Consider the following 112529-nt stretch of genomic DNA (forward strand, 5'->3'; position numbering starts at 1 on the left):
GATGTCGACCTCGACATTCAGCGACAGGCCGCAGGAGGCGAAGCCGAAGGCCTGGACGATGGCGGGATCATCGGTGAGCAGCGTCACCCGCTTCACGTCCTCCGAGAAGACCGCCTCGAAGGCGCCCTCGACGCTCATCGACGGCGCGCCGACCCGGTAGGGGCCGTCGGTGCGGAAGGAGAAGGTGCGGCGCTGCATCGCCGGGTCCAGCGCATGGGTGAAGACGAGGCTCCAGCGCCCGTTCTCGAAGGTGAAGCGGCGGGTGCCGTAGCCGCCGTACCAGGGCTCGGGCGCCGAACTCGCATAGGTGCCGGACAGGCGTTCGAGCTCCGCGCGCGGACCAAAGCGGTCGCTGGCGAGAGTGGGAAGTGCGGCGAAGGCCAGCAGGCCGGCCGCACAGGCGAGGGGAAGATTCATAAGGGCTCCATCAGGTGAGCGGAGGCTCACCACGAACCTCCTGCCCCCATGACGGACGGGCCCCTGCCCTTTCGACAGGCGGTGCAATTTTTCTTGTCCGGCAGCCTCACGCGGCCGGCGCGGACGCCCCGAGGTGCGTCACGCCAGCCCCACCAGCCGCCACAGCAGGGCAAGGCTCAGGAGCAGCATCGCGACCGAGGTGGACAGGTAGGCGAAGCGGTAGAAGGCCTCGGCGCGGGCCCTGGCGATCGCCCATTGCGCGATATCGCCATGCGGGCGCTGGTGCTCGTCGAGGATCATCCAGACCTCGGTGCTCCGGAAGGGCTGGCCCGGAGCCCGCCAGGCTTTCAGGATCAGGATGAGCGCGGTGAGAAGGTAGGAGCCGCCGCCGAGCTTGAGGGCGGTGACGGGATCATAGGCCAGCCCAAGCATGGTCATGACGATCCCGAGCGTCGCGAAACCGCACCCCCGGGCGGTGGAGACGTAGGCGGCCTGTCGAACCTGCGGAGACATGCGAGCAACTCCGAGCATGTGGCGGAATGACGCACCACGCTAGCAGATGCTCCAGAAGGATCGAGAGGGGGACATCGCTCTCACAGGCTGTTGAATGGCGGGTTTGCATGGCTTGCAACCCCGCGGAAGGACCTGCCCTAGAGCGCGCTGAACGCCCGCAGGACGGCCGGGAGGGAGAGGATCGCCAGGGTCGAGACCCAGATCCACAGCGACAGGGTGTTGGTCCGCCCGCCATTGGCAAACCGCTCGTAGAGCGCCGCCGGCACCCCCGCCAGCATGATCGTGAAGGTCGAGGTGATGAGGCTGGCGAAGAGCAGGATGAACGGCGCGGAGACCGGCAGGAAGGTCGAGGGATACCAGAAGGCATGCACCAGGAAGACGAAGCCGGTGAAGGGCGAGAAGATGCCGTTGAGGATGCCGAGGCCGAGGATGCCAAACAGGAAGGGCTCGGCGAGAACCACGGGGGCGTCCTGGTTGTCGGTCGGGTTGCTGGCCATGGCGGTTACCCCGCGATCCGTGGGGCAAGGCCCCAGCGCGCCATCTCGAAGAACAGGAAGATTCGGAACGCCAGGGTCCAGAGGATGGCGAAGAGAATGACCACCTGCAGCGGCACGGCGCCGGGCGTGATGGCCCGAACCGGACGCACCGCGAGGTCCGAGGTCCAGACGAAGCCGCGCCAGATGTAGTTGTCCCAGGTCGGCGGCACGAAGAGGCCGAGGACGAACCGCCCGAGGCAGGCATACATCACCAGCGCCAGCACATAGTTCGGCACGTGGAAGTACCAGTACTGGAAGAACGAGGAGGCGGCGTCCACGCGAACTCTCCGTGATGGCGGGACCAGCCCCTGCCCTGATCGTCAGGGTCGGACCGCGCCGGCCCCTGCGTCAAGCAGGACGGCCGGCGCGCCGACAAGAAACGGGGACCCGTCGGGCCCCCGTTCCGATGCTGTGGGATGGGGCGCCGTCAGTGACCGACGGCGGCGCCCTTCTCCTGCATGACCACGGCGCCCTTCGGACGACGGATCTCGTCGATGAAGTTCTGCATCTCCTGCGACGGCTCCTTGGTGAACTTGGACACAGCCCAGATCACGAGGAAGCCCAGCGGCAGGCCGAACAGGCCCGACGAGATGCCACGCACGCCCCACCAGTTGGCAACGACCTGCGCGGTGCGGTCGAGAGCCGCCCAGTTGGCCGCCGTCGCCGACGCCGCATAGGCTGCCTTGGCCGCCTCATAGGCCTGGTACTGCGCGGCGGTCGCGATCGAGAGACCCTTCCAGGTCTCGTAGAAGGCGGGCGCGTAGTAGCGGGTGCCGACGAGGTAGTAGAGCGTGATGCCGAAGCCCACGACGATGCCCCAGATCGCGCCCTGCGTCGTCGCCTTCTTCCACCAGACGCCGAGGATCAGCGCGGGGAAGAAGCCGGCTGCCGCCAGCGAGAAGGCCCAGGCGACCATGGCGACGATGTCGGCCGGCCTGAACGAGGCGACATAGGCGGCTGCGATGGCGACGATGATGAGGAGCACGCGAGCGACAACCAGGCGCTTCTCGGTCGAGGCGTTCTGGTCGATCATCTTGTAGTAGACGTCGTGCGACAGGGCGTTCGCCATGGCGAGCAGCAGGCCGTCGGCGGTCGAGAGAGCCGCCGCGAGGCCACCGGCCGCCACGAGACCGGCGATCACATAGGGCAGGCCGGCGATCTCCGGGGTGGAGATCACGATGGCGTCTGCCTGGATGCCGAAGTGGCGGAGCTGGATCGTCGGGTTGAACGAAGCCACGTCACCGGTGTGCTGCATCACGCGGGCGCAGGCCGTGCGGACCGCCTCCAGCGTGGTCGCGTCGACACCGCAGATCTGGATCAGGCCCACGCGGCCGTAGGAGCGGATCCAGCTCAGGTTCTCGGCGGAGAACAGCGTCGCGAGGTTCTGACCGACGACGTTGTTGTACACCTCCATCTTCGCGAAGGCGGCATAGGCCGGCGCCGTGAAGTACAGGATGAAGATGAACAGCAGCGACCAGCCGACCGACTTGCGGGCTTCACGCACCGAGGGGGTGGTGAAGAAGCGCATGAGGACGTGCGGCAGGGACGCCGTGCCGACCATGAGGCAGAGGATGAGGCCGAAATAGTTGACGTACTCGACCCACAGCGCCGCGCCCGAGAGGGCCGGGTTGCCGAAGGACGGGTTGATGTAGCCAACCGCCGGGACGACCACGTCGCCGGCCGCCCGGAGCGCCGCTTCCTTGGCGGCGATCTGGGAGAGCACGTCGCCATAGGTGAGCTGCGGGATCGGGATGCCGTACTTCTGGGCCGACAGGATCACCACCGGGATGAGGTAGGCGATGATCAGCACGATGTACTGGGCCACCTGGGTCCAGGTCACCGCGCGCATGCCGCCGAGCATGGAGCAGACGAGAATGCCGACGAGGCCGACATAGACGGCCACGACATAGTCCATGTTCAGGAGGCGGGCGCCGATGAGGCCGGTGCCGACGATCTGCGCCACCACATAGGTGAAGGAGCAGCTCATCAGCACGATGATCGCGAGCGTCCGCGCCACCTTGCCGCCGTAGCGGAAGGAGAAGAAGTCCGGGATCGTGTAGGCGCCGAACTTGCGCAGGAACGGCGCGATCAGCGTCGCCACCAGCACGAAGCCGCCGGTCCAGCCGAGGATGAAGGCGAGGCCGTTATAGCCGAGCAGGTAGAGCGAGCCGGCCATGCCGATGAACGAGGCCGCCGACATCCAGTCGGCCGCGGTCGCCATGCCGTTGTAGAGCGCGGGGACCTTGCGGCCCGCCACGTAGTACTCCGAGACCTCCGCGGTGCGCGAGAGGATGCCGATGGCGGCATAGACGCCGATCGTCAGGGCGACGAAGGCGTAGCCGATCCAGGGCTTGGGCATGCCGACCTGTTCCAGGATCGCCAGCAGGACGACGCAGCCGAGGAAGGACAGGGTGTAGAGGGAATAGACGCGACCAAGGTTGGAGAGAAAGTCGCGACCGTCGGACTGAGCAACTGACATTGTTCGCCCCCCGCCTCAGTCTTCCGACACGCCGAACTCCTGATCGATCTTTTCCTGCTTGTTGCAGAACCAGAAGATCAGGATGACGAAGACGACGAGAGAGCCCTGCGCGGCCATGTAGTAGCCGAGCGGGAACTTCAGGATCGGGATGGAAATGCCGTTCAGTGCCGGTGCGAAAAAGTGCACGAAGAACGAAAAGAAGGCCCAGATGCCCACTGCCGTGAACGTCAGTTTCTGGGTGGCCTTCCAATAGCCCACGTCATCGGGCTTCTGCGCTGGATCGTCGGGCGCTTGCGCCATGCTTTACCCTCCTTGTGCCCCTGGGGCATTGCGACCGCCGGACGACGGCCTCATGCGATGCACCTCCCGAGCGCCCGCCTGCGTGCTCTCCGGCACACTTGTCGACGCAGCACCGCGCCCGGTGTCAAGTTGAACTGACACTCAGGCGTGACTTCTGAAGTTCTTCCGCTCGTCGTTGCTGCTTTGCACAAAAGGCGAAAGCAACGCGACGGGCGCTCGACGAAAAAACGGTAAACACCACCCTACCGCCGACAATGCGACGAAAGTCGAATATGGCTGCGGCGAATGGCAGCGCCCCATCGCAAATCGCGGCTTTTGACACCGCACGATCAGGCGTCAAAACGCCGCAGACTGCGTCATTTTGCCCGTTTTCGGCGGGTTCGCGTGACCTTCGGTGGCCGCGGCGGAGCCGGCTGATATAGTCAGCCGCACAGGGGGAACATGCCATGGGACTGCTCGATGCCATCCTTGGCCGCCAGAAGAAAATCGCGTCGTGGTCAGGCCTCGAAGACTTCATCGACGCCCGCGCAGCCTTTCTCGTCAATCGATCGATGTATGAATACAGCCGCGCCCGGGCCGGAATCCTTGCGGAGAAGCTGTTTCGCGAACAGTCCTTCAAGGATGCCATCGAGGAGGGCCGGTGGCGGGCCTTTCCCCTGAGCGTCTCGAACGTGCTGGAGTTGGTCGACGGCCATCTGCGCAGCGCGGCGGCCGGCCGGGAGCCGGCGCTGCTCGACGCGCTGATTGCCGCGGGGCGGAACGTGCTCGGCCGTTATCCCTGCCCGGCCGGCGTCGATCCGGAATGGTGGGGCCAGCGGGCCGACGGAGTGGAGACCAGCCTGCGCCGCGCGGCGCTGGCCGAGCCGAAGGCGCCACAGGACATCTGCAAGGCGACCTTCGACGAGATCTTCGCGCTCGTCCCCATTCATCCCGACCTGATGAAACTCGACCGCGAGGTCGTCCTCAACCACATGCGAGGCATGATGGTGAACATGGCCGGCGAGGCCGAGGCTCTCCTCGATCGCCGCGCCCTCGCCGGCGCGCTGGCCACCGGTCCGGCGCCGCACTGAGGGAGGCGTGTTTCCGGCGGCCGATGCGACAAAGTGCGCGGATCGGTTTCATACTTTCTGTTGAGACCAGGAGCGACATCCGCATCATGGGCCTGCCGAAGCAGCCAGCTCCCACTAGGTGGCTGCCGGCTCCCAACTTTCGGGCCCGCGGAGACCATCCGCGGGCCTTTTCTCGTCCCGCTCGAACTTCGGCCGGCCGGCCCCGTCGGATGATGAGCTCGCCCTCGCGAGACGCATCGGAAACGCAGAATCGCCGCGGTAGCGCGGTCGCGAAACGCTGACCGGCCAGAAGACATGCCGATGGGCCGGCTCATCCGGTCCACCGCGATGGTCTCAAACGCTGCAAACGGGCGCATGATGAAGACAGTTTTTGCCTGCAAGGTCATCGCCGCGGCCTGCCTTGTCGCTGCGACGGGCATCATGGCGGCGGCCGCCGCCGAACGCTTGCCACGGTCGTTCCACGGCACATGGGCTTCGGATCTCGCCCAGTGCGCGGAAACGGGCGAACTCACCCCGACGCGCATCGATGGCCGGTCCATCCTCCAGTACGAAAGCGGCTGGAGCATCCGGACCTGGACGCGGCGCGGCAACGTCTGGGTCGGTCGCGGACGCGCATTCGACGATCAGGACAGCACGCCGGCCACCGTCCGGTTGCGCCTGCGCGCCGACGGCACGCTCAACTTCGATTCCACAGGATCGGGCCCCATGCCGGACGAGGCGGGGTGGGTGCGATGCCCGGCGGAGACCGGCTCGTCCAGCGCGACGCGGTAGCATGCCGGCGCGTCCCGGTGAGCCGCTAGCGGTCAGGACGCTGCCAGCCCGAAGGCTCGCCACGAAGGGCCCGCCGCGACCATGCGGCTGGCCCCCCGTGAACAGGCGCGCGATCAGGCGTTGGGCCGTGCCGTCGCCAGCGCGCTGACGGCCTCGGCCGTAGCGGCCGACAAGGTCCACCCCAGATGCCCGTGGCCCGTGTTATAGAGCACGCGCGGGTTCCGGCCCCGCGTCACCCGCGGCATCATGTCGGGCATCATCGGGCGGAGACCCGCCCACGGCACCGCCTGCCGCGTGCTCATGCCGGGGAAGTGGCGCCGGCACCAGGCGACCAGCGGGGCGATGCGTTCGGCCCGGATGTCGCGGTTATAGCCGTTGAACTCGGCGGTGCCCGCGACGCGGAACCGGGTGCGGCCGAGCCGGCTGGTGACGATCTTGGCCTTGTCGTCGAGCAGGCTGACCCAGGGCGCCGCCTCCTGGTCGGCGGCCTCCGGCAGATGGACCGTGATGGAATAGCCCTTGACCGGATAGACATTGATGCGGTCGCCGAAGCCGCGGGCGACCTCCCGGCTCAGCACGCCGGCGCAGACCACGACCTTGTCAAAACGCAGGGTCTCGGCGGCCGCCGGGGCGCCGTCCGCCACCGGCTCGGTGGAGCGGACGGTGAGGCTGACATGATCCTCCAGGGCCTCGGTCGCCAGGACCTCGGTGGAGAAGCGCATCGCGACGCCGCGCCGCTCGCAGGCCTCGGCGAGGCCGATGGTGAACTTGTGGATGTCGCCGGTGAAGTCGGAGGGCGTGTAGAAGCCGCCATGGAACTGGCCCCGCAGCGCCGGCTCGATGGACCGGATCTCCGCCGGCGTCACCGCATGGCGCGCAAGGCCCCCGCGGGCGAGGAGCGCCGTGACCCGCGCCGCCGCGTCGAAGTCGGCCTTCGACTGGTAGAAATGCAGGATGCCGCGATCCTCGCAGTCGAAATCGATGCCCTCCTCGGCGGCCATCTGCCGGAGGTGGGCGCGGGCCTCGATGGCGAGCCGCGCCGTGGTGATGGTGTTGTCCTCATGCGCCGGGATGGCGGCGAGGAATTCGCCCATCCAGCTGATCTTGTGCCAGGAGGGCTTGGGGTTCACCAGCAGCGGCGCGCCCGGCGACATCATCCATTTCAGGCCCTTGAGCACCGTGCCCCAGCTGTTCCACACTTCCGCATTGGAGGCGGAGAGCTGGCCGCCATTGGCGAAGGAGGTCTCCATCGCGGCATAGGGGTGGCGGTCGAAGAGGGTGACGCGGCAGCCGCGGCGGGCGAGGCTATAGGCGGTGGTCACGCCGGTGATGCCGCCGCCGATGACGGCGACGTTGATCGTGTCTGAGGTGGGCATAGCGGGTCTCCTTCCGCGCACGGCGGATCGAAGCCCCCTCTGTCATTGGCCTGAGAGCATCCCGCGGGGCCGGTCATCGGACCTGCGGTTACACCATCGGCGGGAGCTGCTGCTCCACTTTTCAGAGTCACGTTTCGGCGCGGTCTGTTTGCCTGAGAGTTTCCGGGGCGGTTGCTCCTTCGGCGCCGCGGCAGGTGAAACCCCCGCGAACTCTTCCGCGGTCATGAGGGTAGAGCCTTCCCGGCATTCGTCAAGATCGGGAGACGCGGGACGGCACGCCACCGGGGCGCCAGGCTCCGGCGGCTCTGTTGCGCGGCCCCTGCCCGGCCGCATCGGCTGCCTCTCTTCTTCGACGGGGCCTGAAACCGGTGGTGAAGCATGGCCGGCCTCGCCGCGCGCGGCCGCCGCGATCAGCTGCAATTCGAGACCTGGTTGGCACAGATGCCGCGCCACCATCCCCGCTCTCCGCCGATCTCGACCAGCCCCCAGTTTCCCGAGCAGGCGTGGAGGCGTTCGACGACGTCGCCGGGACCGATGGGCGTTGGCTCACGCGCCACCGGCCGAATCGCGGAAAACTCGCTGGGCGCCTGCCGCAGTTCGCCGCGAGCCAGTCCGGTATTGGCAAGCGCCGCGCCGATGAGGCTCGCCGGGACCCATCCCTGGCCGCGCGGCGCCTGGGGCAGCGTGCGGGGATAGCGCTCGCCATAGGCCACTCCCGGTGCGGTGATGTCCCGCACCAGAAACCACCCCGGCCGGGAGCCGATCACCCTGAACTGGGAGCGGTAGGTCTGGCCTCGATCACCAAGGCGGTCGGGCGCCTTCCACGGCGGGGGTATCCGGCCGATCGCCCGTGCCTGCGCATTGGGAGCCGCGCGCAGGGTCATCCCGGCGGGATCGGGGTCCATCGACCAGGCGGTGATGTCGCAAGTCTCGGTGCCGCGCGGCAGCCGCCTGCGGTCGGAACGCATCCCCTCTGACTGACCAACAAAACGCTCCCACCACTCGTCGTCCTGGACTGAATTGCCCTCGACCACGCGCGTGTTCACGGCGATGAGCCTGGTCTCGCTCACCACCAGATCGACTTCGATCGCCTGGCCCTCGTCATCCGCGCGTCCCGGACGCGATGGATCGTCGGCGTCTGCGCGGAAAAGAGCGACATAGCCCTTGATGTTGTGGTCGAGACTGTCGGGCTTGAGGGTCCTGACCGGCCCGGCTCGCCAGCCGGGGGGCGTGGCCGCGATCGCAGCGTCAAGCCAGGCATGGCTATCGACCAGTCTCACCTCGTTATTCCTGACGAGATAGGCCGTCCGGATCTGCCAGCCGACGAGCACCAGCGCACCGCCGTCCGGCGTCGTCGCCAGCTGGGTGAAGAAGTTCGGCTTGTCCCTCGATATGTCATAGGGCTCGAGGAAGCGGCCGATCACGCGCTCCTGCGCGCCCGTCCCCTTCGAGAGGATGATCAACCGCACGGGCTGCTCGATGCCGGCGCCGCCGCCCTCGCCGGTTTCGAAAAGCCTGCCGACAACGACCTTCAGACGCTCGGCGCCCACGGGATATTCGGAGAGGTCGTATTGCTCGCAGCGTAATGCGCCGCCGGGACGACCGCGGGCTGATGGATCCTGGCTGCGCAGGAAGACAGGGTCGCTGCGCCAGTCCGTGTCGCCGAGGCTGCAGGACGGTATCGGCGTTGGCTGCTGGGCAAGGCTTGGCGCAACGCCTCCCAGCATCGCGGCAAAAGTCGCGATCAGTTGAAAGGTGCGCATGGCATCGGACATGGAGCTTCTCCCGGAGCGGCTTATCCCCGCGGGATGCTGAAGGCTCATGCCGTCACGGAAAGCCCGTGTTTCAGATCGGCGATCTTGCGGCCGACGTCCCACGTTCTCGGCTGGACCCGTTTGCGGGGATGACCCGCGGGGGCTGACTGGATGGGGCCGCAAGAACGTTGAGCGCATTGCCGGTGCGTTGCTGTGGGGCGAACGGCGCTTTTCCTCGTTTCGGCGACGTTACTTTCGCGGTATGGAAAAAGGACGCGCGGCAAGCCGGCGCCCTTCGCCGCCCGGCAGGAACGCGCCAGGGGACGACCAGCATGCCTGTTGCCGCTCCGCCACTGACCCTCGCTCGCCTGGCCATCGCCTTCGCCGCTGGCGCTCTGGCGGTCCTCTTGTTCCATCAGGTCGCCGTCCTGATGATCGCCAGGGCGGGCATCGCACCCCTCAGGGCCTTTGTGTTCGATCCCGTCGCGCCATTCGGGATCCCGCAAGTCATGAGCCTGGCCTTCTTCGGTGGGTTGTGGGCCGTGGTCTTCACGGTGATCTGGACGCGGTTCGGAAGTGCGGTCCGTCTGCCGTTCTGGGCCGCGGCGGCGATCTTCGGCGCCGTGGCTCCGACGCTCGTGGCCTGGTTCGTGGTTGCGCCCCTGAAAGGCCAGCCCGTCGCAGCGGGGTTCAACCCGGCAAGGATGTGGATCGGGCCTGTTCTCAATGGACTGTTCGGCCTCGGCGTCGGCCTGATGATCCCTCTCGGGGCCAGGCTGTGGGGCGAGCAGCGCAGGGGGACACCGTCACCCACCGCATTGCGCGATTGACCGGGTCCTTCCCGTCGCGACGCAGGCGAGCGAGACAGGTGCGCGCCCTCGCGCCGGCTCCGGCAAGGCGAAGCATCATCCTGGCGCCTGTCCCTGATCGCCCGGGTGCAAACGTTTCCGAGGTCCGCTTGGGGCCCCAGCAGCGACATTGGCCTAGCAATTTCAAGGACGATTGGCGGAGAGGGAGGGATTCGAACCCCCGATACGGTTGCCCGTATGCCGCATTTCGAGTGCGGTGCTTTCAACCACTCAGCCACCTCTCCGCGGTCGCAAGGCGGTGCGAGAAGACGCGCCGCCCGAGTTGAAGCGAAGCGCGACATAGCGGAACGGACGGCCGCATTCAAGCACGGCGTCGCGGCGGGGACGGAATTTCGCAGGAACAGCGTCGACGGCCTTCATGCCCTGCGACCGCCCGCCGTGCATCCCGGCCGGCACGGCCTCGCCCCTCGGGGCAGCCGGGCGACACGGCCTCCCCGGCCGCAGAGGCAAAAAAGGGCGGCGCCCTGCGGGTTTTCCTTGACTCGCGCGCCTGTTTCCATCATTGAGCCGCGTCCCGCTTCCGCTTGGCTGAGAACCGTCCGGTTCCGTCGTGCGATGCGGGCGTCACCAACAACCGCCGGTCCGCCGGCGGCAAGACCAAACAAGAAGACGGCCGGCCAAGGCGCGAGGGGCTTCCCTCCCGACCCGCCAGGCATCGTCGACAAGGACCGAAAACGATGTACGCAGTCATCAAGACTGGCGGCAAGCAGTACAAGGTTGCCGCCTCCGACACGATCACCATCGAGAAGCTCGAGGCTGCGGCCGGCGAGACGGTGGTGTTCCCCGAGGTGCTCATGGTCGGCGGCGACGCCGGCATCACCATCGGCTCCCCCTTCGTGGCCGGCGCCTCCGTGGCCGCCGAGGTCGTGAAGCAGGCCCGCGGCCCGAAGACCATCTCGTTCCGCAAGCGCCGCCGCCAGAATTCGAAGCGCAAGAAGGGTCATCGCCAGGACCTGACCATCGTGCGCATCGCCGAGATCCTCACCGGCGGCGCCAAGCCGTCGAAGGCCGCTGCCGCGCCGAAGGCCGACAAGGCCGAGGGCAAGGCCGCCAAGGCCGAGGTCGCCGAGACCGCTGCTGCCCCGACCGGCAAGATGGACACGTCCAACCTGTCGCTGATCGCCGGCATCGGCCCGACGATCGAGAAGAAGCTGCGCGCCGCCGGCATCACCTCCTGGGAGGAGATCGCCTCCTGGGATGACGCTGCGCTCGAGGCGAAGGACAAGGAGCTCGGGCTCCGCGGCCGCGCCAAGCGCGAGGAATGGGTCGAGCAGGCCAAGGAGCTGCTGGCTGGCAAGCCGCCGCGCGCCAAGGTCGACAAGGCCGAGCTGGAATCCGGGGAAGACAAGTAAGCGGGGCTCTTCGCCACGCTCTTGCCATCTCTCTGCACAACACGTCTTATAAGACCAACGGAATCGGGAGCTCCTCATGGCTCACAAAAAGGCAGGCGGCTCGTCGCGTAACGGTCGCGACTCGAACGCCCAGCGTCTCGGTGTGAAGCGGTTCGGCGGCCAGCAGGTCGTCTCCGGCAACATTCTCGTGCGTCAGCGCGGGACGAAGTTCCATCCCGGCACCAATGTCGGGCTTGGCAAGGATCACACGCTCTTCGCGACCACCGACGGCCGCGTAGAGTTCCGAACGAAAGCGAATAACCGTACCTACGTGTCGGTTGTTCCGATGATTGCCGCCGCCGAGTAACAGGCGGCACCGACATCGGGGCCGCCGGCGAGTTCGCCAGGCTGCCCCATGATCGCGGATCGAAGATCGAGGGGCGCCAGGCGAGACAGCCGGGCGCCCCTTTCTTCTTCGGTCCTGGAAATGGTTCCAGGCCCGCTGACAGGCAAGGGAAGGAACCTGCCATGACTGCCCTGGAAACCGAACTGGAAGGCCGCCTCGGCGGCGATCTGCGCGAGAGCTGTATGCCCGTCCTCGAGACGGAGCGGCTCGTTCTCCGTGTGCCGCGTTTCGAGGACGTCCCGGCGGTCGTGGCGCTGGCCAATGACCGACGGATTGCCGAGATGACGGCCAATCTCCCGCATCCCTATGCGGCGAAAGACGCGGAGAACTGGATCGCCAACGCCTGGACCTCCCAGGACCATCCCCTTCTCATCACCCTCAAGGCCAACGGCGCGCCCATCGGTGCGACGGGCTTCGTGATGCCCGATACAGGCGATCCCGAAATCGGTTACTGGCTCGGCACCGCCCATTGGGGCCGCGGCTATGCGACGGAGGCCGCCCGCGCCGTCGTCGATCACCTGTTCACGGATCGCGCCGCCGAGGCGGTGGCCGCCCGCGCCCGGGTCGTCAATCCGGCCTCGCGCCGCGTCATCGAGCGTTGCGGCTTCCAGTGGGTCGGCGCCGGCCTCACCCGCTCGCGCCTGCTGGCGAGCTCGGTGCCGGTCGACAAGTTCCGCCTCGACCGCACGCTCTGGGCCAGCCTCAAGGCCTGGCGCGACCCGATCCTGCGGCGCTCCGCGCCGAAGGTCGTTGCGGGTTGCCTGGCGTGAGCCTCGTCCTGCAGCCCCCCGCCGGCACGGCCGGCGGGGTTCGCGGGAGGACCGGTTGAACGGCCCTTTCCTGCCCCATGTGCCGCTGACGACGCGTCGGCTGGTCCTGCGCCAGCCGAGCTTCGACGACGTGCCGCGCCTCGCCCGCCTCGCCGGCGACAGGGACGTCGCGCGGATGCTCCTTGTCGTCCCGCATCCCTATACTGAGGCCCATGCTTCCGCCTTCATCGGCGACGTGCTCGCCTCGAACCTCACGGGCGATTCCCTCGCTCTCGCCGTGGCGCGGGCGAAGGAGCCCCACGCCCTCATCGGCCTGGTCAGCTTTTCCCGCGAGGGCCCCGCGGCGACCATCGGCTGGTGGTTCGGCAAATCCGTCTGGGGCAAGGGATTCGCCACCGAGGCGGTGAGGGCCATGATCGCCCTCGCCTTCCGTGATCCGGAGATCCAGCGACTCGACGCCGGAGCCTTCGCCGACAACCCGGCCTCGCTGAGGGTGCAGGAAAAGCTTGGCTTCCGCCGCACCGGCGAAAGCGTGAAGACCAGCGCCGCCCGTGGCGCCGATGTGCCCCATGTGGACATGAGCCTGGCGCGCGCGGCCTTCGAGGCCGCCGCGTCGCATTGAGAATGCCGTGCGCCGGCGCTAGGGAGGATGGATGAACAGCACCTCCATCCCCATCGGCGTCGTCACCGTCTCGGATCGCGCCAGCCGCGGCCTCTACGAGGACAAGGGCGGCCCCGGCATCGTCGCGGCGCTGACCGACCTGCTCGCCAGCCCCTGGCACGCCGTGCCGCGCGTCATCCCCGATGAGCAGGCGGTGATCGAGGCGGCGCTGATCGAACTCGCCGACCAGGAGCACTGTCCGCTGATCCTCACCACCGGCGGCACCGGCCCGGCGATCCGCGACGTCACGCCCGAAGCCACGGAAGCCGTCTGCCAGAAGATGATGCCGGGTTTCGGCGAGCTGATGCGCCAGGTGAGCCTCAAGGTCGTGCCGACCGCCATCCTGTCGCGGCAGACGGCTGGCATCCGCGGCCGGTCGCTGATCGTCAACCTGCCGGGCAAGCCCTCGTCGATCCGCGAGTGCCTCGACGCGGTGATGCCCGCCATCCCCTATTGCATCGACCTGATCGAGGGCCCGCGGCTGGAGACGAACCCCGCCCATTGCGTGGCCTTCCGGCCGAAGGGGGCGTGAGACGCGCCTAGCGCGATCGGGCGCTTCGCCGGGCAGGCGGAGAGAGCCCGAGGAAGACGAACAAGGCGCGGTTCAGCCGGAGGATGTCGTCATCGGCGAGTCGCCCGATGCAAACGCCCAGCTTGCTCCGCGGCACGGTCGTGACCTTGTCGACCATGAGGCGGCTCGCCGCGCGCAACCCGTTTGTTGGATCCGGCTCAATCACCAGCCGGAACAGCGGGGCATCCGTGGTGTCCGTCGTGAACACGCAGATCGTGACCGACCCGGTCTGCGCGAAATGATCATCCTGGATGATGACGGCGGGCCGCGGCTTTCCCGCATAGTCCTGACCGCCGGCGACGGTCCAGACCTCACCGCGTCTCACGGCTCAGGCCCACCAGCCGATATGGCATCGATGAAGGCCTGGTCGGCTTCGGCCTCGACACTGGCGGCGACGGCTGCCGACTGGCGCCGGGCTTCCCGTTCAAACGCCGCGGAGCGCATATCCGGGACCCAGATCTGGATGGGACGAAGCCCGCGCTCGCGCAGGGACAGGCGATGGCGGCGAACCTTGTCCCGTCCCGCATCGCTTTGGGCCTTCGGCGCCATGACGATCTCCCTGCTGGTGACATGTAACCCATCGGGTGCCGTCCTGCCAGCCTGATGGCGCGCTTCACCTCCTCCGGTGACCGGTCTAGCCTTCGTCGACACGCACAACGGAGGCGATCATGGACCGGCGCGACGCAACCGCAGCACTCTTCGGCCTCGGGGCGCTGTCGGCGCTGGCGACACCCGCCGCGGCCCAGGCGCAGGCCACCCGCACCGCCCCGCTCGGCGGGGCCATCACCGACGTCGCCGGCGTGAAGGTCGGGCACTTCACCGACACGCGCCGCCCGACCGGCTGCACGGTCCTGATCACCGAGGAAGGGGCGACGGCCGGCGTCGACGTGCGCGGCGCAGCGCCGGGCACGCGGGAGACCGATCTCCTCAATCCCACCAATCTCGTCGACCGCGTCCATGCCATCATGCTGGCCGGCGGCAGCGCCTTCGGGCTTGAGGCTGCCACCGGCGCGGTGCGCTTCCTCGAGGAGAAAGGCATCGGCTTCCCCGCAGGACCGGCGCGCGTGCCCATCGTGCCGGCCGCCATCCTCTTCGATCTCGGCATGGGCGACCATCGCATCCGCCCGGATGCCGAGGCCGGCTACAAGGCCTGCGCCGCCGCCACGACCGAAGCCCCCGCCGAGGGCTCGGTCGGTGCGGGCGCTGGCGCAACGGTCGGCAAGGCCTATGGCCTCGCCCGCGCCATGAAGGGCGGCATCGGCACGGCCTCGGTCAAGGTCGGCAAGGTGACGGTCGGCGCGCTGGTGGCGGTCAATGCGGTCGGCGACGTCATCGATCCGCGCTCGGGCGAGGTGATCGCCGGAACCCGCACCGAGGATGGCCGACGCCGCCTCGGCCTCACCCAGGCGATCCTGCGCGGCGAGCTGCCTCCCGCGCTCCAGGCCGGCATGGCGACCACCATCGGCATCGTCGCGACCGACGCGCAGCTGACCAAGGCGCAGGCGCAGAAGATCGCCCAGCAGGCCCATGACGGCCTCGCCCGCACCATCGACCCCATCCACACCATGTGGGACGGCGACACGCTGTTCTGCGTCGCCACGGGCAAGAGCGGCGTCACCGGCAACATGATGGCGCTCGGCGCCATCGCCGCGCAGGTCATGGCGGCGGCGGTGATCCGAGCCGTGCTGGCGGCGAAGGCCGTGCCGGGTCCGGGGGTACCGGCGGTGCCGGGCGCCAGCGAGTTCGGCTAAAGGCTCACGAGCCCCGGCGAGGCACCGTCGCCAGGAACTCCCCGAGCTCGGTCTTCCAGAACCGCGCCATGCCGGTCGTGCCGTGGCCACGCGTCTGCGCGCTCGCCGGGATCAGCAGCAGCCGGGCATTGGGGATGCGCTTCAGCTCGCGCTCCATGATTCCTGTCTCGGGCGGATTGCGCTCGTCATCGGCCGAGTTGATGGCGAGCACCCGCGCCCGGATGCGGTCGAGCCGCGGCGCGGGATTGTAGTCCCGCGAGGAATCCCACTGGTACATGAAGTCGTTGGCATCGGCCGTGAAGGGCGCAGCAAGACGGCCGTCCAGCAGCTTGTCGGCGGCCTCGCGGGTCGGCGCCATCTCCTGGTAGGCGAGCGTGCCGCCATTGGTGGCGATGCCGTAGAAGACGTTGGCGACCCGCAGCGCCTTCGGCTGCGTCGTGTAATTGCCGTTGTTCCAGTCGGGATCGTTGCGCACGCTGTCGATGATCAGCCGCCGCATCATCCAGTTGCGGCTGGACATCTCGGTCGGCTGAGAGGCCATCGGCACCAGCGCGTCCATGAAGTCGGGATGGGTGACGCCCCAGATCCAGGCATGCATCCCGCCCATGGAATTGCCGATGATCAGCCGCACCCGGCGGATGCCGAGGCCCTCGGTCAGCAGCCGGTGATGGCCGGCGACCATGTCGTCGTAATTGTAGCGCGGGAAGGCGGCGCGCATCCCGTCGGAGGGCTTCGACGACTGCCCTGCGCCGATGGCGTCGGGGATGATGATGAAATACTTCGTGGCATCCAGCGGCTGGCCCGGCCCGAAGAGCTCGCCGGCAAAGCCCGGATTGACCATGCTCGCGGCCGAACCCGCCGTGCCGTGCAGCACGAGCACGGGTTCGCCGGAGGGGTTGCCGATGGTGAGGTAGCTGAGCTTCACCTCCGGCAGCACCGCGCCGGTGTGGAAGCGGAAGTCGCGGGCCACATAGGTGCCGCGCTTCGGCTCGGGGTAGTCGGCGGCGATGGCCGCCGCCGCCAGGAACGGCAGCAGCAGACAGGCGGCGATGAGCCGCGCGAGGCGCGTCATGAGCATGGTCGTCCCTCCCGGATCGGCCCGGTGCGGCGGGAAACCGCCCGGAGCTCTTGGGAGGGACTATGGCGCGCCCTCAGGAACGGCGGCAAGCCCGCCGCCGTTCACCGGTTCGGGAGCGCCTTCAGCGCAGGCGTTCCAGCACGCTGACGTAGTTCGCCACCGCCGCGCCGCCCATGTTGAAGATTCCGGCGAGCTTGGCGCCCGGCACCTGGATGCCGCCGGCCTCGCCCATGAGCTGCATGGACGAAAGCACGTGCATGGAGACGCCGGTGGCGCCGATCGGATGGCCCTTGGCCTTGAGGCCGCCCGAAGGATTGACCGGCAGCTTGCCGTCCTTCTGGGTCCAGCCCTCGAGGATGGCGCGGGCGCCCTGGCCCTCCGGCACGAGGCCCATCGCCTCATATTCGATGAGCTCGGCCACCGTGAAGCAGTCGTGCGTCTCGACGAAGGAGAGATCCGAGAGAGTAATGCCGGCATCCGCCAGCGCCTTGCCCCAGGCCTGGGTGCAGCCTTCGAACTTCAGGATGTCGCGCTTCGACATGGGCAGGAAGTCCTGCACATGGGCATGGCCGCGGAAGGCGACTGCCTTCTTCATCTTGAGCGCCGTGGCGGTGTCGGTGATGACGAGGGCGGCCGCGCCGTCCGAGACGAGCGAGCAGTCCGTCCGCTTCAGCGGGCCGGCAACGAAGGGGTTCTTCTCGCTCTCGGTGCGGCAGAACTCGTAGCCGAAATCCTTGCGCATCTGCGCATAGGGGTTCTCGACGCCGTTCTTGTGGTTCTTCGCCGCGATCATGGCGAGGGCATCGGACTGGTCGCCCCAGCGCTGGAAGTAGTTGTGGGCGATCTTGCCGAAGACGCCGGCGAAGCCCGCGGGCGTGTCGCCGTCCTCCGGCAGGTAGGAGGCGCGCAGCAGGTTCTTGCCGATCTCCGGGCCCGGCGTCTTGGTCATCTGCTCGACGCCGACGACGAGGACGACGCGGGCATCGCCCGCCTTCACCGCGCGTACCGCCTGATGGACGGCCGCCGAGCCGGTGGCGCAGGCATTCTCCACGCGGGTCGCCGGCTTGAAGCGCAGTCGCGGATCGGCCTGCAGCACGAGCGAGGCGGTGAAATCCTGGGGCGAGAAGCCCGCATTGAAATGGCCGAGCAGGATCTCGTCCACCTCATCCGGACCGATGCCGGCATTGTCCATCGCCTCGTTGGCGACACGGATGATCAGGCTCTCGATGGTCTCGGTCTCGAGCTTGCCGAAGGGCGTATGGGCCCAGCCGACGATGCAGGCGGTCATGGCGGCGATCCTCGTGAGGGGAGCGGAGCGGAAGAAGGGCGTCGTGTCGTTACACAATAGGGGCCGGACATCACCCGCGCCATCCTCCGTCCGGCGCATGGCTGGCGCGAAGCCGCGCGGGGCGACGATCGTTGTCACGCTTTGGCCGCGTTCGTCCCGTTTCAGAAGGGCCCTGATCCGTCCCGCTTCTCCCTTGGCGAAAGCCGCGCGAAGCGGCTAAACAGGGGCGGTTGCGCCGCCCGTCGCAGAAGGCCGAAGCCATTGCGGATTCACATCCCCGTCCTCGCCGGTGCGCTCGCCCTCATCGCCGGCTTCTCCCCGGCCAAGGCCCAGCAGGTCGGGCCGACCATCGTCGTCGATATGGCCTCCGGCCAGGTGCTGCAATCCGACCGCGGCGGCACGCCCTGGCTGCCGGCCTCGCTCACCAAGATGATGACCACCTATGTGGCCCTCCGCCAGGTGCGCGCGGGCCGCGTCTCGCTCGACACCGGCCTCGTCGTCTCGCAGCGCGCCTTCCGCCAGGCGCCGTCCAAGATGGGCTTCCGGCCGGGCACCGTGGTCACCCTCGACAACGCCCTCAAGATGATCATGGTCAAGTCGGCCAATGACGTCTCGGTCGCCATCGCCGAGGGCGTCGGCGGCTCGGTCGAGGCCTTTGCCGGCATGATGAACGCCGAGGCGCAGCGGCTCGGCATGAGCGGCACCCGCTTCATCAATCCCAACGGCCTGCCCGGCGCGGGCCAGCAGACCACCGCCCGCGACATGGCCCTGCTCGCCCGCGCCATGATGCGCGAATTCCCAGAGCATGCGCAGCTCTGGCGCATCCCGGCGATCCGCTACGGCAATCGCATCATGCGCAACCCGAACCACCTGATCGGCCGCTACCAGGGCGCCGACGGGTTCAAGACCGGTTTCACCTGCGCCTCCGGCTTCAACGTCGTCGCCACCGCCACCCGCGGCGGCCGCCAGCTCATCGTCGTCGTGCTCGGCGCGACCTCGGCGCGCGGCCGGGCGGAGACGGCGGCCGGCCTGTTCGAGCGCCATTTCGTCTCCGGCGGTTCGGGTGTCGGCCTCGACGGCATCGCCAATGACCTCTCGTCCGGCCCGCCCGACATCCGCGACCAGACCTGCCGCCGCCGCGGCCCGCGCGGCCCCGTCTATATCGAGGCGGGCGAGGAGCTCGACGCCGAGCCGGTCGCCGCGGCCCAGACCACCGACCCCGGCAATCTCTCCTATGCCCAGATGATGGCCCAGCAGCAGGCCCGGACGGCCCGCCCCGGCACCCGCCAGACCGCCCTTGCCGCCATGCCCGGCGCCGTCGTCTCGCTGCTCGGCCCCTATCGCCCCAGCATGGACCCGGTGCCCGTCTTCATCGGCGGCCGCGCGCCGGTGGCAACCCCGGCCGCTACAGCGCTCGCCTCCACCGGCAACCGACCGGTCACGATTCCCGCGACCTCGGGCCAGACGACGGTCATCGTCACGCCCTCGCCGCCCGTCGCGGCAGGCGTCGCCCCCGTCCGCCATGGCGCGATCGCGCCGGCCGGCACTCCGATGATGCTCAACGGCGCCCTGCCGCCCGAACGGCCCGCCGCGGCACCGGCGCGGCCCGCCCAGCGCGCTGCACCGGCCGCGCGCCAGAACCGCAGCGCCCAAAACCGGACGCCCAACGCCAACCGCCAGACCCCCCGCCCGGTCCAGCGTCCGCAGCGGCCTGCCCAGCCGTGATCCGCAGTTCCGTCGGCATCGGCATCGCGGCGGCCCTCGCCTCGGCGACCGCCTATGGCATCAACATCGTCTATGCGCGCATGGCGACGCAGCAGGGCGTCTCGGCCGCCGACCTCGTCTTCCTGCGGGTCTTCCTGATGCTCGGCGCGGTGGCCGTGGTCACCGCGATCAGCCGCGGCGCGCTGCGCCTGCCGGCGGCGGGACGGCCGGCGATCCTCGGCCTCGGCATCGCCTCCGCGGGCGTCGGCCTCGCCTATTTCTTCGCCGTCTCCTTCGTGCCGATCGGCGTCGCGGCGATCATCTTCTACACCTTCCCGCTGCTGATCCTTCTCGCCAGCCCCTTCGTTGACGGAGGGCGCTTCACCCTCCACCGCTTCGGCGTCTTTGCCCTGGCCTTCACCGGCCTTGCCATCGCCATCGGCCCGAAGCTCGGCGACATCGACCCGCGCGGCATCCTGCTGGCGGCCCTCGCCAGCACGCTGGCGGCCTGGCAGTTCTTCATGGCCTCGCGATCCGGACGGCATGTCGGCCCGCAGGCCATGATGTTCTGGTCGCATATCGTCATCATGCCGATCTCGGGCGCGGCCGCCCTGCTCCTCGGCGGCATCGGCTGGGGCGCCATCGCCCAGGCCTGGCTCCCCAGCGCCCTGACGGTGGCCGGCTATCTCGCCGGCTTCGCCCTGCAGATGGTGGCGGCGCGCCGTGCGCCGGCCGCCATGGTCGGCCTCATCTTCTGCCTGGAACCGGTCGTCGCCATCCTCTTCGCCGGCCTCATCCTTGGCGAAACGCTCTCCCATGCCCAGATGATCGGCAGCCTCCTCGTGCTCGCCGCCCTCATCGCCTCCTCGCTGGCGGAACTGAGGCGCGAGCCACAACCCGCGCCGGTGCCTGCCGATGGCCGCTGAACCCGCTCCCCGCCGTCCGCGCCCGCCCGTGCCGGTGACCGTGCTCACCGGTTTCCTCGGCGCCGGCAAGACGACGCTGCTGAACCGCCTGCTCGCCGATCCGGCGCTGGCCGACACGGCGGTGCTGATCAACGAGTTCGGCGAGGTCGGCCTCGACCATCTGCTCGTCCGCACCGTCGAGGAGGGCATCGTCATGCTGTCCTCGGGCTGTGTCTGCTGCACGGTGCGCGGCGACCTCGTCGCGGCGCTGGAGGACTTGCTGCGCGCCGTCGACAACGGCCGCGTCGAGCCCTTCGCCCGGGTGGTCATCGAGACCACCGGCCTCGCCGACCCGATCCCCGTCCTGCACACGCTGATGGCCCATCCCTATCTGGCTCTGCGCTACAAGCTCGATGCGGTGGTGACCGTGGTCGACGCGGTGAACGGCCTTGCCACCCTCGACGCCCAGCCGGGAGCCGTGCGGCAGGCGGCGGTGGCCGACCGCATCGTCATCACCAAGACCGATCTCGTCGACGAGGCCCGCCGTCCGGCCTATCTCGCGCTGCTGGAGCGGCTCGCAGCGCTCGCCCCCGCCGCCCGCCGCCTCGATGCGTCGAAGGGCGAGGCGACCACCGAGGCGGTGCTGGCCGCAGGCCTCACCAATCCCGTCACCAAGATCCCCGACGTCGCCCGCTGGCTGAACGAGGAGGCGCTGACCAGCGCCGATTCAGCCCCCCACGGCCATGACGACGGCATCCGCGCCTTCGTCCTGACGAGCGACCAGGCCATGGGCTCGGCCGCCTTCGACATGTTCCTGGAGCTCCTGCGCGGCGCCCACGGGCCGCATCTCCTGCGCGTGAAGGGCGTGGTGAAGATCGCCGAATTCCCGGACCGGCCGGTGGTGGTGCACGGCGCCCAGCACCTCTTCCACCCCACCACCGTGCTGGATTCCTGGCCGGACGGCGATGCCCGCACCCGCATCGTCTTCATCCTCAAGGACATGGACCCCGCTGTCATCCGCGCCCTGCACGACGCCTTCCTCGGCATCGCCCGTCCCGACCAGGCCGACCGGACGGCGCTGACCGACAATCCCCTCGCCATTCCCGGCATGCGCCTGTGATGGAGGGGGCCACCCCTCGCGGCCTTGCGAGGCGCTGCGACCGGTGATCGACTGCGCCTCGCGGGAGGCGTGCATGGACTGGTCGGCCAAGCAATATGTGAAGTTCGAGAGCGAACGGACGCGCCCCGCCCGCGACCTCCTCGCCGCCGTTCCGACCCGTGAGCCGCGGCGGGTCGTCGACCTTGGCTGCGGGCCCGGCAACACCACCGAACTGCTGCTGGAGGCCTTCCCCAAGGCGGAGATCCTCGGCCTCGATTCCTCGCCCGACATGATCACCAATGCCCGCGCCCGCCTGCGCGGCATCAGCTTCGAGGTGGCGGACCTCACGACCTGGCGGCCGGAGCCGACCGCGCCGGTCGACATTCTCTATTCCAACGCCGTCTTCCAGTGGGTGCCGGGCCACGAGACGATCCTGCCGCGGCTGGTGAGCCTCCTGCCCGACGGCGGCAGCCTCGCCCTCCAGATGCCCGACAATCTCGACGAGCCGAGCCATGTCGCCATGCGCGAGGCGGCAGCAGAGGGCCCCTGGGCCGGCCGGCTCGGCGAAGCGGCGGGCACCCGCACCGCCCTCGGCAGCGCGGCCTGGTACTACCGGCTGCTCAAGCCCCACGCCCAGCGCGTCGATGTCTGGCGCACCGTCTACCATCACCCGCTGGATGGCCTCGACGGCATCGTCGAGTGGTTCAAGGGCTCGGGGCTCCGCCCCTTCCTCGCCGCCCTCCAGCCGGAGGAGCGCGAGGCCTATCTCGCCGCCTATCGCGCCCGCATCGCGCCCCACTATCCCGTCGACCCCGAGGGAAAGGTGCTGCTCGCCTTTCCCCGCCTCTTCATGGTCGCCACGCGCTGACGACACCAACGACAAGAACCACCGAGGACACGACCCATGAACCGCATTGATCTCGCCGGCCGCACCGCCGTCATCACCGGCGGCGCCCGCGGCATCGGCTATGCCGCTGCCCGGCGCATGCTGGACTCAGGCGCCGCCGTGGCGCTCTGGGACATCGACGCTGCGCGGCTGAAGGAGGCCGCCGGCACCCTTGGCGCCGGCGCCAAGGTCAGCACCCACGTCGTCGAGCTGACCGACGAGGCCTCGGTCCAGGCGGCGACCGATGCCACCGTGGCCGCCCATGGCGGCATCGACATCCTCGTCAACAATGCCGGCATCACCGGCGGCAACGGCAAGACCTGGGAGCTCTCGCCCGAGGTCTGGCGCCGGGTCGTCGACGTGAACCTGGTCGGGCCGTTCCTCACCTGCCGGTCAATCGTGCCGGTCATGCTGGCCAAGGGCTATGGCCGCATCGTCAACATCGCCTCCATCGCCGGCAAGGACGGCAACCCCAATGCCTCGCACTATTCGGCATCGAAGGCGGGCCTGATCGGCCTCACCAAGTCGCTGGGAAAGGAACTCGCGACCTCCGGCATCCTTGTGAACTGCATCACCCCGGCGGCGGCGCGCACCGCGATCTTCGACCAGATGAAGCAGGAGCATATCGACTTCATGCTGTCGAAGATCCCGATGAGCCGCTTCCTGCAGGTCGACGAGGCCGCGGCGATGATCGCCTGGCTGTCCTCGGAGGACTGCGCCTTCTCCACCGGCGCCGTCTTCGACATTTCGGGCGGCCGCGCGGTCTACTGACGGCCAGCCTCGGCGGGCTTGCAGCCGGGACGTGTGCGGTGCACCCTCGACGGACATCATGCCGGATACGATCCCCCAAGATCTGAGCCTCACCATCGCCATCGTCGACGAAAGCCGCTCGCGCGCGGCGATCATCGAGGAGGGCCTGCGCGACGCCGGCTATTCCCGCATCGTCCATATCGGCGAGATGACCAACCTTCTCGCCCGGCTCTACGCCACTGACCCGGATGTCGTGGTCATCGACCTCGAAAACCCCTCCCGCGACGTCCTTGAGCAGCTGTTCCAAGTGTCGCGGCTGGTGAAGCGGCCGGTCGCCATGTTCGTCGACCAGTCCGATACCGGCATGATCAACAAGGCCATCGAGGCCGGCGTCTCGGCCTATGTGGTGGACGGCCTGAAGAAGGAGCGGGTCAAGGCGATCCTCGACATGTGCGTCGCCCGCTTCCAGGCCTTCGCGCGGCTCCAGAACGAGCTCGACCAGGCGAAGTCGGCGCTGGAGGAGCGAAAGGTCGTCGAACGCGCCAAGGGCCTCCTGATGAAGCACAAGGGCATCTCCGAAGAGGAGGCCTATGCCCAGCTGCGCAAGCGGGCGATGAACGAGAAAAAGAAGCTGGGAGAGATCGCGCAGGCGGTGGTCACCGGTCTGGAGATGCTGGGATGAAACGGATCACCATCGGCTTCATTCCCCTCACCGACGCGGCGCCGCTGATCGCGGCGCACGAGCGCGGTTTCGCCGACGAGGAGGGCCTCGCCTTCGATCTCGTCCGCGAGGTCTCCTGGGCTAACATCCGCGACAAGCTCTCCGTCGGCCTGTTCGACGCCGCCCACATGCTCACCCCGCTGGCCATCGCCAGCGCGCTGGGCATCGGCCATGTCACGGTGCCGCTGATCGCCCCGGCGACGCTCGCCCTCAACGGCAATGCCATCACCCTCTCCGCCGCCTTCGTGCGTGAGCTCGGTGGCGCGCTGCCCGAGGACCCGGTCGCCGCCCTGCCGCTCTTCGCGGCGGCCATCAAGCGGCGCTCCGAGGCCGGACTGAGCCCGCCGGTCTTCGCCGCCACCTTCCCCTACTCCACCCACAACTACATCCTGCGCGCCTATTTCGCCGCCGGCGGCATCGATCCCGACCGCGACGTGCAGCTCGTGGTCATCCCGCCGCCGCTCATGGCGGGCTCGCTGGAAAAGGGCCTGATCGACGGCTTCTGCGTCGGCTCGCCCTGGAACTCCGTCGCGGTGGACCGGGGCGCCGGCCATATCCTCACCCCCAGCTCCGCCCTCTTCGCCCGCATCCCGGAGAAGACGCTGGCCATCGGCGATACCCTCGCCGGCGGCGACCCCGACACGCTGCGCGCCATCGTCGCCGCCACCGCCGAGGGGGCGGCCTGGTGCGCCGACCCCGCCAATGCGCTCGAACTCGCGGCCATGCTCTCCGCGCCGCATTATCTCGGCGTCTCGGCGCCGCTGGTGCTCAGGACCATCGAGGGGCGGCTGGTCTTCACGCCCGGCGGGCCGACGCGGTCGGTGCCCGACTTCATCCGCTACGACGTGCCGGGAACGGTGCGCCCCGATGCCGGCCGCTATGCCTGGCTCTACGCCCAGATGGTGCGCTGGGGACAGACGCGGTTCGACCCCACGATCCCGCGGCGGATCGCGAGCCTGATCCGCACCGATATCTATGACGCAGCCATGCCCGGCCTGCTGCCGCCGGCCGAGGCCGACCCCATCGGCAGCATCCTCGAGCCGGCCTTCGACCCGGCCGATCTCGCCGGCTATCTCGCCCGCTTCGACGAACGCGGGCTGCCGAAGCTGCGCGCCTGACGCGCATGTGCACTGCACAATCCTGTGGCAGCACGCCAGACAAATGGCGTCGATTCGGTCGCCGCAGGCCGCAGGGCGGGCCGTACCCCTCCCGCTGAAGCCAGCGATTCCGGCACCGAGGCCACCAAGAGGCACTTGGCACGAGGCTTGAATACTTCTGCCCTGAAAGCGCAGCCGTGAGGCGGCGCCAGGCCCACCGATGGGCCGCTCAGCAACGCCGCTGACAAACGTCCGATGAGCAGCCCGCTTCAGCCAGGGCAGGCCGCACCCGGACCTTTGTCGGCGGTTTTTTATTCCCGGCCCGCCGGGACCGTGCAGCCCGCCGGGCGCCCGATGCGACCGGCTCCGACCTCCACCCGCGCCGCGAGGCGCCGAACCGGGATCCGAGCATGAGCAAGACTTCGACGACGACCGCCGCGGATGCTTCCCTCGCCACCTCGCGGCGGAGGTTCCTGCGCGACACCGCCGCGACCGCCGCCCTCTTCGCCGCCGCCAAGGCCGCGCTGCCGGCCGGCGCCTTCGCGCAAGGGGCCGGTCCCGAGGTGAAGGGCACCAAGCTCGGCTATATCGCGCTGACGGATGCCGCCCCGCTCATCATCGCCAAGGAGAAGGGCTTCTACGCCAAGCACGGCGTGCCCGACATGGACATCGCCCGCCAGGCCTCCTGGGGCGCGACGCGCGACAACATGGCCCTCGGCACCAAGGCCAACGGCATCGACGGCGGCCACATCCTCAGGCCGAAGACGCATCTCTACTCCACCGGCAAGGTGATGCAGAACAGCCAGCCACTGCCGATGTACACGCTCCTCAACCTCAACGAGGACGGCCAGGCCATCTCGGTCTCCAACGAGTACAAGGACCTCAACATCCAGAAGGATTCCTCGCCGCTGAAGGCCGCCTTCGAGCGCAAGAAGGCGCAGGGCAAGGAGCTCACCGCCGCCATGACCTTCCCGGGCGGCACCCACGACCTGTGGATCCGCTACTGGCTCGCTGCCGGCGGCATCGACCCCGACACCGACATCAAGGTTATCGTCGTGCCGCCGCCGCAGATGGTGGCGAACATGAAGGTCGGCAACATGGACTGCTTCTGCGTCGGCGAGCCGTGGAACGAGCAGCTCGTCAACCAGTCCATCGGCTACACCGCCATCACCACCGGCGAGTTCTGGTTCAAGCATCCCGAGAAGATCCTCGGCATGCGCGCCGACTGGGTCGACGCCAATCCCCGCGCCACGCAGGCCATCCTGATGGCGGTGATGGAGGCGCAGCAGTGGTGCGAGAAGATGGAGAACAAGGAGGAGCTGGCGCAGATCGTCAGCCGCCGTCAGTGGTTCAACGTCCCCGTCAACGACATCAACGGCCGCCTCAAGGGCAACATCAACTACGGCCACGGCCGCACCGTCGCCGACTCGCCGCTGCGCATGAAGTTCTGGGGCGAGGGCGGCGCCGTCTCCTATCCCTGGAAGAGCCTCGACACCTGGTTCGTCACCGAGAACATCCGCTGGGGCAAGTTCGAGCCGACCACCGACATCAAGGCGCTGGTCGATCGCACCAACCGCTCGGATCTTTGGCTGCAGGCGGCGAAGACCCTCGGCGTGTCGGGGGTGCCGACCTCCGACTCGCGCGGCGTCGAGACCTTCTTCGACGGTGTGAAGTTCGATCCGGCCGATCCGCAGGCCTATCTGCGCGGCCTGAAGATCAAGCGCGCCCAGGTCTGATGCCCGGCAGGCGCTGACCTGCCGCATCCCCTGCCCATGCATCGGCCGCCCGCCCGGGCGGCCGCCTCCCCTCCCCGCCCCGCGAGAGAGCCGATGTCCCGACCCGCATTGAGAGCCGTCGACACCGCAGAACCGGTCGCTCCCGCGCCGGCCCCGAAAGCCGAGGTCATCGCCCTGACGCCGAAACCCAAGAGCGCCGGCCTCGACTGGCTGAAGACCCGCGCCGTGGCCGTTGCCACCGCCGTGATCCCGCCGCTCCTCACCCTGGCGCTGATCCTCCTCGTCTGGGAGATCCTCTGCGCCCGACCCGGCGCCACCCTGCCCTCGCCGAGCCAGGTCTGGCGCGACGCCAGCGACCTCATCCTCGACCCGTTCTTCGTCAATGGCAGCCAGGACATCGGGCTGGGCTGGCGCGTGCTGACCTCGCTGCAGCGGGTCGCCATCGGCTATGGCCTCGCCGCCATCGTCGGCATCGCGGTGGGCACCATCGTCGGCCAGTCCACCTGGGCCATGCGCGGCCTCGACCCGATCTTCCAGGTGCTGCGCACCGTGCCGCCGCTCGCCTGGCTGCCGATCTCGCTCGCCGCCTTCCGCGACGCCAATCCGAGCGCGATCTTCGTCATCTTCATCACCGCGATCTGGCCGATCCTCATCAACACCTCGGTCGGCATCCGCAACATCCCGCAGGACTATCGCAACGTCGCGGCGGTGCTGCGCCTCAACCAGATCGAGTTCTTCTGGAAGATCATGCTGCCCTCGGCGGCCCCCTACATCTTCACTGGCCTTCGCATCGGCGTCGGCCTCGCCTGGCTCGCCATCGTCGCGGCGGAAATGCTCACCGGCGGCGTCGGCATCGGCTTCTTCATCTGGGACGCGTGGAACTCCTCCAAGCTCTCCGACATCATCATCGCGCTCGTCTATATCGGCTCCGTCGGCTTCATCCTCGACCGGCTGATTGCGGGGCTCGCGACCATCGTCACCCGCGGCACGGCTGCCAACTGAGGATCGACCGATGAAGCAGGTTCCCTATCTCCTCATCGAGGGTGTCGAGAAGACCTTCACCCGCGGCGGCACGTCCAACAACGTGCTCTCGAACATCAATGTCGGCATCGACAAGGGTGAGTTCGTCTCGATCATCGGCCATTCCGGCTGCGGCAAGTCCACGCTCCTCAACATCATCGCCGGCCTGACGCCGGTGACCTCGGGCGGCGTGCTGCTCGAGAACAAGGAGGTCAACGCGCCGGGCCCCGAGCGCGCCGTGGTCTTCCAGAACCACTCGCTGCTGCCCTGGCTCACCGTCTACGACAATGTCCGCATGGCCGTGGACAAGGTCTTCTCCGGCCAGAAATCGCGCGCCGAGCGCCATGAATGGACCATGCACAAGCTCGACCTCGTGCACATGGCCCATGCCAAGGACCGCCGCCCCGGCGAAATCTCCGGCGGCATGAAGCAGCGCGTCGGCATCGCCCGGGCGCTCTCCATGGAGCCGAAGATCCTGCTGCTGGACGAGCCCTTCGGCGCCCTCGACGCGCTGACCCGCGCCCATCTGCAGGACTCGGTCATGCAGATCCACGCGACGCTGAAGAACACCATGATCATGATCACCCACGACGTCGACGAGGCTGTGCTCCTCTCCGACCGGATCATCATGATGACGAACGGCCCCTCGGCGACGATCGGCGAGATCCTCGACGTGACCTTGCCGCGGCCGCGCAAGCGCCTCGAGCTGGTGGCCAATCCCACCTACATCAAGGCGCGCGAGGCGGTGCTGAAGTTCCTCTACGAGCGCCACGCCTTCGTCGAAGCGGCCTGACGGGCGCCATGTCCGAGCCGCTCGTCATCATCGGCAACGGCATGGCCGCGGCGCGGCTCGTGGAGGAGCTCGGCCGCCAGGCCCTCGGGCGCTACGCCGTGCTGGTGGTGGGGGCCGAGCCGCACCTCGCCTATAACCGCGTCCTGCTCTCCTCGGTGCTCGCCGGCGAGATGACCGGCGCGGAGACGGAGCTGAAGCCCCGCTCCTGGTGGGAGGCGCAGGGCGTCACCCTCGTCTACGGCCGGCGCGCCGTCGCCATCGACCGCGACCACCACGAGGTCGTGCTGGAGGACGGTGCGCGCCTGCCCTATGCCAAGCTCGTCCTCGCCACCGGCTCCGATCCCATCCGCCTGCCCAAGCCCGGCATGGACCTGCCGGGTGTCGTCGCCTTCCGCGACCACGGCGATGTCGATGCCATGCTGTCGGCCGCCGGGCCGGCCACCCGCGCCGTGGTGATCGGCGGCGGCCTCCTCGGCATCGAGGCGGCCTGGGGCCTTGCCGCCACCGGCACGCGGGTGACCCTCGTCCACCTGATGGACCGGCTGATGGAGCGCCAGCTCGACGCGGAGGCCGCCAGCCTTCTCAAGGCGGCGCTGGAGACCCGCGGCATCACCGTGCTGCTCGGCGCCGATACCGCCGCTGTCGAGGGCGAGAGCTGCGTCGAGGCCGTGCGGCTCACTGATGGCCGCGTGCTGCCCTGCGACATCGTCGTCTCCGCCGTCGGCATCCGCCCCAATGGGACGCTGGCCCGCGAGGCGGGCCTTGCCATCGGCCGCGGCGTGATCGTCGACGACCGGATGACGACCTCCGACGCCGCTATCCATGCCATCGGCGAATGCGCCGAGCATCGCGGCACCTGCTACGGCCTGGTCGAGCCCGCCTATGCCCAGGCCGCAACCCTTGCCCGCCACCTCGCGGGCCGCCCCGCTGCCTATGAGGGCACGGTGCTCGCCACCAATCTCAAGGTCTCCGGCGTGCCGGTCTTCTCGGCCGGCGATTTCCTGGGGGCCGCGGGCGACGAGATCGTCATCTGGCGCGATCCGGGCCTTGCCACCTATCGCAAGCTGGTGCTGCGGGACGGCGCGCTGGCGGGCGCCATCCTCTTCGGCGAGACCGCCGATGCGCCCTGGTATCTCGACCTGATCCGCTCCGGCCGTCCCCTCGACCGCCTGCGCGACGCCGTGATCTTCGGTCCTGCCCTCGCCGAGGCCGCCTGACATGACCGTTCACGAGCCCCAGCCGAAGCCGGTCGCCACCACCTGCCCCTATTGCGGCGTGGGCTGCGGCGTCATCGCCGGGGCAGGCGGCGACGGCCGCGTCACCATCGCTGGCGATCCCGGCCATCCAGCCAACCGCGGCAAGCTCTGCGTGAAAGGCTCGACGCTCGGCGAGACGCTCTCCCTCGACGATCGCCTCCTGCACCCGATGATGCGCGCGCGCTCCGGTGCGCTCGAGCGGGTCTCCTGGGAAACCGCCCTCGACGCCGTGGCGGAGGGCTTCCGGCGAGCCATCGACACCGCGGGGCCGGACGCCACCGCCTTCTATCTCTCCGGCCAGCTCCTCACCGAGGACTATTACGCCGCCAACAAGCTGATGAAGGGCTTTGTCGGCACGGCCAATGTCGACACCAATTCGCGGCTCTGCATGGCCTCCTCGGTCGCCGGCCACCGCCGCGCCTTCGGCTCCGACACCGTGCCCGGCGCCTATGAGGACCTCGACGAGGCGGACCTTCTGGTCCTCGTCGGCTCCAATGCCGCCTGGTGCCACCCCATCCTCTGGCAGCGCATGGTGGCGGCCCAGCGCGAACGCGGCGCCCGCATCGTCGTCATCGATCCGCGCCGGACCGCGACCGCGGCCGATGCCGACCTCGTCCTGCAGATCCAGCCGGGGGCCGACACAACGCTCTTCGCCGGACTTCTCGTGCATCTCGCGGAAGCCGGCGCCTGCGACAGCCTCTATCTCGCGGCCCATACGACGGGTTTCGACGAGGCCCTCGTCCGCGCCCGCGAGATCGCCCCGACCCTCGCCGCGACAGCCGCCGCCACGGGCCTGACGCCCGGGGATGTCGCGACCTTCTTCGCCTGGTTCACCGAAACGGCGCGGACGGTGACGCTCTACAGCCAGGGCGTGAACCAGTCGGCGCAAGGCACGGACAAGGTCTCTGCCATCCTCAACTGCCACCTCGCCACCGGCCGCATCGGCCGGCAGGGCATGGGGCCCTTCTCGCTGACCGGCCAGCCCAACGCCATGGGCGGCCGCGAGGTCGGCGGCCTCGCCAACATGCTCGCCGCCCATATGGGCTTCTCGGGCACCGAGGTGGACCGCGTCCGCCGCTTCTGGGGCGCGCCGCGCATGGCCGAGCGCGAGGGCCTGAAGGCGGTGCAGATGTTCGATGCGGTGGCCGCGGGCACCATTCGCGCGATGTGGGTCATGGGCACCAACCCGGCGGCCTCCATGCCCCGCGCCGATGCGGTCCGCGCCGCCCTCGGCGGCCTCGACCTGCTCGTCGTCTCGGACAATGTGCTCTCCAACGACACGATCCAGTCCGGTGCCCATATCCTGCTGCCCGCCGCCGCCTGGGGCGAGAAGGACGGGACGGTCACCAATTCCGAGCGGCGCATCTCCCGCCAGCGGCCGTTCCTGCCCCTCCCCGGCGAGGCGAGGCCCGACTGGTGGATCATCGCCGAGGTGGCCAAGCGCCTCGGTTTCGCCGAAGGCTTCGCCTGGCCGAATGTCGCCTCGGTGTTCCGCGAGCATGCCGCCCTGTCGAGCTTCGAGAACCGCGGCACGCGGGATTTCGACATTGGCGGCCTCGCCTGCCTCAGCGAGGCCCAGTACGAGGACCTTGCGCCCGTCCAGTGGCCGGTGCGCAACCATACCGACCGCGGCCTCAAGCGCTTCTTCGCCGCCGGCGGCTTCTACACGGCCGATGGCCGCGCGCGGCTGGTGGCGGTCGCCCCGCCGGCGCTGAAGGACCTCCCGGATGCTAACCGGCCCTTCCTTCTCAACACCGGACGCACCCGCGACCAGTGGCACACCATGACCCGCACCGGCAAAGCGCCGACGCTGGGCCGCCACGCACCGGAGCCGACGCTGGCCATCCACCCCGAGGATGCCGCCGCGGCGGGCCTCGCCGATGGCGCCATGGCGCGTGTCGCGACCGCCCACGGGACCGCGGTGCTGCGTCTCGCCATCGATCCTGGCCAGCGCCGCGGCGAGATCTTCGCGCCCATCCACTGGACCGGCGAGACCACCGCCGCCGCCCGTGTCGGCGCGCTGGTCCAGGCCGCGACCGACCCCTTCTCGGGACAGCCCGAGCTCAAGGCCACGGCGGCCTCGCTCGCCCCTGTTCCTGTCGCGACCGAGGGCTTCGTCCTGGCGCGGTCGCGGCCCGCTGCCGAGGCCGGCCTGCTCTGGACCCGCGTCACGGTGGAGGGGGGCGAGGCCCTGCTCTTCGCCGCGCCGGAAGCCATCGACGGCCCGGCCTTCATCCGCCGCCTCGCCGGCGACGGCGTCACGGTCACCGAGGTCAGCGACCCTGCCCGCGGCCTCTACCGGGCCGCCGCCTTCCGCGGCGACGCGCTTGAGGCGGTTTGCTTCCTCGGCCCCGGCGCGCGGATCGCCTATCCGGTCGTGGCGGGCCTCTTCGCCCGCGACAGGCTCGACGCCACCAGCCGCAAGGCGCTGCTCGCCGGCCGCTCGCCCGACGGCCTGCCCGATCCCGGCCCCACCGTCTGCGCCTGCTTCTCCGTCGGCCTCAATGCGGTGAAGGAGGCGATTGCCGCCGGCGCCGGGGACGTCGACGCCGTCGGCAAGGCGACCCGCGCCGGCACCAATTGCGGCTCCTGCCGCTCGGAGATCCGGCGCGTCCTGGTCGAGGGTGCCAGGCTCGTCTCCGCGTGAGGCCCTCGCTCCGGTCGCATAGCGGGGCGCTGCAGATTCGCGGTTGTCCTGCCGCTTTGCCCCGGCCACACTTCCTCCCAAGGCACGCCCGCCCCCGCGGGTTCAACGATGCCGGGAGGACACCCATAAAGACGCTGCTGCTGGCTCTCGCCGGCGCCATCACCCTTGGCCTCGCGTCCGCGACCGCCCAGACCCCGTCAGCACCGCAGCCCGCCTGGCCGCAGCGCCAGGTGACGGTCATCGTGCCCTTCACGGCCGGCGGCACGACGGACCTCTTCGCCCGCATCTTCACCCAGGCGATGCAGCAGAAATACGGGACCGCCTTCGTGGTCGAGAACCGCGCGGGCGCGGGTGGCACGGTCGGCGCCGGCGCCGCGGCGCGCGCCCCGAAGGACGGCTACACGCTCTTCGTCGGCACGGCGAGCACCCACGCCATCGCGCCCTATGTCTACAAGCAGCTGGCCTACGATTCCGACCGCGACTTCCAGCCCATCAGCCTCTTCGCCACGCTGCCGAACATGCTGGTCGTCTCGAACAGCATCCCGGCGCGGACCTTCTCGGAGTTCGTGGCCTATGCGAAGGCCAATCCGGGCAAGCTGAACTACGGCTCCTCAGGGATCGGCGCCTCGAACCACATCCCCGCCGAGATCATCTCGAACCTCATCGGCGCGCCGATGACCCACATCCCATTCCGCTCGTCCAACGAGATCATGAACGCGCTGGTCGGCGGGCACATCCACCTCGCCTTCGACAACATCACCTTCGCCTGGCCGCAGGCCCAGGGCGGCACGGTGCGCGCCATCGCCGTGACCTCGAAGGAGCGCAGCCCAACCGCCCCCGACGTACCGGCCATTGCCGAGACCTTCCCCGACTTCGACATCGGCACCTGGCACGGCCTCTTCGCGCCCGCCGGCGTGCCGCGGGCGATCGTCGACCAGATCGCCGCCGACGTGAAGGAGATCTATTCGCGGCCCGACGTGGTGGCGAAGCTCAAGGAGATCGGCGCGGTGGCCGCTCCCAACACGCCCGATGTCTTCACCGCCTTCGCCCGCTCCGAGCGCGAGCGCTACCAGCGCATCGTCCGCGAGGCCCGCATCGAGCCGCAGTGATCCTGCGGCCCGGGGTTCCTCAGGCGCGCTCGCGGCTGAGGAACACGGCGCCGAGCGCCAGCGCGGCCGGCAGCGCCTGGACGAAGAGGATCGAGGTCTTGGCCGTCGCCGCGCCATAGAGCCCGGCGACGAAGACGCAGCCGAGGAAGAAGACCTTGAGCGCGAAGGCGAGGTGCTTCGGCGCGATGAGGCTCCAGATGAGGCCGGCGGCGAGGAAGCCGTTGTAGAGGCCCTGGTTCGCCGCCAGAACCACCGTCTGCGCGGCGAAGTCCGGCGTCAGGTTGAAGGAGCGATGGCCGAACGGCGTGTTCCACAGGAACATCTCCACCACCAGGATGAAGACGTGGATGGCGGCGACCAGGGCGACGAGAAGCTTGGCAATGAGGGACATGAAAAGGGGCCTTTCGTCCTGAAATGCGCGGCCGTCAGCCGCCGCGGGAAAGCTTGAACACCGCCTGCTCGCCGAACAGGTTCCAGAACCACCAGGGGGCGTTCACCCGCACCTGGCGGCCGGAAGCATCGAGCGCGGTAGAATGGTCGATGGCCGCATCGATGTCGCGCACGAGATCGACGAAATCGCGGATGGTGCAGAAGTGGATGTTGGGCGTGTCGTACCAGTGGTACGGCAGGTTCTCCGAGGTCGGCATCCGCCCGCGCGTCACCAGTTGGTAGCGCAGGCGCCAGTGGCCGAAATTCGGGAAGGAGACGATGGCCTGCCGGCCGATGCGCAGCATGTGTTCCAGCACCACGCGCGGGGCGCGGGTCGCCTGGATCGTCTGCGACAGGATCACCACGTCGAAGGCATTGTCGGGATAGAAGGCGAGGTCCGTGTCGGCATCGCCCTGGATGACCGCTAGGCCCTCCGCCACGCAGCGGTTCACGCCCTCGCGCGACAATTCGATGCCCCGGCCGTCCACGCCCTTCTCGTCGCGCAGCAGCTTCAGCAGCGCGCCGTCGCCGCAGCCGACGTCGAGGACGCGCGAGCCCGGTTCGATGAGACGGGAGACGACGAGATAGTCGGCCCGGATCGGCCCGGGCACGGCAGCCATGGTGCGGTCAGAGGTCACGCGATCCCCCTGGCACGGGCGGCGGAGTCGAGGAAGCCACGGGTGATGGCGAAGAGCTCCGGCTCGTCGAGCAGGAAGGCGTCGTGGCCCTTGTCGGAAGTGATCTCGGCGAAGGAGACCGAGGCGCCGGCCGCGTTCAGCGCATGGACCACCTGCCGGGAATCCGCCGTCGGGAACAGCCAGTCCGAGGTGAAGGAGACGACGCAGAAGCGCGTCCTCGTGCCGGCAAAGGCGCGGGCGAGCGAGCCGCCGTGATCCGCCGCGATGTCGAAATAGTCCATCGCCCGCGTCACATAGAGATAGGAATTGGCGTCGAAGCGCTCGACGAAGGCCTCGCCCTGGTAGCGCAGATAGCTTTCGACCTGGAAATCCGCATCGAAGGAGAAGGTCGGCGCGTCGCGGTCCTGGAAGCGCCGGCCGAACTTGCGGTGCAGCGCGGCGTCGGAGAGATAGGTGATGTGGGCGGCCATGCGGGCGACGGCGAGACCCGCCGAGGGACGCGTTCCCTCCGCGAGATAGCGCCCGCCGCGCCATTCCGGGTCGGCCATGATCGCCTGGCGCCCGACCTCGTGGAAGGCGATGTTCTGCGCCGAATGGCGCGCCGCGGTGGCGATCGGCATGGCCGAGAAGACAGCGTCGCGATACTGCGCCGCCCATTGCAGCACCTGCATGCCGCCCATGGAGCCGCCGACGACGCTGAACAGCGTGTCGATGCCCAGCCGCTTCACCAGCATGGCCTGGGCACGCACCATGTCGGGGATGGTGATGAGCGGCAGGGAGAGGCCATAGGGCTGGCCGGTCGCAGGATCGGTGGAGGCCGGCCCCGTCGTGCCCATGCAGCCGCCGAGCACATTGGTGCAGATGACGAAATAGCGGTCCGTGTCGATCGGCTTGCCCGGACCGATCATGATGTCCCACCAGCCGGACTTGCCGGTGACCGGGTTCTGGCTCGCGACGTGCTGGTCGCCGGTCAGCGCGTGGCAGACGAGGATCGCGTTGGACCGCTCGGCGTTCAGCGTGCCGTAGGTGCGATAGGCGATCTGGAACGGCGCAAGGCTGATGCCGGCATCGAGCACCAGCGGCTCATCGGCGCCGAAATGCGCGACCTCACCGGCCGGCTGGTCGGCCTGCTGGCGGGCGAGATCGTCGGGGATGCGTCGGGCGCGGGCCATGGAAGAGAACGGTCCGGAGGAAGGCGTTTCGCAGGACAATCGCTTTGTTCGTTATTCCGAACGCCGCGGTCTGGCAAGCGGAAATACCGACGCATCAGTCCTCCTCGCCCCATCGCAGCCGGTCGAGGCTGCGCCGGTCCGCCTTGGTCGGGCGGCCGCTTCCCGCGTCGCGCTCGGCGACGGGCGAAGGCGGATCGAAGCGCGGCGGCTCGGGCGAGAGGTCCTCGTAGAGGTGCTGCGCGTCGCTGTACGGGCCCCGCCGCTCCGCGAGGTCGAGCACCTTCAGCACCTTCACCCGGCCGTGCAAGGCGACGGTGAGGACATCACCGACCTTCACCGGCTTGTGGGCCTGGTCGACGCGGGCGCCGTTGAGCCGGACCGAACCGTCCTCGCAGAGGGCCGCGGCGGCGCTGCGGGTCTTCACGACCCGGGCGAACCACAGCCACTTGTCGATCCTCAGCCGGCCCGTCTCGCTCAATGGCGCTCCGTTCTCGCCCTCACGGCTTCTTCGTCATCGCGTCCTTGAGCGCCGCCAGCTTGGCGAAGGGCGACAGCGGGTCGGGCTCCTTCTCCTTGCGCGGGGCGCGATCCTGGAAAATGCCCGGGCCGCGGTTCTGGTCGCGGCGATCCTCGCGCGGCGGACGGCCACCCTCGGGACCCTTGCCGCGCGCCTCGCCAAACTTGGAGAAGTCGCGGCGCGGCGGACGGCCACCCGGCGGGCGGTCGCCCTGGGGTCGCTCACCGCGGGGACGGTCGCCGTCCCGGCGCTCGCCCTGGGCCCCAGCTTCGGCCGGCTGGCCCTCGCGGGGACCCTGGTTACGCTGGCCGCCGCGCTGGCCACGATCATGGCGCGGGCGGCCCTGGCGCTGTTCACCCTCGGCGCCACGTTCGCCGCCGCGGCGGAAATCGCGGCGCTGCGGGCGCTCGCCGTCCATGCGGCCGCCGGGACGCCAGACCTCGACGAGAGCCGGCTCGGCCGCGGCCTCGGCAGCAGCGCCTTCCGTGGCCTCGGCAACAACGGCCTCGTCCGGCAGCGGCGCGGCGACGGCATCCTCGGCCGGCACTTCGGTCGCGGGAGCCTCGTCGACAGGCGCAGCCGAAACCTCCTCAACCGCGGGAGCCGGCTCGGAAGCGGTCTCGACCACCGCGTCGGCGGCGACGGCTTCCTCGACGGTCTCGACAGAGACCGCCGCATCCTCGGCGCCCTCGGTGGGCGTTTCAGCGCTCGCCTCGGGCGTCGCTTCAGCGGCGGCCGGAGCGGGTTCCGCCGGCTTCGGCGGCGGCGCAGGCCGCTTTTCCATCCGGTAGCCGAGGCCCTTCAGGATCGAGGCGAAATCCTCGCCCGAGCAGCCGACCAGCGAGGTCATGCTGACGGTGACGGTGAAGCCGCCGCCGGCAAAGTGCCCGGCTGGCTCCGGCGTCGGCGTGCCGGGACGCCAGGCCAGCGCCGGGCGGATGATGTCGGCAAGCCGCTCGAGGATATCGACGCGCACGGCGCGGGCGCCGAGCGCACGGAAGCCGACGAGACGATAAAGGTCCTTCTCGATCTCCAAATCGACGGCGATGGAGGTGCGGCCCGAGGCGGCGAGCGCCGGCAGCTCGGCGAGGCCCTTCTTCTCCAGCATGTCGTGCCGAAGCATGTAGAGCTGCAGGGCGAGGGCGCGCGGCGCCGGCTTCAACGTCGCCGGCAGGTAGATGTGATAGGCGCCGAAGCGCACGCCGAGCTTGCGCAGGACGGCGCGGGCCTCCTGGTCGAGCTGCTTGACGTCGTCGGCGACCTTCGGCCGCTCAATGACGCCGACAGCCTCGGCCAGCTGGAAGGCGACGCCGCGGGCAAGGCCGGTGAGTTCGGGCGAGGCTTCGAGCGCCTGGACCGGGCCGAGCAGCTTGGCGATATGGGCATGGACCCAGAGATCGAGGCGCGCCTGGACCTGGTCGCGCGGACCTCCGGTCAGGTGCTCGTCGGAAAGGATGCGCACCCGCGGCGCCAGCACCTTGTCGCCGGCCACCAGCTTGGCCACCGCCTCGCCATGCCAGCGGATGGTACCGTCGCTGGAGAGGATGAAGGCCTCGTCGCCGGAGGACGACAGCCGCTCGGCGCGGGCGTCGATCTCGCCGGCCAGCGCCTTGGAGGCGGCGGCACGGAGCGCCTTGCCGGCCTCGCCATCGCCCGCCTGCGGATCCGGCGCGAAGCGAAACCCTTCGAGGCGGCCCACATGCTGGCCCTCGACGGTGACGTCGCCGCTTTTGGTGATCTCGGCCTCGAGCATGGTGTTTTCCCTTAGGCGCCGCATCAGCACGCTCGTCCTGCGATCCACGAAGCGCTGCGTCAAGCGTTCATGGAGCGCATCAGACAAATTGTCTTCCACACGGCGGGTCTCAGCCTGCCAGTGAACGGGGTCGTCGACCCAGTCGGGGCGGTTCGCCGCGAAGGTCCAGGTGCGGATATGAGCAATCCGCGTCGAGAGTGTGTCGATGTCGCCGTCGGTCCGGTCGGCGAAGGCGACCTGCGAGGCGATCCAGTCGGACGGGATGCGCGCGGTGCGGCCGGTGAGATAGCCGTAGAGCGTCACCACGAGGTCGGCATGGGAGGCCGGCGAGATGCGCCGGTAGTCCGGCATGAGGCAGGCATCCCAGAGCCGCGACACCGCCTCGCGGCCGACCGCCCGTTCCTTCACCTCCGGATCGCGCAGGGCGAGCTCCAGCACCCGCTGGTCGATGGCGATGGGCGAGCGGGTGAGGCCCGGCTCTTCCGGGATCACGTCGAGGCTGTCGCGCAGGGTGTCGATGGAGCGGAAGTCGAGATGGGCATTGCGCCACTGCAGGACCTTGATGCCCTCGAAGCTGTGGCTCTCCAGCGCCTGGACGAGATCATCCTCCAGCGGCGGGCAGCGGCCCGTCGTGCCGAAGGTGCCGTCGCGGTTGGAGCGCCCGGCGCGGCCGGCGATCTGCGCGAACTCGACCGGGTTCAGCCGGCGGAACTGGTAGCCGTCGAATTTCCGGTCGGAGGCGAAGGCGACATGCTCGACATCGAGGTTGAGGCCCATGCCGATGGCGTCGGTGGCGATGAGATAGTCGACGTCGCCGGCCTGGTAGAGCTCGACCTGGGCGTTGCGGGTGCGCGGCGACAACGCCCCCAGCACCACGGCGGCGCCGCCGCGCTGGCGGCGGATCAGCTCGGCGATCGCATAGACCTCGTCGGCCGAGAAGGCGACGATGGCGGAGCGGCGCGGCAGGCGGGTGATCTTCTTCTCCCCCGCGAAGGTGAGGTTGGAGAAGCGCGGCCGGGTGACGATGTTGATGCCGGGGATGAGCTTCTCGACGAGGCCGCGCATGGTGCCGGCGCCGAGCAGCATGGTCTCGTCGCGGCCGCGGCGGTTGAGGATGCGGTCGGTGAAGACATGGCCGCGCTCAAGGTCGCCGGCGATCTGGATCTCGTCGATGGCGAGAAAGGAGACATCGATGTCGAGCGGCATCGCTTCGACGGTCGCCACCCAGTAGCGTGCCCCGGGCGGCTTGATCTTTTCCTCGCCGGTGACGAGGGCGACGGCGCCAGCGCCGGCCCTGGCGACGAGCTTGGCATAGACCTCGCGCGCCAGCAGCCGCAGCGGCAGACCAATCAGGCCCGAGGGATGGGCCAGCATCCGTTCGATGGCGAGCGTCGTCTTGCCCGTATTGGTCGGGCCGAGGACTGCGGTGACCCCACGCCCTCGTTGGGCGGGGGGCAAAGGCGGAAGCGACAGGGTCATTCAGCGCCGTCTGTATCATGCCGGCACGCGAAAGGCGTGACATTTCGGTGAGCCAGCACGCACGCATTCATGACCGGAACGAGTCTGGAACGAATCGGGTCCGAATCGCTGACTCGCGTCGAATCCCGATTCGTTCACGACGACATGTGGTGTGTCCGAGTCATTCCCGACACAAGCCGAGTCGATCCGGCCCTGCGCGGAGTCCTCGCCGCGCTGTCGCGAGTCATCATGGTTGACGATGTCTTAACGAGGACTCAGGGGCGGCGCGTCTTCTTTCCCAACGGCCAACGCGAAGACTCGCCAGTCCCGGCGCAAGATTCGGCAGCAATCGGCGAGGACTCTAGGCGAAGGTCGCGAGGATGCGCCGCACGTCGGCAAGCGTGAACGGCTTCTCCATCACCATGACCTCCTCGCCTGCGTGGCGCTGGATGGCGCCGGGGCCCTCCACCGCGTCGCCGGTCATGATGATGACGCGATCGGCCAGCCGCGGATTCTTGGCGATGGCCTGGTCGCGAAAGCGAAGCCCGTCGATGCCGGGCATGCGGAGGTCCACGAAAACGAGGTCCGCCTCCAGCACGGCGCCGTCTTCCAGCGCCTCGCGAGCGGTCTGGGCCGGCAACACGCGATGGCCGAAGAGTTCCAGCATTTCGGCAAGGCCGGCGCGCACATCCGCCTCGTCGTCGACCACCAGCACGGCAAGCCCCGCCGCTTCGTCGGGCGCCTGTTCCTCGGCCGGCGCGGTTGCGGCCTCCGAGATCGGCAGCAGCACGGTGAAGGCGGCGCCGCCGGCCTCGCTGCGGCCGAGCGTGATCGTTCCGCCATGCGATTCGACGATGGACTTGCAGATGGACAGGCCGATCCCGGTGCCGACGCCGGCAGGCTTGGTGGTGAAATAGGGTTCGAAGATGCGTCCCGCGATCGCCTCGGGCACGCCCGGTCCGTTGTCGCTGACCACCAGCCGCACATGGCCGTTCTTGCGCCGCGTAAGGATCGAGACGCGGCGGGGCGGGTCGAGGTCGATCAGCGCGTGCTGGGCGTTGACGATGAGATTGGCGATGACCTGGCCGATGAAGTCGCGGTCGGCGGTGATCTCCGGCAGGTCCGGGTCGAGGTCGAGCTCCAGCGTCACGTCGTGGCTGCGCAGGCCATAGGCCAGCATCTCGCCCGTCGAGCGCACCAGATCGTTGATCTGCGCCCGCTCGCGCGTCTCGGGCCGCTGGCGGGCCATGGCGAGGAAGCTCTTGACGATGCGCCCGGCGCGGTCGGCGGCGGCGTGAATGCGCTCGGCGCGGCGCTTCTGGCCGGGATCGTTCGCCGTCTCCATCAGCAGCGTCGACTGGGCCACGAGGATGGCGAGCGGATTGTTCAGCTCATGCGCCACGCCGGCGAGGAGCGAGCCCATGGCCGAGAGCTTCTCGGCCTGATGCAGGCGCTCGCGCTGGCGTTCGAGCTGCCGCTCCGCCTCGCGCGCCTCGGTGAGGTCGCGCAGATGGGCGGTGAAGACGCGCCGCTCCGGCAGCTTGATCTCGGAAATGGTCAGTTCGATCGGGATGAGCGAGCCGTCCGCCCGCTGCGCCTCCATGGTGAGGCGGCGATCGAGGACGCGGCTGATGCCGGTGGCGGTGTAGCGCGCCATGCCGCTGGCATGGGCGGCCCTGAGCGCCGGCGGGACGATCAGCTCGCCGATGGGCTTGCCCACGGCCTGGGCCCGCGAATAGCCGAAGGTGGCCATGGCCGCCGGGTTGAGATCCACCAGCATGCCCGCTTCGTCCACCACCATGATCGGATCGATCGAGGTCTTGATGATGGCCGTGTTGATGGTCTCGGCGACGTTCAGCGCCGCAAGCCGCGCCTCCAGCGCCTCCTCCCGCTCGCGCAGGTCGGTGAGGTCGCGGATGAAGGCGATGAAGCCGATCAGCTGCCCGTCGGGATTGAAGCAGGGGGAGTAGAGCTGCTCGACATAGCGTCGGGCGCCATTGCCGTAGGTGACCCAGTCCGTCCATTGGATCGGCGCGCCTTTGGCGAGTTGCGGCAGCAAAGGCGCAGTGCGGCGATGCATCTCCTCGCCGAGAACCTCGCGGACCGTGCGGCCGACAATGTCCTCCAGCCGGAGGTTGAACATGTCGAGCGCCACCCGGTTGGCATAGACGAACCGCCCCTCGGCATCGGCCGCGGTGACGCGGATCGGCATGGCGTCGAACAGCCGCCCGAGGATCGAGCCATCGAGCCGGCCGTCGCGCGCAAGGGCCGCGTCGGTGATGAGCCCCGCCATGCCGGCGGCGACGGACTGCGGCGGTTCGCCGGAGGGGCCCGCCATGCTCAGGCCCCGCTCGGCACGAAGACGTAGCCCTCCCCCCGAACGGTCTTGATGAAGCGCGGATGCTCCGGATCCGGCTCGATCTTCTTGCGCAGGCGGGTCACCCGGATGTCGATCGAGCGGTCGCTCTCGTCGACGGTGCGGCCATGGGCGAATTCCTGCAGCTGGCCGCGCGAGAGGACGCGGTTCGGCCGAGTCGCGAGCGCCTGGAGGAGGTCGAACTCCATGGCGGTGAGCTCGATGGGGCCGCGGCCGGAATCGGTGAGGCGCCGGGCGTCGAGGTCGAGGGTGAGGGCGCCGAAGCGCAGGCTTCGGCCCTCGGGGGCTGCCGGCGCAGGCGTTGCCGCGGTGGCGGGGGCGGCCTTCACGCGCCGCAGCACGCTCTTGATGCGGGCGAGGAGCTCCCGCAGCTCGTAGGGCTTCACCAGATAGTCGTCGGCGCCGATCTCCAGCCCGACGATTCGGTCGATGGGGCGGCCGGCGGCCGTCGCCATGATGATGCCGGTGCCGCCCGTCTTGCGGATGAAGCGGGCGAGCGACAACCCGTCCTCGCCGGGCATGGCGACGTCGAGAATCGCCACATCGATCGTCTTGCCGACGCTGTCCTCACGGAAGGCCTGGGCGTTGCGGTAGCTCAGCACCTCGAAGCCCTGAAGCTCCAAATATTCACCCACGGCCTCCCGCAGGTGTTCCTCGTCGTCGACGATGGCCACCGTGGCTTTCATGCCGAATGTCCCCCGATTTCGGGCAAGCGTGACAGCGTGTCTTGCCGCATTCTAGAATGAACTCGCCGGCAGGGAAGCACCTGCGGCCAGTTGGTGTGGAAGGTGAAGCCATGGCGCGGCGCGGCCGGATCGCGGTCCTCGACGACGAGCCCGATTGGGCCGAGGCGGTGCAGGAATACCTGACCGATCTCGGCTATGATGTCGATTGCCTCGGCGCGGCCTGGGAGCTGGAACCCTATCTCACCCGGTCGAGGCCCGATCTCATCATTCTCGACATCGGCCTGCCCGGCGAGAACGGCATCGACATTCTCATCCGCACCGACCTTGCCAGCGACGTCGCCGTGCTGGTGCTGACCGGCAATCCGGACCCTGTGGATCGCGTTCTCGGCCTCGAACTCGGCGCCGACGACTATGTGCAGAAGCCTGTCGAGCTGCGTGAGCTCGCCGCCCGCGTCGCCAATATCCTGCAGCGCCGCCTTGGCCGGCGGCGCAATCTCGTGGTCTTCGAGAAGGCCTCGGTCGATCTCGTCGCCGCGCGCATCCTCAAGGTGGACGGCTCCACGGACCGGCTGTCGGCCGGAGAGGTCGCTCTGATCCGCATCTTCGCCGACAATCCCGGCAAGGTGCTGACCCGCGAGGAGATCATGGAGCAGGCCCCCGCGGAGGACGAGGAGGCCTTCGACCGCGCCGTCGATTCGCGCATCGCGCGCCTCAGGCGCAAGCTCGACACCGAGGCGATCCGCACCGTGCGCGGCCATGGCTACGTGTTCGACGTGCCGAACCACACGACCGAGGCGGCGGCCGGCGACGAGGCCGCGGGCTGATCCGGTCGAGGGCCTGGCGGTGGTCGGGGGGCAGATGCGGGACATGAAACTTCGGGATGCGAGGGGAGCGTCGTTGAACCTGACTGTCGCCCCATCGCGACACAGGCCGATGTCGCCGCGCACGACCTGATGTTTCAGCGCTTTCCGCCAGGTGTCTGAAACCTGCGAAACGCCCATGCTGCGGCGCGACATGGGGGTGAAGGGGCGGCCGGCGAGGGTGAGGTCTCGAACAACCTGAGAGACCTCCCATGACGCCCGCCCAGATCACCCTCATCCGCTCGCAGTTCGGCCAGGTCGGCCGCCAGGCCGATACCTTCGCTGCGCGCTTCTACACCAAGCTTTTCGATCTCGATCCGGCGCTCCGGCCGCTCTTCCCGGCTGACCTTGCCGCCCAGCGCGGCAAGCTGGTCCAGGCCCTCAGCCACGTCGTGCTGTCGCTCCATGACCTCGATGCGGTCATCGGCGATGTCCGCGCGCTCGGCGAGCGTCATGCGGGCTATGGCGCCACCGCCGCCCATTACGACACGGTCGGCCTCGCGCTGCTCACCACCCTTGCCGACACGCTCGGCCCGGCCTTCGACGATTCGGCCCAGGCCGCCTGGGCGCTGGCCTATGGAATCCTCGCCGATGCGATGATCGAGGCGGCGAGCCGCAAGGCGGTCACCGCCGCCTGAGGTCAGTGGCGGGTCGGGACGGCGCCGGCCATCACCTGCGCCAGCACGGTGCGGACATCGTCGAAGGTGAAGGGCTTTTCCAGCACCACCACCTCCGCGCCCTCCGCCCGCGCCAGCCGGTCGGGCCCTGCCACGGTGTCGCCGGTGACGATGATCGTCCGGCGCGCTAGCTCGGGATCCCGCAGGTGGATGCGGTCGCGAAAATCGACGCCGTCGAGGCCCGGCATCCTCAGGTCGGCGAAGACAATGTCGATGCGGTCCCGGCCGATGCTCTCGAGGGCATCGGCGGGCCGTTCCATGGTCGTCGCATGGTGGCCGAGCCCCTCGACGATCTCGGCGAGCGAGCGGGCCACATCCGCCTCGTCATCGACGATGAGGACGGCGAGGCCGCCCATCGCCTTCGCCGCGGCCGGTACCGGCGTCGCCCGCTCCTCGCCGATCGCAACGGGCAGGCGGATATCGAACTGCGCGCCGCCCTCCGGCCGGTTCGACAGGCTGACGCTGCCGCCATGGGCCTCCACCACGTTGCGGCAGATGGACAGGCCGATGCCGGTGCCCACCCCCGCCGGCTTGGTGGTGAAATAGGGCTCGAAGACCCGCCGCATGATCTCGTCGGGAATGCCCGGGCCATTGTCGGTCACACGGATGGCGATGGCGTCGCCGTCGCGGCGTGCGCCGATCGTCACCCGGCGGGGCGAGGGACGGTCCATCAGCGCCTGCTGGGCATTGATGAGCAGGTTGGCGATCACCTGGGTCAGCAGATCGCGGTCGCCGGTGATCACGGGCAGGCCCGGCTCCACCGCGGTCTCCACCTCGATGCCGGAACTGCGCACGCCGTAATTCACCATCTCCAGCGCGGCCGTCACCACCTCGCCGATGGCGACCGGCTCGCGCTGCGGCGGCTTCTGCCGCGCCATGGCGAGGAAGCTCTTGACGATCCGGCCGCAGCGCTCTGCCGCCGCATGAATGCGCTCGCCGCGGCGCTTCACGTCCTCGGCCGTCGCCTTCTCCACCAGCAGCGAGGACTGGGCGATGACGATGGCGAGCGGATTGTTCAGCTCATGCGCCACGCCGGCGAGGAGCGACCCCATGGCCGAGAGCTTCTCGACCTGGTGGAGACGCTCGCGGCTCGCCTGCGCCTCCGCCTCCATGCGCTTGGCCTCGGTGAGGTCGCGCACATGGGCCATGAACAGGCGGTGGTCGCCGGTGCGGACCGTGTTGACGGAATATTCGACCGGGAAGGTGCTGCCGTCGCGCCGCTTGGAGATGGTCTCGAAACGGCGGGCAAGGCTGCCGACGTCGCTCTTGGCCTTGTAGCGCTCCATCGTCTCGATATGCAGCGCCCGCATGGAATCAGGTACGACGAGGTCGAAGGAATAGCTGCCGAGGGCTTCGGCGCGGGAATAGCCGAAGAGGGCCTCGGCGGCTGGGTTGAACTCCACCACCTTCCAGTTCTCGTCGGCGACGATGATGGCATCGAGGGCAGAGATGACCACCGCCTTGTTCATGGATTCGCTGCGGGCGAGCGCCTCCATGTTGCGCGCGAGCTCCTGCTCGCCGAGCTTCAGCTCTGTGAGGTCGCGGGTGAAGGTGAGATAGCCGACGCGGGTATCGCCCACCGCCACATAGGGCATGAGCGAGACCTGCAGGTAGCGCTGGCCGCGGGTGACGAAGGGGATCCAGCCCTCCCAGCGCATGGTCTCGCCGCGGCGGACCCGCTCGCCGAGGATCTGGTACTGCTCGACCACCTTGGGCCCGAGGATCTCCGCTACGCTGTGGCCGATGACGCCCTCGCGCGGCTTGCCGACGAATTCGAGGAACTCCCGGTTGGCGTCGCGATAGATCAGGTCCGGATCGACATAGACGGTCCGCAGCGGGATGCCGTCGATCATGGCGCGCAGCTGGTGGATCTTCGCCTGCTGCTCGGCGATAGAGAGTTCGAGCTGTCGCCTCAGGCCGAGCCAGGGCGCCGGCACGTCGGGGAGGACCGTCGTCCCGCCCTGCCCCGCCTCGGCGACCGAGCGGGCGAGCGTCACCGCGGGCGCCACGAACTGCCGCCAGACCAGCAGGGCGAGGATCACGAAGGTGGCCACCACCCCGACGAAGAGCAGCAGATGTTCGACCACGTGCTCGCGCGCCTGGGCGGTCAGCTCGGCGCGCCCATAGGTCGACCAGGCGACGCCGGCGACGAGGAGCAGGAGCGGCAATCCGCACAGGACGAGCAGGCCGGCGAATCGACGGGAGAGGTCCTGCCCGCCATTGGCGGGGCGCGTCGCGGGCTGGGCGGACTGGGACATGCCGTCTCCGCTGCGGATCGGGCGTCAGGGACGCTGCGGGTCGGCAGAGTGGTGCCGGCCTGACGGCGCGTCAAGTTGGGATGCGCCGGGGCCTCAGCCGCGCTCGAACAGACGCCCCACCCGCAGCAGATCGGCGGTCGTCGCCCGCATCTTGTCGCGGAAATCCTGATGGATGCGCTGGGCGGCGTCGGGAAACTCGGTCAGGACGCGGCGGAACAGCGAGCGCGGGATGCGCAGCACCGTCGCCGGGTCGCGGGCCGTGGCGGTCGCCGGCCGCAGGGTCTCGATGATGAGGGCTATCTCGCCGATGAGGCTACCCGGCCCGGCGATGAACTCGCCGATCTCCCCCTCGCTCTCCAGCGTCACCCGGCCAGCCGCCACCACATAGCCGCTGTCGGCCGCCTGGCCTTCCTTGAACAGCACGTCGCCGGCGCGCAGGAAGCGCGTCTCCGCCGAGAAGGCGAGCAGACGGACGGGCTCGTCGCCAAGGCTGGCGAACAAGGGAACCCGGGCCATCAAGGCGATGTCGTCGTCGAGGGCCATGGGCTCCGTTTCGGCGGGACCGGGACAACAGCAAAAGGACCCGCCCGTGCGAGAAGCAGGGCGGGTCGGGTGAATCTACCTGCAATCCTTTGGAAAGCGGTAACGATCCTAAGGGACCAGCTTGTAGCCCCCGCCCTCGGTCACGAGAAGGGTGGCGTTGCTCGGATCCTTCTCGATCTTTTGCCGGAGCCGGTAGATGTGCGTCTCCAGCGTATGCGTGGTCACGCCGGAATTGTAGCCCCAGACCTCGGAGAGCAGCACCTCGCGCGACACGGGCTTGACGCCCTGGCGATAGAGGTAGCGCAGGATCGCCGTCTCCTTCTCGGTCAGGCGGATCTTGCTGTTCTTCTCGGTGACCAGCAGCTTCGACGAGGGCCGGAAGGAATAGGCGCCGATCTGGAAGACCGCGTCCTCGCTCGCCTCATGCTGGCGCAGCTGGGCGCGCACGCGGGCAAGCAGCACGGCGAAGCGGAAGGGCTTCACGACATAGTCGTTGGCGCCGGCCTCGAGCCCGAGGATCGTGTCCGAATCGGTGTCATGGCCGGTGAGCATCAGGATCGGGCTCTTGAACCCGCCCTTGCGCATCAGCTTCACCGCCTCGCGGCCATCCATGTCGGGCAGGCCGACATCCATGATGAGCAGGTCGTAGTGGTCGCCCTTCACCGCCTGGATCGCCTTGGCGGCAGAATCGACGGCTTCCGTCGCGAACTCCTCATGCAAAGCGAGCTGTTCGGCGAGGGCGTCGCGCATGTCGACGTCGTCGTCGCACAGCAGGATCTTGCGGACTTGGCTCATCAGGTCACCTGGTGGGGAGGCGGCACCGCGGTCGCGGTCGGGGAGGGGGGCGTCGTAGGCACTACGATAAGGGCACCGATGGCGTTACATATCGGTTTCCGCAGTGCGTCGTAGAGATATGGATGACATTTTCATGGCGAAAGGCCGCATCACACGGATTTTTGTCCATGCGCTCCCCGGTCGCAGGACCCGCGGCATGGTGCATGTGGGCCTTGCCGCCTTCCCCTGCGCGCTCGGCCGCAGCGGTATCCGGACGGACAAACGCGAGGGCGACGGCGCGACGCCGCGCGCCATCCTGCCACTGAGGCGGGTGTTCTTTCGCGCCGACCGGCTGGTACGGCCGACGACGCGCCGGCCGGTGCGCGCCATCCGGCCGGAGGATGCCTGGTGCGACGAGGCCGGCGACCGCCGCTACAACCGCCTGATCCGCCGCCCGCCCGGCCCGGCCGAGGAGCGCCTGACCCGCGCCGACCATCTCTACGACGTCATCGTCGAGCTCGGCTGGAACGATGCGCCGGTGCGCCGCCACCGCGGCAGCGCCATCTTCTGGCACGGCGCGCGGGACGGCTTCACCCCGACGGCGGGCTGCGTCGCCATCCGCATCGCCGATTTCGCGAAGATCCTGCCCCGCCTGTCGCGCGATGCGGTGATGGTGATCCGCTGACCGCTCAGACCGAGGCGGTCAGGCCGCCATCGACGAAGAGCACGTGGCCGGTGACGAAGTCGGAGGCCGGCGCCGCCAGGAACACGCAGGCGCCCTGCAGCTCCGAGACGTCGCCCCAGCGTCCCAGCGGGGTGCGGGCCTCCAGCCAGGACGAGAACTTCTCGTCCTTCACCAGCGCGTCCGTCAGCTCGGTCTTGAAATAGCCCGGGGCGATGCCGTTGGAGCGGATGCCGCGGCGGCCCCATTCCACCGCCATCTGCCGCGTCATCATCTTCACCGCGCCCTTCGACGCCGTGTAGGGCGCGATGGAGGGACGGCCGAGCTCGCTCATGACCGAACAGGTGTTGATGATCTTGCCGTAGCCGCGCGGCAGCATGTGCTTGGCCACGGCCTTCGACACGTAGAAGACGCTGTCGATATTGGTCGCCATGACCCGCCGCCAGGAATCGACGGGGAAGTCCTCCAGCGGCTGGCGGATGGTCATGCCGGCATTGTTCACCAGCACCTGGATCGGGCCGATCTCCTTCTCGATGGCGTCGACGCCGGCCTGGACCGCCTCGGGATCGGTCACGTCGAAGGCGCGCGACGAGACCTTGTAGCCCTTGGCCCTGAGGCCCGCCTCCGCCGCCGCCAGCTTCGCCTTGTCGCGGCCGTTGAGGATGATCTCGGCACCCGCCGCCGCCAGTCCCTCGGCATAGGCCAGCCCGATGCCCGAACCGGAGCCGGTGATGAGGGCGCGGCGGCCGGTGAGGTCGAAGGATGAAGCGGTCATGAGATGGCCTTGTCGGTGTTTCCTCGGGGCGAGGAGCAAAGGCCAGGAACGCCGCCGATGCAAGCGGCTAGTATGGTAGTTCTACTCTGCGATGATCTTGACCAGCTCGCCGCCGCGCGGCTGCTCGCCATCGGCCAGGCCATTGAGCACGCGGAAGCGCTCGTCGGCGCGGTCCGGCACCTGCATCTTGCGGGCGAAGGTCAGCACCGTGTCGCCCTCCCCGGCGCGCGGGGTACGGATCCGCAGGGGCTTCACCGCAGCCTCGGCGCTGGTGAGCCGGCGGAAGGTCTCCATCGAGGCGCGGAAGCTGCCGTCGACCTCGGCATTGAGGTCCCGCGCCGCATAGATGATGCGATAGACCTCGCTGCCGAAGCGCACCACGAAGATGCGGAAGGACCAGTCGCTGCCGCGGGCAACCGCCGTCGCGGCCTGGAAGCCGTTGATGGTCACCGCCTCGACCGTCTCGGGCGACAGGCCATCGATCCAGCCGGACTTCAGGTAGTCGGGCAGCGATTGGCTCGAAGCCACGCGCACCACGTCGAGGCGGATCGCCATGTCGTTGGGGCCAAGGCCGGTCACCGCCTGGCGGCTGTTCTCCAGCGTGAAGCCCTCCGGCGCCGTCACGGTGAAGCCGAGCCGCGGATGCAGGAAGCTGCGGCCGCGCACCACGCCCTGGCGCGGGTCCTCGCCGAAGGTGATGCCGTCGATGGCGCGCAGATAGCGCTCGCGATCGCGCGGCCGGCCCTCCGGCGCGATGTGCTGGCGCGCCGCCAGCACCGCCTGGCGGATGCGCTCCGGCGTGGAGGGATGGGAGGACAGGAAGTCCGGCGAGCCGTTATTCGCCTGGGCCTGCCCGCGAAGCTCGGCATTGCGGTCCATGGTCTGCAGGAAGCGCGAGGCGCCATAGGGGTCGAACCCGGCCTTGGCGATCAGCGCGACGCCGATCGTGTCGGCCTCGAGCTCCTGGCTGCGCGAGAAGTTCGCCAGCGACACCCGCGCCGCCTCGCGCCGCGCCTCGGCGCCGGCAACGTCGTTGAGCAGGCGCGCCCGCATCACCGCGACGAGCTCGCTGGTGCGCACCTGGTCCTCGCGCTGGTTGGCATGGCGGGCCGAGACATGCGCCATCTCGTGGCCGAGCACGGCGGCGAACTCGCTCATGTCGTTGATCAGCGCCAGCATGCCGCGGGTGATGTAGAGATGGCCGGACGGCAGGGCGAAGGCGTTGACGGTGGAGGAATTGAGCACCGTCAGGCGGTAGCGCAGGTCCGGCTTGTCGGAGGCCGCGGCAAGGCGGTCGAGCACCTCATCGGCCAGGCGATCGATGCCGGGGGCGCTGTATTCGCCGCCGAAAGCCGCGAGGATCCGGCCATGGTCGCGCGAGGTGAGGGGCGGCAGCCGCGTCTCGGTCGGCACCGGCTCGGGCAGTGGCGTGGTATCCGGAGCCGTCGCGCAGGCCGACAGGAACAGGGCGAGCGCCATCGCAGCCGATCCGCGGGATCGGCCCAACAACGATGCTGCTGCCACGAACCGAGCCACGGTCCCGACGCTACCTTGCGCCTCCGCCGGGCGCCTCCGCGATGGTCAAGGCCTCCGGCACCGCCGCCGCGATGAAAGGGCCACGCCGGATCGTCACGACCCCACGCACCCGCAGCATGTGCCCGCGGAATGCGGCGGGTTCAAGCCCGGCGGCGCGAAAGGCCTCCATGTCGGCGTCGCGGATGGTGACGGTGAGGGCCCCGGCGCCGGGGGGCCCGAAATTGACGTAAGTGATGCGATTGACGGTCCTGACGGAGCGAACACGCCCCGAAGCGACGATGAATCGGCCCTCGCTGGCGCTGAGCGCTGCGTCATCATTTGTATCAAGAAGTGACCGGGGCGTGGCCCAGATGCCACGCTGCGCTGCGATGGCCTCGCCCTCAGCGCGCTCAAGCAGCACCCAGCAGTCGCGGGGAATGCGATGGCCGAGGGAGAGCCGCGCGAGCCCCTGCCGCAGGATCTCCGCCTCGACCGGACCATCGGCGCCGAGCGCCAGAACCGGCACCCGCTCATGCCGGTCGGGAGGCCCGAGGGGCGCGATGCGGATGATGCGGTCGGCGGGAACGAGGGCTTCGCCCGCAAGCATTGCGAGGCGAATGCGGCGGCCATCGCTCGCGCCGGCAAGGAGCGGTCCCTGGGCGGTGAGCCCGATGACCGGTTCGGTGCGATCCGGGGCGCAGGCCCAGGCCGGCGCGGCCAGCAGGACCGCGCAGGCGATGACCACGGCCCCGGTCGGGAGCCGCGGCAGCAGCGGGACGATCGGTCGATGCGCCCCGCCTATCCCATCAAGCGCCCTTGCGGTTCTGGCGGTTGCTGATGAGGTCGTCGACCACCGCCGGATCGGCGAGCGTCGAGGTGTCGCCGAGCGAGCCGAACTCGTCCTCGGCGATCTTGCGCAGGATGCGGCGCATGATCTTGCCCGAACGGGTCTTCGGCAGGCCGGGCGAGAACTGGATCAGGTCCGGCGAGGCGATCGGGCCGATCTCCTTGCGCACCCAGGCCACGAGTTCCTTGCGGAGCTCCTCCGTCGGCTCCTCACCCGACATCAGCGTGACATAGGCGTAGATGCCCTGGCCCTTGATGTCGTGGGGATAGCCGACCACGGCAGCCTCGGAGACCTTCGGATGGGCGACGAGGGCGGATTCGACCTCGGCGGTGCCCATGCGGTGGCCGGAGACGTTGATGACGTCGTCGACGCGGCCGGTGATCCAGTAATAGCCGTCGGCATCGCGCCGGCAGCCATCACCGGTGAAATACTTGCCGGCATAGGTCGAGAAATAGGTCTGCACGAAGCGCTCGTGGTCGCCGAACACCGTGCGCATCTGGCCCGGCCAGGAATCGGCGATGACGAGATTGCCCTCGCAGGCCCCGCTCAGCACCTTGCCCTCGGCGTCCACCACCTCCGGCTTCACGCCGAAGAAGGGCCGCGTCGCCGAACCCGGCTTCAGCGCCGTGGCGCCCGGCAGCGGGGTGATGAGGATGCCGCCGGTCTCGGTCTGCCACCAGGTGTCGACGATGGGGCAGCGACCATCGCCGACGACGCGGTGGTACCACTCCCAGGCCTCCGGATTGATCGGCTCGCCGACCGAGCCGAGCAGGCGGAGCGATGAGCGCGAGGTCTTCTTCACCGGGTCCTCGCCGGCGCCCATCAGCGAGCGGATGGCGGTGGGGGCGGTGTAGAACGTGTTGACCTGGTGCTTGTCCACCACGTCCCAGAAACGGGAGATGGAAGGGTAGGTCGGGATGCCCTCGAACATCAGCGTGGTCGCGCCGTTCGCGAGCGGGCCATAGACGATGTAGCTGTGGCCGGTGACCCAGCCGACGTCGGCCGTGCACCAGTAGATGTCGCCGTCCTTGTAGTCGAAGACGTACTGGTGGGTCATCGACGCGTAGACGAGATAGCCGCCGGTGGTGTGCAGCACGCCCTTCGGCTTGCCGGTCGAACCGGAGGTGTAGAGGATGAACAGCGGATCCTCGGCGTTCATCTCCTCGGGCGGGCACTCGTCCGGCACCTTGGCGGCGAGGTCAGTGTAGTAGTGGTCGCGCCCGGCGGCCATGGCGACAGGCGAGCCCGTGCGCTTCACCACGATGACGCTCTTCACCACGCCCGGGGCCTTCTCGACCGCAGCGTCCACGTTGACCTTCAGCGGCACCTTGCGGCCGCCGCGCAGACCCTCGTCGGCGGTGATGACGACGGAGGTGCCGGCATCCTCGATGCGGCCGGCGAGGCTGTCAGGCGAGAAACCGCCGAAGACGATGGAATGGATGGCGCCGATGCGGGTGCAGGCGAGCATCGCGTAAGCCGCCTCCGGGATCATCGGCAGGTAGATCGTGACCCGGTCGCCCTTCTTGACGCCCTGGCTCTTCAGCACGTTCGCCCATTTCATCACCTGGGCATGGAGCTGCCGGTAGGTGATCCTGGCGTCATCCTTCGGGTCGTCGCCTTCCCAGATGATCGCCACCTGGTCGCCGCGCTTGGCGAGGTGCCGGTCGACGCAGTTGTAGGAGACGTTGGTGGTGCCGTCCTCGAACCATTTGATCGAGACATTGTCCGGCGCATAGGACGTGTTCTTCACCTTGGTGAAGGGCTTCATCCAGTCGATGCGCTTGCCATGCTCGGCCCAGAAGGCCTCGGGCGAAGCGACGGAGGCCTCGTACATGGCCTTGTACTTGGCGTCGTCCACATAGGCGCGGGCGGCCCAGTCGCCGCTGACGGGATAGAGCTTATCGGACATGCGGATTCCCCTTCATGGGCAGCCGCCCGCGGAGGGGCCGGGGCGGCGGCGTTTCCTGTCGCGGGCCGCCTGTTAGGGCCGACAGCCTCGCGAAATCCGGCGCGACCATACGTCGGCGCCCGTTATGCGCTCAAGGGCAGCCGTCTCACACTTTGGTCGCTCGACGACCGCTTCGCGCCTTGGCGCTTCGGACGAATTGACGCACGGACCATACCGCGCGGATGGTCGCGGCTCCCGATGCGAAGGATGCCGGCATGACAAGAGCCCTCGACACGCTGCTCGCCCGCGCCACGGATGCCGGCGAGGTGCCGGGCGTGGTCGCCGCCGTCGCCAACCGCGACGGGCTGATCTACGAGGGCGGCTTCGGCGTCCGGCGCCTCGGCGGCCCCGATCCCATGACGCCCGACAGCGTCGCCTGGATCGCCTCCATGACCAAGGCGCTGACCACCGTCGCCCTGCTGCAGCTGGTCGAGGAGGGCAGGGTCGACCTCGACGCCCCGGCCGCGACCTATGCCCCCGCCATCGGCGAGGCGGCGCTGCTGCATGATTTCGACGCCGAGGGCCGGCCGCTCACCCGCGCGCCGGGGAGGCCCGTCACGGTGCGCCACCTTCTCACCCACACGGCCGGCTATTCCTACGACTTCGCCTCCTCGGCCATCCGCAAATACATGAAGGCAACGGGCCTGCCCGCGACGAATACCGGCCGCCTCGCCGCCCTCAACGCGCCGCTGATCGGCGAGCCGGGCGAGGCCTTCATCTACGGCATCTCAACCGACTGGGCCGGCCGCATCGTCGAGATCCTCACCGGCAAGCCGCTGGAAACCGTCTTCCGCGAGCGCATCACGGGCCCGCTCGGCATGGCCGACACCATGTTCCGCCTCGGCGACAGGCAGATGGCGCGGCGCGCCACCGTCCACGGCGTCACCGAGGACGGCACCTATCTGCCGAGCGAGATGGTGGTGGTCCAGGAGCCGGAATTCGCCTCGGGCGGCGGCGGGCTCTATTCGACCGCGAGCGACTACATCGCCTTCCTTCGCATGATCCTCGCCGGCGGCACGCTGGGCGGCGCCAAGGTACTGGGGCCGGACAGCATTGCCGGGCTGATGACCGACCAGATCCCGCATCTGACCGTCCCTGCCCTCGGCCTCATGTCGCCCATGGGGCCGCGCAGCGCCGATTTCTTCCGCGGGCGCCCGACGGGCTGGACCCTCGGCTTCCAGCAGAACCGCGAGCCGACCCCGGAGGGCCGCCCGGCCGGTTCGCTCTCCTGGGCGGGATTTGCCAACACCTTCTACTGGATCGATCCGTCAACCGGCATCGCCGGGGTCTTCATGACGCAGATCGTGCCCTTCTTCGATCCGCGGGCGATCAAGCTGTTCCGGGAGTTCGAGACGGAAGTCTATCGGTCGCTCGCCTAGCGCAGGATCCGCCCGCGCCAGATCGCCAGCACCACATTGGCGGTCGAGACCGCCAGCAGGATCCAGAGGGTCATGGCCTCGTTCGGCGCGATACCGGCGGCGAGCGTCGCGACGTCGATCCGGCCGGCCAGCGCCTCGGTGCTCTGCCGCCCGAGATCCTGCAGCGGCCCGATGGCGTGAAGCCCCCCGGCAAAGACCAGGATGCCCGAGGCCGCCTTGGCCCAGACCCAACCGGCATTGTGGAAGGCCGGCGTCGCGGCGATGGCGATGAGGCCGGGGATCAGGGTCAGGATCAGCGAGGGCAGCAGGATCCAGTTGGTGATCTCGGCCATGGCCCCGCGCATCAGCGCAAAGCTTTTCAGGTCCGAGGGCGGCGGCGCCAGATGGTCGAGCACGAGGAGGCAGGCCAGCGCCCCCATGAGCGCGATCGCCCCCATCGAATGACCGAATTTGAGCAGCCGTTGCATGGACTAAAGATTTAGCGCCGGCGCGCGGCACGTCCAGTCCGCCATTTCTTCGAGCAGAACCAAATGCCCCACCCGCACCCTCCCCGCGCTCCGCGCAGGGAGGGAGGCCACAACGTCCCGCTCGTTCCGGACCCTGGGGCCTGGCCCAGCCCATGAGGACGAAACGAAACGGCGAAGTCCCCCTCCCCTGGCACAGGGGAGGGTAAGGGTGGGGCCTTCCGGCCGTAAGGCTCTACTCCGCCGCCTTCGGCAGCTCCACGCCCGCCTCGCGCAGCACCTCTTCCGTGTCCTGGCCGAGCTTCGGCGGCGGCAGGCGCGTCGAGGCCGGGCTCGCCGCGAAGTTCACGGGGTGCTTCATGTCCACCCAGGTATAGCCATCCGGGTGGGCGTGCTTGCGGAAGAAGCCGACCGCCTTGAGGTGCGGATCCTCCATCAGGTCGCCGAACCGGTTGATCGGCGCGAAGGGGATGGCCTTCTCGGTCAGCACCTTCGCCCAGTCGTCATTGGTGCGGGTGGAGACCATGGCGTCCATCATGGAATAGAGCTCCTTGATGTTCACCATGCGCGCCCGGTAGGTCGAGAATTTCGGGTCGCTGTTGAGCTCCGGCCGGCCCGCCAGCACGAAGAAGTCGGTCCAGTTGCGGTCCGTATAGGGCAGGATGCCGATCCACCCGTCCTTCGACTTGTAGGGCCGGCGGTCGGGATTGTGGATGCGCGCATAGCCGAAATCGGTGCCGGGCGGCGCCGGGTCATAGACGTGGCCGTAGAGGTTCTCGTGCATGACGTAGTGGGTGTAGCACTCGAACATCGGCACCTCGACGAACTGGCCCTCGCCGGTGCGCTGCTTGTGGAAGAGCGCCGCCAGCACCGCCTGGACCATGAACAGGCCCACCGTCTTGTCGGCGGCAAGCGTCGGCAGGTAGCGCGGCGCGGGATTGCCGTCGACGCGGGGAAGGATGTCGGCGCCGCCCGAGACGCCCTGGATCAGGTCGTCATAGGCCGGGCGGCCGGCATAGGGACCATCGGCGCCGAAGCCGGCGGCATGGATGTAGATGAGGTTCGGCAGCCGGGCCTTGAGGCTGTCGTAGTCCATCTTGAGGCGCGCGGCCGTGTCCATCCGCATGTTGGAGCAGACGACGTCGCAGGTCCGGGCCAGCGCGATGCAGGCCTCCTGGTCCTCGGGGCGCTTGAGGTCGAGCGCCACCGACTTCTTGTTCTTGTTGTACATCATGAAGAGCGGGCCCATGCCCGGGCCGGCCTGCTCCGGCCAGGAGCCCGGCCAGCGCATGATGTCGCCGCCGCCCTCGCCGGGGCTCTCCACCTTGATGACCTCGGCGCCCATGTCGCCGAGCAGCATGGTGGCGTAGGGGCCGAGGATCACCGAGGTCAGGTCGAGGATGCGGATGCCGGCGAGCGGCCCGCGCGGGGCGGAAGGAGCGGCCATCGATGGGTCCTTGCGAAATGGCATTTCGGGAAAAACTGTAACCCCGACGGCGCCGCTTGCGAAGCGCCGCGCGGGGAAGCCGGTCCGGCGCTCAGCGCAAGACCGGCCAAATAGTCCTCGGCCTCAGGGCTCGATCCCGCCCATGCGGCAGACGATGGCCCATTCCTCGTCGGTCACCGGCTGAACCGACAGCCGCGACAGCTTGAGCAGCGCCATGTTGGCGAGGCTCGGCTCGTGCTTCACCGCCTCGAGGCTCACCGGGCTCTTGAGCGGCGTCACGGCCTTGAGGTCGACCACCACCCAGGGCTCGCCGGCCTCCGCAGTCGGGTCCGGATAGGCCTCGCGGATCACCTCGACGATGCCGACGATCTCCTTGCCCTCATTGGAATGGTAGAAGAAGCCGCGCTCGCCGGTCTTCATGCGCATCAGGTTCAGCTTGGCGGCGTGGTTACGCACGCCGTCCCAATGCGTCCCCTTCGCCCCCGCCTTCACCTGCTGGTCCCAGGACCACTTGAAGGGCTCGGACTTGTAGAGCCAGTGCGCCATCACTGGCCCTCGATCTTCGGGCCGGTCGAGACCGACGGGATGAGCTTGCGGAAGGCGTCGAGCTCGGTGACGAAGCGGTCGAACTCCGCCAGCGTCATGGTCGTCTTGCCGTCCGACAGCTCGATCACCACGATCGGCTCGCCGCCGGTGCGCCGCTTCATCAGCTTGGCGACCGGGAACACCACGGAATGGGTGAGGTCGAAGGGATGGGTCTCGGCCACGAGGTCCGCGCCCATGGCCTTGGTCGCCGCCTCGACGCCTCGGGCCAGTTTCTCGAAGAAATTGGTCATCGCCGTCCTTTCCGCGTTGCGCGGGGGTTGAGAGGGAAATCCGTCACTCGGCCTTCTGCGGCCGCGCCATCAGCTGAACGATGGCCTGGTCGACATCGATCATGCCACCCAGCACCGCATCCACGGCCTCGGCGATCGGCATGTCGACGCCGGCCGCCTTCGCCTTCTCGACCAATATCTCGGCCGTCAGCGCGCCTTCGGCAAGCGCTCCCTTGCCGGAGAGGAGGTCGAGGCCCTTGCCCTCGCCCAGGGCGTGGCCGAGGGCGAAATTGCGGGACTGCAGGCTCGAACAGGAGAGGATGAGGTCGCCGAGGCCCGAAAGGCCCATCAGCGTCTGCGGCTTTGCGCCGAAATGGGCGCCGAAGCGGCTGAGTTCGGCAAAGCCCCGCGCGGTGATCGCTGCGGTGGCACTGGCGCCGAGCTTGCGGCCCGCGACGATGCCGGCGGCGATGGCGAGCACGTTCTTGGTGGCGCCGCCGATCTCGACGCCCCGCACATCGGTGGTGTGGTAGAGCCGGAAGGTCGGCGAGGCGAGGGTCTGCGCGATGCGCTGCGCCACCTCCTCATCACCGGCGGCGACGGTCACCGCGGTCGGCAGCGCCTTGTCGATATCGGCGGCAAAGCTCGGACCGGACAGCACGGCGGGCACGGCGTTCGGCGCCGCCTCCACGACGACGTCCGACAGGAAACGCCCGGTGCCGCGCTCGATGCCCTTGGCGCAGATGACGAAGGGCGTCCCCGCCGGCAGCAGGGGCGCCGCGGCCTGTGCCACGGCCCGCAGCGCCTGGGCCGGGACCACGACGAGGACGAGATCGGCGGCGATTGCCGCGGCAAGGTCGGTCGTCGCCGCCACCCGCTCGTGAATGACCGCGCCGGGCAGGCGCTTCGCATTGCTGCGCCGCTCGTTCACCTCGGCGACGAGGGCCGCATCGCGGGCCCAGAGCGTGACGGCCGCGCCCGCCCGCGCCGCCACATTGGCGAGCGCCGTGCCGAAGGCGCCCGCCCCCAGCACACCGACCTTGGCCACGCCTGCACCTGCCATCCGCCTCATGCCCCCATCACGCCTTGGCCCCGAGCCGGCCGGACCCGATCGTCGCCGCCGCGGCATCCAGGGGCCAGCGGGCCCGCGGCGCCACGTCCAGCGCATCGGTGAGGCCAAGGCCAAGGCGCTCGGCCCCGGCCCAGGCGATCATCGCGCCATTGTCGGTGCACAATTTCGGCGGCGGCACGACCAGCGGCAAGCCCACCGCCTCTGCGGTCTTCTGAAGCACGGCGCGCAGGGTCTGGTTGGCGCCCACCCCGCCGGCCACCACCAGCGCCGTCGGCTCGCCGTGGCGCTCGCGGAACAGGCGGATGGCGACGCGGCAACGATCCGCCACCATGTCGGCCACCGCCGCCTGGAACGAGGCGCAGATGTCGGCAATGTCTTTCTCGGTCAGCGCTCCGGACGGATCGCGCAGGCCATCGGCGGCAATGCGCACCGCCGTCTTCAGGCCCGAGAGCGAGAAATCCGGCTCAGGGCGGCCCTGCAGCGGACGCGGGAAGGCGAAGCGCCTGGGATCGCCGCCGGCTGCGCGGCGCTCCACCTCGGGCCCGCCCGGATAGGGCAGGCCGAGGAGCTTGGCCACCTTGTCGAAGGCCTCACCGATGGCATCATCGATCGTCGTGCCGAGCTTGGCATAGGCGCCGACGCCGGTAACGGCGAGAAGCTGGGTATGTCCACCGGAGACCAGCAGCAGCAGGAAGGGGAAGGCCACGCCGTCCGTCAGCCGAGCGGTGAGGGCATGGGCCTCGAGGTGATTGACCGCCACCAGCGGCTTGCCGAGCACCAGGGCCATGGCCTTGGCCGTGGTGAGACCGACGAGAACCCCGCCGACCAGGCCCGGACCACCCGCCGCCGCCACCGCGTCGAGGTCGCCGGCCTTGGTGTCGGCCTGGCGCAGCGCCTCGGCCACGACACGGTCGACCACCTCGACATGCGCCCGCGCCGCGATCTCCGGCACCACGCCGCCATAGGGCGCGTGATCCTCGATCTGTGTGCGCACGACATTGGACAGGATCGTGCCCCGGCCATCAGCGCCGACCCGCACCACAGCCGCCGCCGTCTCGTCGCAGGTGGTCTCGATGCCGAGGACCAGCATGGGCCTCACGGGCTCCCTCCCCCGCCGGACGGCGGGACTTCCGGTCCGCCGATCCGTCGTTATGATCAACGCCCCGCCTATCACCGGACCTTCCCATGGCGCAATCGCCCTTCCTTCGCATCGGCACCCGCGGCTCGGCCCTGGCCCTGGCCCAGGCCCATCTCGTCCGGCGCCTCCTCGCCCGGGCGCATGGCGTCGGGGAGGACGAGATCGCCGTCGAGATCATCAAGACCAGCGGCGATGCGATCCTTGACCGGCCGCTGTCGGAAGCCGGCGGCAAGGGCCTCTTCACCAAGGAGATCGAGGAGCAGCTCCTCGATGGCCGCATCGATCTGGCGGTCCATTCCTCCAAGGACATGCCGACAGTGCTGCCGGACGGGCTCGGCCTCGTCTGCTTCCTCGAGCGCGAGGACGTGCGCGACGGCTTCATCGGCCGCGCCTCGCCGACCCTCGCCGACCTGCCGAAGGGTGCGGTGGTGGGCTCCTCCTCGCTCCGCCGCCAGGCGCAGATCCGCCGCGAGCGGCCGGATCTCGACGTCGTCACCTTCCGCGGCAACGTCCAGACGCGCATGGCCAAGCTCAATGCCGGCGAGGTGGCCGGCACCATGCTCGCCATGGCCGGCCTCAACCGCCTCGGCATTTCCGGCGAGGTGACCGAGGTCATCGCGGCCGAGCGCTTCCTCCCCGCCGTGGGCCAGGGCGCCATCGGCGTCGAGACGCGGCTTGCCGACACCCGCACGCGCGACCTGCTCGCCCCACTCGACCATCGCGCCACCGCCATCGCGCTCGCGGCCGAACGCGCCTTCCTCGCCGTGCTCGACGGCTCCTGCCGCACGCCGATCGCCGGCCTCGCCCGCATCGACGGCAGCTCCATCGCCTTCACCGGCGAGATCCTCAGGCCCGACGGCAGCGAGAGCCATGTCGCCAGCCGCGCCGGCACGGTGGCGGACGCCGAGGCCCTCGGCCGCGATGCCGGCGCCGAACTGAAGGCCCGCGGCGGACCCGGGTTCTTCGGTCACGCCTGATGCGCGTGCTCGTCACCCGCGCCGAGCCGGAGGCTGCGCGCACCGCGGCAGCCCTGGCGGCACGAGGGGCCGAGGCGATCATCGCGCCGCTGTTCGCCGCGGAGCCTGTCGCGGCGGAGATCAGCAGCGACGGGCTTTCCGGCCTCCTGGTGACGAGCCCCCGGACGCCGCGCTTGCTCCCCTCGTCGCTGGTCGCGGCCCTGCGTGACCGGCCTGCCTATGCGGTGGGTGACCGCACCGCGGCCGCGTTGCGGGAGGCAGGCTTCAGCGATGTCCGGTCCGCGGCGGGCGATGTCGCGGATCTGGCAGGGCATGTCGCGGCCGAGGCCGGACCGGGCGCAACCTTCCTCCATGCCGGCGGCGAGGACCGGGCCGGCGATCTCGCCGCCGCACTCGCCCGGCACGGCGTCACCGTGCGCACCGCGACCCTCTACCGCATGGTCGCCGTGCCAGTGTGGCCGGCGGCGGCGCGCGACGCGTTCCTCAAGGGCGCGATCGACGCAGTGCTGCACTATTCGCCCCGCGCCGCAGTGACCTATGCCGCCCTCGCCATGGCGGAAGCATCGACAACCGCGGCGGCCCGCACCCCGCTCCAGGCCTGCCTGTCTCAGGCCGTTGCCGAGGCGCTGAACCCTTTGTCGCCGCCACGCGTTATCCTCGCCGCGCGGCCCGACGAGGCGGCCCTCCTCGCCGCGCTCTTTGACGCGGCCGGGTTGCCGGGGGGATCACCCGCGCGCTAAACCGAAGGCCTGTGGGGGCAAGCCGGAGACAACTCATGGCCCATGACGACCGCCCGGGCGACGATCCGAAGCCCAAGCGCCGTGGCAAGGCCCCGATCATCACGCTGGAAGCGGCGGATGTGACGCCTCCGGTCACCGATTCGGCCGGTGCCGAAGCACCTGCCTCCGAAACACCGGCGCTGGACGCGCCCACGACGCCGTCCGACGAGCCATCGGCCCCGGCAGAGGCTGAAACCGCGGCAAAGGAGCCCATCACGGCCGAGGCGACGGCGCCGGTCGCTGCGGAATCGACCGAGGCACCGACCATCGAGGCGCCTCACGCCGATGCCGCCCACGCCGACACCATCGCGCCCGATCCCATCGTCGCGGCAGCCGAGTCTCCGCCGCCGCCCGCTCCCGCCGACCCGGCTCCGGCCTCGGGCGGCTTCGGGCGGCTGGTCGCTGCCGGCATTGTCGGCGCTCTGCTGACTGGCGGCCTTGGCGTGGGCGCTGTCTCCACCGGCCTCGTGACTCTCCCGGCCGGCGATGGCACGGCCCGCGACGCGCGGATCGAAGCGCTGGAGACCCAGCTCCGCCAGGTCGCGGCGCGCCCCGCCGCCACCCCGGCGCCGGCCGCCCCGGACCTCGCGCCGCTCACCCGCCGGATCGAGGCGCTTGATGCCGCCCGTGCGACGCTCGAAAGCCGCCTCGCGACGCTGGAACAGCGGCCGGCCGCCACTGGCGGTACCGCAGCCTCCGGCGCAGCCGCTCCCGCCGTGGACCTGACGCCCCTGCGCAGCGAGATCGACAGCCTCAAGGCCGAGATCGCGCGCCTCTCGGCCCGCCCTGCGGACGCGCCGGCCGCGCCGGCCATCAGCCCGGCCGACATCGACCAGCGGATCGCCAGTGCCGTGACGGCGGCCCGAGACGCCGGCGAGCGCCGGATCGCCGAGCTCGACGCCCAGATCCGCGCCGCCCGCACCGCGCTCACCGAACTCGCCCCGAAGGTCTCCTCGCTCGAAACCTCCCGTGGCCAGGCCGGCGATTCCGGCCGCCGCGCCGCCCTCGTCGTCAGCCTCGGCGCTCTGCGGGCCGCGGTCGAACGCGGCCAGTCCTATGCCGCGGAGCTGCGCGCCGCCGCCGCCCTCGGCCTGCCGGCGGATACCGTTGCAGCGCTCGAGACCCAGGCCGAACGCGGGCTTCCCACCATCGCCGCCCTGACCCAGCGCTTCACCGCGCTGGCGCCGGAGCTGCTGAAGGCCGCCACCCCGCCTGCGTCGGACGGCTCGCTCCTCGACCGCCTCACCGCCAGCGCCCAGAGTCTCATCCGCGTGCGCCCGGTGGGTGAGGCGGCCGGCGACGACGTGCCGACCGTCATCGCCCGCATCGAGGCCAAGCTCCGCCGCTCAGATCTCGCCGGCGCCCTCGCCGACCTCGACAAGCTGCCGGAACGGGTGAAGACTTCCACCGCCGCCTTCGCTGCCGAGGCGCGGGCGCGGCTCGGCGCGGACACCACGCTGCGCCGCCTGTCGGCCGAGGCCGCCACCGCCATGGGCGGGGGCTGAGGAGAGCAAAATGGTTCGCGTCGTCCTCTTCCTCGTCCTGCTCGGGCTGCTGGCCTTCGGCGCCGCCTGGGTCGCCGACCAGCCCGGCACCGTCTCCATCGTCTGGCTCGGCCGGCACATCGAGTTCGAGGTGCTCACCGGCATCGTCGCGCTCGTCGCCGCGGCGGCCGTCGCCATGGCCCTGATCGCCATCGCCAAATGGCTGCTCACCAGCCCCGCCATGGCGCGCCGCGCCATGCGCCGCCGCCGTGCCCGCAAGGGCAGCGAGGCGGTGACCCGCGGCATCCTCGCGGTTGGCGCCGGTGATCGCCGCGCCGCCGAGCGCCACGCCCATGACGCCGAGAAATTCGCCCCCGGCCAGCCGCTGACCCTGCTGCTCAAGGCGCAGACCGCCCAGCTCTCCGGCGACCGTGGCGGCGCCGAACAGGCCTTCCGCACCATGGTGGAGAGCCAGGAAACCCGCCTGCTCGGCCTGCGCGGCCTCTATGTCGAGGCCCAGCGCCGCGGCGACCAGCCGGCCGCCCGCGCCATTGCCGAGGAGGCGGTCAAGGACGCGCCCTCCGCCGCCTGGGCGAGCCAGGCCGTTCTGGAGAGCCAGACGCTCGCTGGCGACTGGGATGGCGCCCTGACCAGCATCGAACGCCAATATGCCGCCCGCACCATCGACCGGGAGAAGGCCAAGCGCCTGCGCGCCGTCCTCCTCACGGCCAAGGCCATGGCCGCCGAGGACCACGATCCCGCCGGCGCCAAGGCGCTGGCGCTCGAAGCCCACGGCCTCGCCCCGACCCTGGTGCCCGCCGCCGTGGTGGCCGGCCGCCTCCTCGCCGCCGATGGCGATGCCCGCAAGGCCTCGCGCGTCCTCGAAGCCTCCTGGAAGGCGACACCGCATCCCGACATCGCCGAGGTCTTTGCCCATGCCCGGCGCGGCGATTCCCGCCTCGATGAGTTGAAGCGCGTCGAACATCTCGCCCGCCTCGTGCCCTCCCATCCCGAGGGCGCCATGGCCGTGGCCCGCGCCGCCATCGATGCCGGCGAGTTCGAGCGCGCCCGCAAGGCGCTGGAACCGCTCGTCGCGGACAGCCCGACCCAGCGCGCCTGCCTGCTCATGGCCGAGCTCTCCGCCAAGGACGGCGGCGACCATGGCCGCGCCCGCGAATGGATGGCTCGCGCCCTGCGCGCCGCCCGCGACCCGGTCTGGACTGCCGATGGCCAGGCCTCGGATGTCTGGTTCCCCGCCTCCCTCGTCTCCGGCCGCCTCGATGCCTTCGAATGGAAGGTGCCGGTGGCGGAGATCGGCGGTCCCGTGCTGCAGGTCGACGATGTCCTCGCCGACCACCACGAGAGCGAGCAGCCGGCGGTGATGATCGAGGCGCAAGCGGTGGAGGCCAAGACCATCGAGGCCGTCCCGGTCACTCCCGAGGTCGTGCCCGCGCCGCCTGCCGAACCCGTCGCCGCGCCGGCTCCTGCCGCCGCAACGACCCCCGCCGAGGCCGAACCGGCAGCGCCGCAGACCCTCGTCTCCGCCCAAAAGCCGCGCCCGGTGCCCACCGAGACGGTGTTCCCGATCGCCCGGCCCCCGGACGATCCGGGCCCGGACCTCGCCGCCAAGCCGAAGCGCGCCTCGCTCTTCGGCGGCTGAGGCGGCCGGCCGGCGCTTGCCCGCCGGCCATGGGCCATGAGATAGAGAGCGCGCCGGTCCCGTAGCTCAGCAGGATAGAGCAGCGGTTTCCTAAACCGAAGGTCAGGGGTTCGAATCCCTTCGGGACCGCCAAAGACCTTTGATATTGCCGGGAAAAATCGGCCGTTCCGCCATTTGCCCTAACGGCGTTTCGGCTTGGCGCCGGCTCCCCAACGCCGTCTTCACCACTGGTCTGAACCTCCGCGCCCCCTCGCGAAGGAACGAGGCTCTACAGGGGTCTGCCGTTGGGCCCGGATCGGACGGTAGTGTCTGGTCCCGGACCATCGCGGACAGGGCGCCAGGATGATGCTTCGCCTGGCCGGAGCCCGCGCGAGGGGGCGCCCCTGTCTCGATCGCCTGCGTCGCGGTGGGGGTGGCCCGCTCAATCGCCGAATGCGGGGGGTGATGGTGTCCCACCGCGCCGCTCGCCCCACAGCAAGGCACCAGCAAAGCGCTCAACGGTCTTGCGGCAGACGGCTGACGTGCAACAGGGAGTCTTGATCGCAGCTGATCTGGCCTGACTCCGCGGTGATCAACGGCATCCAGGTGTTACGATAGTCCAGCTATAGATGGCAGGGTATGCAGATCGATTGTTCCGCTTGGCTCATAGCTTCCGACCACCCGAACATCCTCGTTTGTCTTGGCCAGCGCATGAAAGAACTGCCGCGCCACTTCATGGGTATGGGTATGCCAGCCTTGACCGACGAAATGGATTAACTCATCGAGCTCATCAAGGCGCTTGGCAATCGCTTTGGCATGTCGCGCCTGAAAGACGCCTCCCGGTACCGTGAGGAGAACCAGGACCAGCAAGGGCTCTTCGGGCAATGCGCCCCATAAGCCGAGGCGCTCAGCCACCGTCGGCTGTCGCCAAGCCGGGTCGATAATGCGGGCTTCAAGGAACGGCAGGCTCTTGATGGCGGACAGACCAGGGTGCGTCTCGTCGAACGCCACGGGGCGGCGGACATATTCATACGCGATCGGAGCGCCAATCATCTCCGCAACGCATGAACGCCAAAGGCGAAAGTGCTTTTCGTTGCCCCGCATCCAGGACGGTTCGAAGAAGCTATCGAGACGCGGGTGGCTTGCATGATCGACCATTGCGGCAACACCATCATTGATGTCTGCGCGATTTCCAACAGCGTTTGCTCGAAACCGGCTTGATCTGCGGTCATGGCATCGCTGGCGGCGTTCGCCCCGGTCACCAAATGCCGGGCAGGCCAAAAGTGCGGTTCGAGACGATGGGCGGCTAAGCGCAGCCCTTCGGCAGTGCAGCATAGCGTATTTTCCGTTACGGAATGTCCCGCTTCCCGGCCCGCGCCGCCACGGTAGTCTCATCCCTGCGCTCCGACTGATGTGCCTGCGTTCGTCGAGGGTCATGATCGACCTGCGACGGTTGGGTCGCGGCTTTCAAGCTGCTTCGCCTTTGGCCGTTCGATGCGGTCCATCGCGTTCAGTTCAGCGAAGCACCCGAAACTCTCAACGCGCACCCCGGTGAGGCTCCGATCCGATCCGGGCCTCCTGTGAACGAGGAGCTTCCATGCCCGGCAGTTCCATGCCTCCCCCGACCACAGTGTCGTCCGCCGCAAACCTGTTGGGAACGGCGCCATCATCCGCGGGCGATATGGCCCTCGCCCTCTTCTGCATCACCGTCCTGATCGTGGCGACGCAGTTCCCGGCGAATGGAACGACATCCCCCAGGCTCCGCCCCAAACGCGTGTCTCTTGAAGCCGTCCAGCCATTTGCCGCCACGATCGGCGTCTCCACGGCAAGCCGCTCGCCCTCAAGCACGATGCCGGAGGTTCAGGGCCGGCCGCCATCCGTCGTTCCGGCCTGGCCGGCGCATCTCCCGCGGCTTCACGAGCTTCGTCCCGGTCAGCCCCTGTCGGCCTTCATGGATCCGGCCGTGCCCTCGGCCGTCAGGACGGCGGCTCTGCGCCATATGTGGCAGCTGGAAGCGCGCCTCGGGGAAGCTGATCGGCCAGCAGGAGGGGAGGCGACAACCGGCCTTGATGGAGATCCAGGCTTCGGCCCCATGGTGACACCGCCTGACATGGTGCAGGACGTTCACGCCACCATGGCGGGTGCTCTTCTCCAGCTCTACAAGATGCCGCGTCAGGAGGAGGATCCGGGAGCATCCAACCCTTGCTCCGTCAGGCTCGATGATCCAGCGCCGGGCGATCCTTGCCGGTGAAGGGACGGTCCTGTCCGTCCATTCAAGGTCGAACGCGACACCGAGCGCCTCGCGCAGCGTCGGATAAGCGACTGTCTCGCGGCGGGAGGCGTTGAACCAGCCCTGCCCGCCAACCTCCCCCCAGTCGCAAAGCGCAGCCCAAAGCCCGTCCACCGCGATGGCGCCGGGCCGATAGGAACTGCGCGCGTCGCATCCGGTTAGCCCTGCCGACGAGGATTGATCCTCGAAGGAGGCGGACATGGCTGATGGTGGTGGGGGCGCGAGCGGCGTCCTGGGCGTCCTGGTGGGCGCAATGCTGGTGATCTTCGTCGGAGCCGCGGTGCTCTTCGGAACCGGCCGCCTGGGCGGGGGCCCGAGCACCAGCCTGACCATCAAGATGCCTGACGCGCGCTGAGGAGAACCCCCATGAACGGCATCGTCTATCTGGTCGGCCTGATCGTCATCGTCCTCGCCATCCTCTCCCTGCTCGGCCTGAGGTGAACCATGGCGACCATCCTTGCTTCCGCCTCGCCGGCCGCCACCGCGCGGATCGAATGGGGCCCTGTCATTGCCGGCGCGCTGGTCGCGGCGGCCCTCGGCACCATCGCCATCGCCTTTGGCGGGGCGGTCGGCCTCTCGCTGACCTCGCCCTGGCCCAACAGCGGCATCAGCCTGTGGTCGAGCCTCGTCTTCGTCGGCTACTGGTCGGTCGTGGTGCAGATCATGAGCTTCGCCGCCGGCGGCTATCTCGCGGCCCGGCTGAGGAGCGGCGTCGCCATGCGGGGTGAGCACAACCGCTTCGACGACGGCGCCCACGGCCTGCTCATGTGGGCCATCGGCATCATCATGATGGCGATCCTGGCGGCCTTCGGCGGCACGGTCGCCGCCGGCAATGCCAGCCGGATCGCGGCCGGTGGTGCGGCCGGGGCGGGAGCGGCGATGAGCGGCCCGTCGAGCAGCGCCACCGCAGCCATCAACCCCTCGGAGACGGCGACCGCCCTGCTGCTGCGGCCGGTTCCCGGCGCGACGCCCGCGCCGGACGCCGCCCGCGGTGATGATGCGGCGCTCAGGGCCGACCTCGCCCGGGTCTTCGCCAGCGTCGTCCGGAACCGCGAGCTGACGACCCGCGACCGTGACTATCTCGCCGGGATCGTCTCGGCCCGCACCGGCGCCACCGAGGCAGATGCCCGCCAGCGCGTAACGGAGGCGGTGAACGAGGCCCGTGACCTCGAGATTCGCGCCCGCGATGCCGCCGACAAGGCCCGCAAGGCCTCGGTCATCGCCGGCTTCACCCTCGCCGTTGGCATGCTCATCGGCCTCGTGGCCGCCTGCGCCGCCGCCGTCCTCGGTGGCACGCAGCGCGACGAGGAGGTGGAGGTCGCCATCTTCGGCCACCGGATCTGGTAGTCCCGGCTCACAGCCCCGAAACGCGAAAGGCCCCGCCGTTGAGCGGGGCCTTTTGCTGTTCAGGGTCTGAGGCGATCAGGCCGCGTCGAGCGTCGGATAGTCGGTGTAGCCCTTCTCGCCGCCGCCATAGAGCGTGGCGCGATCGAGCTCGTTCAACGGCGCGCCGGTGCGCAGGCGCTCGACCAGGTCCGGATTGGCGATGAAGGGGCGGCCGAAGGCGACAAGGTCGGCCCGGCCGGCCGAGACCGCGTCGATGGCGAGGTCGCGGGTATAGCCATTGTTGGCGATATAGGCGCCGGAGAAGGCCTTGCGGATCGCCGCCCAGTCGAAGGCGACATTGTCGCGCGGGCCGCCGGTCGCGCCCTCGATCACGTGGATGAAGGCAATCCCGCGCTTCGACAGCTCGGAGACGAAGAGGCCGAAGACCTGCGCCGGATCGGACGTGACCGTGTCGTTGGCCGGGCTCACCGGCGACAGGCGGATGCCGAGGCGGGTCTTGGGGAAGACCTTGAGGATGGCGTCGACCACTTCGAGGCCGAAGCGCACGCGGTTCTCCGGCGAACCGCCATAGCCGTCGGTGCGCTGGTTGGCGCCGTCCTTCAGGAACTGGTCGATGAGATAGCCATTGGCGCCGTGGATCTCGACGCCGTCGAAGCCCGCCTTCAGGGCATTGGCGGCGGCCTGGGCATATTCGGCGACGACGCCGGGGATCTCGGCCGTCTCCAGCGCGCGCGGCGGGGTCACGTCGGCAAAGCCATCAGCGACATAGGTCTTGGTCTTGGCGGGAATGGCGGAGGGCGCCACCGGCACGCCGCCATTCAGCAGCGAGGAATGCGAGACGCGGCCGACATGCCAGATCTGCGCGAAGATGCGCCCGCCGGCAGCGTGCAGCGTGTCCGTCACGGTCTTCCAGCCGGCGATCTGCTCGGGGCTGTAGAGGCCGGGCGTGTTGAGATAGCCCTGGCCCTGGGGCGAGACCTGCGTGCCCTCCGAGATGATCAGGCCGGCGGCGGCGCGCTGCTTGTAATAGGCGGCGGTCAGCGCATTGGCGGCAACGGTGCCGGGCGTGGCGCGGTTGCGCGTCAGCGGCGCCATGACGATGCGGTTGGGCAGGACGAGGTCGCCCAGGGTGAAGGGTTGAAAGAGCGGGCTGGCATCCTGGCTCATTGGAAACTCCAAAGTCATCGAAACGGCATGGCGCCGTGAAAGGAAGGACCCTGACGTGGGCGGCCTGCTGCAGCGCAGCAAGATGAGGGAAAACGCTTGGGTATCACGATGCCGCGAGCATCATCCGGCCAGCGCCCGCGCCGCCTCGATGGCCAGCGGGGCGAAGCGCTTGCGGAACTCCTCCGGCGACCAGTCGGCAAGCGAACCGGCCACATGGATGGCGCCGACCGGCATGGAGCGATCCTTCACCACGGCGGCCGCCACGACGATCTCGCCCATGAGGCTTTCCTCCTGGACGCAGGCATAACCGTCGCGGCGCGCCTCGGCGATGCGGGCGCGGATCTGGTCGGGATCGACCAGGGTGCGGGGGGTCAGCGGCACGAGGCGCGAACGGCGGAGGATGTCGTCGGCATGGCGCTCGTCGAGGCAGGCCAGCATGGCCCGCCCGCCGGCGGTCGCAAAGGTCGGCATCCGCCGGCCGGCAAGCGTTGCGTAGAAGGTCTCGCGCTTGCTCTGCAGGCGCAGCGCGTAAAGGATCGTCACGTCATCGAAGAGGCTGAAGTCGACGCGCTCGCCGGTGGTCTTGCGCAGCTCGGTGACGATGGGCGAGGCCCGCTCGATGAGCGGATTGGACCTGAGATAGTCGAAGGACCGGTCGAGGATGCGCCGGCCCGGCACGACGCCGGTGCCGGTCGCCGACCGTTCGAGATAGCCGAGCACGAGCAGGGTCTGGACCACGCGCTGCGCCGCGCTCTTCGAGATCTTGGCGGATTTCGCCACCTCGGCGAGGGAGAGCGGACGCGGGCTGCGGGCAAAGGCCTCCAGCACGTAGAAGGACCGCGCCGCGGACTTCAGGAACAGCCGCTCGTCGACCTCGATGATGGGCTCGCGCTCGGGCGCCTGGTACCGCCGCTCGAAGGCCGGCTGCTGGAGGGTCACGGGAAGGCTCTCTGCAATTTTCGGAACGCCTGTATTGTTCGCCAATACGCGCGGAGAGCCAGCCGTCGGCGCGGGACCCGGCCATGCGCCGGGTGGGATTGTCAGTCGACATGCGACAGCGGCCGGCTGATCTCCTCCAGCGTGCGCCGCTCGGCGGCGATGCCGAAGGCCAGCATGACACCGGCGGCCAGGATCATCAGCGCCGCGCCGAGCAGGTAGCCGCCGAACAACGACCATCGCGATCCCGTCTCGATCAGCGCGCCGAACAGCGCCGGGCCGACGACCCCGCCGATGCCGGTGCCGATGGCATAGAACACGGCGATGGCCATGGCGCGCAGCTCCAGCGGGAAGGTCTCGGCGACGGTGAGATAGGCCGAACTGGCCGCGGCAGAGGCGAAGAAGAAGATCGCCATCCAGCACAGGGTCTGGGTCTGCGCGGTGAGCATCCCTTGCGCGAACATCCAGCCGGTAATGGCGAGCAGCGCGCCGGAAACGGTGCAGGTCAGCGCGATCATCGGCCGGCGGCCCCAGGTGTCGAAGAACCGGCCGAGGACGATGGGGCCGAGGACATTGCCCAGCGCGAAGGGCAGGATGTACCAGCCGACCTTCTCTGCCGGGATGCCGTAGAAATCGGTCAGCACCAGCGCATAGGTGAAGAAGATCGCGTTGTAGAAGAAGGCCTGCGCCGCCATCAGGGCGAGGCCCACCATGGCGCGGCGGCCGTGACGGCGGATGAGCACTCCGGCGACCTCGGCGAGCGGGGTGGAGCTGCGGCTGCGCAGGCGCACCTTCGCGAGCGGCGTATCGGGGATCGACAGGCCTTCGGCGCGGATGCGCTGCTCGATGCCGGCGACGATGGCCTCGGCCTCGGCGATGCGGCCATGGGTCATCAGCCAGCGCGGGCTTTCCGGCAGCCAGAGCCGCATGAGGAAGATGACGAGGGCGAGCAGCGCGCCGATGAGAAAGGCCGCCCGCCAGCCGTGGTCGGGCGAGAGCACCGCCGGGTCAAGGAGGACGACGGCGCCGAGGGCCCCCAGCGCCGCGCCCACCCAGAACGAGCCGTTGATGACGAGATCGGTCCAGCCGCGCACCCGGGCTGGCACAAGCTCCTGGATGGTCGAGTTGATGGCGGCATATTCGCCGCCGATCCCCGCCCCGGTGAGAAAGCGGAAGAGCATGAAGCTCCACAGGTTCCACGAGAAGGCGGTGGCGGCGGTGGCGAGGAGATAGACCGTCAGGGTGATGAAGAAGAGCTTCTTGCGGCCGAGCCGGTCGGTGAGCCAGCCGAAGAACAGCGCGCCGAGCACGGCGCCGGCGAGATAGGCGCTGCCGGCAAGGCCCACATCGGCATTGCTGAACTGGAGCGTCGGGCTCGCCTTGAGGGCGCCCGCCACCGTGCCGGCGAGCGTCACCTCGAGCCCATCGAGGATCCAGGTGATGCCGAGGGCGGTGACGACGAGGGTGTGGAAACGGCCCCAGGGGAGCCGGTCGAGCCGGGCGGGGATGTCGGTCTCGATGATCGGGGCCTCGCCCGCTGCCGGCCGTGTGGTCACGTCGCTCGCCTCCGCCCCTCGGGATTGCTTCCGCCAACGCGGCAGGGGCGCGGGAGTTTCCGAGGGACGGGCGATCAGTCCGCCGCCTCGAACTCCTGCACGCGCTGGCGCTTCCTCAGGCGCGAGGCGTCGAGGAGGATCTGGCCGGCCCAGCGGTAGACGTTCCGCTCGCGCACATGCGCGCGCATGAGGCGCATGCGCTCGCGCTGCTCGTCCTCGCGCATCACCAGCGCGCGCCCGAGCGCCTCAGCCATCCCCTGCACGTCATAGGGATTGATGATGAGTGCCTCCGACAGCTCGGAGGACGCTCCCGCAAAGCGCGACAGCACCAGGGCGCCCTGCTCGTCATCACGGGCGGCGACGAACTCCTTAGCAACGAGATTCATGCCGTCGTGGAGGCTCGACACCACGCAGACATCGGCGGCGCGGAACAGCTCGTAGACCTCGTCCGGCTCGTGATGGCGGATGACCAGGTGAATCGGCTGGTAGCCCTCCCTGCCGTGGCGGGCATTCACCTCCTCGGTGATGCGGATCGCCTCGGCCTGCAGCGCCGTGTAGCTCGCCAGCTTCGACCGGGTCGGCGCGACGATCTGCAGGAAGGTGAAGCGCCCTTTCCATTCGGGCTGGCGGGTCAGCAATTCGTCGATGGCCTGCAATCGGTCGAGGATGCCCTTGGTGTAGTCGAAGCGCTCGATACCCACCCCGATCCGCATCTCCGCCGGCAGGCCGAAGCGCTCGCGCACCGCCGCGCGGCAAACCTCGACGGGCTGCTGCGAGGCCAGCGCCGCAGGCGGCCATTCGATCGAGATGGGATAGGGCCGGACCATCGTCTCCTCCCCGCCGAAGACGACGGAGCGGTGGTCGCGGTCGATGCGGCTCTCCATGAAGCGATCGACGGTCTCGAAGAAATTGTTGCAATGGGCCTGGGTGTGAAAGCCCAGCACCGTCGAGCCGAGGAGGCCGGCGATGATCTCCTCCTTCCACGGGCAAATGCCGAAGGCTTCCGCGTTCGGCCAGGGAATGTGCCAGAAGGTGAGGATCGTCGCCTTGGGCAGCTGCTCGCGGATCATCCGCGGCAGCAGGGCGAAGTGATAGTCCTGCACCATAATGACCGGGTCCGGCCGGGTCGCCTCGCGGACCACGGCATCGGCGAAGCGCTGGTTCACGGCGACATAGTGCTGCCAGTCGGCCTCGCGAAAGATCGGGCGCACATAGGCGAGGTGGCAGAGCGGCCAGAGCCCCTCATTGGCGAGGCCGTAATAGTAGCCCTCCTGCTCCTCGTCGCTGATCCACACGCGGCGCAGCCGGTAGGCCGGCTTGCCCGGCGGCACCGCCACGTGATCCTCGGCATCGACGGTCTCGCGATCCGCCGATCCCGAGCCATGGGCGACCCAGACGCCGCCGCAGGCGCGCATCACCGGCTCCAGCGCCGAGACAAGCCCGCTGGCCGGCCGCTGCACCACGATGCGGTCGCCGACACGGTTATGGATGTAGGGCTCGCGGTTGGAGACCACGAAGACCTCGGCGTCCGGCAGCTCTTTCTCCAAGAGGTCCTGGAGGGTCGAGGGCGACCATTCCACCGGACTGCCGTCCTCGCGCCGCATGGTCTCGCGGAAATCGCGGAGCAGGCCGCGGATTTCGCGGCTTTCCTCGCGCGTCGCCGGATCCATGAGCGGCCGCCGGTCGGGCCGCGCAGCGCGCAGCTCGTGCAACCCGGTGAGAAGGGCGCGCATGTCGCGCCGCTGCGAGGCAAGGACCAGGACCGTTCCGACGCCGCCGACACCGACCAGCAGCGCAAACCCGAGCAGGGCGAGGTACCAGCGCGCCTCACCGATCCGGTCGGCGACGAAGGCGAGTTCATGCAGCACGACGAGGCTTGCCGGGTTCGAGCCTGCGATCGGGAACACGCCGACGAGGACGCGCTCGCCGGCAAGGCGCGTCCGGACGAAACGCGGCGTCAGGGAGGAGCCCTCGAGCCGGCAGTCGACGCCGGTCGGCATCCGGGCCGTCGCAACCCGCATGCGGCCCGCAGGATCGCAGAGGCCCAGCGCCAGGATCCGCTCATCGCCGGTCAGGCGCTCGAAGAAGGCGCCGAGCGCCTCGGGCCGGTCCGCCATCTCCCGCTCCACCCGGTCGCGGATCGAATTGACGACGAGTTCCGAGCGCAGCTCCACATCGCGCCGCGCCCATTGCTCGATCACGCCATTGGTCAGCGGCACCAGCGCGGCAAGGAACGCCGCCAGGCCGACAAGGACGAGACCGATGAGCAGGATGCCGCGGGGCGCTCGACGCATGACATGTCGGGGCGTTGGCCGTGGGCGCCCCCTCCTTCACGTGCTGCCGCAGCCGGGCTGGCTGCGGTTCCAAAACTCAACCGGTCCGTGAGGGCGCGGTTCCCCGACCCTCAGTGGACCCACTCGCGCGACAGCCGCATGGCTGTGACGATGATGCCGACCATCGAATAGGTCTGCGGGAAATTGCCCCAGAGCCGCCCAGTGATCGGGTCGATGTCCTCGGAGAGCAGGCCGACATGGTTGCGGCGGGCGAGCAGCGCCTCGAACAGCGCGCGCGCCTCGTCCTTCCGCCCGATGGCGTGGAGCGCATCGGCCAGCCAGAAGGTGCAGATGTTGAACGAGGTCTCCGGCGTGCCGAAATCGTCCCGCTCGTCGTAGCGCAGCAGGAAACCATGGCGGACGAGGCGCTTTTGCAGCCGCTCGACGGTGCTGACGAAGCGCGGATCGGTGGCGGCGACGACACCGAGCTCGGCGAGGAGCAGCGTGCTCGCATCGGCGCTGGACCCGTCGAAACTGGCGGCGAAAAAGCCCTGCTCCTCATTCCATGACCGGGTGAGGATCGCCTCGCGGATGCGCTCGGCATGGGCGCGCCAATAGGTCTGGCGGTCGCCGAGCTCCAGCTTGCCGGCGATCAGCGCGAGGCGGTCGCAGGCGGCGAAGCACATGGCGGCGGAATGGGTGTGGATCGCCTGGCGGCCGCGATATTCCCAGATGCCGGCATCGGGCTCGAAAGCCTTGGCCGCCGCCATCTCGCCGAGCTGCTCCAGCTCGCGGAACAGCGCCTCGTCGCCGAGCTTGGGCAGGCGGTGGTCGAAGAACATCTGCGAGGCCGCGAGAATCAGGCTGCCCGTGACATCGTGCTGGACCTGCTCGGCCGCGGCATTGCCGATGCGCACGGGACCATCACCGTTGAAGCCGGTCAGCGCATCCGAGATCCACTCGTCCAGCGACTGCTCCGGCACGATGCCGTAGACCGGCTTGAGATAGCCCTTCTCCGAGGCGATCACCGAGCGCATGTAGTCGAGGAAGCGCTCCATGGTCAGCGTCGCCCCGAGCTTGTTCAGGGCATGGACGGTGAAATAGGCGTCGCGCAGCCAGCAGAAGCGGTAGTCCCAGTTGCGGCCCGTACCGGGAGCCTCGGGGATCGAGGTGGTCAGGGCCGCAACGATGGCGCCGGTCTCTTCCGACGAGCACAGCTTCAGCGTCACCGCCGCGCGGATGACCGCGTCCTGCCACTCGAAGGGAATCGAGAGGTAGCGGACCCAATCGAACCAGTACTGCCGCGTCGACCGCAGGAAGGCGAACCAGACGTCCTCGATGGCGTTCGGAAAGGTCTCGTCGGCGTGGATGATCAGGGTCATCGGGCGCGTCAGAACGAACTGCCCTTCGGAGGACAGGTAGGCGACGGGCACGTCCGAGGTGAGGCGCACGGCCCCGGCGTCGCTCACATAGCGGATGTGGTTGGAGCCGGGGATCGGCCGGGCGAGGTGGCGCCCATAATCCATGGTCGGCCGCATCCGGACCCGCACCCGCGGCGTGCCGGACATGGGCTCGATCCGCCGCAGGATCATCGGCGGACGGAAGATGCGACCATATTGCTTGAAGCGCGGCGCAAAGTCGGTGATCCGCACCGACGACCCATCGGCGGAGGTGAGCACCGTCACCAGGACCGCCGTGTTGCGCTCATAGGACTGGCTGGTGGCCGAAAGGCCGTCGAGTTCCACCGCTAGGAAGCCCCGCTCCGGATCGGCGCCGCCGATCAGTGAGGAGAAGAGCGGGTCGCCGTCGATCCGCGGCCAGCAGGTCCAGACGATCTTCGCCCGCTGGTCGATCAGCGCCGCGATCGTGCTGTTGCCGATCACCGCCATGTCGGGCGGCGCGGGGCGTGTCTCGGACGGGGTCGGGAGGGCTGCGGTCATCGTTCCTGCCTGTCAGCGGGCCGGCCCGGCGGCGATCAGGGCCAGGAAGGCCCTGACCTCGCCGGGATTGCGGAACGGCTCGTCGCCGCCGCGGAAATGCTCGCCCGCGACCTTCAGGCCGAGCCCGCCGGCGGCCTCGGCCACGGCAAAGGCATCCTCATCGGCGCGATCGTCGCCGATCATGATGGGGATGCGCCCGACATAGGGCGTGCGGCGCATGAAATCGGCGAGGGCCGTGCCCTTCGACGTGCCGTTGGGGATGATCTCGACGACGGCGCGCCCCTCCTTGAGGTGATAGGGCAGGCGCAAGGCGGCGACCGCCTGTTCGAGGGCAATCTTCACCCGGCCGCCGGCCGCCGGTGCCTCGCGGTAGTGGACGGCAAGGATCGGGCCCTTGTGTTCCAGACGTAGGCCCGGATCGGCGGCGACGATGCCCACGACCTCGGCGATGAGGTGATGCGGTGCCTCGCGGGCCGGCGCCCGGGCCGCCTCATCATCGAAGCGGAACTCGATGCCGTGCAGGCCGGAGGCCTCGAGGCCGGCATCGCCCACATGGGCTTCGATTTCCCGAAGCGACCGGCCGGTGATGAGGGCAAAAGCGCCGCCCAGCATGGCGCGGACACGCGCCAGCCGCATCGGCAGGTCGGGCGGCACCAGGACATCCTCCGGCCGCAGCGCGATCTCCACCAACGTGCCGTCGAAATCGGAGTAGAGGGCATAGCGGTCCGGCTCAGCCAGGACGCGCCGCGCGACATCCGCCGCCATGGCTCCCAGCGTGGGCATCAGAAGCATGGGCGCCACCCGTTCTGCGGTGGGGCGATGCAATCCCGCCCCCGCGCTTCCCGACATCGACCCACGAGCTCCCGCCTCCATGCATGGCGTGACGCGCCAGGAGGTCCGGCGTCGTCCGACGCGGTCACAACGTGCCGCGGCCCGGATGGTTCCCGCGGGCCCGGCGAGGGCGCGAAGGAACGCAGGCTTTCGCCTGACGTTGTTGCCTCTCGATGGGCGCGAGAGGGGTGAGCTTCCATGGCCAAGGCCGCCGCGAAGAAGACCGACAAACCCGAGAAGAAGGGCGAGCCGCCCGCGCGTGCCCGGCAGCCGGTGGCCGGCCATGGCGCCGCCGACCTGCCCTCCGTCACCGTGACCGGCTACAATCTCGAACTCCGCGACAAGGACGGCTTCATCGGCGACCGCGCCAGCAAGCGGGCGTTCCAGGCCAAACTCGACGAATGGCGCGACCGCCTCGGCAAGCTTGACGCCGACCCCTTCGGCGACGTGGAAACCGCCGAAATCGGCAAGAAGCAGCTCGACAAGGCCCTGATGGGCGAGGACACGGAGCTGGCCGCCGTGGTCCACGGCGCGGTGGAGGATTTCGCCCAGGAGCTCGCCGGCGTCATCCGCCGCTTCCGCCGCACCAAGGGCTGGGGCGGCGTCGAGCGCATCGCGGTCGGCGGCGGCTTTCGCAACAGCCGCATCGGCGAACTGGCCATTGCCCGCGCCGGCATCCTGCTGAAGGCGGACGGCATCGACGTGGCCATGCGCCCCATCCGCCACCATCCCGACGAGGCGGGGCTGATCGGCGCGGCGCATCTCATGCCGGCCTGGACCCTGTCAGGCCATGACGGCCTTCTCGCCATCGACATCGGCGGCACGAACATCCGCGCCGGGGTCGTGGCGCTAAACCTGAAGAAGGCCGCGGACCTGTCCAAGGCCGAGGTCTGGCGCTCCGAACTCTGGCGCCACGCCGATGACGAGCCCTCGCGGACGGCCGCGGTGGAGCGGTTGGCGGGCATCCTCCAGGACCTCATCGCCCGCGCCGGCAAGGAAGGCCTGACGCTCGCCCCGGTCATCGGCATCGGCTGCCCCGGCATCATCGAGGAGGACGGGTCCATCGACCGCGGCGGCCAGAACCTGCCGGGCGGCAACTGGGAGAGCGAGCACTTCAACCTGCCCGCGGCCCTCACCAAGGCGATCCCGACCATCGGCGAGCACGAGACGGTGGTCATCATGCACAATGACGCGGTGGTTCAGGGCCTGAGCGAGGTCCCGGACATGCAGGATGTGAAGGAGTGGGGCGTCGTCACCATCGGCACGGGCCTCGGCAACGCCACCTATGCCAATCGCTCGTAAGGCTCAGCCGCGCGCACCGAAAATGGCGCTGCCGACGCGGACATGGGTCGCGCCCATGGCGATGGCGATCGGATAATCGGCGCTCATGCCCATGGAGATGACGGACAGGCCGTTGCGGCGCGCCATGGTCGTCAGCAGGGCGAAATGCGGCGCCGGCGGCTCGTCGGCGGGCGGAATGCACATCAGCCCCTCGACGGTGAGGCCATGCTCCTCACGGCAGGCGCGGATGAAGGCATCGGCCTCCTCGGGGAGCACGCCGCCCTTCTGCGGCTCGGCCCCGGTGTTCACCTGGACGAGGAAGCGCGGGATGCGGGCCCCGGCCGCCTTGGCCTTGGCGACCTCCTTGGCCAGTTCCTTCGCCAGCGAGGGGCGATCGAGCGTCTCGATCACGTCGAACAGCGCGACGGCCTCCTTCGCCTTGTTCGACTGCAGCGGCCCGATCATGTGGACCTCGGCATTGGGATAACGCTGGCGCAGCTCCGGCCACTTGCCCTTGGCGTCCTGCACATAGTTCTCGCCGAAGACGCGCTGTCCGGCGGCCAGGACCGGCTCGATCGCCTCGATCGGGAAGGTCTTAGAGACCGCCACCAGCGTCACCGCATCGGCCGGGCGTTTCGCCTCCACGGTCGCGGCGGCAATGGCGGCGCGGACCTCGGCAAGGCGGCTGACGGCGTCGGACATGGCATCTCTCACGGACTGGCAGGCGGGCGGCTCCCGCTAGCACGGCTGCTACACAGGAGCCAGCATCGCAGCCAAATCCTTGACCCGCTGACCCCTTTCGTGTGTTGTCCGCGCTCGCTTTTGCCCTGATTTCCGGACGTGCCGCCCATCATGTCGACCGAACGCTACAACCCGCGCACCGCCGAGCCCAAGTGGCGCGCGGTGTGGGACGAGAAGAAGATCTTCGAGACGAGGAACGACGATCCGCGGCCGAAATACTACGTCCTCGAGATGTTCCCCTATCCGTCGGGGCGCATCCATATGGGCCACGTGCGCAACTACACGATGGGCGACGTGGTGGCCCGCTACAAGCGCGCCCGCGGCTTCAACGTGCTGCATCCCATGGGCTGGGACGCCTTCGGCCTGCCGGCCGAGAACGCCGCCATGGCCTCCAAGGTCCACCCGAAGGAATGGACCTACGCCAATATCGCCACAATGAAGGCGCAGCTGAAGAGCATGGGCCTGTCGCTCGACTGGTCGCGCGAGCTGGCGACCTGCGACCCCTCCTACTATGCCCACCAGCAGAAGCTGTTCACCGACTTCATGCGGGCGGGCCTGGTCGAGCGCCGCTCGGCCAAGGTGAACTGGGACCCAGTCGACCAGACGGTTCTCGCCAACGAGCAGGTCATCGACGGCCGCGGCTGGCGCTCGGGCGCGCTCGTCGAGCAGCGCGACCTGACCCAGTGGTTCCTGAAGATCACCAACTTCTCCGACGAGCTGCTGACCGCGCTCGACGGCCTCGACCGCTGGCCGGACAAGGTCCGGCTGATGCAGAAGAACTGGATCGGCCGGTCCGAGGGCCTGATGGTCCGCTGGGCCCTCAAGGCCGGCACCGCGCCCGCCGGCCATTCCGAGCTCGAGATCTACACGACGCGGCCGGACACGCTGTTCGGCGCCGCGTTCATGGCGATCGCCCCCGATCATCCGCTGGCGCGGGCCGCCGCCGAGACCAATCCGGAGCTCGCCGCCTTCTCCGAGGAATGCCGCCGCATGGGCACCTCGGTGGCGACGCTGGAGACGGCGGAGAAGCTCGGCTTTGACACCGGCATCAAGGCCGTCCACCCCTTCGATCCGTCGTGGGAGGTGCCGGTCTATGTCGCCAACTTCATCCTGATGGACTACGGCACCGGCGCCATCTTCGGCTGCCCCTCGGGCGACCAGCGCGACATCGAGTTCGCCAACAAGTACGGCCTGCCCTTCAAGACCGTCGTGAAGCCGGCCGATGCGGGCGACGATTTCGCCGTCACCGACACCGCCTATGACGGCGATGGCGTGATGATCAATTCGCGCTTCCTCGACGGGCTCACCACCGACGCCGCCTTTGCCGAGGTCGCCACGCGCCTCGAGAAGACGACGCTGGGCAACGCGCCCGTCGCCACCCGCAAGGTCAATTTCCGCCTGCGCGACTGGCTGATCTCCCGCCAGCGCTACTGGGGCTGCCCGATCCCGGTCATTCACTGCGACGCCTGCGGCGCGGTGCCGGTGCCGGACGACCAGCTCCCCGTGCGCCTGCCGGACGATGCCGACTTCTCCAAGCCCGGCAATCCGCTCGACCGCCATCCGACCTGGAAGCACGTCGCCTGCCCGTCCTGCGGCAAGCCGGCCCGGCGCGAGACGGACACGATGGACACCTTCGTCGATTCGTCCTGGTACTTCGCCCGCTTCACCGATCCCTGGCGCACCGACGCGCCGACCGATCCGGCGGTGGTCAATGCCTGGCTGCCCGTCGACCAGTATATCGGCGGCATCGAGCACGCGATCCTGCACCTGCTCTATTCGCGCTTTTTCACCCGCGCCATGAAGGCCACCGGCCATGCCGGCCTCGACGAGCCGTTCCGCGGCCTGTTCACGCAGGGCATGGTGGTCCACGAGACCTATCGCGGCCCGGACGGCGCCTATGTGACCCCGGCCGAGGTGACCATCACCGGTGAGGGCGACCAGCGCCGGGCCGTGCTCAAGGGCTCGAATGCGCCGGTCGAGATCGGCTCTATCGAGAAGATGTCGAAGTCGAAGAAGAATGTCGTCGACCCCGACGACATCATCGACACCTACGGCGCCGACACCGCCCGCTGGTTCATGCTGTCGGACTCGCCGCCCGAGCGCGACGTGATCTGGACCGAGGCCGGCGTCGAGGGCGCCAGCCGCTTCGTCCAGCGCCTCTGGCGCATCGTCGGCGACATCGCCTCCCACAAGGCCGCGGCCGCCGCCCCGGCGACCTTCGGCGAGGAGGCGACCGCCATCCGCCGCGCCGCCCACCAGGCGCTTGCCGCCATCGAGCAGGACGTCGAGCGCCTCGCCTTCAACCGCTGCGTGGCGCACATCTACACCCTCGCCAACGCCCTCGCCCGGGCACTGGACGGGCTGCGCGGCAAGACCGCCGAGCCGGACATGGCCGCGGCCCTGGCCGAGGCCGGCAGCATCCTGGTGCGCGTCGTGGCCCCGATGATGCCGCATCTCGCCGAGGAGTGCTGGACCGGGCTCGGCCATTCCGGCCTGGTCGCCGAGGAGGCCTGGCCGGTCGTGGATACCGCCATCCTGGTGGAGGACACGATCACCCTCCCCGTCCAGGTGAACGGCAAGAAGCGGGCGGACTTGACGATCCCGCGTGAGGCGGCCCAAAAGGATATCGAGACTGCCGCCCTCGCCCTCGACGCCGTCCAGAAGGCGCTGGAAGGCCGGCCCGTGAAGAAGATCATCGTGGTTCCGCAGAGGATCGTGAATGTCGTGGGCTGAGACCTCCCTGCTGCGCCTCCTCCGCGTCGCCACGCTCTGCGGCGCCGCGGCTGGCCTCGCCGGCTGCCTGACCCCGCTTTATGGCGATCCGACCGTCGTGTCCGGCGGCCGCAATGCCCAGGCGGGCCTGCGCGACCTCGAGATTCCCGAGATTCCCGGCCGCAACGGCGTCGTCCTGCGCAACGAGCTCATCTACCTGACCCAGGGTGGTGGCGGTCGCGCCGCCAACCCGACGCATGTGCTGCGCGTGACCCTGCGGGTTGACACCGTGCCGATCGCGCTCAACACCGCCGCCGGCCGTCCCTCCGCCCAGTCCGTCACCATCATCGGTGACTACACGGTCACGCCCATCGGCGATCCGCAGCCGATCCACCGCGGCTCGGCCTTCGCCAGCGCCTCCTTCGACCGCACGGCCCAGCGCCTCGCCTCCGATCGTGCCGTGATCGAGGCCCAGGAGCGGGCCACCAAGGCCCTTGCCGAGAACATCGTCACCCAGGTTGCCGGCTGGTACGCCACCCGCCCGAGGTGAGCCTGTGACCGTCCTCAAGGGCGCGGAAATCGAGCGTTTCGTCGCCGAACCGGATCCGCGCCGGCCGGTCATCCTCGTCTATGGCCCTGACATGGGTCTCGTGTCGGAGCGCGCCCGCGCCATCGCCACGCGCATCGCCCCGGACCTCGACGACCCCTTCTCCGTCACCCGTATCGACGGCGACGTGCTCGCCTCCGACCCCGCCCGCCTCGCCGACGAGGCCGGCACGGTGCCGATGTTCGGCGGGCGCCGGCTCATCTGGGTGAAAGCCGGCGACAAGCCCATCGCGGCGGCCGTCACGCCCTTGCTGGCAAGCCCGCCGGAGGGCGCCACCATCCTGATCGAGGCTGGCGATCTCAAGAAGAGCGTCGCCTTGCGATCCGAGGCCGAACGGTCCGGCAGCGCAGCGGTCATCGCCTGCTACGCCGATGGCGAGGCGGATCTGAAGCGTCTTGCCATGGAGGAGGCGAAACAAGCCGAACTGCAGTTCGAGCCCCAGGCCCTCGCCCTTCTCGTCCAGTATTTGGGCGGTGATCGCGCCGCCTCGCGCGCCGAAATCCGCAAGATCTGCCTCTATGCCCACGGCACCGGCACGATCCGCGCCGCCGACATCATCGCCGTAGCCGGCGAAAGCCTCGCCATGGGGGTCGACGAGATCATCGACGCCGCGTTTGGCGGGGCGCCGGACGAGGTGGATCGGCTGCTGCTGCGCGCCGAGGCCGCGGGCATCGCCATTCCGCAGATCGTTGCGGCGGCAAGCCGCCACGCGCTCGCCATGCACAAGGTGAGGCTGATCGTCGAAAGCGGCACGCCGGTCCGCGTCGCCGTGGAACGGTTCGAGCCGCCGATCTTCTTCCGTCGCAAGCCTGCGGTGGAGCGGCAGCTCGGCCTGTGGACGAGCGTGAAGCTCGCCCGCATCATCCAGCGCCTCGCGGAAGCCGGCTACGAGACCCGCGCCAAGGCCACGATTGCCCCGACGCTGGTCGGCCGCCTGCTCATCAGCATCGCCTCGAACGCCCGCCAGGGCGCCCGGGGCTGAGCCGCCTCAGCCCTGCAGCCGGCGGCAGACGTCCTCGAGCTGCTCCAGCGAGCGATAGCGGATGCGCAGCTCGCCGCCCGCGCCACGATGATCGATGGTCACGGTCATGCCGAGCGCGTCCGACAGGGTCTTCTCCAGCGCCCGCGTGTCGGCATCCTTCTCCAGCCGCTCGCGCTGCTTGACCGGCTTGCCGGCGCGCTCGGACTGCTCCTGGGTCAGCGCCTCGACCTGACGGACATTGAGGCCCTCGTCGATGATCTGCGAGGCGAGCTTCGCCGGATCCTCGACCGAGAGGAGCGCGCGGGCATGGCCAGCCGTGAGCTTGCCGTCGCGCAGCATGCCCTGGACATTGTCGGGCAGCTTCATCAGGCGCAGCGTGTTGGCCACATGGCTGCGGCTCTTGCCGATGATCTTGGCAAGATCGGTCTGGCTGTAGCCGAACTGCTCGATGAGCTCGTTATAGCCCATCGCCTCTTCCAGCGGATTGAGGTCGGCGCGCTGGACGTTCTCGATGATGGCGAGCTCGAGCGCCTCGCGATCCCCGACCTCGACCAGGTGGATCGGCACCTCGTGCAGCTCGGCGCGCTGCGCCGCGCGCCAACGGCGCTCACCGGCGACGATCTCATAGGCATCGACGGCGCCGGCAACGGCCCGCACCACGATGGGCTGGATGATGCCGCGCTCGCGGATGGAATCGGCCAGTTCCTGCAGATCCTCGTCGCGGAAGACACGGCGGGGATTGCGCGGATTGGCGCGGATGAAGGCGATCGGGACCTTCCGGGTCGACCGCACGCGCTCGACGGCGGCGGTTTCCTCGCCGACATCGCCGATCAGCGCCGCGAGCCCGCGGCCCAGCCGCGACCGGTTGGCATCCTCCACCATGTCTTGTCTCCTTCGGGACGCCAGCGTGACGACGTCGGCGGGCAAATCAGAACGCGGGCGAATCGAATCCATCGTCAGGCCGCCCGCAGCACGCGCTCGCGCTGGATGATCTCGGAAGCCAAGCGCAGATAGGCCTGGCTGCCGACGCATTTGAGGTCATAGAGCAGCACCGGCTTGCCGTAGCTCGGCGCCTCCGACACCCGCACATTCCGCGGGATGATGGTCTGGTAGACCTTGTCGCCCATGAACTGGCGGACATCATCGACCACCTGGGCCGAGAGATTGTTCCGTGCATCATACATGGTGAGCACGATGCCATGGATCGTCAGGGACGGGTTCAGCGTCGCCTTGACCTGCTCGACGGTCTTGATGAGCTGCGAAAGGCCCTCCAGCGCGAAGAACTCGCACTGGAGCGGAACCAGGATCGCATCCGCCGCCGACATGGCATTGATGGTCAGCAGGTTGAGCGAAGGCGGGCAATCGATCAGCACATAGCTGAAGTCGGAGCCGAGGCTCTGAACGGCCCGGCGCAGGCGATGGGCGCGGTCCCGCTCACCGGCGATCTCCAGCTCGACGCCGGAGAGGTCCATCGTCGACGGCGCAATGCACAGCCGGGGGACAGAGGTCTCCTGGATCGTTTCGGAAAGGGAATAATCGCCGACCAGCACGCCATAGGTCGACTTCTGCCGCGAGCGCCGATCGATGCCGAGACCGGTCGAGGCATTGCCCTGGGGGTCGAGGTCGAGAATGAGGACGCGCTCGCCGATGGCGGCCAGGGCCGTCCCCAGGTTGATCGCGGTGGTGGTCTTGCCGACACCGCCCTTCTGGTTGGCCAGGGCCAGGACGCGCGGTCCGGTGGATTTCGGGGGCAGAAGCGACATGGCCACGTCCATCGGATGAGGGTCAGGCCGGTGCCGCTTGGACGTCCGTCACCACAAGGATCGTGCCTCGGGGATCGGTCACGCTCGGCACCGAGCGATGACTGAATCTCCAATATTTAGCGGCCTGGGTCAATTCGACCCCTACATCTTGGCCCTTGGGAAAGACTCCGACCGCACCAGTTTTCAACAAGGGATTGGCCAGCGACAGGAGATCGGCGAGTGGCGCCAGGGCGCGCGCGCTGACAACGTCCGCCGAGACGATCTCCCGGCCCACCACATCCTCGATCCGCTTGGGCCAGACCTTCACCGGCACCCGCATCTGGCGGCCGGCCTCCTGCAGGAAGGCCGCCTTGCCGAGCTTGCTCTCGACACAATGAACCATCGCGCCCGGGCGCTCAGCCAGCATGGCCGCCACCACGAGGGCGGGCAGGCCGCCGCCCGAACCGAGGTCGACCCAGACCTTGGCGTCGGGCACACAACGCAGGATCTGCAGGCTGTCGGCGATATGACGGCTCCAGACAGCATCGAGTGTCGAGGCCGCGACGAGGTTCTTCGATGGGTTCCAGCGTCGCACCAGGTCGACATAGAGCGTCAGGCGCTCGGCTGTTTCACGTGAAACAGGCAGGCCTGCAAGGGCGGCCGCCTCTTCGGCATTGGTAGGGCTGGTCATGCCGCGGGCCTAGCGGCACGCCGCGCCCAGACGGCGATCAGCGTCAACGCGGCAGGCGTCATGCCGTCCATACGCGAGGCCTGGCCGAGGGTTGCCGGGCGCTGCCGCTCCAGCTTGACCCGGATCTCGTTGGATAGTCCCGGAACCGAATCGAATGCGAGATCAGCCGGGATGGCCAGATCCTCGTCGCGCCGGTGACCCTCGATTTCGGCCGCCTGCCGGTCGAGGTAAACCGCGTAATAGGCATCGGTCATCACCTGCTCGGCGACAGCCGGAGGCACGGATGCGAGCTCCGGCCAGGCGCGGCACAGGTCCTCCCAGGCGACGTCAGGCCGCGCCAGGAGCGTGAAGGCCGATCGCCGGATGCCATCCTGGTTCAGCGCGATGCCATGGGCCTTGGCCGCATTGGGCGTCAGGGTGAGGGATTCCAAACGCTCGCGGAGGGCGGCCAGCGCCTGTCGCTTGTCACGGAAGCGAATCGATCGCTCGGTGCCGATACAGCCGATCGCCAATCCCAGGGGCGTCAGGCGCTGGTCGGCATTGTCGGCCCGCAGCGTCAGCCGGAACTCGGCGCGGGAGGTGAACATCCGATAGGGCTCGGTCACACCCCGGCTCGTGAGGTCATCGACCATGACGCCGATATAACCTTCGTGCCGGCCGATCGTGATGGCGTCGCCACCACCGGCGCGGCAGGCGGCATTCAGCCCCGCCAGAAGCCCCTGCCCCGCCGCCTCTTCATAGCCGGTGGTGCCGTTGATCTGACCGGCCAGGAACAGGCCCTGGACCCGCCGCGTCTCGAGGCTCGGCAACAGCTCGCGCGGGTCCACATGGTCATACTCGATCGCATAGCCATGGCGACGGATCACCACCCGCTCCAGGCCGGGGATGGACCGCAGGAAAGCCTCCTGCACGTCCTCGGGCAGGGAGGTCGAGAGGCCATTGGGATAAACCGTATCGTCGTCCAGCCCTTCCGGCTCCAGGAAGATCTGGTGGCCATCGCGGTCACCGAAGCGGACGATCTTGTCCTCGATAGAGGGGCAGTAGCGCGGTCCGACGCCCTCAATCCGCCCGCCATACATGGCCGAGCGCGCGAGATTGTCTCGCACGATCGCATGGGTCTGGTCGGTGGTGCGGGTGATACCGCAGGTGATCTGCGGGTTGGTGATCCGATCGGTCAGGGTCGAGAACGGTTCCGGATCCGAATCGGCCTCCTGCCGCTCCACCGAAGCCCAGTCGATCGTCGTGCCGTCGAGCCGCGCCGGCGTGCCGGTCTTGAGGCGTCCCAGCGCGAAACCGTGCGAAAGCAAGCTTTCGGACAAACTGATACTGGCGGGATCATCGATCCGCCCGGCGGACCATTGCCGCTCGCCGAGATGGATGACCCCTCGCAGGAAGGTGCCCGTGGTCAGCACGGCCGCGCCGGTCATCAGCACGCGGCCATCGGCGAGCGCAACCGAGGTCAAACGACCATCCTGGACGCCCAGGCTTGCAGCCTCGCCAATGACGATGTCAAGGCCCACCTGCTCCCGCAGGGCCCTCTGCATCGCCGCCGCATAGAGCTTGCGATCGGCCTGGGTGCGAGGACCGCGCACGGCCGGACCCTTGCGGCGGTTGAGCAGGCGAAACTGGATGCCCGCCGCATCGGCGACGCGCCCCATGAGCCCATCCAGAGCATCGACCTCCCTGACTAGATGGCCCTTGCCGAGCCCGCCAATGGCAGGGTTGCAGGACATGGCGCCGATCGTCTCAAAGCGGTGGGTGACCAGGGCCGTCCGCGCGCCAAGCCGCGCCGCGGCAGCCGCCGCCTCGCAGCCCGCATGGCCTCCCCCGATCACAATGACATCATAGGTCGTCATGCCGCGCTCATAGCCTGTCGGGACCGTCGCGACAATCAGGGCCGTGAAGCGTTACGAGTCCGAATCGACTGTTTCACGTGAAACACCGGGAGGGCTCAAAAGTCCGACCGGCCCTACTTGCCGATGCAGAAGGCCGAGAAGAGCTGGTCCAGCATGGCTTCCGTCCCCACGCGACCGCGGCTGCGGCCCAGCGCGGCGAGCGCGGCCCGGAGGTCCTCGGCCACCAGTTCGGCAGAGACCGACCAGTCGGTATGGCCGAGGGCCGCCTCCATGGACGCCAGCGCCTCCGCCATGATCCGCCGATGGCGCTCATGAACGACCACGGCCGGCTCCCCGCCGAGAAGCGATGAGGCAAAGGCCTGCACATCGGCCAGCAAGGCGGGGAGGCCCGAGCCGGTGGCGGCCGAGATGCGATGCCGCGCCTCGCTGAGATGCTCCGCGACCCGATCAGCTTGCGACTGGACCAGCCAGGAGCCCTCGGGTCGTTCCGCGGCCGACTCGATCGTCGGGGCGAGCCAAAGCACCAGATCCGCTTCGCTGACCCGCCGTCGCGCCCGGCGAACCCCCTCGGCCTCGACCGGGTCCTGCGTCTCGCGGATGCCTGCCGTATCCACCAGAACGACCGGCAGGCCCCCGAGATCCAGCTGGACCTCCAGCGCGTCGCGGGTCGTGCCGGCGATCGGCGAGACGATGGCCACGTCGCGGCGGGCCATGGCGTTGAGCAGGGTCGACTTTCCGGCATTGGGAGGGCCCGCAATCGCCACCACCACGCCATCACGCATGCGCTCGGCGCGTCCGGAATCGGCGAGAAGGCCGTCGATCCGGTCCCGCACGGCCAGCGCCTGCGACCGGGCCTGCAGAAGGGCGGCATCGGTGACATCGCCTTCGTCAGGAAAATCGATGGTGGCTTCGACCAGGGCCAGGACGGGCAGCAGTTCCTGGGCTAGGCGATCCGTCTCGTCGGTCAGGCGCCCCTGATAGAGAGCATAGGCCTGACGCCGTTGAGCCTCGGTTTCCGCATGGAGAAGGTCACCCAGTCCCTCGATGGCCGCCAGGTCCAGCTTGCCGTTCTCGAAGGCGCGCCGGGTGAACTCACCTGGCTCCGCCAGCCTCACGCCCTCCAGAGCGACGACCGCCCCAAGCACGGCGGCCACCACGGCGCGGCCCCCATGGATCTGGAACTCGGCGCAGTCCTCGCCGGTGAAACTGGCCGGTGCAGGGAACCAGAGGACCAGCCCCTGATCGAGCGGTGAGCCGTTGGCGGGATCGCGGAGGGTGGAGAGCGTCGCGGCGCGCGGCGGAGGCAGCCTGCCCATGAGGCGCCTCAGGACCTCGGCCGCCTCTGGCCCCGAGATCCGGATCACGGCAACGCCAGAGATCCCCGGCGGTGTCGCCACTGCGGCAATGGTGAGGGCCGTCATGCAGCCTGCCCGGCGCGGGATGCCGCGCTGCCGTTCCGGCTCCGAATCGGACGAGACGCACCCGATTCGTTCCGTAGGTGAATCGGATGGAGCCCGATGCCCATCCGCCTCAGGTGTTCATGGAGTCGAAGAAGTCGCTGTTCTGCTTGGTCTGCCGCAGCTTGTCGAGCAGGAACTCGATGGCGTCGACCGTGCCCATCGGATTGAGGATGCGGCGCAGCACATACATCTTCTTGAGGATGTCCTGCGGCACCAGCAGCTCTTCCTTGCGGGTGCCGGAGCGGGTGATGTCGATGGCCGGGAAGGTCCGCTTGTCCGCCACCTTGCGGTCGAGGATGATTTCCGAGTTACCCGTGCCCTTGAACTCCTCGAAGATCACCTCGTCCATGCGGCTGCCCGTATCGATCAGCGCGGTGGCGATGATGGTCAGCGAGCCACCCTCCTCGATGTTGCGGGCGGCGCCGAAGAAGCGCTTCGGCCGCTGCAGGGCATTGGCGTCGACACCGCCGGTCAGAACCTTGCCGGAGGACGGCACGACGGTGTTGTAGGCGCGGCCGAGGCGGGTGATCGAGTCGAGCAGGATCACGACGTCGCGGCCATGCTCGACCAGGCGCTTGGCCTTCTCGATGACCATCTCGGCCACCTGGACGTGGCGGGTGGCCGGCTCGTCGAAGGTCGAGGAAATGACCTCGCCATTCACCGAGCGCTGCATGTCGGTGACCTCTTCCGGCCGCTCGTCGATGAGCAGAACGATGAGGTAGCACTCAGGATGGTTGCGGGTGATGGACTGCGCGATGTTCTGCAGCAGCACCGTCTTACCCGTCCGCGGCGGGGCGACGATGAGCGCGCGCTGGCCCTTGCCGAGCGGGACGACCACGTCCATGACGCGGGCCGAGAAGTCCTTCTTGGTCGGATCCTCCGCCTCCATCTTCAGCCGCTGGTTCGGATAGAGCGGCGTCAGATTGTCGAAATTGACCTTGTGGCGGGCCTTTTCCGGGTCCTCGAAGTTGATCTTGTTGACCTTCACCAGGGCGAAGTAGCGCTCGCCCTCCTTCGGGGAGCGGATCTGGCCCTCGACCGTATCGCCGGTGCGAAGACCGAAGCGGCGGATCTGGGAGGGCGAGACATAGATGTCGTCGGGGCCGGCGAGGTAGTTCGCGTCCGGCGAGCGCAGATAGCCGAAGCCGTCCTGCAGCACCTCGACGACGCCCTCGCCGATAATGTCGATTTCCTGCGCCGCCAGCTGCTTGAGGCAGGCGAACATCAGCTCTTGCTTGCGCAGGGTGGAGGCATTCTCGACCTGCTGCTCCTCCGCGAAGGCGAGGAGTTCGGTCGGCGACTTGGCCTTGATGTCCTGGAGCTTGATCTGCTGCTGCATCGGAACCACGAGGAAAGGGAGACGGCCGGAGGCACGGAACGAGGAACGCGAGCCGGGCCCGGAAGGGAGAGATGGCGGATCGCAGAGGAGATCGTGCGGCGGGGAGCCGCCTCCTGGGTCCTGAGGGCGCGGAACGTCAGGCGAGCCGCGGCGAAGGACTTGTCTGCGGAAGGAGGGACCTATCGGATAAGCTCTCGCCGCCGCAAAAGCAAGAGCGGCGGCGGTTCCAGGGTGGTGGCGCCTGGCTCAGAACGGCTTGATGATCACCAGCACGACGACGACGATCATGATGACCGTCGGCACCTCGTTCATCACCCGCCAGAAGCGCTGCGATTTGGTATTGCGATCCTCGGCAAAGCGGCGGACGGCGCCGGCGAAATAGCCGTGGACCCCGGACAGGGCGAAGACGAAGGCGAGCTTGGCGTGCAGCCAGCCGCCCTTCATGCCGAAGCTCACCCAGGCAAGCCACAGCCCGGCCACCCAGCTGACCATCATCGCTGGGTTCATGATGTACTCAAGCAGCCGGCGTTCCATGACCTTGAACGTCTCGGACGTCTCCGATCCCGGCGTCGCGGCCACGTGATAGATGAAAAGCCGCGGCAGATAGAGCATCGCCGCCATCCAGGAGATGATGGCGACGACATGCAGCGCCTTGATCCAGCCGGCAGCGGCCACGGGCGCGACAAGACCAAGGCCGACCACGCCGAGGACCGTGATGGCGAGGGCCACGACGGCGCGGATCGCCCGCTCCCGCGGGGTCGGAGACGGATTTGCCATGGTCATGCCTTCCAGTTGCGCACCCGCGCCACCATGCGCTCGACATGGGCGATGGGCGTGGGCGGCAAGATGCCGTGTCCGAGATTGAAGATCAGCCGGCCGCGACCGAAAGCCTCGAGCGTCGCATCCACCGCCCGGTCCAGGGCCTCGCCACCGGCGAGCAGGGCGATGGGATCGACATTGCCCTGTACAGCCACGTTGGGCTGGATCGATTGAGCGACAAAGCCGGCATCGGCCGTCCAGTCGAGGCCGACCGCATCGGCTCCCGTCCCCTCGACGACCGCCTTGAGCCGCAACCCCGCGCCTTTCGGGAAGACGATGACGGGGATGCCCGGTGCCGCTGCCTTCACGCCGGCCACGATCCGGCCGATGGGCTCGACACACCAGCGGCGGAACTCATCCGCCGGCAGCACGCCAGCCCAGGTGTCGAAGATCTGGACCGCATCGACGCCGGCCCGGATCTGCCCGAGAAGATAGGTGATCGAGGCCTCGACGATGATGTCGATGAGCCGCGCAAAGCCCTGCGGATCACGATAGGCGAAGAGACGGGCCGCCACCTGGTCATCGCCGCCCTTGCCGGCCACCATGTAGGTCGCAACCGTCCAGGGCGCGCCGCAGAAGCCGATGAAGGTCGTCCCGGCGGGCAACTGCTCATGGATGCGGGCGACGGCCTCGTAGACCTTGCCGACGATGGCTTCATCGAGGCTTGCCGCCAATCGCGACAGCCCTGACGCATCGACCAGCGGATCAAGACGCGGGCCCTCGCCCGCCTCGAAGGCCACGGTCTGCCCGAGCGCATGGGGCAGGACGAGAATGTCTGAGAACAGGATGGCCCCGTCGAAGCCGAACCGCCGCAGCGGCTGGAGGGTCACCTCGGCCGCCAGTTCCGGATTGAAGCACAGGTTCAGGAAGGATCCTGCCTGCTCGCGGGTGGCGCGATATTCGGGAAGGTAGCGCCCGGCCTGGCGCATCATCCAGATGGGCGGAGAGGCGGCATGGCCGCCCTTGAGCACGTCAAGGAGAGGTTTGTGCACGTCGGCTCCCGCGTCCCCCTCTCTCCTTCAATCTTGAATGAAAGAGAGTCTTCTTTGATTCCTTGAAGCTGGATTAGGTGAACACAAGCTTCTCCACAAGTTGTCCACGCCGCGCGGGCTCTGGCAAGGCTTCCCTTCGGGGAGGGGTCGCCCGATCCAAGCCCTTGCGAGTCCGACCGGATTCAGGCACCGTCACCTCAGCGGCCTCTCGCCCATCCGCGCTTGTCCCGGACTCGCACCGCCAGCTGTCCCCTGCCTCATGGCTGGGGATGAGATTCCGGCCAGTGGGCATGGACCTCTTGCGGCTCGCCTGCTTCCGTGCCCTTGTCCCTGTTCGTCCACAGGCTCCAGGCGGCCTGTCCCAGGCCCGTATCCCCATCGCCATGCCGCATCGTCGCGAGAGCTATTTCCACCTTCATCTCGTGTCGGACGCCACGGGCGAGACGCTGATGACCGTCGGCCGCGCGGCGGCGGTGCAATATTCCTCCGTCTCGGCCATTGAACACGTCTACCCGCTGGTTCGTTCCCAGAAGCAGCTGGACCGGGTCCTCACCGAGATCGAGAACAGCCCCGGCATCGTCCTCTACACCCTGGTCGACCAGGAGCTCACCGAGCGCCTGAAAAACACCTGCAAGGAGCTGGGCTGCCCCTGCCTCTCCGTTCTGGAACCCATCCTCGCGCTGTTCCAGAACTATCTCGGTGCCGCCTCGACGCCGCGGGTCGGCGCGCAGCACGTGCTGAATGCCGAATATTTCCAGCGGATCGACGCGCTGAACTATACGATGATGCACGATGACGGCCAGCTGCCCGAGAATTGGGAAGAGGCCGATGTGCTGCTGGTGGGCGTCTCCCGCACCTCCAAGACGCCGACCTCCATCTATCTCGCCAATCGCGGCATCAAGGCCGCCAATATCCCGCTCGTTCCAGGCATTCCGCTCCCCGATGTCATCTGGGCGCTGAAGAAGCCGCTCGTCGTCGGCCTCTATGCCAGCCCCGAGCGCATCGTGCAGATCCGCGAGAACCGCATCCTGTCGTTGAACGCCACCGAGGACCGCTCGAGCTATGTCGACCGCGCTGCCGTGGCCGAGGAAATCGCCCAGTCCCGGCGCCTCTTCGGCAGCAACAACTGGCCGATCATCGACGTGACCCGCCGTTCCATCGAGGAGACGGCCGCCGGCATCATCTCCCTGCTCAAGGATCATCGGCGCAAGATCGCCGAGGAGGCGCAGGCGTGAGCGCCCTCGTCCTCGCCTCGAAATCTGCTGCACGGGCCGCCATGCTGCAGGCGGCCGGCATCACCGTTGCCCTTGCCCCCGCCGATATCGATGAGCGCGCCTTTGACGAAGCCTGGAGCCGGGAGGGCCATGGGCCCGACGTGGTCGCACGCCTCCTGGCGGAGGAAAAGGCGCGGGCCGTGAGCCGGACCCATCCGGGCGCCGTGGTGATCGGCGCCGACCAGACCCTGGCGCTTGGGCCCAGGCGCTTCTCCAAGCCCGCTGATGTCGCAGAAGCGCGCGCCAATCTCGCCACGCTGCGCGGTGAGACCCATCATCTCCATTCCGGCGTCGCGCTGGTGAGGGACGGCGAGACCCTGTTCGCCACGGTTTCCTCCGCAGCCATGGCGATGCGCGCCTTCTCCGACGCCTTCCTCGACGCCTATATCGAACGCCAGGGCGGCCGCGTGCTCTCCTCCGTCGGCTGCTATCAGCTCGAAGGCGAGGGCATCCAGCTGTTCGAGCGCATCGACGGCGACTATTTCACCATCCTCGGCATGCCCCTGCTGCCACTCCTGTCCGCCCTCCGTCACCACGGTCTCGTCGCCTCATGATCCGCGCCTGCTGCATCGGCTGGCCCGTCACCCACGTCCGCTCGCCGCTCATCCATGGTTTCTGGCTGAAGGAGCACGCCATCCGCGGCGACTATGGCCGCGAGGCCGTGGAGCCCGGCCAGGTCGAGGCCTTCCTGCGCAGCCTCAATGATCGCGGTTATGCCGGCTGCAATGTGACGATCCCCCACAAAGAAGCCGCCTTCGCCGCCATGGACGAGGTCGAGCCCGGGGCGGTGGCCGTTGGCGCCGTGAACACGGTCTGGCTCGATCGCGGCCGCCTGGTGGGGATGAATTCCGACGTTATCGGTTTCCTCAAGAATCTCGACGACCACGTGCCGAACTGGGAACGCGAGGTGCGCCATGCCGTCGTTCTCGGTGCTGGCGGTGCGGCCCGCGGCATCGTTCATGGGCTGTTGAGCCGCGGCGTCGAGACCGTCACGGTGGCGAATCGATCGCTCTCAAAGGCCGAAGCCATCGCCGTGGCCCATCCGACGAGCCTGCGCGTCGCCGATTGGGCCTCGCTGCCTGACCGGGTCGCCGATGCCGACCTCCTCGTGAACACGACCTCGCTCGGCATGAAGGGCCAGCCGGCCCTCGACTTGCCCCTCGACACGCTGAAGCCCACGGCCATCGTCTCCGATATCGTCTATGTGCCGCTGGCGACGGACCTTCTGACCCGCGCCGAGGCGCGCGGCCACCGCACGGTCGAGGGCCTCGGCATGCTGCTGCACCAGGCGGTGCCGGGCTTCGAGAAATGGTTCGGCATCAGCCCCAAGGTTACGCGCGGCCTGTGGGAACATGTCGCCGCCGACGTCCGGGGCTCCTGACATGTTCGTCCTCGGCCTCACCGGCTCCATCGGCATGGGCAAATCCACCACCTCGACCTTCTTCCGCGAGGCCGGGATTCCCGTCCATGACGCCGATGCGGCGGTTCACCGGCTCTATGCCGGAGACGCCGTCGCGCCCATCGAGGCCGCCTTTCCTGGCGTGACGGTCGATGGCCGGGTTGATCGCGCACGGCTCGGCGCGGTGGTGCTGAAGGATGCGCAGGCGCTGAAGCGCCTGGAGGCGATCATCCACCCGCTGGTCGGCGGTGCCGAAAAGGCCTTCCGCGATGCCGCCCGCGCCCGCGGCCATACCATGGTCGTCCTGGACATACCCTTGCTGCTGGAGACCGGCGGCGAGCGCCGCGTCGATGCCGTCGCCGTCGTCTCGGCCCCGGCGGCCACCCAGCGCGACCGCGTCATGGCCCGGCCCGGTATGACCGCCGACAAGCTCGAGGCCATCCTCGCCCGGCAGATGCCGGATGCGGAGAAGCGCCGCCGCGCTCATTTCGTCATCGAATCGGGTTTCGGCCTCGACGCCGCCCGCCGTCAGGTCAGCGACCTCATCCGGGCGCTCGCCGGCAGCCGCAGGAGCCATTGATGCGCGAGATCATCCTCGACACCGAAACGACCGGCCTCGATCCGAACCGCGGCGACCGCCTCGTCGAGATCGGCGGCATCGAGCTGGTGAACCATTTTCCGACCGGCCGGACCTATCACGTCTACATCAATCCCGAGCGCGACATGCCGGAGGAGGCCTTCCGGGTCCACGGCTTGTCCGCTGAATTCCTCTCGGACAAGCCGCGCTTCGCCGAGCTGGTCGATGATTTCACCGCCTTCATCGAGGGGGCGCGCCTCGTCATCCACAACGCCTCCTTCGACATGGGCTTCATCAATGCCGAGCTGAAGCGGGCGGGCCGCTCCCTCTTCCCGATGGACATGGTCACCGACACGCTCAGCATGGCCCGCCGCCGCTTCCCCGGTGCGGCGGTCAGCCTCGACGCGCTCTGCTCGCGCTTCGGCATCGACAATTCCCGCCGCACGAAGCACGGCGCCTTGCTCGACGCGGAGCTCTTGGCCGACGTCTATATCGAGCTGATCGGCGGCCGGCAGGCCTCGTTCGGCCTCGCCGAGGCCGGTAGGGCCGGCCCCCGGGCCGGTGGTCGCCGCACCACCGCCGCGCAGCGCCCCGCGCCGCTCCCCTCCCGCCTGACCGAGGAGGAGATCCGCGCCCATGCCGCCTTCATCCGCGACCTCGGCGACAAGGCCATCTGGTATGACCACCTGCCGCGTCCCGAGTCTGACCCGGTCGCCTTGACCCCCCAGTGACATGCCGATACCAATGACGGCCGCGTGACAGGGCTCGTGGGGAGCTCCGTTCCATCGGACCGTTGAATGGTCGATCACACACCCATGAGTCGCTCGGTCCTGCGTCACCGTACGGACAAGCATCAGGACGACGACGCGCGTTTCCTCAAGAGCTGGTTGAAGAACCCGCTCCGGATGGGGGCCGTCGCGCCGTCCAGCCCCGCGCTCGCCAAGCGCATGGCCAGCTATGTCGATCCGCACGGCACCGGTCCCGTCGTCGAGCTTGGCCCCGGCACCGGCGCCATCACCGCCGCCCTCGTCTCTCACGGCATCGACCAGCGCCGGCTCGTGCTGGTGGAGTACTCGGTCGATTTCTGCCGGCTGCTCCACGATCGCTTCCCCTATGCGACCATCGTCCATGGGGACGCCTATTCCCTGGGCCGGACGCTCACCGGGCGCCTGTCGGGACCGGCCGATGCCGTCGTCTCCGGCCTGCCGCTGATGACGCGGCCCGAACCGATCCGCATGAAGCTGGTCCAGGACGCCTTCGGCTTGATGAAGCCGGGCGCGCCCTTCGTGCAGTTCACCTATTCGGTGACCTCGCCGGTGCCGACCAAGGGCGCCGATTTTAGCGCCGTGCCCTCCGAGCGCATCTGGCGGAACATCCCGCCCGCCCGCGTCTGGGTCTATCGCCGCGGCTGAGGCGTCAGGCGGCGACGCGATAGGCGCGCTGCCGCCCGAGCGCAATCATCCCCATCTGTCCGGGAAAGAGCGAGCGGATCGCCGGCGACGTCACGTCGAGCCCGCCGGTCAGCGCGCCGAAGGCCGGCATGACCAGCCGTGTTTCACATGAAACGAAAACCTTGCTCCGCACCGAGCCGCCGCGGGCGCTGATCCGCGCCGAGGGATGAAGGTGCCCGGCGATCTCGCCGATGACCCGGCCCGCGGTCGGTTCGTGGACGAATCGAAGGGGCCCATCGGCGAAGGAATCGAGGAATTCGCCGGTCATGTCGCCTTCAAGGGCCGGATCGTGATTGCCCGCGACCCAGATCCAGGTCCGGCCGGCCTGCAGCGCCTTCAGCCGCTCCCGGTCAGCCTCCGCCATGCGCAGCGGACCGGCGCGGTCGTGGAAACTGTCGCCAAGCGAGACGATGGTCCGTGGCTTGAGCCGTGCCACCACGCGGGCGAGCGCCGTCAGCGTCTGTCCGGTGTCGTAGGGCGGCAGCATCATGCGCCGCGCGGCGAAGGACGAGCCCTTCTCGAGATGCAGGTCGGCGACGACCATCAGCCCGCTGTCCGGGCACCACAGCACGCCCGATCCGTCCGCGATGAAGCTGCGGCCGGCGACGGTGACCACCGTCTCGGGGACAGGCGAAGGCGTCATGACGGATCCGAATCGAAAGCGCTGCACGTCAGCCCACCTCACCGAAGGCCGGTCCTTCGATCCCCGCTTCCGCGAGAAGGGCGGCCTCCGCCTCCTGCAGCAGGGCCTCGCCCGCCTCGCCATAGACCGGCTCGCGGCCGATCTCCAGCATGACGGGCACCGCCAGCGGCGAGATGCGCGTGAGGCCAATGTGCACGATTCGCCCGCGGATGCGTGACAGCATCTGCCCGAGCCGGGCGATGTCGAGGAGGCCGGTGGCCGCATCGGCGCGGGCGGCCCGCAGCAGCAGGTGGTTCGGCTCGTGGCGCCTGAGGACGTCGTAGACGAGATCCGTCGAGACGGTGACCTGCCGGCCGGACTTCTCCTTGCCGGGATGGCGGCGCTCGATCAGGCCGGCAATGACCGCACAGGTGCGGAAGGTCCGCTTCATCAGCGGGCTTTCCTCCAGCCAGGCTTCGAGATCGTCGCCCAGCATGTCCTCGTCGAAGAGCGCATCCATCGACAGGTCGCCGCGCGCCACGGCCGCGCCGAGATCCGACAGGCCCCAGACCGAAATCGAATAGTCGTTGGCCACGAAGCCCATGGGGCGAAGGCCCCATCGCTCCAGCCGCCGGGTCAGAAGCATGCCGAGCGTCTGATGGGCGAGGCGCCCTTCGAAGGGATAGGCGACGAGGTGAAACCGGTCGCCGCGCGGAAATGTCTCGACCAGGAGCTGGTCCCGCCGCGGAATGAGGGACGCCTTGCGCTGGAGCTCCAGCCATTCGGCCACCTGCGGCGGCAGCTTGGCCCACTCCTTCGGGTCGGAGAGCATCCGCCGCACGCCCTCGGCGAGGAAGGTCGATAGCGGGAACTTGCCGCCGGCATAGGAGGGCACCTTCGGCTCCCGCGAGGTGGCGCGCGAGACATAGACCTCGTTCTCCACCAGCGCCTCGTAGCGCAGCACCTCGCCGGAAAAGACGAAGGTGTCGCCGGGCACGAGGCCCTCGACGAAATATTCCTCGATCTCGCCGAGCACCCGCCCGCCCCGGCCGATCGGTCCGGAATAGCCGGAGGCCCCTTGCCGGCTCCGCACCAGCCGCACCCGCAGCATCGGCGATTCCACGATCGTGCCGACATTCATGCGGTAGCGTTGGGCGATGGAGGGGTGCGCCACCCGCCACAGGCCCTTCTTGTCCTGGCGGATCTTGGCAAAGCGATCATAGGTCCGGAGCGCATAGCCGCCGGTCGCGACGAAATTGATGACGTCGTGGAACGTCGCCGCGTCGAGATCGGCATAGGGCGCGGCCGAACGCACCTCGCCGAGCAGGGCTTCCTCGCCGATGGGGCCGGCGCAGGCCATGCCGAGCACGTGCTGGCAGAGCACGTCGAGGGCGCCGCGCCTGAGCGGTTCGGTGTCCTGCGCCCCATCGCCGATGGCCTCCAGTGCCGCGCGGCACTCCATCACCTCGAAGCGGTTGGCCGGCACGAGAACCGCCCGCGACGGCTCGTCCAGCCGATGGTTGGCGCGGCCGATGCGCTGCATCAGCCGGCTCGACCCCTTCGGCGCGCCGATATTGAGCACGAGGTCCACGTCGCCCCAGTCGATGCCGAGATCGAGCGAGGAGGTGCAGACCACCGCCTTCAGCTGTCCCGCCGCCATGGCGTCCTCGACCCGGCGGCGCTGGGCCACGTCCAGCGACCCGTGATGGAGTGCGATGGGCAGCCCGTCGTCATTGATGGTCCAGAGCAGCTGGAAGAGCAGCTCCGCCTGGCTGCGCGTGTTGACGAAGACCAGCGTCGTGCGGTGCTGCTTGATGGCCTCGTACAATTCGCCCGCGGCATGGCGGGCGGAATGACCTGCCCAGGGCAGCCGTTCAGCCGTTTCGAGGATCGACACATCGGGCTTGGCGCCGGCCGCCGCCATCACCACGGCGGCCGGGGGTGCGTCTCCGCCCTGGGGCGTCAGGAATCGGGCGAGGTCGGCCGGGTCCTTCACCGTCGCCGACAGCCCCACGGTCGTCATGCCCGGCGCGAGGGTGAACAGCCGGGCAAGGCCCAGCGACAGGAGGTCGCCGCGCTTCGAGGTGACGAGCGCATGGAGCTCGTCCAGCACCACCCGCTTCAGCGAACCGAACAGGTAGGGCGCGTCGGCGCTGGCCAGCAGCAGGGCGAGCTGTTCCGGCGTCGTCAGCAGGATTTCCGGAGGATCGGATCGTTGCCGCTGGCGCTTCGAGGCCGGCGTGTCGCCGGTGCGCGTCTCGATGCGGATGGGCAGTCCCATCTCCTCGACCGGCGCATAGAGGTTGCGGGCAACGTCGACCGCGAGCGCCTTCAGCGGCGAGATGTAGAGGGTGTGGAGCCCCCTCTCGCGCGGCGGGGGCGCCCGGCCGACGGGCGCCGTGCGGACCGGCGCGGCGCGCGGTTCGGCGAGATCGACCAGGGACGGCAGGAACCCGGCCAGCGTCTTGCCGGCGCCCGTCGGGGCGACGAGCAGGGCCGACCGGCCCTCCTGCGCCAGCGCCAGCAGGTCGAGCTGGTGGTCGCGCGGCGCCCATCCCCGCGCGGCGAACCAGGCGTGAAAGCGGGGCGGCAGCGGCGAGGGGCGCGCCTCGGGTGCGGGGAGCGACGGCATGCACACAGAACTAAAGGAGAACCCCGGCGTTGCAAGGGGCCAACCTTTGCCTAAGGAAACAGCAGCTCTGGCGTGTCGTTATCCCCGGATTCACCTTGGAAAATGAAACTGCCATACAAGATTGCACAACTGCCGCGACGTTAACCGTCGTTTCTCGCGTCTTGGGCATCGTCCCGGCATCGAACACCCTCGCCGGGACCACACCCATGATCCTCGCCTTCCTCGACAGGTTCCGCCGCTCCACCGGCGGCAACATCGCCATCACCTTCGGCATCGCCGCCCTGCCGCTGCTCGCCACGGTGGGCGCCGGCGTCGACTATTCCCGCATCTCCCAGCAGCGCACCGAGCTGCAAGCCGAGCTTGATGCCGCCGTTCTGGCGGGCGCCCGCAGTACCGGCACCGAGATCGCGACCGCCTCGAGCTATTTCCGCAGCCAGTCCGGCGTGAGCGGCGCAACCGCCAGCTTCACCGTCAACGGCAGCCAGGTCGCCGGCACCGCGACCGCCACCATTCCCACCACCTTCATGGCAGTGGTCGGCACCCGGTCCGTCGACATCACCGCCACCGCCACGGCGCTGCGCACCCAGACCGCCGGCACGACGACGTCGCTGCCCTGCATCTTCGCCCTTGCGCCGAACACCTCGCAGGCCCTGCTGGTGAACTCGGGCGCCAAGATCAATGCGCCGGACTGCGAGGTCCATGTCCGCTCGACCGCCTCGCCCGCGGCGATCTTCAATGCCGGCACGACGCTGAACCTCAAGACCTTCTGCATCCAGGGCACGAACATCATCAAGAACACGTCGAGCCCGCTGCCGATCCAGACCGGCTGCGCAGCAGCCGTCGACCCTCACGCCGGCAAGCTGCCGACCCCGTCGGTTGGCGCCTGCTCCAATACCAAGCAGGTCTATGATCCGCCGGCCGGGGGCGGCTCGCATACCATGCCGGCCGGTTCGGTCTGGTGCGACCTGACCTTCAACGGCTCGCCGCGCATCGTTTTCCAGCCCGGCCTCCACATCATCAAGGGCCGGATGATCATCAACGCCAACTCGACGATCGAGGGGACCGGCGTCACCTTCTACTTCCCCGACACGAACTCCGAGATCCGCTTCAATGGCGGCATCACCTCGAAGCTGACCGCGCCGACCTCCGGCACCTATGCCAACATCCTGATGTTCGAGCCGAGCACCAGCACGAACACCGTGCAGTACGTGTTCAACTCCTCGGTGAGCGAGGAGATTTCCGGCCTCATCTATCTGCCGCGCCGGGACGTGACGTGGAACTCGACCTCGACCATCAACGGCTCGAAGGTGCAGATCGTCACCAACACGATCATCTTCAACAATCTGGACTGGCGCCTGTCGACCAACACCGCGCTCAACCCGACCACGTCGGGCTCGGTCTCGGTCCGCCTGATCCGCTAGCGCTGGCTAGCGACAGGCCCACGGCAGGAAGGTGCTGGCCATGCCGGCATTCATCGCCCGGACCGTCATCGCATTGGCGAAGTCGGTCTCGCGGCCCGGCCGGGGGCAGATCGACGGCGGTCCCTGGCAGCCGCCGTCGATGAAGGCCGCATGGGCGGACAAAAACTCGGCGCTGAGGCCCTCGCGGCCCCAGCGCCGCAATGCATCCGCCGTCGCCTGCCGGTAGCGCGAGCATTTCTCCGCGGCGAAGGCGGCAGGATCCTGCGCCACGGCCGGGGGTGCGGCCGGAACGGAAAGCAGGAGCGCGGCGAGAAAGCAGCGGGCCAGAGCGGTCATGGGCCCCGCCTTACGCCGGCCGGTTGGGGCCCGCAATGTCAGGCGATGAGCTTCAGCGCCCGGAAGCTCGCATGGCCGGCCCGCCCGACGATGATGTGGTCATGGACGGTGATGCCCAGGGGCCTGGCGATCTCGATGATCTGCTGCGTCATCAGGATGTCCGGCCGCGACGGCGTCGGGTCGCCCGACGGGTGGTTGTGGACGAGGATCACCGCGGTGGCGGAGAGTTCCAGCGCCCGTTTCACCACCTCGCGCGGATAGACCGGCGTGTGATCGATCGTTCCCTCGCCCTGCACCTCGTCGGCGATCAGCGCATTCTTGCGGTCGAGATAGAGCACGCGGAACTGCTCGCGCTCGGAAAAGGCCATGGCGGTGCGGCAATAGTCGATGAGCGCGGTCCAGCTCGACAGGACCGGACGGCCGGCGATCGCCGCCCGGCCGATGCGGAGCGCCGCCGCCTGGACCAGCTTGAGCTCCGTCGCCACCGCGGCGCTGACGCCATCGACCTCCGCGAGCCGCGCCTCCGGCGCCGCCATGACATCGGCGAAGGAGCCGAAGCGCTTCAGCAGCGCCTTGGCCAACGGCTTCACGTCCCGGCGCGGAATGGCGCGGAAGAGGATCAGCTCCAGCAGTTCGTAGTCGGCGAGGGCCTCGGCGCCCGCCTCGCGGAAACGGCTGCGCAGGCGGTCGCGATGGCCATGGAAGTGCGGGACCTCGGCAAATCCCCGGCTCCCTGCCTCCATCGCCTTCGGATCCTCGTCCATCGGCCAGCCCCGCCCCTCTGCACGCGACGGTAGCCGAGCCAGAGGGACACAGCCCTTCGGAGCTTTCCGGATGGCCGCGGGCCTGCCGCCATCCTCCGATTGTCGGACAAGCCCACGCTTGCCCTTCGTCCCGCCGCGGGGGACTGTCCGCCGGACGAGGAGACAGACATGGCGACGTTCAAGGCGGTGGTGGTCACCAAGGGCGACAGCGGCACGACAGCGAGCCTCGGCCGCTTCGACGAGGCCGATCTGATGGAGGGCGACGTCACCGTTCGCGTCTCCCATTCGACCCTCAACTACAAGGACGGCCTCGCGCTCACCGGCAAGGCGCCGGTGGTCCGTCGCTTCCCCATGATCCCCGGCATCGATTTCGCCGGCACGGTCGAGACCTCGACCCATCCCGATTTCAAGCCGGGCGATCAGGTGATTCTCAACGGCTGGGGCACCGGCGAGACCCATCTCGGCGCCTATGCCGAGAAGACCCGCGTCAAGGGCGACTGGCTGGTGCCGCTGCCCGCCGGGCTCTCGCCCGCCGAGGCCATGGCCATCGGCACGGCCGGCTACACCGCCATGCTCTGTATCATGGCCCTGCAGCGCCATGGCATCACCGCCGATCGCGGCCCCATCGTGGTCACCGGCGCTGCCGGCGGCGTCGGTTCGGTGGCGACAGCGCTGCTCGCCCGCGCCGGCTATCACGTCGTCGCTTCGACCGGCCGCCCGCAGGAGGCCGACTATCTGAAATCGCTCGGTGCCGCCGAGATCATCGACCGCGCCGAACTCTCCGCCCCGGGCCGGCCGCTCGGCAAGGAGCGCTGGGCCGGCGGCGTCGATTCCGTCGGTTCGCACACCCTCGCCAATGTCCTGGCCATGACCCGCTATGGCGGCGCGGTCGCCGCCTGCGGCCTCGCCCAGGGCATGGACCTGCCGGCCTCCGTCGCCCCGTTCATCCTGCGCGGCGTCTCGCTGCTCGGCGTCGATTCCGTCATGGCGCCCAAGGCCCTCCGGCTGGAGGCCTGGTCGCGCCTCGCCGCCGAACTGGACCGCGAAGCGTTGGCCCGCATCACCTCGACCATTCCGCTGGAAGGCGTCATCGAGGCTGGTGCCGCGATCCTCGAGGGCCGCATCCGCGGCCGTGTCGTGGTCACGATCGATTGAGTTGCCGGGCCGGAACGGGGAGCGCGAGGGTCGCGTTCCCCGTCCGACACGGATCATGCCCATGCCCCAAGGCGCATCGGCGGCCTCGGCCCGCCTCTTTCTCGTCCCTGCCATCGTCGCGATGGTCGGCCTTGCCCTCGCGCCTCATGCGGCCTTAGGCCAGGCCGGCTATCCGCCGCCGGCGCCCGGCATGGCGCCGCCCTCCTTCGGCAATCCGGCGCAGCAGCATTTCGAGATCCTGCGCCAGCAGGACCAGCAGCGGCGGGATTTCGACGCCTTCCAGGCCAACCAGCAGCGCATCCAGCAGCAGAATCTCGACACGATCCGCCGCCAGCAGCAGCTCCAGCGCCGCGAACGCGATTCGATGCGGCGCGATCAGCTGGAGGCCGAGGCGCGGGCCGCATCCTCCGCCCGCCAGGTCCAGGGGGCGCGGGTGCGCCGTCCGCTCACCGACGAGGAGCGCGCGCGCATCGATCGGGCGACCCGCCGGCCGCCAAGCAGCGTGCCCTCCATCATGATCGAGGACGGGCCGCGCCGCCGCTGATGCGGAGCCTTGTCACATCCTCGTCAGGGCGATGGTATTCGCACCGCAAAAGAGCCATGATCCCTGCGGACCCTGAGCACTCATGTCCCGCACCCGGCTCACCATCTTTTCGGTCGTCTGCGCGCTGATCGGCTGCCTGGCCCTCGGCACGTTCTGGTACAACCGGCCGACCACCGTGACCATCGCCGTCGGACCCGCCGGGTCCGAGGCAGCGAAGCTCGTCGACGCCTTCCGCCTCGGATTGCAGCGGGAGCGCTCAAGCGTCCGCCTGCGTCTCGTCTCCGCCGACACGCCATCCGACAGCGCCGCCAAGCTGGAGCGCGAGGATGTCGACTTCGCCATCGTCCGCACGGATATTTCCTTCCCCGCCTCGGCCCAGGCCGTGGCCGTGTGGCAGCGCAACCCCGTCATCCTTGTTGCGCCGGTGAGCTCCGGCATCCAGCGCTGGACGGACCTGAGCAACCGCACCATCGGCGTGATGGGCCGCGGCATCGGCTTCAACAACCGGCTCATCCAGACGATCCTGCGCGAGCATGGCGTCCAGCCCGCCAGCGTGCGCATCGTCGAGGTGCCGCCCTGGGAGGCGGGCGATGCCATCCGCAACCGGCAGATCGAGGCGATGGTCACCATCGGCCCGACCACCGCCAAGCCGGTGCAGGACGCCATTGCCGGCATCGTCCGCGAGACGCCCGAGGGCGCCGTTAAACTCGTCCCGGTGCGCGAGGCCGACGCGGTGGCCGAGCGCGTGCCCTTCCTCGAGAGCATCGAGGTGGTGGCGGGCTCCTTCGGTTCCAACCCGCCGCGGCCGGCCGACACCTATCCGACCCTCGGCGTCGTCCATTATCTCGTCGCCCGCCGTGGCCTCGACGACGCGGTCGTCGCCGAGTTCACCCAGCAGCTCTTCACCCAGCGACCGGCGCTCGCCATCCAGCACCCGGCCGCCAACCGGCTGGAAGTGCCGGAAACCGAGAAGGGCTCGTCCGTGCAGGTCCACCCCGGCGCGCTCGCCTATCTCACCGGCGAGCAGAAGACCTTCATCGAGAAGTACAGCGACATCCTCTACCTCACGATCTTCGGTCTCTCGCTCGGCGGCTCGGCCCTCGCGGCGGTCGCCGGCTATCTCGGCCTCGGCAAGCGCGAGAAGGATCCCGGCCGCCTGCCGGAGGTCCTGCTGCTGCTGCGCGACGTGCGCGCCACCGATGACAACGAGGTGCTCGACGCCATTGCCGGGCGCGCCGACGACATCTTCGTCGAGGCGGTGGAGGCCTCGAAGCAGCCTGGCTTCGATTCGGCCCAGTTCGCCACGCTCACCCTGGCGCTGGACCGGCTGAACGCCGCCATTGCCGACCGCAGGCGCTCCCTCGCCATGGCCGAGGACGACGCGCCGGCCGAGGAAACCCGGCAGCCCGCACTGCCGGTGGCCGTGGCGGCGGCCGGCGGCTTCCCGCGGGGGTGACGCGCTCGCCCGCGCTCGCTATAGGATCGGCCGCAGCGTTGGAGGAGGACGGTGGTGGCCGCGCCCCGGATGGAACCCCGGACCAGTTCGATCGAGGAAGCCTGCATCGCCAAGGGCATGCGGATGACCGATCAGCGCCGCGTCATCGCCCGCACCATCGAGGCGGCCGACGATCATCCCGATGTCGAGGAACTCTATCGCCGCGCCAGCGCGATCGATCCGAACATCTCGCTGTCCACGGTCTACCGGACGGTGAAGCTCTTCGAGGATTCCGGCATCATCACCCGCCACGCCTTCGGCGATGGCCGCGCCCGCTACGAGACGATCCCCGAATCGCACCACGACCACCTCATCGACCTGCGCTCCGGCCGCGTGGTGGAATTCCAGTCGGAAGAGATCGAGCGGCTGCAGGCCGAGATCGCCCGCAAACTCGGCTACCGCCTCGTCGACCACCGATTGGAACTCTATTGCGTGCCGCTCGATGACGAATCCTGACAAGCCGGGCACCGAATTCGGGCGCGGCGGGCCAACGATCTTCGACACGATCCGTGCCTCGTTCTGGCTGGCGATCCTCATCCTCGCCGCGCTCATCCTTTTGCCGGCGCAGATGATCGCCCACGGCTTCGGCCTCGGCGCCCGCCGCATCATCCCGATGGTCTTTCACCGCGTGGTGCTGCGCGCGGTCGGCGCCCGCGTCACCGTGCGCGGGGAGGCGACGACGCACCGGCCGGCGCTCTTCGTGCCGAACCACGTCTCCTGGCTGGACATCATGGTGCTCGGCGCCTTCGCGCCGGTCTCCTTCGTCGCCAAGTCCGAAATCGCGACATGGCCGGTCTTCGGCTATCTCGCCCGCCTGCAGCGCTCCATTTTCGTTGATCGCGACCGCCGCCAGACCACCTCGCAGACCGCCGAGGAGATGATCGCGCGGATGCGCGAGGGCGAGCCCGTCGTGCTCTTCGCCGAGGGCACCTCGTCCGACGGCAACCGCATCATCCGCTTTCGCCCGGCGCTGATCGGCGCGGCCGAGAGCCTCGCCAAGGCGACCGGCGAGACGGTCTGGATCCAGCCCATCGCGCTGGCCTATCGCCGGCTGAACGGCCTGCCCTCGGGGCGCCAGCACCGGCCGCGCATGGCCTGGGTCGGCGACATCGACATGGTGCCCCACGCCTGGGACCTGCTGAAGGACGGCGCCGTCGACGTCGACCTCATCTTCGGCAACCCGATCCCCTTCGATCCCGCGACGGACCGCAAGGTCATTGCCCAGTTCCTCGAGCAGCGCGTCCGGCAGATGCATTCCGCCGCCCTCACCGGCAAGGACGAGGACCTGCCCGCCATCGCCCGCTGAGGCGCCTCACCCGAGACCCAGCTCGGCGAAGGCCGCGTCGAGCCGCGCCGTCTCGATCGCCATCACATCCGGCACCGTCGTCCAGATGAGCCAGGCCTCCACCGGCACGCCCGGATGGATGCGCGCCAGCAGCGCCCGATAGAGCGCCAGCTGCGCCACATAGGCGGGCGGCACGCCCTCGGCATGGCGCGGTGCGGGATCATTGGTCTTGAAATCGGCGATAATGATCCGCTCCGCCGTCACCACCAGCCGGTCGATCTGCCCGGAGACCGGCCGCCCGCCGATCCGGCCGGCTACCGGAACCTCCGCGCGGCTGCCCGGCCCGAAAAGGGGCGCAAGGCGGGGATCCTCCATCAGCCGCAGCGCCTCGGCGGCATAGCGCTCCTGCTGGTCCGTAGGCAGGTCTGCCTGGGCGCGCAGGAAGCGCTCCGCCGCCGCGGCGCGGCCCTGCGGTGCCACATCGGGCAGCGATTGCAGCAGCCGGTGGATGAGCGTGCCGCGGCGGATCGCGGCCTCGCGATTGGCCGCTGCCTCCGGCGCCATCCGGCGGACGGCTGTCTCCTTGCCGAGGCCCGAGGGCGTGATGGTGCGCAAGGGCAGGGGCACGGGCGGTGCGTCCCGCGTCAGGATCGTCGGCAAGGGCAGGGCCTCGGTCGCCGTGGCAGCGACGGCCTCGCGGATGGCCGGCACGGCCGTGCCGCGCCGCCAGCGCTTCACCGGGCCCTCGCCGTCATCGGCCTCCTCCTCGACGCAATGCGCGCCAAGCGCCGCATCGATCATGTCGTACCAGACGCCGGTCTCTGTCTTGCGCGAGCGGGCGCCACAGATGATGAGGCGGTCAGCGGCGCGAGTCATCGCCACATAGAGCAGCCGCCGGTACTCCTCTTCCTGCGCCGCCCGATGCGCGAGCCGGGCGGTCTCCACCAGCGGCACGTCGGCCTTCGAGCCCGGCGACCAGACGAGCCGCGGCGGCGTACCGACCGGGCTGTTCGGCGGCAGGATCTCGAAGATCTTCGGTTCGTGGCTGGTGCCCGGCTTTCCGGTCGTGTCGGCGAGGAAGACGATGTCGGCCTCGAGGCCCTTGGCGCCGTGCACGGTCATGACGCGCACCTCGTCGCGGCCGAGCTCGAGGTCGCGCTTCACATTGAGCTCGCTCGCGCGCATCCGGCCGAGGAAGCCCCTCAGGGTCGGGATCTCCGACGCTTCGAAAGAGAGCGCCATGGCCATGAACTCGTCGAGCGCATCCGCCGCTTCCGAGCCGAGGCGGGCGAGCATGGCCCGTCGCTTTCGGTCCCGGCCGAGCACGCGGCCATAGAAATCGGCGGGCGAGAGGGTGCGGGCCTCCTCGCGCCACCGCGCGAGCGTCGCCATGGCGGGGTGTTCGTCGGCCACCAGCGCGTCCCAGAGCGAGCCGTCGCGCCCCGAGGCGAGTTCGAGCAGCTCCTCCTCCGAGAGGCCGATGAGCGGGCTTTTCAGCACGGCGGCGAGCGACAGGTCGTCGTCGGGGGTGAGGAGGCAGTCGCCCAGCGCCAGGAGGTCCATCACGGCGATATGCTCGCCGAGCACGAGGCGGTCGGCGCCGGCCACCGGCACGCCCTCGTTCTTCAGCGCGCGGATGATGCTCTCGAACAGCGGTCCGCGGCGCCGCACGAGGATCAGCACGTCGCCGGCGCGGATCGGCCGGTCGCGGTCCGGCAGGCGATGGCCGTCGCGGATCCAGATGCGGACGTGGCGGGCGATGCGCGCGGCGAGCTGCGTGGCGGGATCGCCGAGGCCTGGCGCATCGACCGGTGCGGTCCAGGGCGAGGCCTCTTCGCGCGGCTCCGGGGTGATGGCCGGCCATAGCTCGACGAGGCCGGGGGCCTCGCGGCGTGCCGCCTCATGCACGATGGCGGCGCTATCGTCATAGGACAGGCCCCGCCGGGCGTCGCCATCGCGGAACAGCGTATCCACCGCCTCCAGCACGGCCGAGGTGGAGCGGAAGGAGAAATTGAGGCTGATCCGCGGATTGAAGGGCTGGTTCGCAGCCTCGAACCGGCGGCGGAAGGCCTCGCGCAGTTCGGTGAACTTGCGCGGCTCGGCACCCTGGAACGAATAGATCGACTGCTTCTCGTCGCCGACCACGAAGAGCGTGCGGTTCTGGCCGCGGGCGCCCATCCCGGCGGTGAACTCGGCGATCAGCGCCTCGACGATCTGCCACTGGTCGGGACTGGTGTCCTGCGCCTCGTCGACGAGGACATGGTCGATGCCCTGGTCGAGCTTGTAGAGCACCCAGCCGGCGGCGCCGCCCGCAAAGAGGTCGCGCGTGCGGGCGATGAGATCGGCGAAATCGAGCGCGCCGCGCCGCGCCTTCTCGGCCTCCACCCGCGTCGAAATGGCCTGGGCGAGGGTGAGCAGGGCGGCGGTGCCCTCCTTCAGCCGCGCCGCCTTGCGCCGGGCGCGCAGGTCGGCGATGCGCGCCTGCTCGCGGTCGAGCGCTTCGGCGAGGGAGGCGAGCTTAGCCCTGGCGGCCTTGGTGAGGAGCGTCTTGCGGGGGGTGCCTTCAGCCGTGAGGAAGATGCCTTCATAGGTTTCGGCGCGCGTTGCCGCGTTTGCCGAAGCGGTGCGAAACTTGGCGGCCAACTTCACCTCCGTCTCGGCGGTAGAGGCAGCGAGCAGCGCCTCCGCCACCGACGGCCATTCGCTCAGCGGCGGATCGGCCTCGTCCACGATGGCGGCAGCGAGCGCCGCCTCGGTCTCGTGCGGCAGGACCCCCAGCATGTCGCCGAGACCGGCCATGGCCGCATCGAGCCCGCCGCGCGTGGCAACGTCGCGCTCCATGGCCTCGCGCGCAGCCAGAGCCTCGCCGAGAAGCGAATCCACCGTCGAATCCGCGGCGATGGTCGAGAGATAGGCCAGCGCCCGGCCCATGGGGCCATCGGGATCGGCGGCGGCCTCCAGCAGCACTTCGAGCTTTGCCCGCTGCACGAGATCGGCATGGGCGGTCTCGTCCAGCACCTGGAACTGCGAGGCGACATTGGCCTCGAAGGGGAACTGGTGCAGCACGCGCTCGCAGAAGGCGTGGATGGTCTGCACCTTGAGGCCGCCCGGCGTCTCCAGCGCCTCGGCGAAGAGCCGCCGCGCCCGCGCGAGCTCGGCCGTGCCGTGATGCTGGCCGTCGAGCTCGTGCAGCGTCTGGCCCAGCGTCGCGTCGTCCATCAGCGCCCAGCGCCCGAGCAGCTCGAAGACGCGGTTCGCCATGGTCGCCGCCGCGGCCTTGGTGAAGGTGAGGCAGAGGATCGCGCCGGGCTTGGTGCCGGCCAGCATCAGCCGCACGACCCGGCGCGCCAGCACGAAGGTCTTGCCCGAGCCGGCATTGGCCGAGACCCAGGCGGAATGGGCGGGATCGGAGGCGGCACGCTGGGCGAGGACCGCTTCCGGCGGGGCGACGAGGGATCGGCTCATGAGTCCTCTCCCCCGGCGGCGCCGGTCGACCATTCCTTGACCCGGGCGAGATGGGCGTAGTCGCCGGAGCGTCCGCCGACATATTGCGGCATGGCCCAGGAGAGATAGCCGCGGCGCTCGTCCTCGTAAGCCGCGATCAGATCGCGCAGGCCGTCCAGCGTCTCGGCGATCAGCGTCTCGGCATTGGTGTCGAGCTTCACCGTCGCAAACTCGCCGGCCGGGTCCCGCCCGCCGAGCTTGGCATAGACCAGACCGGTGACGGTGAGGCCAGCCGGGATCTCGGCGAAGCCGCCGGCCTTCAGCACCGCGCCTTCCAGCGCCAGCTGCGGTGCAAGGCCGGACTTGACCTGCTTGTCTGTGGGCGGCGAGCCCGTCTTGTAGTCCACGATCTCCGCCGTCCCGGTCTCGGTCACGTCGATCCGGTCGGCCTTGGTGGTGAGGCGGAACACCCGGCCCGCCGGCGTCGGAAATTCAAGGAAGCCTTCGCGCTCGGCATGGGTGGCGACGAAACGCCGGCGGCGGTCGGCATCGGCCCCGGCGAACCAGGCCGCGATCCTCAGATAGCGCGGCCACCAGACCGCGCGCACCGACGGGTCGTCCCAATAGGGCTCGAAGGCGGCGCGGCCGAGCTCGACCAGCCGTCCGACCGGATCGGCGACGGGCCCGCGCGAGGCCTCCTTGGTGAAGGCGTCGAGCGCGCCGTGAATGACGATGCCGCGCTCGATGGCGCCCGGCACCTGGTCGAGCGCCTCGAGCGGGTTCAGCTTCAGCACATGGCGGGCATAGACCGCATAGGGATCGCGCTGCAGCGTCTCGATCTCGGTGACCGACAGCCGGGTGGGACGCAGCGCCAGCGGCGGCGCGGGGTTCGGCCGAAGGGCCGGCCGGGGCCCACCCTCGGACATGTCGAGCCGCCCGGCGAGATCGACGATGCGCTGGCCGCGGCCGATCAACGATCGCCACCGCTCCGGCCCGAGCACGGCGGCAAGCCGCTGCATCCAGCGCGACGGCACGGTCGGCACGCCGCCCGCCTTGGTGGCGCGGGTCAGCACCACCTGCGGCTGGCCGATGAGCTGGCAGAAATCGTGGGCCGCGAGCCCGACGCGCCGCTCCGGCGGATCGATGCCGAAACTGGCGCGCATGGCGCGGTTCAGCCAGGGGTCGAGCTTCGCCTCGCCCGGCCAGGAGCCCTCGACGAGACCGGCCATGACGACGCAGTCGACGGCGAGTAGGCGCGCCTCGACGAGGCCGAGGATGCGGATGCGCGCGCCGGGATTGCCCGGCAGGCGCACCGTTTCCGTCTGCATCAGCGCGTCGAGGGCGGCGGGATAATCGGCGGCCCGCAGCGTGAAGGCCGCTGCCGCCGCGGACCCGGCAAGCCGCTTGAGGAGATCGGCCACGGCCTCCGCGCCGGTGGCGGAGGCATCGAGACCGAGAGCTTCCAGCACGGCGAGATGGGCGGCGGCAAGGCGCGCCAGCGGCGCCTCGCCCTCCATGGCGGCCAGCGGCGCGAGCGCGGCGATGGTCGCGCCGAGCAGCGCACGGCCTCCCGCCAGCGCGTCCTCGGTGACCCGGCTCGCCGGCCGCTCGGGCCGCGACCGGCCGCTCGGCAGGGCCTCGTCGAGAATGCCGAGGAAGCCCGCGAGCCCGCCCGGCGGGCGAAGGCCGCGCAGCGCCTTGAGCTCGATGGCGGCGATGGCGGCATCGCGCGCCGCTGCCGCGCCCTCGACCCTGTGAAGCCCGACGGCCGGATGGTCGAGCAAGGCCAGCAGGTCGGCCG

General features: G+C 69.2%; 103 protein-coding genes, 2 tRNA genes and 2 riboswitches (2 of these 107 running past the window's edge). Of the genes, 50 read left to right on the forward strand and 55 right to left on the reverse strand.

Annotated features, from left to right (window positions below; genetic code table 11):
- The 6 genes from C8P69_RS08730 to C8P69_RS08755 all read right to left on the reverse strand — a co-directional run.
- A protein-coding gene (locus C8P69_RS08730; RefSeq protein ID WP_108176144.1) for a hypothetical protein crosses the window boundary here: on the reverse strand, positions 1 to 417 show its 5' portion. Its footprint begins 171 nt before the window's first position; the window shows 417 of its 588 coding nt (coding positions 1–417); it begins with the start codon at positions 415 to 417; its stop codon lies off the left edge, out of view.
- Between the two features lie 138 nt (positions 418 to 555).
- A complete protein-coding gene (locus C8P69_RS08735; RefSeq protein WP_108176146.1) occupies positions 556 to 930 on the reverse strand; it encodes a hypothetical protein in 375 nt (124 codons plus the stop codon).
- A 137-nt stretch (positions 931 to 1067) separates the two neighbouring features.
- Positions 1068 to 1427 (reverse strand): hypothetical protein, encoded by a 360-nt coding sequence (locus C8P69_RS08740; RefSeq protein WP_108176148.1) that lies wholly within the window; start codon positions 1425 to 1427, stop codon positions 1068 to 1070.
- 5 nt (positions 1428 to 1432) lie between these two features.
- The gene (locus C8P69_RS08745) at positions 1433 to 1744 is read right to left on the reverse strand and encodes a YggT family protein (protein ID WP_108176150.1); all 312 of its coding nucleotides are present in this window, start codon (positions 1742 to 1744) and stop codon (positions 1433 to 1435) included.
- Positions 1745 to 1893: 149 nt separating this feature from the next.
- Entirely contained in the window at positions 1894 to 3945 is a 2052-nt protein-coding gene (locus C8P69_RS08750) for a sodium:solute symporter family protein (RefSeq protein ID WP_108176152.1), read from the reverse strand.
- A gap of 15 nt (positions 3946 to 3960) precedes the next feature.
- Positions 3961 to 4245 carry a DUF4212 domain-containing protein gene (locus C8P69_RS08755; protein ID WP_108176153.1) on the reverse strand — a complete coding sequence of 95 codons (285 nt, stop codon included), beginning with the start codon at positions 4243 to 4245 and terminating at the stop codon, positions 3961 to 3963.
- Between the two features lie 446 nt (positions 4246 to 4691).
- On the opposite strand from C8P69_RS08755, the gene C8P69_RS08760 reads away from it, so the two are divergent.
- Both C8P69_RS08760 and C8P69_RS08765 read left to right on the forward strand, forming a co-directional pair.
- Positions 4692 to 5315 (forward strand): hypothetical protein, encoded by a 624-nt coding sequence (locus C8P69_RS08760; RefSeq protein WP_108176155.1) that lies wholly within the window; start codon positions 4692 to 4694, stop codon positions 5313 to 5315.
- A gap of 300 nt (positions 5316 to 5615) precedes the next feature.
- Positions 5616 to 6086: a hypothetical protein gene (locus tag C8P69_RS08765; RefSeq protein ID WP_108176156.1), complete on the forward strand. Its 471-nt coding sequence runs from the start codon at positions 5616 to 5618 to the stop codon at positions 6084 to 6086.
- A 113-nt stretch (positions 6087 to 6199) separates the two neighbouring features.
- On the opposite strand, the gene C8P69_RS08770 is transcribed toward C8P69_RS08765, so the two are convergent.
- Both C8P69_RS08770 and C8P69_RS08775 read right to left on the reverse strand, forming a co-directional pair.
- Complete coding sequence (locus C8P69_RS08770; RefSeq protein ID WP_108176158.1) at positions 6200 to 7462, reverse strand: D-amino acid dehydrogenase; 1263 nt, start codon at positions 7460 to 7462, stop codon at positions 6200 to 6202.
- A gap of 37 nt (positions 7463 to 7499) precedes the next feature.
- Positions 7500 to 7589, reverse strand: a riboswitch (glycine riboswitch).
- Positions 7590 to 7592: 3 nt separating this feature from the next.
- A riboswitch (glycine riboswitch) is annotated at positions 7593 to 7690 on the reverse strand.
- A 182-nt stretch (positions 7691 to 7872) separates the two neighbouring features.
- Complete coding sequence (locus C8P69_RS08775) at positions 7873 to 9237, reverse strand: SH3 domain-containing protein (RefSeq protein ID WP_146167308.1); 1365 nt, start codon at positions 9235 to 9237, stop codon at positions 7873 to 7875.
- Between the two features lie 311 nt (positions 9238 to 9548).
- Between C8P69_RS08775 and C8P69_RS08780 the strand changes: the two genes are divergently transcribed.
- Positions 9549 to 10046, forward strand: coding sequence for a hypothetical protein (locus C8P69_RS08780; RefSeq protein WP_211353811.1), 498 nt, complete (start codon positions 9549 to 9551; stop codon positions 10044 to 10046).
- A 173-nt stretch (positions 10047 to 10219) separates the two neighbouring features.
- On the opposite strand, the gene C8P69_RS08785 is transcribed toward C8P69_RS08780, so the two are convergent.
- Positions 10220 to 10309 (reverse strand) — tRNA-Ser (locus tag C8P69_RS08785).
- Between the two features lie 453 nt (positions 10310 to 10762).
- Between C8P69_RS08785 and C8P69_RS08790 the strand changes: the two genes are divergently transcribed.
- The 5 genes from C8P69_RS08790 (at position 10763) to mog (ending at position 13785) form a co-directional block, all read left to right on the forward strand.
- Positions 10763 to 11437 (forward strand): 50S ribosomal protein L21, encoded by a 675-nt coding sequence (locus tag C8P69_RS08790; RefSeq protein ID WP_108176162.1) that lies wholly within the window; start codon positions 10763 to 10765, stop codon positions 11435 to 11437.
- A 76-nt stretch (positions 11438 to 11513) separates the two neighbouring features.
- On the forward strand, positions 11514 to 11783 hold the full coding sequence (gene rpmA / locus C8P69_RS08795) for a 50S ribosomal protein L27 (protein ID WP_108176164.1): 270 nt from the start codon (positions 11514 to 11516) through the stop codon (positions 11781 to 11783).
- A 161-nt stretch (positions 11784 to 11944) separates the two neighbouring features.
- Positions 11945 to 12592, forward strand: coding sequence for a GNAT family N-acetyltransferase (locus tag C8P69_RS08800; protein WP_108176166.1), 648 nt, complete (start codon positions 11945 to 11947; stop codon positions 12590 to 12592).
- A 55-nt stretch (positions 12593 to 12647) separates the two neighbouring features.
- Entirely contained in the window at positions 12648 to 13214 is a 567-nt protein-coding gene (locus tag C8P69_RS08805) for a GNAT family N-acetyltransferase (protein WP_170118182.1), read from the forward strand.
- A 31-nt stretch (positions 13215 to 13245) separates the two neighbouring features.
- On the forward strand, positions 13246 to 13785 hold the full coding sequence (gene mog / locus C8P69_RS08810) for a molybdopterin adenylyltransferase (RefSeq protein WP_108176170.1): 540 nt from the start codon (positions 13246 to 13248) through the stop codon (positions 13783 to 13785).
- A gap of 7 nt (positions 13786 to 13792) precedes the next feature.
- On the opposite strand, the gene C8P69_RS08815 is transcribed toward mog, so the two are convergent.
- Both C8P69_RS08815 and C8P69_RS08820 read right to left on the reverse strand, forming a co-directional pair.
- Positions 13793 to 14149 carry a type II toxin-antitoxin system PemK/MazF family toxin gene (locus C8P69_RS08815; RefSeq protein WP_108176172.1) on the reverse strand — a complete coding sequence of 119 codons (357 nt, stop codon included), beginning with the start codon at positions 14147 to 14149 and terminating at the stop codon, positions 13793 to 13795.
- A complete protein-coding gene (locus C8P69_RS08820; protein ID WP_108176174.1) occupies positions 14146 to 14373 on the reverse strand; it encodes an antitoxin MazE family protein in 228 nt (75 codons plus the stop codon). The genes C8P69_RS08815 and C8P69_RS08820 overlap by 4 nt, the downstream gene beginning before the upstream one ends.
- 119 nt (positions 14374 to 14492) lie before the next feature.
- Here C8P69_RS08820 and C8P69_RS08825 point away from each other — a divergent pair, with 119 nt between their 5' ends.
- Positions 14493 to 15575 (forward strand): P1 family peptidase, encoded by a 1083-nt coding sequence (locus C8P69_RS08825; RefSeq protein ID WP_108176176.1) that lies wholly within the window; start codon positions 14493 to 14495, stop codon positions 15573 to 15575.
- Between the two features lie 4 nt (positions 15576 to 15579).
- On the opposite strand, the gene C8P69_RS08830 is transcribed toward C8P69_RS08825, so the two are convergent.
- Both C8P69_RS08830 and C8P69_RS08835 read right to left on the reverse strand, forming a co-directional pair.
- On the reverse strand, positions 15580 to 16647 hold the full coding sequence (locus tag C8P69_RS08830) for an alpha/beta fold hydrolase (protein WP_108176555.1): 1068 nt from the start codon (positions 16645 to 16647) through the stop codon (positions 15580 to 15582).
- A 127-nt stretch (positions 16648 to 16774) separates the two neighbouring features.
- A complete protein-coding gene (locus tag C8P69_RS08835) occupies positions 16775 to 17941 on the reverse strand; it encodes an acetyl-CoA acetyltransferase (protein WP_108176178.1) in 1167 nt (388 codons plus the stop codon).
- Between the two features lie 261 nt (positions 17942 to 18202).
- On the opposite strand from C8P69_RS08835, the gene C8P69_RS08840 reads away from it, so the two are divergent.
- The 13 genes from C8P69_RS08840 (at position 18203) to C8P69_RS08900 (ending at position 33664) form a co-directional block, all read left to right on the forward strand.
- Positions 18203 to 19666, forward strand: coding sequence for a D-alanyl-D-alanine carboxypeptidase family protein (locus C8P69_RS08840; protein ID WP_245901943.1), 1464 nt, complete (start codon positions 18203 to 18205; stop codon positions 19664 to 19666).
- Complete coding sequence (locus tag C8P69_RS23820) at positions 19663 to 20571, forward strand: EamA family transporter (RefSeq protein WP_170118183.1); 909 nt, start codon at positions 19663 to 19665, stop codon at positions 20569 to 20571. Before C8P69_RS08840 ends, C8P69_RS23820 begins: the two co-directional genes overlap by 4 nt.
- A complete protein-coding gene (locus tag C8P69_RS08850; protein WP_108176182.1) occupies positions 20561 to 21670 on the forward strand; it encodes a CobW family GTP-binding protein in 1110 nt (369 codons plus the stop codon). Before C8P69_RS23820 ends, C8P69_RS08850 begins: the two co-directional genes overlap by 11 nt.
- Before the next feature lie 73 nt (positions 21671 to 21743).
- Positions 21744 to 22517, forward strand: a complete 774-nt coding sequence (gene tam / locus C8P69_RS08855; RefSeq protein ID WP_108176184.1) for a trans-aconitate 2-methyltransferase — start codon at positions 21744 to 21746, stop codon at positions 22515 to 22517.
- Between the two features lie 36 nt (positions 22518 to 22553).
- On the forward strand, positions 22554 to 23306 hold the full coding sequence (locus C8P69_RS08860; protein WP_108176186.1) for an SDR family NAD(P)-dependent oxidoreductase: 753 nt from the start codon (positions 22554 to 22556) through the stop codon (positions 23304 to 23306).
- Between the two features lie 70 nt (positions 23307 to 23376).
- Entirely contained in the window at positions 23377 to 23967 is a 591-nt protein-coding gene (locus C8P69_RS08865; protein WP_420541472.1) for an ANTAR domain-containing response regulator, read from the forward strand.
- Positions 23964 to 25124 carry a CmpA/NrtA family ABC transporter substrate-binding protein gene (locus C8P69_RS08870; protein WP_108176190.1) on the forward strand — a complete coding sequence of 387 codons (1161 nt, stop codon included), beginning with the start codon at positions 23964 to 23966 and terminating at the stop codon, positions 25122 to 25124. The genes C8P69_RS08865 and C8P69_RS08870 overlap by 4 nt, the downstream gene beginning before the upstream one ends.
- A gap of 389 nt (positions 25125 to 25513) precedes the next feature.
- Entirely contained in the window at positions 25514 to 26839 is a 1326-nt protein-coding gene (locus tag C8P69_RS08875) for a CmpA/NrtA family ABC transporter substrate-binding protein (RefSeq protein WP_108176192.1), read from the forward strand.
- A 93-nt stretch (positions 26840 to 26932) separates the two neighbouring features.
- Positions 26933 to 27841 (forward strand): nitrate ABC transporter permease, encoded by a 909-nt coding sequence (ntrB, locus tag C8P69_RS08880; RefSeq protein ID WP_108176194.1) that lies wholly within the window; start codon positions 26933 to 26935, stop codon positions 27839 to 27841.
- Positions 27842 to 27851: 10 nt separating this feature from the next.
- A complete protein-coding gene (locus C8P69_RS08885; RefSeq protein WP_108176196.1) occupies positions 27852 to 28652 on the forward strand; it encodes an ABC transporter ATP-binding protein in 801 nt (266 codons plus the stop codon).
- Positions 28653 to 28660: 8 nt separating this feature from the next.
- A complete protein-coding gene (locus C8P69_RS08890; RefSeq protein WP_108176198.1) occupies positions 28661 to 29869 on the forward strand; it encodes an NAD(P)/FAD-dependent oxidoreductase in 1209 nt (402 codons plus the stop codon).
- A 1-nt stretch (position 29870) separates the two neighbouring features.
- On the forward strand, positions 29871 to 32555 hold the full coding sequence (locus C8P69_RS08895) for a nitrate reductase (RefSeq protein WP_108176200.1): 2685 nt from the start codon (positions 29871 to 29873) through the stop codon (positions 32553 to 32555).
- Between the two features lie 230 nt (positions 32556 to 32785).
- Entirely contained in the window at positions 32786 to 33664 is an 879-nt protein-coding gene (locus C8P69_RS08900) for a Bug family tripartite tricarboxylate transporter substrate binding protein (protein WP_245901944.1), read from the forward strand.
- A 19-nt stretch (positions 33665 to 33683) separates the two neighbouring features.
- Here the strand turns inward: C8P69_RS08900 and C8P69_RS08905 are convergent, their stop codons facing one another.
- The 7 genes from C8P69_RS08905 to C8P69_RS08935 all read right to left on the reverse strand — a co-directional run bounded on the left by C8P69_RS08905 (position 33684) and on the right by C8P69_RS08935 (position 42694).
- Positions 33684 to 34055: a DUF1304 domain-containing protein gene (locus C8P69_RS08905; RefSeq protein ID WP_108176202.1), complete on the reverse strand. Its 372-nt coding sequence runs from the start codon at positions 34053 to 34055 to the stop codon at positions 33684 to 33686.
- A 34-nt stretch (positions 34056 to 34089) separates the two neighbouring features.
- Complete coding sequence (metW, locus tag C8P69_RS08910; RefSeq protein WP_108176204.1) at positions 34090 to 34713, reverse strand: methionine biosynthesis protein MetW; 624 nt, start codon at positions 34711 to 34713, stop codon at positions 34090 to 34092.
- Between the two features lie 14 nt (positions 34714 to 34727).
- The gene (gene metX / locus C8P69_RS08915; protein WP_108176206.1) at positions 34728 to 35903 is read right to left on the reverse strand and encodes a homoserine O-acetyltransferase MetX; all 1176 of its coding nucleotides are present in this window, start codon (positions 35901 to 35903) and stop codon (positions 34728 to 34730) included.
- A 94-nt stretch (positions 35904 to 35997) separates the two neighbouring features.
- The gene (locus C8P69_RS08920) at positions 35998 to 36381 is read right to left on the reverse strand and encodes an RNA-binding S4 domain-containing protein (RefSeq protein ID WP_108176208.1); all 384 of its coding nucleotides are present in this window, start codon (positions 36379 to 36381) and stop codon (positions 35998 to 36000) included.
- 19 nt (positions 36382 to 36400) lie between these two features.
- Positions 36401 to 39652, reverse strand: a complete 3252-nt coding sequence (locus tag C8P69_RS08925; protein WP_108176210.1) for a helicase-related protein — start codon at positions 39650 to 39652, stop codon at positions 36401 to 36403.
- A gap of 340 nt (positions 39653 to 39992) precedes the next feature.
- Entirely contained in the window at positions 39993 to 41969 is a 1977-nt protein-coding gene (locus C8P69_RS08930) for a hybrid sensor histidine kinase/response regulator (protein ID WP_108176212.1), read from the reverse strand.
- Positions 41970 to 41971: 2 nt separating this feature from the next.
- On the reverse strand, positions 41972 to 42694 hold the full coding sequence (locus tag C8P69_RS08935; RefSeq protein WP_108176214.1) for a response regulator: 723 nt from the start codon (positions 42692 to 42694) through the stop codon (positions 41972 to 41974).
- Between the two features lie 110 nt (positions 42695 to 42804).
- Here C8P69_RS08935 and C8P69_RS08940 point away from each other — a divergent pair, with 110 nt between their 5' ends.
- Together C8P69_RS08940 and C8P69_RS08945 are read left to right on the forward strand one after the other, a co-directional pair.
- Positions 42805 to 43518, forward strand: coding sequence for a response regulator transcription factor (locus C8P69_RS08940; RefSeq protein ID WP_108176216.1), 714 nt, complete (start codon positions 42805 to 42807; stop codon positions 43516 to 43518).
- A gap of 248 nt (positions 43519 to 43766) precedes the next feature.
- The gene (locus C8P69_RS08945; RefSeq protein WP_108176218.1) at positions 43767 to 44192 is read left to right on the forward strand and encodes a globin domain-containing protein; all 426 of its coding nucleotides are present in this window, start codon (positions 43767 to 43769) and stop codon (positions 44190 to 44192) included.
- A 2-nt stretch (positions 44193 to 44194) separates the two neighbouring features.
- On the opposite strand, the gene C8P69_RS08950 is transcribed toward C8P69_RS08945, so the two are convergent.
- The 3 genes from C8P69_RS08950 to C8P69_RS08960 form a co-directional block, all read right to left on the reverse strand.
- Positions 44195 to 46489 carry a PAS domain-containing hybrid sensor histidine kinase/response regulator gene (locus tag C8P69_RS08950; RefSeq protein WP_108176219.1) on the reverse strand — a complete coding sequence of 765 codons (2295 nt, stop codon included), beginning with the start codon at positions 46487 to 46489 and terminating at the stop codon, positions 44195 to 44197.
- Between the two features lie 93 nt (positions 46490 to 46582).
- Positions 46583 to 47032 (reverse strand): cyclic nucleotide-binding domain-containing protein, encoded by a 450-nt coding sequence (locus C8P69_RS08955; RefSeq protein WP_108176221.1) that lies wholly within the window; start codon positions 47030 to 47032, stop codon positions 46583 to 46585.
- Positions 47033 to 47140: 108 nt separating this feature from the next.
- Positions 47141 to 47827, reverse strand: a complete 687-nt coding sequence (locus C8P69_RS08960) for a response regulator transcription factor (RefSeq protein ID WP_108176223.1) — start codon at positions 47825 to 47827, stop codon at positions 47141 to 47143.
- 196 nt (positions 47828 to 48023) lie between these two features.
- Here C8P69_RS08960 and C8P69_RS08965 point away from each other — a divergent pair, with 196 nt between their 5' ends.
- A complete protein-coding gene (locus C8P69_RS08965; protein WP_245901945.1) occupies positions 48024 to 48491 on the forward strand; it encodes a L,D-transpeptidase family protein in 468 nt (155 codons plus the stop codon).
- 4 nt (positions 48492 to 48495) lie between these two features.
- On the opposite strand, the gene C8P69_RS08970 is transcribed toward C8P69_RS08965, so the two are convergent.
- The 4 genes from C8P69_RS08970 to acs form a co-directional block, all read right to left on the reverse strand.
- The gene (locus C8P69_RS08970; RefSeq protein ID WP_108176225.1) at positions 48496 to 49263 is read right to left on the reverse strand and encodes a glucose 1-dehydrogenase; all 768 of its coding nucleotides are present in this window, start codon (positions 49261 to 49263) and stop codon (positions 48496 to 48498) included.
- A gap of 81 nt (positions 49264 to 49344) precedes the next feature.
- The gene (locus C8P69_RS08975; protein WP_108176227.1) at positions 49345 to 50742 is read right to left on the reverse strand and encodes a M48 family metalloprotease; all 1398 of its coding nucleotides are present in this window, start codon (positions 50740 to 50742) and stop codon (positions 49345 to 49347) included.
- Between the two features lie 67 nt (positions 50743 to 50809).
- Entirely contained in the window at positions 50810 to 51523 is a 714-nt protein-coding gene (locus tag C8P69_RS08980) for a hypothetical protein (protein ID WP_108176229.1), read from the reverse strand.
- Positions 51524 to 51584: 61 nt separating this feature from the next.
- Positions 51585 to 53534, reverse strand: coding sequence for an acetate--CoA ligase (acs, locus tag C8P69_RS08985; RefSeq protein ID WP_108176231.1), 1950 nt, complete (start codon positions 53532 to 53534; stop codon positions 51585 to 51587).
- 254 nt (positions 53535 to 53788) lie between these two features.
- On the opposite strand from acs, the gene C8P69_RS08990 reads away from it, so the two are divergent.
- On the forward strand, positions 53789 to 54952 hold the full coding sequence (locus C8P69_RS08990; protein WP_170118184.1) for a serine hydrolase domain-containing protein: 1164 nt from the start codon (positions 53789 to 53791) through the stop codon (positions 54950 to 54952).
- On the opposite strand, the gene C8P69_RS08995 is transcribed toward C8P69_RS08990, so the two are convergent.
- The 6 genes from C8P69_RS08995 to tsaD form a co-directional block, all read right to left on the reverse strand.
- Positions 54949 to 55419, reverse strand: a complete 471-nt coding sequence (locus C8P69_RS08995; RefSeq protein WP_108176235.1) for a hypothetical protein — start codon at positions 55417 to 55419, stop codon at positions 54949 to 54951. The two genes, C8P69_RS08990 and C8P69_RS08995, sit on opposite strands and share 4 nt — an antisense overlap.
- 232 nt (positions 55420 to 55651) lie before the next feature.
- Positions 55652 to 56863, reverse strand: coding sequence for a CaiB/BaiF CoA transferase family protein (locus tag C8P69_RS09000; RefSeq protein ID WP_245901946.1), 1212 nt, complete (start codon positions 56861 to 56863; stop codon positions 55652 to 55654).
- 123 nt (positions 56864 to 56986) lie between these two features.
- Positions 56987 to 57409: an EVE domain-containing protein gene (locus C8P69_RS09005; RefSeq protein WP_108176239.1), complete on the reverse strand. Its 423-nt coding sequence runs from the start codon at positions 57407 to 57409 to the stop codon at positions 56987 to 56989.
- Positions 57409 to 57699 (reverse strand): hypothetical protein, encoded by a 291-nt coding sequence (locus C8P69_RS09010; protein WP_108176241.1) that lies wholly within the window; start codon positions 57697 to 57699, stop codon positions 57409 to 57411. Before C8P69_RS09010 ends, C8P69_RS09005 begins: the two co-directional genes overlap by 1 nt.
- Before the next feature lie 43 nt (positions 57700 to 57742).
- On the reverse strand, positions 57743 to 58741 hold the full coding sequence (locus C8P69_RS09015; protein WP_108176243.1) for an NAD(P)H-dependent glycerol-3-phosphate dehydrogenase: 999 nt from the start codon (positions 58739 to 58741) through the stop codon (positions 57743 to 57745).
- Between the two features lie 16 nt (positions 58742 to 58757).
- On the reverse strand, positions 58758 to 59840 hold the full coding sequence (tsaD, locus tag C8P69_RS09020) for a tRNA (adenosine(37)-N6)-threonylcarbamoyltransferase complex transferase subunit TsaD (protein ID WP_108176245.1): 1083 nt from the start codon (positions 59838 to 59840) through the stop codon (positions 58758 to 58760).
- Positions 59841 to 59935: 95 nt separating this feature from the next.
- Here tsaD and hemC point away from each other — a divergent pair, with 95 nt between their 5' ends.
- The 5 genes from hemC (at position 59936) to C8P69_RS09045 (ending at position 64920) form a co-directional block, all read left to right on the forward strand.
- Entirely contained in the window at positions 59936 to 60865 is a 930-nt protein-coding gene (hemC, locus tag C8P69_RS09025) for a hydroxymethylbilane synthase (protein ID WP_108176247.1), read from the forward strand.
- Positions 60865 to 61605, forward strand: a complete 741-nt coding sequence (locus C8P69_RS09030) for a uroporphyrinogen-III synthase (RefSeq protein WP_108176249.1) — start codon at positions 60865 to 60867, stop codon at positions 61603 to 61605. Before hemC ends, C8P69_RS09030 begins: the two co-directional genes overlap by 1 nt.
- A 35-nt stretch (positions 61606 to 61640) precedes the next feature.
- A complete protein-coding gene (locus tag C8P69_RS09035) occupies positions 61641 to 63149 on the forward strand; it encodes a mitofilin family membrane protein (RefSeq protein WP_108176251.1) in 1509 nt (502 codons plus the stop codon).
- A 10-nt stretch (positions 63150 to 63159) separates the two neighbouring features.
- A complete protein-coding gene (locus C8P69_RS09040; protein WP_108176253.1) occupies positions 63160 to 64788 on the forward strand; it encodes a heme biosynthesis protein HemY in 1629 nt (542 codons plus the stop codon).
- A 55-nt stretch (positions 64789 to 64843) separates the two neighbouring features.
- Positions 64844 to 64920, forward strand: a tRNA-Arg gene (locus C8P69_RS09045).
- A gap of 456 nt (positions 64921 to 65376) precedes the next feature.
- Here the strand turns inward: C8P69_RS09045 and C8P69_RS09050 are convergent.
- Positions 65377 to 65925, reverse strand: a complete 549-nt coding sequence (locus tag C8P69_RS09050; protein WP_108176255.1) for a hypothetical protein — start codon at positions 65923 to 65925, stop codon at positions 65377 to 65379.
- 691 nt (positions 65926 to 66616) lie between these two features.
- Here C8P69_RS09050 and C8P69_RS24655 point away from each other — a divergent pair.
- From C8P69_RS24655 to C8P69_RS09060, 3 genes are all read left to right on the forward strand, one after another.
- Complete coding sequence (locus C8P69_RS24655; protein ID WP_483878516.1) at positions 66617 to 67018, forward strand: DUF3306 domain-containing protein; 402 nt, start codon at positions 66617 to 66619, stop codon at positions 67016 to 67018.
- A 238-nt stretch (positions 67019 to 67256) separates the two neighbouring features.
- Positions 67257 to 67412, forward strand: a complete 156-nt coding sequence (locus C8P69_RS23825; RefSeq protein ID WP_170118185.1) for a hypothetical protein — start codon at positions 67257 to 67259, stop codon at positions 67410 to 67412.
- An 89-nt stretch (positions 67413 to 67501) separates the two neighbouring features.
- A complete protein-coding gene (locus tag C8P69_RS09060) occupies positions 67502 to 68404 on the forward strand; it encodes a hypothetical protein (RefSeq protein WP_108176260.1) in 903 nt (300 codons plus the stop codon).
- A gap of 75 nt (positions 68405 to 68479) precedes the next feature.
- Here the strand turns inward: C8P69_RS09060 and C8P69_RS09065 are convergent, their stop codons facing one another.
- The 6 genes from C8P69_RS09065 to otsB all read right to left on the reverse strand — a co-directional run bounded on the left by C8P69_RS09065 (position 68480) and on the right by otsB (position 77068).
- Complete coding sequence (locus tag C8P69_RS09065; RefSeq protein ID WP_108176262.1) at positions 68480 to 69571, reverse strand: alkene reductase; 1092 nt, start codon at positions 69569 to 69571, stop codon at positions 68480 to 68482.
- Between the two features lie 120 nt (positions 69572 to 69691).
- Positions 69692 to 70510 (reverse strand): IclR family transcriptional regulator, encoded by an 819-nt coding sequence (locus C8P69_RS09070; protein ID WP_245901948.1) that lies wholly within the window; start codon positions 70508 to 70510, stop codon positions 69692 to 69694.
- Between the two features lie 101 nt (positions 70511 to 70611).
- A complete protein-coding gene (locus tag C8P69_RS09075; protein ID WP_108176264.1) occupies positions 70612 to 72063 on the reverse strand; it encodes an MFS transporter in 1452 nt (483 codons plus the stop codon).
- A 74-nt stretch (positions 72064 to 72137) separates the two neighbouring features.
- Entirely contained in the window at positions 72138 to 74357 is a 2220-nt protein-coding gene (locus C8P69_RS09080) for an alpha,alpha-trehalose-phosphate synthase (UDP-forming) (RefSeq protein WP_108176266.1), read from the reverse strand.
- Positions 74358 to 74467: 110 nt separating this feature from the next.
- Complete coding sequence (locus C8P69_RS09085; protein ID WP_108176268.1) at positions 74468 to 76276, reverse strand: glycoside hydrolase family 15 protein; 1809 nt, start codon at positions 76274 to 76276, stop codon at positions 74468 to 74470.
- Positions 76277 to 76288: 12 nt separating this feature from the next.
- On the reverse strand, positions 76289 to 77068 hold the full coding sequence (gene otsB, locus C8P69_RS09090; RefSeq protein ID WP_170118186.1) for a trehalose-phosphatase: 780 nt from the start codon (positions 77066 to 77068) through the stop codon (positions 76289 to 76291).
- Positions 77069 to 77305: 237 nt separating this feature from the next.
- On the opposite strand from otsB, the gene C8P69_RS09095 reads away from it, so the two are divergent.
- Positions 77306 to 78409 carry an ROK family protein gene (locus C8P69_RS09095; protein ID WP_108176270.1) on the forward strand — a complete coding sequence of 368 codons (1104 nt, stop codon included), beginning with the start codon at positions 77306 to 77308 and terminating at the stop codon, positions 78407 to 78409.
- A 3-nt stretch (positions 78410 to 78412) separates the two neighbouring features.
- On the opposite strand, the gene C8P69_RS09100 is transcribed toward C8P69_RS09095, so the two are convergent.
- Entirely contained in the window at positions 78413 to 79090 is a 678-nt protein-coding gene (locus C8P69_RS09100) for a YggS family pyridoxal phosphate-dependent enzyme (protein WP_108176272.1), read from the reverse strand.
- A 150-nt stretch (positions 79091 to 79240) separates the two neighbouring features.
- Between C8P69_RS09100 and leuS the strand changes: the two genes are divergently transcribed.
- From leuS to holA, 3 genes are read left to right on the forward strand one after another with little or no spacing between them, the layout of a single operon-like run.
- Positions 79241 to 81862 (forward strand): leucine--tRNA ligase, encoded by a 2622-nt coding sequence (gene leuS, locus C8P69_RS09105; RefSeq protein ID WP_108176566.1) that lies wholly within the window; start codon positions 79241 to 79243, stop codon positions 81860 to 81862.
- Positions 81849 to 82391: an LPS assembly lipoprotein LptE gene (locus C8P69_RS09110; RefSeq protein ID WP_108176274.1), complete on the forward strand. Its 543-nt coding sequence runs from the start codon at positions 81849 to 81851 to the stop codon at positions 82389 to 82391. The genes leuS and C8P69_RS09110 overlap by 14 nt, the downstream gene beginning before the upstream one ends.
- Positions 82392 to 82395: 4 nt before the next feature.
- The gene (gene holA / locus C8P69_RS09115) at positions 82396 to 83430 is read left to right on the forward strand and encodes a DNA polymerase III subunit delta (protein ID WP_170118187.1); all 1035 of its coding nucleotides are present in this window, start codon (positions 82396 to 82398) and stop codon (positions 83428 to 83430) included.
- Between the two features lie 6 nt (positions 83431 to 83436).
- Here holA and C8P69_RS09120 read toward each other — a convergent pair whose 3' ends face one another.
- The 8 genes from C8P69_RS09120 to hemE all read right to left on the reverse strand — a co-directional run bounded on the left by C8P69_RS09120 (position 83437) and on the right by hemE (position 92329).
- Complete coding sequence (locus tag C8P69_RS09120) at positions 83437 to 84312, reverse strand: ParB/RepB/Spo0J family partition protein (protein WP_108176277.1); 876 nt, start codon at positions 84310 to 84312, stop codon at positions 83437 to 83439.
- A gap of 74 nt (positions 84313 to 84386) precedes the next feature.
- A complete protein-coding gene (locus C8P69_RS09125) occupies positions 84387 to 85205 on the reverse strand; it encodes a ParA family protein (RefSeq protein ID WP_108176279.1) in 819 nt (272 codons plus the stop codon).
- Positions 85206 to 85215: 10 nt separating this feature from the next.
- Complete coding sequence (gene rsmG / locus C8P69_RS09130; protein WP_108176281.1) at positions 85216 to 85863, reverse strand: 16S rRNA (guanine(527)-N(7))-methyltransferase RsmG; 648 nt, start codon at positions 85861 to 85863, stop codon at positions 85216 to 85218.
- Positions 85860 to 87719, reverse strand: a complete 1860-nt coding sequence (gene mnmG, locus C8P69_RS09135) for a tRNA uridine-5-carboxymethylaminomethyl(34) synthesis enzyme MnmG (RefSeq protein WP_108176283.1) — start codon at positions 87717 to 87719, stop codon at positions 85860 to 85862. The genes rsmG and mnmG overlap by 4 nt, the downstream gene beginning before the upstream one ends.
- A gap of 113 nt (positions 87720 to 87832) precedes the next feature.
- Positions 87833 to 89140 (reverse strand): tRNA uridine-5-carboxymethylaminomethyl(34) synthesis GTPase MnmE, encoded by a 1308-nt coding sequence (gene mnmE, locus C8P69_RS09140; RefSeq protein ID WP_108176286.1) that lies wholly within the window; start codon positions 89138 to 89140, stop codon positions 87833 to 87835.
- Positions 89141 to 89249: 109 nt separating this feature from the next.
- Complete coding sequence (gene rho / locus C8P69_RS09145; protein ID WP_108176288.1) at positions 89250 to 90518, reverse strand: transcription termination factor Rho; 1269 nt, start codon at positions 90516 to 90518, stop codon at positions 89250 to 89252.
- A gap of 246 nt (positions 90519 to 90764) precedes the next feature.
- Entirely contained in the window at positions 90765 to 91301 is a 537-nt protein-coding gene (gene hemJ, locus C8P69_RS09150; protein WP_108176289.1) for a protoporphyrinogen oxidase HemJ, read from the reverse strand.
- A complete protein-coding gene (gene hemE / locus C8P69_RS09155) occupies positions 91298 to 92329 on the reverse strand; it encodes a uroporphyrinogen decarboxylase (protein WP_108176291.1) in 1032 nt (343 codons plus the stop codon). The genes hemJ and hemE overlap by 4 nt, the downstream gene beginning before the upstream one ends.
- A 383-nt stretch (positions 92330 to 92712) precedes the next feature.
- Here hemE and C8P69_RS09160 point away from each other — a divergent pair, with 383 nt between their 5' ends.
- From C8P69_RS09160 to C8P69_RS09185, 6 genes are all read left to right on the forward strand, one after another.
- Complete coding sequence (locus C8P69_RS09160) at positions 92713 to 93564, forward strand: pyruvate, water dikinase regulatory protein (RefSeq protein ID WP_108176568.1); 852 nt, start codon at positions 92713 to 92715, stop codon at positions 93562 to 93564.
- Entirely contained in the window at positions 93561 to 94157 is a 597-nt protein-coding gene (locus tag C8P69_RS09165) for a Maf family protein (protein WP_108176293.1), read from the forward strand. Before C8P69_RS09160 ends, C8P69_RS09165 begins: the two co-directional genes overlap by 4 nt.
- The gene (locus tag C8P69_RS09170; RefSeq protein WP_108176295.1) at positions 94154 to 94984 is read left to right on the forward strand and encodes a shikimate dehydrogenase; all 831 of its coding nucleotides are present in this window, start codon (positions 94154 to 94156) and stop codon (positions 94982 to 94984) included. The genes C8P69_RS09165 and C8P69_RS09170 overlap by 4 nt, the downstream gene beginning before the upstream one ends.
- 1 nt (position 94985) lies before the next feature.
- Positions 94986 to 95582: a dephospho-CoA kinase gene (coaE, locus tag C8P69_RS09175; protein WP_108176297.1), complete on the forward strand. Its 597-nt coding sequence runs from the start codon at positions 94986 to 94988 to the stop codon at positions 95580 to 95582.
- Entirely contained in the window at positions 95582 to 96310 is a 729-nt protein-coding gene (gene dnaQ, locus C8P69_RS09180) for a DNA polymerase III subunit epsilon (protein ID WP_108176298.1), read from the forward strand. The genes coaE and dnaQ overlap by 1 nt, the downstream gene beginning before the upstream one ends.
- Positions 96311 to 96394: 84 nt before the next feature.
- Positions 96395 to 96991, forward strand: coding sequence for a class I SAM-dependent methyltransferase (locus C8P69_RS09185; RefSeq protein WP_108176300.1), 597 nt, complete (start codon positions 96395 to 96397; stop codon positions 96989 to 96991).
- Positions 96992 to 96995: 4 nt separating this feature from the next.
- Here C8P69_RS09185 and pdeM read toward each other — a convergent pair whose 3' ends face one another.
- Both pdeM and C8P69_RS09195 read right to left on the reverse strand, forming a co-directional pair.
- The gene (gene pdeM / locus C8P69_RS09190; RefSeq protein WP_108176303.1) at positions 96996 to 97673 is read right to left on the reverse strand and encodes a ligase-associated DNA damage response endonuclease PdeM; all 678 of its coding nucleotides are present in this window, start codon (positions 97671 to 97673) and stop codon (positions 96996 to 96998) included.
- 28 nt (positions 97674 to 97701) lie between these two features.
- A complete protein-coding gene (locus C8P69_RS09195; RefSeq protein ID WP_108176304.1) occupies positions 97702 to 100284 on the reverse strand; it encodes a ligase-associated DNA damage response DEXH box helicase in 2583 nt (860 codons plus the stop codon).
- A 206-nt stretch (positions 100285 to 100490) separates the two neighbouring features.
- On the opposite strand from C8P69_RS09195, the gene C8P69_RS09200 reads away from it, so the two are divergent.
- The gene (locus C8P69_RS09200; RefSeq protein WP_108176306.1) at positions 100491 to 101705 is read left to right on the forward strand and encodes a TadE/TadG family type IV pilus assembly protein; all 1215 of its coding nucleotides are present in this window, start codon (positions 100491 to 100493) and stop codon (positions 101703 to 101705) included.
- Between the two features lie 6 nt (positions 101706 to 101711).
- Here the strand turns inward: C8P69_RS09200 and C8P69_RS09205 are convergent, their stop codons facing one another.
- Both C8P69_RS09205 and radC read right to left on the reverse strand, forming a co-directional pair.
- Entirely contained in the window at positions 101712 to 102041 is a 330-nt protein-coding gene (locus C8P69_RS09205; protein ID WP_108176308.1) for a hypothetical protein, read from the reverse strand.
- Positions 102042 to 102079: 38 nt separating this feature from the next.
- Entirely contained in the window at positions 102080 to 102805 is a 726-nt protein-coding gene (gene radC / locus C8P69_RS09210; protein WP_108176310.1) for a RadC family protein, read from the reverse strand.
- Positions 102806 to 102973: 168 nt separating this feature from the next.
- On the opposite strand from radC, the gene acuI reads away from it, so the two are divergent.
- The 5 genes from acuI (at position 102974) to olsA (ending at position 107305) form a co-directional block, all read left to right on the forward strand.
- Complete coding sequence (acuI, locus tag C8P69_RS09215; RefSeq protein WP_108176312.1) at positions 102974 to 103960, forward strand: acrylyl-CoA reductase (NADPH); 987 nt, start codon at positions 102974 to 102976, stop codon at positions 103958 to 103960.
- A gap of 61 nt (positions 103961 to 104021) precedes the next feature.
- Complete coding sequence (locus C8P69_RS09220) at positions 104022 to 104504, forward strand: hypothetical protein (protein ID WP_108176314.1); 483 nt, start codon at positions 104022 to 104024, stop codon at positions 104502 to 104504.
- A gap of 82 nt (positions 104505 to 104586) precedes the next feature.
- Positions 104587 to 105960 (forward strand): TAXI family TRAP transporter solute-binding subunit, encoded by a 1374-nt coding sequence (locus C8P69_RS09225; RefSeq protein WP_108176316.1) that lies wholly within the window; start codon positions 104587 to 104589, stop codon positions 105958 to 105960.
- 69 nt (positions 105961 to 106029) lie between these two features.
- Positions 106030 to 106455, forward strand: coding sequence for a Fur family transcriptional regulator (locus tag C8P69_RS09230; RefSeq protein WP_108176318.1), 426 nt, complete (start codon positions 106030 to 106032; stop codon positions 106453 to 106455).
- A complete protein-coding gene (gene olsA / locus C8P69_RS09235; protein WP_245901950.1) occupies positions 106442 to 107305 on the forward strand; it encodes a lyso-ornithine lipid O-acyltransferase in 864 nt (287 codons plus the stop codon). Before C8P69_RS09230 ends, olsA begins: the two co-directional genes overlap by 14 nt.
- A 6-nt stretch (positions 107306 to 107311) precedes the next feature.
- Here the strand turns inward: olsA and addA are convergent, their stop codons facing one another.
- Entirely contained in the window at positions 107312 to 110749 is a 3438-nt protein-coding gene (gene addA, locus C8P69_RS09240; protein WP_108176320.1) for a double-strand break repair helicase AddA, read from the reverse strand.
- Positions 110746 to 112529, reverse strand: partial view of a double-strand break repair protein AddB gene (gene addB, locus C8P69_RS09245; RefSeq protein WP_108176322.1) — the 3' portion only. The gene runs 1300 nt beyond the window's last position; the window shows 1784 of its 3084 coding nt (coding positions 1301–3084); the start codon falls outside the window, past its right edge; the stop codon is at positions 110746 to 110748. The genes addA and addB overlap by 4 nt, the downstream gene beginning before the upstream one ends.

Source organism: Phreatobacter oligotrophus, assembly GCF_003046185.1.
In the GTDB taxonomy this organism is placed as follows: domain Bacteria; phylum Pseudomonadota; class Alphaproteobacteria; order Rhizobiales; family Phreatobacteraceae; genus Phreatobacter; species Phreatobacter oligotrophus.

What these genes read in the sequence shown, in the direction of transcription:
- C8P69_RS08945 (WP_108176218.1), top strand. Translation starts at nt 43,767, where the DNA reads ATGACGCCCGCCCAGATCACCCTCATCCGCTCGCAGTTCGGCCAGGTC.
- C8P69_RS09120 (WP_108176277.1), bottom strand. Translation starts at nt 84,312, where the DNA reads ATGGTGGAGGATGCCAACCGGTCGCGGCTGGGCCGCGGGCTCGCGGCG.
- C8P69_RS08975 (WP_108176227.1), bottom strand. Translation starts at nt 50,742, where the DNA reads ATGGCGCTCGCCCTGTTCCTGTCGGCCTGCGCGACGGCTCCGGATACC.
- metW (WP_108176204.1), bottom strand. Translation starts at nt 34,713, where the DNA reads ATGGCTGCCGTGCCCGGGCCGATCCGGGCCGACTATCTCGTCGTCTCC.
- hemC (WP_108176247.1), top strand. Translation starts at nt 59,936, where the DNA reads ATGGCGCAATCGCCCTTCCTTCGCATCGGCACCCGCGGCTCGGCCCTG.
- tam (WP_108176184.1), top strand. Translation starts at nt 21,744, where the DNA reads ATGGACTGGTCGGCCAAGCAATATGTGAAGTTCGAGAGCGAACGGACG.
- C8P69_RS08905 (WP_108176202.1), bottom strand. Translation starts at nt 34,055, where the DNA reads ATGTCCCTCATTGCCAAGCTTCTCGTCGCCCTGGTCGCCGCCATCCAC.
- C8P69_RS09100 (WP_108176272.1), bottom strand. Translation starts at nt 79,090, where the DNA reads ATGTCCGACGCCGTCAGCCGCCTTGCCGAGGTCCGCGCCGCCATTGCC.
- C8P69_RS08820 (WP_108176174.1), bottom strand. Translation starts at nt 14,373, where the DNA reads ATGGCGCCGAAGGCCCAAAGCGATGCGGGACGGGACAAGGTTCGCCGC.
- C8P69_RS09195 (WP_108176304.1), bottom strand. Translation starts at nt 100,284, where the DNA reads ATGCCGTCGCTCCCCGCACCCGAGGCGCGCCCCTCGCCGCTGCCGCCC.
- C8P69_RS09205 (WP_108176308.1), bottom strand. Translation starts at nt 102,041, where the DNA reads ATGACCGCTCTGGCCCGCTGCTTTCTCGCCGCGCTCCTGCTTTCCGTT.
- C8P69_RS08935 (WP_108176214.1), bottom strand. Translation starts at nt 42,694, where the DNA reads ATGAAAGCCACGGTGGCCATCGTCGACGACGAGGAACACCTGCGGGAG.
- C8P69_RS08790 (WP_108176162.1), top strand. Translation starts at nt 10,763, where the DNA reads ATGTACGCAGTCATCAAGACTGGCGGCAAGCAGTACAAGGTTGCCGCC.
- pdeM (WP_108176303.1), bottom strand. Translation starts at nt 97,673, where the DNA reads ATGACGCCTTCGCCTGTCCCCGAGACGGTGGTCACCGTCGCCGGCCGC.
- leuS (WP_108176566.1), top strand. Translation starts at nt 79,241, where the DNA reads ATGTCGACCGAACGCTACAACCCGCGCACCGCCGAGCCCAAGTGGCGC.
- otsB (WP_170118186.1), bottom strand. Translation starts at nt 77,068, where the DNA reads ATGCTTCTGATGCCCACGCTGGGAGCCATGGCGGCGGATGTCGCGCGG.
- mnmG (WP_108176283.1), bottom strand. Translation starts at nt 87,719, where the DNA reads ATGACGACCTATGATGTCATTGTGATCGGGGGAGGCCATGCGGGCTGC.
- C8P69_RS09125 (WP_108176279.1), bottom strand. Translation starts at nt 85,205, where the DNA reads ATGGACGTGGCCATGTCGCTTCTGCCCCCGAAATCCACCGGACCGCGC.
- C8P69_RS09030 (WP_108176249.1), top strand. Translation starts at nt 60,865, where the DNA reads ATGCGCGTGCTCGTCACCCGCGCCGAGCCGGAGGCTGCGCGCACCGCG.
- C8P69_RS08895 (WP_108176200.1), top strand. Translation starts at nt 29,871, where the DNA reads ATGACCGTTCACGAGCCCCAGCCGAAGCCGGTCGCCACCACCTGCCCC.
- C8P69_RS08735 (WP_108176146.1), bottom strand. Translation starts at nt 930, where the DNA reads ATGTCTCCGCAGGTTCGACAGGCCGCCTACGTCTCCACCGCCCGGGGG.
- tsaD (WP_108176245.1), bottom strand. Translation starts at nt 59,840, where the DNA reads ATGCTGGTCCTCGGCATCGAGACCACCTGCGACGAGACGGCGGCGGCT.
- C8P69_RS09160 (WP_108176568.1), top strand. Translation starts at nt 92,713, where the DNA reads ATGCCGCATCGTCGCGAGAGCTATTTCCACCTTCATCTCGTGTCGGAC.
- C8P69_RS08950 (WP_108176219.1), bottom strand. Translation starts at nt 46,489, where the DNA reads ATGTCCCAGTCCGCCCAGCCCGCGACGCGCCCCGCCAATGGCGGGCAG.
- rsmG (WP_108176281.1), bottom strand. Translation starts at nt 85,863, where the DNA reads ATGACCAGCCCTACCAATGCCGAAGAGGCGGCCGCCCTTGCAGGCCTG.
- C8P69_RS09010 (WP_108176241.1), bottom strand. Translation starts at nt 57,699, where the DNA reads ATGACCAATTTCTTCGAGAAACTGGCCCGAGGCGTCGAGGCGGCGACC.
- C8P69_RS08955 (WP_108176221.1), bottom strand. Translation starts at nt 47,032, where the DNA reads ATGGCCCTCGACGACGACATCGCCTTGATGGCCCGGGTTCCCTTGTTC.
- acs (WP_108176231.1), bottom strand. Translation starts at nt 53,534, where the DNA reads ATGTCCGATAAGCTCTATCCCGTCAGCGGCGACTGGGCCGCCCGCGCC.
- C8P69_RS08960 (WP_108176223.1), bottom strand. Translation starts at nt 47,827, where the DNA reads ATGAGCCAAGTCCGCAAGATCCTGCTGTGCGACGACGACGTCGACATG.
- radC (WP_108176310.1), bottom strand. Translation starts at nt 102,805, where the DNA reads ATGGACGAGGATCCGAAGGCGATGGAGGCAGGGAGCCGGGGATTTGCC.
- C8P69_RS08755 (WP_108176153.1), bottom strand. Translation starts at nt 4,245, where the DNA reads ATGGCGCAAGCGCCCGACGATCCAGCGCAGAAGCCCGATGACGTGGGC.
- C8P69_RS09065 (WP_108176262.1), bottom strand. Translation starts at nt 69,571, where the DNA reads ATGAGCCAGGATGCCAGCCCGCTCTTTCAACCCTTCACCCTGGGCGAC.
- C8P69_RS08830 (WP_108176555.1), bottom strand. Translation starts at nt 16,647, where the DNA reads ATGACGCGCCTCGCGCGGCTCATCGCCGCCTGTCTGCTGCTGCCGTTC.
- C8P69_RS08890 (WP_108176198.1), top strand. Translation starts at nt 28,661, where the DNA reads ATGTCCGAGCCGCTCGTCATCATCGGCAACGGCATGGCCGCGGCGCGG.
- C8P69_RS09050 (WP_108176255.1), bottom strand. Translation starts at nt 65,925, where the DNA reads ATGGTCGATCATGCAAGCCACCCGCGTCTCGATAGCTTCTTCGAACCG.
- rpmA (WP_108176164.1), top strand. Translation starts at nt 11,514, where the DNA reads ATGGCTCACAAAAAGGCAGGCGGCTCGTCGCGTAACGGTCGCGACTCG.
- C8P69_RS08875 (WP_108176192.1), top strand. Translation starts at nt 25,514, where the DNA reads ATGAGCAAGACTTCGACGACGACCGCCGCGGATGCTTCCCTCGCCACC.
- C8P69_RS08780 (WP_211353811.1), top strand. Translation starts at nt 9,549, where the DNA reads ATGCCTGTTGCCGCTCCGCCACTGACCCTCGCTCGCCTGGCCATCGCC.
- hemJ (WP_108176289.1), bottom strand. Translation starts at nt 91,301, where the DNA reads ATGACCATGGCAAATCCGTCTCCGACCCCGCGGGAGCGGGCGATCCGC.
- C8P69_RS09060 (WP_108176260.1), top strand. Translation starts at nt 67,502, where the DNA reads ATGGCGACCATCCTTGCTTCCGCCTCGCCGGCCGCCACCGCGCGGATC.
- C8P69_RS09000 (WP_245901946.1), bottom strand. Translation starts at nt 56,863, where the DNA reads ATGGCCGCTCCTTCCGCCCCGCGCGGGCCGCTCGCCGGCATCCGCATC.
- C8P69_RS08990 (WP_170118184.1), top strand. Translation starts at nt 53,789, where the DNA reads ATGACAAGAGCCCTCGACACGCTGCTCGCCCGCGCCACGGATGCCGGC.
- C8P69_RS09170 (WP_108176295.1), top strand. Translation starts at nt 94,154, where the DNA reads ATGATCCGCGCCTGCTGCATCGGCTGGCCCGTCACCCACGTCCGCTCG.
- C8P69_RS08765 (WP_108176156.1), top strand. Translation starts at nt 5,616, where the DNA reads ATGGGCCGGCTCATCCGGTCCACCGCGATGGTCTCAAACGCTGCAAAC.
- C8P69_RS23825 (WP_170118185.1), top strand. Translation starts at nt 67,257, where the DNA reads ATGGCTGATGGTGGTGGGGGCGCGAGCGGCGTCCTGGGCGTCCTGGTG.
- C8P69_RS09015 (WP_108176243.1), bottom strand. Translation starts at nt 58,741, where the DNA reads ATGGCAGGTGCAGGCGTGGCCAAGGTCGGTGTGCTGGGGGCGGGCGCC.
- C8P69_RS08860 (WP_108176186.1), top strand. Translation starts at nt 22,554, where the DNA reads ATGAACCGCATTGATCTCGCCGGCCGCACCGCCGTCATCACCGGCGGC.
- C8P69_RS08995 (WP_108176235.1), bottom strand. Translation starts at nt 55,419, where the DNA reads ATGCAACGGCTGCTCAAATTCGGTCATTCGATGGGGGCGATCGCGCTC.
- C8P69_RS09095 (WP_108176270.1), top strand. Translation starts at nt 77,306, where the DNA reads ATGGCCAAGGCCGCCGCGAAGAAGACCGACAAACCCGAGAAGAAGGGC.
- C8P69_RS08870 (WP_108176190.1), top strand. Translation starts at nt 23,964, where the DNA reads ATGAAACGGATCACCATCGGCTTCATTCCCCTCACCGACGCGGCGCCG.
- C8P69_RS24655 (WP_483878516.1), top strand. Translation starts at nt 66,617, where the DNA reads ATGCCGGAGGTTCAGGGCCGGCCGCCATCCGTCGTTCCGGCCTGGCCG.
- addA (WP_108176320.1), bottom strand. Translation starts at nt 110,749, where the DNA reads ATGAGCCGATCCCTCGTCGCCCCGCCGGAAGCGGTCCTCGCCCAGCGT.
- C8P69_RS08835 (WP_108176178.1), bottom strand. Translation starts at nt 17,941, where the DNA reads ATGACCGCCTGCATCGTCGGCTGGGCCCATACGCCCTTCGGCAAGCTC.
- C8P69_RS08775 (WP_146167308.1), bottom strand. Translation starts at nt 9,237, where the DNA reads ATGTCCGATGCCATGCGCACCTTTCAACTGATCGCGACTTTTGCCGCG.
- C8P69_RS09085 (WP_108176268.1), bottom strand. Translation starts at nt 76,276, where the DNA reads ATGACCGCAGCCCTCCCGACCCCGTCCGAGACACGCCCCGCGCCGCCC.
- C8P69_RS09220 (WP_108176314.1), top strand. Translation starts at nt 104,022, where the DNA reads ATGCCCCAAGGCGCATCGGCGGCCTCGGCCCGCCTCTTTCTCGTCCCT.
- metX (WP_108176206.1), bottom strand. Translation starts at nt 35,903, where the DNA reads ATGGCCCGCGCCCGACGCATCCCCGACGATCTCGCCCGCCAGCAGGCC.
- mog (WP_108176170.1), top strand. Translation starts at nt 13,246, where the DNA reads ATGAACAGCACCTCCATCCCCATCGGCGTCGTCACCGTCTCGGATCGC.
- C8P69_RS09200 (WP_108176306.1), top strand. Translation starts at nt 100,491, where the DNA reads ATGATCCTCGCCTTCCTCGACAGGTTCCGCCGCTCCACCGGCGGCAAC.
- C8P69_RS08760 (WP_108176155.1), top strand. Translation starts at nt 4,692, where the DNA reads ATGGGACTGCTCGATGCCATCCTTGGCCGCCAGAAGAAAATCGCGTCG.
- C8P69_RS08800 (WP_108176166.1), top strand. Translation starts at nt 11,945, where the DNA reads ATGACTGCCCTGGAAACCGAACTGGAAGGCCGCCTCGGCGGCGATCTG.
- C8P69_RS08770 (WP_108176158.1), bottom strand. Translation starts at nt 7,462, where the DNA reads ATGCCCACCTCAGACACGATCAACGTCGCCGTCATCGGCGGCGGCATC.
- mnmE (WP_108176286.1), bottom strand. Translation starts at nt 89,140, where the DNA reads ATGACGGCCCTCACCATTGCCGCAGTGGCGACACCGCCGGGGATCTCT.
- C8P69_RS09035 (WP_108176251.1), top strand. Translation starts at nt 61,641, where the DNA reads ATGGCCCATGACGACCGCCCGGGCGACGATCCGAAGCCCAAGCGCCGT.
- acuI (WP_108176312.1), top strand. Translation starts at nt 102,974, where the DNA reads ATGGCGACGTTCAAGGCGGTGGTGGTCACCAAGGGCGACAGCGGCACG.
- C8P69_RS08750 (WP_108176152.1), bottom strand. Translation starts at nt 3,945, where the DNA reads ATGTCAGTTGCTCAGTCCGACGGTCGCGACTTTCTCTCCAACCTTGGT.
- C8P69_RS09225 (WP_108176316.1), top strand. Translation starts at nt 104,587, where the DNA reads ATGTCCCGCACCCGGCTCACCATCTTTTCGGTCGTCTGCGCGCTGATC.
- C8P69_RS09080 (WP_108176266.1), bottom strand. Translation starts at nt 74,357, where the DNA reads ATGCGTCGAGCGCCCCGCGGCATCCTGCTCATCGGTCTCGTCCTTGTC.
- C8P69_RS08925 (WP_108176210.1), bottom strand. Translation starts at nt 39,652, where the DNA reads ATGACCCTGTCGCTTCCGCCTTTGCCCCCCGCCCAACGAGGGCGTGGG.
- rho (WP_108176288.1), bottom strand. Translation starts at nt 90,518, where the DNA reads ATGCAGCAGCAGATCAAGCTCCAGGACATCAAGGCCAAGTCGCCGACC.
- C8P69_RS08850 (WP_108176182.1), top strand. Translation starts at nt 20,561, where the DNA reads ATGGCCGCTGAACCCGCTCCCCGCCGTCCGCGCCCGCCCGTGCCGGTG.
- C8P69_RS09230 (WP_108176318.1), top strand. Translation starts at nt 106,030, where the DNA reads ATGGAACCCCGGACCAGTTCGATCGAGGAAGCCTGCATCGCCAAGGGC.
- C8P69_RS08740 (WP_108176148.1), bottom strand. Translation starts at nt 1,427, where the DNA reads ATGGCCAGCAACCCGACCGACAACCAGGACGCCCCCGTGGTTCTCGCC.
- C8P69_RS08885 (WP_108176196.1), top strand. Translation starts at nt 27,852, where the DNA reads ATGAAGCAGGTTCCCTATCTCCTCATCGAGGGTGTCGAGAAGACCTTC.
- ntrB (WP_108176194.1), top strand. Translation starts at nt 26,933, where the DNA reads ATGTCCCGACCCGCATTGAGAGCCGTCGACACCGCAGAACCGGTCGCT.
- C8P69_RS08825 (WP_108176176.1), top strand. Translation starts at nt 14,493, where the DNA reads ATGGACCGGCGCGACGCAACCGCAGCACTCTTCGGCCTCGGGGCGCTG.
- C8P69_RS08930 (WP_108176212.1), bottom strand. Translation starts at nt 41,969, where the DNA reads ATGGCGGGCCCCTCCGGCGAACCGCCGCAGTCCGTCGCCGCCGGCATG.
- C8P69_RS09185 (WP_108176300.1), top strand. Translation starts at nt 96,395, where the DNA reads ATGAGTCGCTCGGTCCTGCGTCACCGTACGGACAAGCATCAGGACGAC.
- C8P69_RS08940 (WP_108176216.1), top strand. Translation starts at nt 42,805, where the DNA reads ATGGCGCGGCGCGGCCGGATCGCGGTCCTCGACGACGAGCCCGATTGG.
- C8P69_RS08965 (WP_245901945.1), top strand. Translation starts at nt 48,024, where the DNA reads ATGGTGCATGTGGGCCTTGCCGCCTTCCCCTGCGCGCTCGGCCGCAGC.
- C8P69_RS09005 (WP_108176239.1), bottom strand. Translation starts at nt 57,409, where the DNA reads ATGGCGCACTGGCTCTACAAGTCCGAGCCCTTCAAGTGGTCCTGGGAC.
- C8P69_RS09110 (WP_108176274.1), top strand. Translation starts at nt 81,849, where the DNA reads ATGTCGTGGGCTGAGACCTCCCTGCTGCGCCTCCTCCGCGTCGCCACG.
- coaE (WP_108176297.1), top strand. Translation starts at nt 94,986, where the DNA reads ATGTTCGTCCTCGGCCTCACCGGCTCCATCGGCATGGGCAAATCCACC.
- C8P69_RS08970 (WP_108176225.1), bottom strand. Translation starts at nt 49,263, where the DNA reads ATGACCGCTTCATCCTTCGACCTCACCGGCCGCCGCGCCCTCATCACC.
- olsA (WP_245901950.1), top strand. Translation starts at nt 106,442, where the DNA reads ATGACGAATCCTGACAAGCCGGGCACCGAATTCGGGCGCGGCGGGCCA.
- C8P69_RS09040 (WP_108176253.1), top strand. Translation starts at nt 63,160, where the DNA reads ATGGTTCGCGTCGTCCTCTTCCTCGTCCTGCTCGGGCTGCTGGCCTTC.
- dnaQ (WP_108176298.1), top strand. Translation starts at nt 95,582, where the DNA reads ATGCGCGAGATCATCCTCGACACCGAAACGACCGGCCTCGATCCGAAC.